The sequence below is a fragment of the Microcella alkaliphila genome (assembly GCF_004216855.1).
In the GTDB taxonomy this organism is placed as follows: domain Bacteria; phylum Actinomycetota; class Actinomycetes; order Actinomycetales; family Microbacteriaceae; genus Microcella; species Microcella alkaliphila.
Map to the genome: position 1 here is coordinate 169386 of NZ_SGXT01000013.1, position 111525 is coordinate 280910.

Here is a 111525-nt window from a genome sequence, read left to right on the forward strand (position 1 = left end):
GGGCGCTCGCGGTCTTCATCGCGCTCGTCTACTACGACATCGTGATCGCCCTCATCATGCTCGCCATCGTGCTCCTCGTGCAGCAGGTCGAGTCGAATGTCCTGCAGCCGCTCGTGATGGGTCAGGCGGTCAAGGTTCACCCCCTCGCCGTCGTGCTCGCGGTCGCCGCCGGCGGCTTCCTCGCGGGAATACCGGGCATCCTGTTCGCGGTGCCCATCGCGGCCGTGCTGAACGTGGTGGTCCGCTACCTGGCGAGCGGCGCCTGGCGCGAGCACCCTGACCCCGAACTGGCAGACATCTTGCCGCCTGAACCAGAGTCGCCTGCCAGTGATTCTGAACCCGCCGATAGGAAGGCCGACGAATGACGCACGAGCTCACGATCGCCGGCCCCACGCTCGAGGAGGTCGAGCGGGCGCGCACCACTCTGAATGGCGTGGTCGACGTGACGCCGATGGAGTCATCGCACTATCTGAGCCGCGTGCTCGGGCAGCCAGTCTTCATGAAGTGCGAGAACCTGCAGCGCACCGGCTCGTACAAGATCCGTGGCGCGTACAACCGCATCTCGTCGCTGAGCGACGACGAGAAGGCGCGTGGCGTGGTCGCCGCGTCGGCCGGTAACCACGCCCAAGGCGTGGCGTTCGCCGCGCGCGAGCTTGGCATCCCAGCCACCATCTTCATGCCCATCGGCGTCGCCCTGCCGAAGCTCGCCGCCACGCGCGACTACGGCGCCGACGTCGTGTTGCGCGGGCACACCGTTGCGGAACCGCTCAAGGCCGCCGCTGAGCACGCGGAGCGCACCGGTGCCGTCTACATCCCGCCGTTCGATCATCCCGATGTCGTCGCCGGTCAGGGCACGCTCGGGCTCGAGGTGCTCGATCAGGTGCCCGACCTCGCGACCGTGGTTGTTCCCATTGGCGGGGGAGGGCTCATCTCGGGCATGGCTTCGGTCCTGAAGCAGCGGGCCGCCGCGCTCGGCCGAGAGATTCGCGTCATCGGAGTGCAGGCGGTCAACGCCGCCGCATACCCCGTCTCGCTCGCCGCGGGCGCTCCGACCGAAATCACGATCAGCCCGACCATCGCCGACGGGATCGCGGTCTCGAAGCCCGGCAAGCTGAACTTCGCGATCATCAAGGACACCGTCGACGATGTCGTCACCGTCGATGATGACGACATCGCGCGCGCCATGCTCGTGCTGCTCGAGCGCGCCAAGCTCGTCGTCGAGCCGGCCGGTGCCGTCGGTGTCGCGGCGATCCTCACTGGCAAGGTTCGGGCGACCGGGCCCACCGTCGTGATGCTGTCCGGCGGCAACATCGACCCACTCATCATGGAGCGCGTGATTAGCCACGGACTGGCGGCCAGCGAGCGTTACCTGAAGTTGCGCATCCCGCTGCCCGACCGGCCAGGGCAGCTCGCGCGCACGAGCGAAATCGTCGCGGCGCAGAACGCCAACGTCGTCGAGGTGCTGCACACCCGCCACGGCACCGGGCTCGCGATCAGCCAGGTCGAACTTGAACTGCACATCGAAACCCGCGGCCCCGAGCACGCCGAACAGGTGCTGGGCGCGCTCAGGGCCGAGGGTTATGAACCGCGCGTCGACTTTTAACGCACGCGCGAAACGCTGATTCGCGTTTGGGTAGCGATGCGGGGTGAGTTTCTCGCACACGCGAAACGCTGATTCGCGTTTCGGGATATGAACCGCGCGTCGACTTTTAGCGCACACGCGAAACGCTGATTCGCGTTTCGGGTTATGAACCGCGCGTCGACTTTTAGGGCGCGTAGGTCTCGACCTCGACGATCGTGACCTCGATGCTCTTTCCGTTCGGCGCCTCGTAGCTCACCGTGTCGCCGACTTTGGCGCCGTTGATCGCCTGGCCCAACGGGCTCGCCTCACTGAACACATCGAGGTCGCTGCCGTCGGCGAGAATCTCGCGGCTGCCGAGCAGGAACTTTTCGTCGTCGCCGAGAATCGTCGCCGTGATCACCGTGCCGGGACGGACGACACCGTCTGCTTCGGGGGCGTCGCCGACGGATGCGTTCTTGAGCAGTTCGGTCAGCGTGCGGATGCGCGCCTCGATCTTGCCCTGCTCGTCTTTCGCAGCGTGGTAGCCGCCGTTCTCCTTGAGGTCGCCCTCGTCGCGCGCCGCCTCGATGCGCTTGGCGATCTCGGCGCGGCCCGTCGTCGACAGGTGCTCGAGCTCGGACTGCAGCCGGTCGTACGCGTCCTGGGTGAGCCACTGGGTGGTGCCACTGGTGTCGCTCATGAAGTGCCTCCTGATGCAAAACAGAACCGGCCGCTGACGCGGCCGGTTCCGAGATCGATTCGGGAAAGACTACGGGAGCCAGCAACCGTACGGCAAACCCGTCACAGCCTGCTCCGAGGTGCGCAGCGTTTCGGTGAAAGTGCGGGTGCGCTGGTCGGAGGCGCCAAGGTCGAGCACCCGCCACCCCACGATGCCGAAGTTCTCATTGAGGGCTTGGACGGCGCAGGAGACGTCGGTGCCCGGGTCGACCGAGACTTCCCACGCAACCGTGATGCTCGTCTCCGTCACCTCGGCGAAGCCGAGTTCGCGCACCTCGAGGGTGGCGTTCGTGCCCGAGAGGCCGCCCCAGACAACCCACGACCCGAAGACGAGCGTGAAGATGATGCCGCCGATGATCAGGATGCGCCGGGTGCGTCGGTCCTCGTTGGGGCTGCGGCCGTAGCGCTCATCGAGGCGCTGCTGCACGGTCATGGGGTTCGCTGTGCCCTCTCGGTGTTCGCTCTGGCGCGGGGGATACGCTGGGTGTTCCCAGGGTAGGGGCCGATCCTGTGCGGCCCCTCCCGGCCGGCGCGCGATCGACGCGCCGATCCCGTTGTCTGTCAAGGAGCGCATCCGCCGTGTTCTGGTCCGTTATCTCCCGACTGCCTGAGGGCCTCGGGCCGAACCCCATCGACGACCCGCTCATCCCGCCGTTCCAGGGTGACCCGAACACGGTCACACCCGGGGTTGCCGGGTTCTTTGCGATCTTCTTCGTCGCCGTCGCGTCGATCTTCATCATCGTCGACATGTCGCGGCGCATCCGCCGGGTGCGTTACCGCGGCGAGGTGCGCGAGCGGCTCGAGGCCGAGCGGCTCGCCGCTGAGCAGGCAGAGGCAGGCGAGCTCGCGCCCGATGTGACCCCCGCCGACTCAGCCGGCGTTGAACGGCGGGTTGATCGCGACGAGTAGCGTCGCGGTCCAGTGGCAGAGGAACGCCACGACGGTGAGCGCGTGGAAGATCTCGTGGAAGCCGAACACGCCCGGAATCGGGTTGGGCTTCTTCATTCCGTAGATGATCGCGCCGGCGGTGTATGCGAGGCCACCGGCGACGATCAGCACCATCATCGCCACGTTCGCGGCGACGAGGTCGCCGATGTAAAGCACAGCGGCCCAGCCGAGCAGCAGGTACAGCGGAACGTAGACCCAGCGCGGAGCGGTGATCCAGAACACGCGGAATCCGATTCCGAGCAGCGCCCCCGACCAGACGAGTACGAGCAGAATGAGCCCCTTGTCGAGGGGGAGCGCGAGCAGCGAGAGGGGCGTGTACGTTCCGGCGATCAGCAGGAAGATGTTCGCGTGGTCGAGCCGCTTCAGCAGCACCCGCATGCGGTCGCTCCAGGTGAAGCGGTGGTACGTCGCCGAGATACCGAACAGCAGCAGTGAGCTCAAGACGAAGACCGCGCTCGACCAGCGGGCCATCGGGCCGTCACCGAGAGCCACGAGCACGAGCCCGAGGACGACGGCGAGCGGAAAAGTGCCGGCGTGGATCCAGCCCCGCCAGGTCGGCTTCTTCTCGCCCGCGCGATAGTCGATCGAGTCGTCCAGGAGGGGAATATTCGGGATGTTCGCTCCCGGCTCGCGCTCGACGGATTCGGGCGTGGAGTTGTCGCGGTCCGTGGACGGACCCTGCGGGGTGGCGGTCATACGTTGATGCTACGTCGCGCGGATGTGTGCCCCCGGTCCGCTTGGACGACCGCCACAACGCGTGCGCCGTGGACTACCGTAGTGCTGTGCGTTCGACGCGAACTCTCGCGGGGCGCGGGCCCCTCTACCGCCTCTACATGGGTCGGCTGCGCCGTCAGCTGGCGGGTACGACGCACCCGCATCACGTGGCGATGATCATCGACGGTAACCGCCGCTGGGCGCGCCAGTGGGGCGGCAGCACCGAGCACGGCCATCGAGCGGGCGCCGTCAAGGTGCGCGAGTTTCTCGAGTGGTGCGACGACGCGGACATCAAGGTCGTCACCCTCTATCTGCTCTCGGCCGACAACCTGTCGGGCCGCGACAGCGACGAGCTGGCCGCGTTGACCCAGATCATCGCCGAACTGGCCGACGAGCTGTCGGGCGTGCGCGACTGGCGGGTTCACCACGTGGGCAGCCGCGACGGCTTGCCGGCGGAGCTGTGCGCGGCGCTCGAGCGCGCCTCGAAGGCGACGGAACAGCATCCCGGTCTGCATGTGAACCTCGCGGTCGGGTACGGCGGTCGCCGCGAGATCGTCGAGGCGGTGCGGCGCATCATTCAGGGGCACTCAGCGGGCGGGGGGTCCCTCGACGACCTGGCGGAGAAGGTCACCCCCGACCACATCGCCGAGCACCTGTACACGGGCGGGCAACCGGACCCCGACCTCGTGATCCGCACCTCCGGTGAACAGCGCCTCAGCGACTTCATGCTGTGGCAGAGCGCGCACAGCGAGTTCTACTTCGTCGAGGCCCTCGGGCCCGATCTGCGCGAGGTCGACTTCCTGCGAGCGCTGCGCGACTTTTCGAGGCGCCAGCGGCGCTTCGGGCAGTGACGAGCACACGAGACGTCTGACCGCACACCCCAACGAAAGGCGACACGATGCCGACGCTCGACGAGTACGCTGCCGAGTTCACCGACGAACCCGGCTACCTCGACTTCGCCACGGTGGCTCCGATCGGCGAGGCAGCCATGGGGGAGGAGCGGGCGCAGTCCCTGCTGTTGTCGAACGCCCGCTTCGGCTCGCTGACGGCGATCGTCGACCAGGAAGACCGGGTGGATGCGGCCATCGCCGCCCTGCTCGACATCGAACCCGAACAGGTTGTCTTCCAGCCGTCGACCTCCCAGGCGCTCATGCACGTCGCGTTCGGGCTCACCGGTGGCATCGCCCTGTCGACGAGCGAGCACCCGGCGACCTCGTACGCGGTCGCTCGGGCCTCCGACGCGCTGGGTGTGCTGCAGGCCACCCGCTTCACCCCCGACCACGAGCGGGTGACCCCTGCATCGATCGCGGATGCCCTCACCGGCTCCATCGCGGCGGTCGCGGTCAGCGCCGTCGACGACCGAACGGGGCACCTCGTTGACCTCGACGGCATCCGCCAGGTCATTGGCGACCGGCTTCTCATCGTCGATGCGAGCCAGGCGCTCGGTGTCGTCGATGCGCCGTGGCAGGTGGCAGACGTTGTCGTCGGCACAGGGCGCACGTGGCTCCGGGCCGGCTATGGTACCGGCTTTCTCGCGCTCAGCGACCGAGCTGCCGAACAGCTCGTGCCGGTGTGGTCTGGCTGGCTGGCGGCGGCGGGCGGCCACGGCGAAGACCGCACCGATCAGGTCTCGCCCCCGGTGAGCGGGGCGCGCGCGTACCGGGTCGGATACGCCGACCCCACGGCCCAGGCGCGTTTGGCGGGCGCTGCGGAGGAGGTCGCCCTGGTCGGCGTCGGGGCGATCCGCGAGCGGGTGCTTGCGACGTGTGCTCAGATCATCGAGTTGGCCGACTTTGCCGGCCTTGGCGTGCTGTCGCCGCGCGACGACGCCGAGCGTGCGGGCATCGTCGTCATCCAGCCTCCGCGCGGCGCGATCACGGCGCTCACCGCGGCCCTGCATAACCACGGCATCACCGCCGCGACGATCGGTGGGGCGGTGCGCCTGTCAGCCCACGTGTCGACGCGCGATGACACGCTCGACCTCCTGCGCCTCGCCTGTGCCGAGTTTCAGAACATGACGGTCGCGTGAACGCGCGGGTGTTCTCGCGTGTCGTTCCCGCGCATCCCTCGCGTCGGGCGTAGCGTCAGCGGCATCGGGCACCGCGCCCGATCGAGACGGCCGGACGCTCGTCTCGCGAGCCCCCGGCCGACCTCGTAGAACTGGTTCCGGGTGCGCCGGAGGTGCCCCGGGGATGGAGCACCGTGGCCGCGACTCGCACCTCTCGTTCCTCGTCCAACGCGACCGAGCAGAAGGCGGAGGTGGCGCAGCGGACGTACGTGCTCGACACCTCGGTTCTGCTGAGCGACCCGAAGGCGATGTTCCGCTTCGCGGAACACGCCGTCGTGTTGCCGGTCGTCGTCATCGGCGAGCTGGAAGCCAAACGCCACGACCCCGAGATCGGCTACTTCGCCCGTCAGGCGCTGCGTAACCTCGACGAGCTGCGCATCAAGCACGAACGACTCGACTTCCCGGTCGCCGTGGGCGACGAGGGCGGCAGCCTGCGCGTCGAGCTGAACCACTCGAACCAGTCGGTGCTGCCGAGCGGGTTGCAGCTCGGCGACAACGACTCGCGCATCCTCGCCGTGGCGATGAACCTCGCCGCAGAGGGGATGCACGTGACAGTCGTCTCGAAGGACCTCCCGATGCGCGTCAAAGCGTCATCGATCGGCCTCGCGGCCGAGGAGTACCGGCACGAGCTCGCCGTCGACTCCGGCTACACCGGAATGGCCGATGTCACCCTGTCGGCCGAGCAGATGGCCGACCTCTACGACCGCGAGGTGGTGCGCTCGAACACGGTGCGCGAGCTGCCCGTCAACACCTCGCTCGTGATCCACTCCGACCGCGGCTCGGCGCTCGGCCGGGTCGTCGGCGATGACGAGATCCAGCTTGTCCGCGGCGACCGCGACGTCTTCGGCCTCCACGGCCGCTCGGCCGAGCAGCGACTCGCGATCGACCTGCTGATGGACCCCCAGGTCGGCATCGTCTCGCTCGGCGGTCGCGCGGGCACCGGCAAATCGGCGCTCGCGATGTGCGCAGGCCTCGAGGCGGTGCTCGAGCGCAACCAGCAGCGCAAGATCATGGTCTTTCGCCCGCTGTACGCGGTCGGCGGACAAGAGCTCGGCTACCTTCCGGGGGATGCCAGCGAGAAGATGAACCCGTGGGCGCAGGCCACGTTCGACACCCTGTCGAGTGTCGTGTCGCAGAACGTGCTTGACGAGGTCGTCGACCGGGGCCTGCTCGAGGTGCTGCCGCTGACGCACATCCGCGGACGCTCGCTGCACGACGCCTTCGTCATCGTCGATGAGGCGCAGTCACTCGAGCGCAACGTTCTCTTGACCGTGCTGTCCCGCATCGGCCAGAACTCCAAGGTTGTGCTCACCCACGACGTCGCGCAGCGCGACAACCTCCGTGTGGGCCGCCACGACGGCGTCGCGAGCGTCATCGAAACGCTGAAGGGGCACGCGCTGTTCGGCCACATCACGCTCACCCGCAGCGAGCGCAGCGCCATCGCCGCGCTCGTCACCGACCTGCTGGAGGGCAACGAGCTCGCGTAGAGGCGCCAAGTCTGGGTGCCGCATCCCGATCCCGTTGGGGGCTCATCACGAGCGGTAGGGTGAGGGCGCGGGCCGGGGTGCGGACCGCGTGCGCTTCAGAACCGGTGGTGCGGATCGGAGAGCTGCTCGGCATCCCGGCCCGCTTTTCGCGTCCGTAGCGCCGCGTCGACGGTGCCCGTTTCCGTGGCGTTTAGCCCGCGACCGAGTTGAGCAGGTCGCCCACCGTGTGAGCGCTTTCGAGGGGATGCCGCAGCGGCTGATCGCGCAGGATGCGGTACGTGTTCCGCCGTCCGTCGCGGAACTTTTCGAGGTAGCCGGCGTCGACCAGCTCGCCGAGTATGCGCACGACCGCCCGCTCGGTGATGCCGACCTGCTCGGCGATGTCGCGCACGCGCAGCGACTCGTCATCGGAGAGGCACACGAGCACGTGTGCGTGGTTGGTGAGAAACGTCCACTCCGACACCCCTCCACTGTAGGCGCGGGATGCACGCATCGCGGTAATTCTTTACGCGTCAGTCTTTACATGTAACAAATTACCTGTATTGTGTGACGCGATAGGAGGTTCATGCATGGTTCCCGATCTCAGCCTCACCGAGCTGCTGCGGCTCGACGCCGCCACCCTGCTGCTTCTCGCGCTCGTTCTGCTCGTCGCCCTCGCCGTGCTGCCCTACGCGCACCGCAGCCTGCGCGGAGACCGGCACGGCGCATCCGTCACGGCCGCCCTCGCGCTGGTCTTCGTCGCGTCCGCCGCACTCGTCGTGCTCGCCCCACTGCCCGCCCAGGCGATCGCGTGGAGCACGGCGACCCTCGGCGTGATCGTCGCGCTCCGCCTCGGCGGGGGAACGTCGGCTGCCCGGCGCCCCGCTACCTGGCTGGTCGCCTCCGACGTGCTCGTCTGGGCCGCCGTCATCGTGGGGCCCGGCACTGCCGCCGCCATCCTCCTGGTGGGAGCGGCCATCATCCGCGCCGCCGGGGTTCCCGCACACGGCTGGCTGCTCGATGCTCTGCGCGCGCCGACGCCCGTCAGTGCAGCCCTGCACGGCGGTGTCGTGAACGGCGGCGCGATCCTCCTGATCCTGCAGCTGCCGGCCATGAACGCCGGCGCCGCGCCGCTCATCGTCGCCGCCGCCTTCGGGGCGCTCGCCATCGTCGTCGGGGGTGCCGGCCTTGCCGCCCGCCCCGACATCAAGGGCAAGCTCGTGCTGTCGACGGTGGCGCAGCTCGGCTTCACCCTGCTCTGCATCGGGCTGGGCTTGACGGTCGCGGCGCTGCTGCACCTCGTCGCACACGGCTGGTACAAGTCCTCCCGCTTCCTGTCCTCGGGTGACGGCGTCGACCGGCGTGCCCGCGAGCGCCGCTCTCCTGCCGCCCACCGCCGCGTCCTGCCGCGCGCGGGCACCCCACTCGGCGCAACCGTCGCCGCGGCCGCCGTTGTCGCCGGCGTGCTGGTCGCCTACCCCGGCGCGGTGTCGCTCGGCGGCGCGGTCATCACCCTCATGATCGGCCTCGCGCTCGCCGCCGCGGCCGGCCGGCTCGTCGCCCACGCGGTCACGACCGGTGAGGCGCTCACGCGACTCACCGCCTCCGCCACCCTGTCGTTCGCCGCGGCTCTCGCCCTCGGCTCACTCACCCGGATGCTCGGCCCCGCCCTCGGCGCGCCCCTCGCCACCCCGGCGGCATCCGTCGCGCTCGCCCTCGCCGCCGCCCTTGCGGTTCTTCTGCTGGCCGTCCTCCGACGGACGGCGGCGGGGGCGTCGTACGAGCGCGCCGCTCTCGCGGCGGCGCTCGCCCTGGGTGCGGCACCGAGGACGCCGGCCGCGCGCACCCGCGCCCGCGCCGCAGCGTTGCCCGCCGCCGCATCGTCCACAACCCAGCCCACCACCCACCGCCAGGAGGTCGCCGCGTGACCACGTCCCTTCCCGCACCGCGTGACGGCGCCGTGCTCAGCACTCCGGCCGCCGTGACCGGACCCAGCACCGCCGACCTGCAGCGCGTGCGCGCCTTCGCCGACGTCGCCCTCGACGTGATCGGCGACTACTACGGCCTCGACGCCGCCGTCGCCGTCAACCCGCTGCTGCCCCGGCTCGCCGCCGGCTTCGGGGTCGCGGCGACGGAGGGGGCTGCCGCGGTCGGTGCCGCCGGGTCGATCGGCGAGGCCGGCTACCACAAGCTGCTCCGCTCCGGACGGGTCCGCCGCGCCGATCTGGCGGCGGCTCTGCGCAGGCGGGGCACATCCTCCGACGCGGGGGCGGGTGCGGACAGCGACGACGAGATCGTGGAGGCGTTCCTTGCCGCTGCCCCGAGCATCCCGGCCGCGCCGGAGCTCGACCGGCTAACGGAGCGTGTCGACGACCGACTCGGCCGTTTCGCGCGCAGCTGGTTCGCCGATGGTGAGGCGGCGTGGTCGGTGCGGGGCGGTGCTGGCTTCTACGGCGACTGGCGGGCGCTCGCCCTCGTCGACCCGACGCTGCGTCCCCGCGCCCGTCGCTTGCTGCGCGAGCTGCCGGAGCGCGCCGATGGCGTCATCGCCCGCCACCTCGCCGGCCGACGCCTCGACGACACGGACGCACTCGAGCTGCTTGGCCAGCACCTCGCCCGCACGCCCGGATGGACGTCGGCGCTGCGCCGCCGCTCGAGCGTCGAGCGCGACATCGACGCCGTCGAATTCCTCGCCGTGCGCCTCGCGCTGACGACGATCCTCGGGGCCCCCGACCCGGCCGCGCCCGTCGCGCCCGAATTGTCGGCCGAGCGCCTGCTCGTCTGGCAGGAGGCCGCCGAAGCCGCCACGCACGACGCCCTGCTGCGCGCCCTGCGGGTGCCCGCCCGGGGCGATGCGGCCGGTACCGGTGAGGACAGACGCACCCCCGAGGCCGCTCACATCGTCTGCTGCATCGACGTGCGCAGCGAGGGCCTCCGCCGTCACATCGAGGCGGTCGGCCCCTACGGAACCAGCGGATTCGCCGGCTTCTTCGGCGTGGCCGCCCGCGTCACCCCGCTCGGTGCGGGCGCCGGACTCGACTCGTGCCCGGTGCTGCTGTCGCCGCGGCACGCGATCGACGAGCGCCCACGCCCGGGCGCAGCGCCGCGCGCGCGAACCGCCCTCGACCGCTTCCGCTCGAGTCTCGCCTGGCGCGGATCGCTGCGCGCCCCCGAACGCTCCGTCGGTTCCGCACTCGGCTGGGCAGAACTCAGCGGCTGGATGCTCGGCCCACTCGCCGCGCTCCGCTCGGTCTCGCCCGGCGCGCTCGGCGAGGCCACGCGCCCCGACGAGTTGCGGTCGGCGCCTCCGACGCTGTTCGACCTCGACTCGGCGATGTCGGTCGACGAGCAGGTGCTGACGGCCGAGACCATCCTCACCACGATGGGCATGACCCGCCACTTCGCGCCCGTCGTGCTGCTGCTCGGCCATGGTGCGACGACGACGAACTCGCCGTTCCGCACGGCGCTCGACTGTGGCGCGTGCGGCGGGCATCGCGGCGCCAGCAATGCCCGCATCGCCGCCGCGCTGCTCAACGCGCCCGCCGTGCGTGAGGGGCTCGCTGCCCGCGGCATCACGATCGACGACACGACGATCTTCCTCGGCGGCGAGCACGACACGGTCACCGACCGCGTCACCATTCACGACACGCACGCCCTCAGCGGTCGGCACCAGGTCGTCGTGAGCGCGCTGCGCGCCGACCTCGCCGTGGCGGGAAAGCGCCTGCGCCGCGAGCGACTCGCCGATCTGCCGGGCGGGCGCCGGGCGGGTGCCGAGGCCGAGGTCGCGCGCCGCGCGGCCGACTGGGCCCAGGTCTTCCCCGAGTGGGGCCTCGCCCGCAACGCTGCGATCATCATCGGCCCGCGTGACCTCACCCGCGGTGTCGACCTCGGTCGTCGCACGTTCCTGCACAGCTACGACCCGGAGGCCGACACTGAGGGCGTCGCGCTGACGACGATTCTCACCGCGCCGCTCGTCGTTGCCCACTGGATCAACGCCCAGTACTACTTCTCGACCGTCGACCCCGAGGTCTTCGGCGCGGGCAGCAAGACCGTACACAATCTCGTTGGCGGCCTCGGCGTGCTCACTGGCCCCGACGGCGACCTGCGCATCGGGCTTCCCCAGCAGTCGGTGATGACCCGTGAGGGCCACCACCACGAGCCGGTGCGCCTGCTCGCGATCGTGGATGCGCCGCTCGGCCGCATCGACCGCATCATCGAGCGCCACGACATCGTTCGCGACCTGGTTCTCGGCGAGTGGGTGCGCCTTGTCGCCCCCGCGGCAGACGGCCACGGCTGGGTCGAGCGCCGCGCCGACGGCTGGCATCCGCGCATCCCGACCGACAACACTGATCAGACGACCGACACGAAGGAGGCGGCATGACCGTCGAAGGACTCTCTCCCATGACCAAGGTCGAGGTGGTGGTTCGCTCGTCCGACGCTGATGCCGTCTCGCGCCAGATCGTCAGCGCGGGCGCAACCGGCTACACGAGCCTGCCCGGCGTGACCGGGCTCGGGCACCACGGGGCTCACGACGGCCGCGCCCTCTTCAACGACCAGGATGCTCTGACCCTCACGATCACGGTCGTTCCGGACGACCGCGCCCCCGCCCTGATCGCGGGCCTGCGCGAACTGCTCGAGCGGCGGCCCGGCGTGATGTTCGTCTCGACCGTGTCGGTGAGCCGCCCCCACTACTTCCAGTAGGGGCGGCGGCGCCGCAGGCTAGAGGCCGGGGGAGGTCATCGAGAGCACGTCGAGCAGCTCGTCGAGCTGCTGCTCGGTGACCTCGCCGCGCTCGACGAAGCCGAGGTCGATGACGGCCTCGCGCACGGTGAGCCCCTTGGCGACCGAGTGCTTGGCGACCTTCGCGGCGGCCTCGTAGCCGATGACGCGGTTCAACGGAGTCACGATCGAGGGCGACGACTCGGCGAGCGCACGGGCCCGGTCGAGGTTCGCCTCAAGCCCGCGAACGGTCTTGTCGGCGAGCACGCGGGTCGAGTTCGCGAGCAGACGGATCGACTCGAGCAGGGACGTGCCCATAACGGGGATCGCGACGTTCAGCTCGAACGAGCCCGATGCGCCGGCCCAGGCGATGGTCGCGTCGTTGCCGACGACCTTCGCGCACACCATGAGCACGGCCTCGGGCACGACGGGGTTCACCTTGCCCGGCATGATCGACGAGCCCGGCTGCAGGTCGGGAATGTGCAGTTCGGCAAGGCCGGTGTTGGGGCCAGAGCCCATCCAGCGCAGGTCGTTGCAGATCTTCGTCAGCGACACGGCGATGACGCGCAGAGCGCCGCTCGCCTCGACCAACCCATCGCGGGCGCCCTGCGCCTCGAAGTGGTCCTCGGCCTCCGTGATGGGCAGGCCGGTCGACGAGGCGAGCTCGGCGATGACCTTCTGCGAGAAGCCGAGCGGAGTGTTGATGCCGGTGCCCGTGGCGGTGCCGCCGAGCGGAACCTCCGCAACGCGCTCGATCGTTGCCCGCACGCGGGCGATGCCGAGTCGCACCTGGCGGGCGTACCCGGCGAACTCCTGGCCGAGGGTGACCGGGGTGGCGTCCATGAGGTGTGTGCGGCCGGCCTTGACCGCGGTCTTCCACAGTTCGGCCTTTTCCTCGAGCGCCTCGGCGAGGTACTCGAGCGCCGGAATCAGATCGGCGAGGAGCGCCTCGGTGACGGCGAGGTGCACCGAGGTCGGGAACACGTCGTTCGACGATTGCGAGGCGTTCACGTGGTCGTTCGGGTGCACGGCGGTGCCGGCGTGCTGCGTGGCGAGCGTGGCAAGCACCTCGTTCATGTTCATGTTCGACGACGTGCCCGAGCCCGTCTGGTACGTGTCGACGGGGAAGTGCTCGAGGTGCGCGCCCCCGATGATCTCGTCCGCGGCGGCGACGATGCCGCGCGCGAGGGTCTCATCGAGGATTCCGAGTTCGGCGTTCACGAGGGCCGCGGCGCGCTTGATCTGCGCGAGCGCCTTGATCTGCCCGGCCTCCAGGCGTGTGCCGGAGATGGGGAAGTTTTCGACGGCGCGCTGCGTCTGCGCGCGGTACAGCGCGCTCTTCGGCACGCGAACCTCGCCCATCGTGTCGTGCTCGATGCGGTACTCGGTCTCGGTGTTCTCGCTCATCGCGATGGTTCCGTTTCTGTAGAGGGGGAGGGGAGGTGGTGGTAGGTCTGGATGCTCGTCACACGGCACCGACGACGGCGTCGGCATTCACGCGGCCGTCATGCAGCTGGTAGTTGGCGCCGACGATCGCAAGACGCCCGGCGGCGACGGCTTCGCTGATGAGCTCGCTCGCGCTGAGGAGCGCCCCGACCGTGTCGCGCAGGTGCTGGCGGCCCACCTCGAACGCGTCGATGGTGTCGACGCCGGGCGAGCCCGCAGCGATGCGCACCCGCTGGACGGCCGGCATGATCTGCGTGACGAGTGAGCGGATGTGCGCGGGTAGGGTCGGAGCGTTCGGCCCCGCCTGATCGAGTGCGGCGCGGACGGCGCCGCACTCGTCGTGGGCCAGCACAACGATGAGCGGCACCTCGAGCACCGCCACGGCGTATTCGAGCGAACCGACGACGCTGTCGCTGACGATCTGGCCGGCATTTCGCACGACAAACAGATCACCGAGGCCCTTGTCGAAGATGATCTCGGCGGCGAGGCGACTGTCGCTGCACCCGAACAGCGCGGCGTCGGGGCGCTGGTAGCCGCTCAACTCGGTGCGACGTTCGGCGTCCTGGTGGGGGTGGCGGGGTTCGCCAGCGACGAAGCGGGCGTTACCCTCTTCCATTTCACGCCACACTGCGGCGGGGGTGCGCTCGGCGGTCGTCATGATCCTCCTCGTCGTGTCGCGACGCGACAGTCAGGGGGCGGTCAGCTCGCCGGCGATCGAGGTGGCGAGCAGAGTGAAGTCGGCTTCCTCCGCCGTGCCAAACAGCACGATTGTGCTGCTCTCGGTCTCGGTCACCAGTGCGTATTGGCGGTTCTCGAGCTGGCTGTTCCCTCGTCGATCGTAGAGCGTCCACGTGACGCCGCCGATCTCGACCTCGTCTCCGGCGGTGCGTGGCTGACGCAACTGCTCAGCGAGCCACGTGGGGTTGGCGTCGAAGCCCTGCAGAAGCGCGACGAAGCCGGCACGGGTGGGCTCGGGGTCGGTGACGAATCCGACGTACCACTCGGTCACGCCGCCTGAGGCGGTGAGACCCGCGCGATTGACCCACCAGCTGGGGGGAACAACGGGGGCGACGATGTCGAAATCGGTTCCCGCGACGAGTTCGTCCGCGGTGGCGCGGTAGTCGATTGGCGGGGGCGTGGGGGCCTCACGGACGACCACGACGATGAGGAAGAGCACAACGAGAAGCGATGCGGCGACCGAGAGAATCAGATTGATTGTGGTCTGGTTGGCCCGGCGTTTCGCTCGGTTCGCGGCCACGCGCGCCGCCTTCTCGTCGGCAGTCTCGGGGCGACCGAGCTCCGCGACGATGGGGCGTCCGGTTGCGGGGTCGGTCATGATGAATCGGCGGCGGCGCGCGCGGCGTCGAGCCGCTCTTTCGCGCCGATCAGCCAGGTTTCGCAGCGTCGGGCTAGGGCCTCGCCGCGCTCCCACAGGGCGATGGACTGCTCGAGCGTGGCGCCGCCCTGCTCGAGTGCGGAGACCACGCGAACGAGCTCGTCGCGAGCCTCCTCGTAGCTGAGGGTCTCGATGTCGGCCGGGGTCTCGCTCACGCTTGTCATGCTATTCGTCGCCTTCTGTGTCGGTGCCGGGAATGCGGGCGTCGGCGGCGATCGCGCCGTCGGCGAGGGTCACGCGCAACCGTGCACCGTCGACGACATCGGACGCGGCGCGCAGCACCGCGCCGTCAGCCGCCTGCACGATGGCGTACCCCCGGTCGAGGGTCGACTGCGGCGAGAGCGAGCGCAGGCGAGCGCGCCGTTCGGCCAATTCGTCGCCAGCGCGCTCGATGCGGCGCTCGGTGAGCTCGGCGCCGCGGGCGACCAGCCGGGTGAGCTCGTCGGCGCGCGCATCGATGATCCAATCGGCGCCGACGAGCACCGGGCGCGATCGCAGCTGGGCCAGGCGGTCGACCTCGGTGCGCACCTGCAGGGTGATGCGGGAGCGCAGCCGCGTGCGGGCCTGGTCGACGCGCGAGAGCTCGTCGCCGACATCGGGAACGACGCGCTTCGCGGCGTCGGTCGGCGTGGATGCACGCAGGTCGGCGACATCGTCGAGCAGGGGGCGGTCATTTTCGTGGCCGATCGCACTCACGACGGGCGTGGAGCAGGCGGCGACGGCGCGCACGACCCGCTCATCGCTGAACGGAAGCAGATTCTGAAAGTCGCCGCCTCCGCGCGCCACGATGATGACGTCGACCTCGGGGTCGGCATCGAGCGCCTCGATGGCGGCGACGAGTTCGCCGACCGCGCGGTCACCCTGCACGGCCGAGTGCTGCACGCGGAACGCGACGGATGGCCAGCGCAGGGCCGCGTTGCGCAGCACATCCTTTTCAGCATCACTGTCTTTGCCCGTCACGAGTCCGATGAGGCTCGGCAAGAAGGGAAGCGGCTTCTTGCGCGCTATGTCGAACAGTCCTTCGGCGCGCAGACTCTGCCGCAGCCGCTCCAGGCGTTCGAGCAGGTCGCCGAGGCCGACGCGCCGCACGTCGAAGACCTGCATCGTCAAGCTGCCGCCCTTGACCCACCAGTTGGCCTTGACGTGCATGACGACGCGATCGCCCTGCGTGACCCCGTCGGGGATGCGCGAGCGCACCGACGACCAGATCACGAACGACACAGTCGCGTCGGCGCTCAGGTCTTTGAGCTTGCCGTAGACGTTGCCGCCCGAGATGCCCCACTGCGTGATCTCCCCCTCGATCCAGACCGCGCCGAGCCGGTCAATCCATCCCTTGAGCTTCTGGGACAGCTCAGCGACGGGCCACGGCGCGTCGGCACTGGTTGGCGCGGGCGTCGACGGAGCGGCGTCGGTCATGGCTCTCCGATTTCTTCGAAGGGGGCGTCGCACTTGCGGCCAGGGTGGGCGCTCGCCAGGGTAGTAGATGGCCCCGACACCGCCGGTGTTCGCGTGAGCCGATGGGGGATGAATGCCGACCGGAACACCGATCACGATCGACCACCTCACGAAGCGCTACGGCGCCGTCGCTGCCGTCGATGACGTCTCCTTCACCGCCCACCCCGGCCGGGTCACGGGGTTCCTCGGCCCGAACGGCGCGGGAAAGACCACAACGCTGCGCGTGCTGCTGGGGCTTGCGCGTGCCACATCCGGCACGGCCACGTTCGGCGGCACCGCCTACGCGGCGCTTGATGATCCCGCCCGCCGGGTCGGAGCATCCCTGTCGTCGGATGTCTTTCATCCCGGGCGAAGCGGACGCGACCACCTGCGCGTCCTGCAGCTAGCCGCCGGCCTCGAACGCGACCGCATCGACGCGGTGCTGCAGCGCGTCGGCATGACCGATGCCGCCGACCGCCGGGTGGGCGGCTACTCCCTCGGCATGCGCCAGCGCCTCGGCCTCGCCGCCGCCCTGCTCGGCGACCCGGGAACACTCGTGCTCGATGAGCCCATCAACGGCCTCGACCCTGCCGGCATCACGTGGATTCGCGTATTCCTGCGCGAGCTCGCCGCAGAGGGGCGCACGATCCTGCTGTCGTCGCACGTGTTGAGCGAGGTGTCGCAGACGGTGGATGACGTTGTCGTGATCGCGCGCGGACGCATTGTCATGGCGGGGGCACTCGCCGAGCTCTCGGCCGGTGCCGTCGCCCGCGTGCGTGTGGACGCTGCCGACCGCAGCGCCCTCGCCTCGGCGATCGCCGCCGCCGGCGGCGTCGTCGAGACGCCCACCGCGGGCCCCCTGGTCGTCACCGGCCTCGACGCCGACGGTGTCGGCCGCGCGGCGTTGGCGGCCGCCATTCCCCTCACGCTGCTCACCCCGCTCTCCGACGACCTCGAATCGGTCTTCCTGCGCCTCACGTCGGAACACCCCGATCCGGATGCTCGACCCGCCTCAAGCGCGGAGGTCGCGGCGTGAGCGCCCTCACGCGCGCCGTCGCCGCGGAACTGGTTCGCGTCTTCTCGCTGCGCACCTGGTGGGTGCTCGCCGTGGTGCTCGTGCTCTACGTCGGGGTCACCGCGGGCGGATTCGCCTTCTTCGTGACCGCCGAGACGGAGGGCGGCCCCGGTCCGCTTCCCGCCGAGGTGGCCACGCAGCTGGTCTACAGCTCGACCACGAGCGTCGCCCTCGTCATTCCGCTGCTGTTCGGGGCGCTCGCCGCGACGAGCGAGTACCGCTGGCGCACTCTCACCCCCACGTTCCTGGCCCAGCCGCGTCGCCCGGTCGTTCTGGTCGGGCGCCTTGTCGTGGCACTGCTCGTCGGCGCACTCTACGGCGTGATTGGCGCGCTCACGTCGGTTGCCGCAGGTGCCGCCGTGCTTGCGGCAAACGGCGTCGACACCCTGCTCGGCGATCCTGACGTGCTCGGCTTGCTCGCTCGCACCGTGCTCGCCTGCGCACTGTGGTCGCTTCTCGGCCTCGGTTTGGGGGCTCTCTTGACCAGCCAGATCGCGGCCATCGTCATTGTGCTGGTCTTCACGCAGTTCGTGGAGCCGATCCTGCGCATCGTTGCCGGCGCCTGGGAGTGGTCGGCAGAGCTCGCCCGCTACCTCCCGGGTGCGGCCACCGACTCGCTCGTCGGGGCCGGCATTATCGCCTCCATCGGCCAACTTGATCCCACCGTGCCGGGCGTGATCGAGCCGCTCACCCGACTCGAGGGGGGCCTTGTGCTGACCGCCCTGAGCGTGCTGCTCGTCGCTGTCGCGGCCGTGACCACCCTCCGACGCGACGTTGAGTAGGGCCGCGCGCACGCGCATCCCCTATCAGGGGCGAATTCAGGGCCGACCCGTAGACTCGACCCGATGTCCACGATCACGAACGGCGCCCTCGGCCAGACGCTGACCGCGCCCGTCATTCCTGAGCGTCGCGAGCGGCTCACCCCGGTCGAGATCGACCGCCCCAAGCGCGTGCTGTTGGCCGCGCCGCGCGGCTACTGTGCCGGCGTCGACCGCGCCGTCATCGCCGTTGAGAAAGCGCTCGAGCAGTACGGTGCGCCGGTCTACGTGCGCAAGCAGATCGTGCACAACGTGCACGTGGTCAGCGAACTCGAGAAGGCCGGCGCGATCTTCGTCGACGAGGTCGACGAGGTGCCCGAGGGCTCGCACATCGTATTTTCGGCCCACGGTGTGAGCCCCGCTGTCGTGAAGGGCGCGGCAGACCGCGAGCTGCAGGCCATCGACGCCACCTGCCCGCTCGTGACAAAAGTGCACCGAGAGGCCGTGCGGTTCTCGAAGCAGGACTACTGGATCCTCCTGATCGGTCACGAGGGCCACGAAGAGGTCGAAGGCACGATGGGGCACGCCCCCGAGCGCACCATTCTCGTGAACGACCCCGACGAGGCCGACCGCATCGAGGTGCCCGAGACCGAGAACCTCATCTGGTTGTCGCAGACCACGCTCTCGGTCGACGAGACGATGGAGACCGTGCGTCGCCTGCGCGAACGGTTCCCGCACCTGAAGGACCCGCCCAGCGACGACATCTGCTACGCGACGCAGAACCGTCAGGTGGCGATCAAGAAGGTCGCTCCTGACGCCGATCTCGTCATCATTGTCGGCTCGTCCAACAGCTCGAACAGCGTGCGTCTCGTCGAGGTCGCGCTGGAATACGGGGCGAAGGCGGCGTATCGCATCGACTACGCCAGCGAGATTCGACAGGAGTGGTTCGAGGGCGTCGCGAGCGTCGGGGTGAGCTCGGGTGCGAGCGTTCCCGAGGTGCTTGTCGAGCAGGTGCTCGCCGACCTGCGTGATGCAGGGTTCGAGAACGTCGAGATTGTGAAGACCGCAGAGGAAGATCTGATGTTCTCGCTGCCGAAGGAACTCCGAACGAACGCCACGGGAGAGCGCGACGAGCGCGCCCTCGGCGGTCGCACCCGGAGCTGAGGCGATAGGGCGCCGGGCAGTGCCGTCCAATCAGGCGCCCACAGCCCCGCCGAGCGATTCGTTCGCGTCTCTGCCAGCGCCGCGCGGGGTGACGGCTGCGGGTCTCGTGCGCGGCCTGAGCGCCGCCATGCGCTGGATCGGTCCCGTATCGGTACTGCTGGTGCTTGCCGTGATCGGCGAGACGGCTGTCGTGCTCGGGCACGGCCCCGCGTCCGTGCCGCTCGTGCTGACACTCCTTCCCGTCCTCGTGACGTCGCTGGCTCTCGCCGCCCGCCCGAGCGTCGTCACGATGGTGACGCACCTCGGCGTGGGGCTCACCATCGGCACGGCGTATGCAGCGCTGGCCACCTCGTACGCCGCACCCCTCGGGGATCGCTCGGGCTTCCTGGTCGAGGGCGCTGCCGTCGCGCTGATCTTTGTCGGGGCGCTCGGCACGCGGGGCGTGAGCGGCATCGGCTGGATCCTGGCGGGGCTCGGCGTCGGGACGATCGCGATTGCCCTGGGCGCCGTCATCGTGGGCGAGGAGCCTCACTTTTCGCCCGATCGCGTCATTGATGCCCTCATCATGGTCTTCGCCTTTGCCGTGGTCGACATCGGCTGGCGGCGCAGCGGCGGGCGCCTCCCCGCCTTCCGCGACATTGCCCGCGAGACGCGTCGCGCCGACGAGCGTCGCCGCCGCGAACGGTCGGCTGCCGCTGTCGTGCACGACACCGTCCTGTCCGATCTCGCCGCCATTGCTCACGGAGACGGCGCTCTCGATGAGAGGATGCGCGACCGCATCCGGGCGGACCTCACGCGCTTGGAGGGTGCGAGCGCGACCGACACCGGCACGGTCTCGATCCTGCCCCGCGAGGGCACATTCGGCCGCGCCCTGCTGGACCTGGTCGAGGATTACCGCTGGCGTGGCGGCCGCATCGACCTGGCCGGCACGGAGCTGTTGACCGATGACGCCCTCCCACCCGTCGTCGCGGAGGCGTTGCACGCCGCCGTCGCGGCGACGCTCGACAACGTGCGTCGCCACGCGTCGGCCCATCACGTCGAGCTGACGCTCGGAGGAGACGACGACCGCCTCACGGTGCTCGTCGTGGATGACGGACTGGGCTTCGACGTCGACGCGGTGGCGGTCGACCGTTTGGGTCTCCGCGAGTCGATCATCGGCCGAATGGAGCGCGCCGGGGGGTCCGCCAGGATCTGGTCGTCGGAAGCGGGCACCACCGTGCTGCTCTCGGCTCCCCGCGCCGGGGCGGAGGCCGAGCGATGACCGTGTGGTGGCGGCGCTCGGCCAACGAGGTCGACACGCTCAGCTGGTTGACCGCGTCGCTCGTGACCGCGTGGGTTCCCGTCTTGATCGTGGCACTCGGCGCCGGTGGGGTGCTGCTCGGTGAGCAGGGCGCCGATGCGCCCGGTTTTCAGTGGGCTGCCGTCGTGCTGGCCGCACTGGCAACCGGTGCCATCCATTTCGCCGCCCGTCCCACCCGTCGACGTTTCGGAACGGCTACGGCAATGGTCGTCGCCGTGTTGGCGAGCTCGGCGGTTCTCGTCAGCGGGTGGGGCATCGCGCGAGGGGGTCACGGAGCGACCGCAGAGCTCGTCCCCGAGTTGTGGTGGGCTCCAGTCGCGGTTGCGCTCGTCGTCATGTCGCTCAGCCCGTTCGTTCCCGGTCGCGTCTTCCTGCCGGCGGGAGCGATGGTTGCCGGTGCCAGCGTGCTGGGTGCTGCATTCGCGACAGAGCCGCTCGCCGCCGTCTCTCCCGGAGCGGAGGTGGTGATCGCCGCGTCCTCACCGCTGTTCGCCCTCATCGGCGGTACCTTCCTCACGCGCGCGCTCATCGATGAAGTGCAGGGCTGGCGCTCGGGCATCGTCGACACCATCGCGGTGCCGCCCGCGCGCGAGAAGGCGGTGTCGATCGTGGACCGCACCACGCGCGGGGTGCTCAGCGCGGACGCGATGCCCTTCCTGCGGGCCATCGCCGATGGTGCGCCGGTGGACGCCGCCACGCGCGCGCGGGCGGCCGAGCTGGCGGCCGAGCTGCGCACCGCGCTCATCGACCGTGAGGGCAGCGGCTGGCTCGGCGCCGTCGTTGCCACCCGGGCGGTGCACGTCACCGACCCGCACCGCCTTGCTGATCGCGTCTCCCTCGACCAGCGCGCGGCGATCCTCGCGCTCATCGACGGGGTGTTCTCCGACCAGACCGCCGGCGTGTATGCCGCGCGGCTGGAACTGGCTCCGGGTGGGGAGGGGAACGTCGCTGTGGCGCTCACGCTCGATCTTGAGCTTCCGGAGGGGCGCCGCACCGCGGTGCTGGCCCCGTACTACCTGACGGCGAAGTCGGTCGTGCGGGACATCTCGTGGACCAACGGACGCTCGCTCGTCGTCCGCTTCGGAGTCGACGGCGAGCGGTAGCCCTGCGGGCGCACGCGAGCGCTAGCCTGAGCGCGAGGGGAGGACCATGCCGACGGTCGCACTGCCGCGAGATGTCGCCGCCGCAGTCGTCGTGTCGGGGCTCTCGACGGCCATGCGCGCCGTCGCGATCGGGGGTACGGCGCTGACCGTCGTCATGTCGGTCGACGTGGTTCTCTCCGCCGGGCTCGATCCTTTGCGCGCGCCCATCGTCGCGGCGCCGGCAGTCGCGGTGCTCCTTCTCGCCGCCCTGTTGCTCATGCTGCCGTCGCGCGCGACCGCGACGCTCTACCTGGCCGCCGGAGGGGTTGCCGCCGCGGCGTCCGTCGTCGCGGTGGTGGCGCTCGCCGAGCAGGGCGACGATCCCTTCATCCTGAATCGTGTTGCCACCGCGTTGCCGCTCGTCGGTGCCCTCGGCGGCAGCGCCCGTAGCGGGGTGCGCTGGACACTCGCGGCACTCGCCGTGTCCTACTCCGCTCTCGCGGTCGGCTGGTGGGCCGTCGGCACTCCCGGTCCGTTCGGCTACGGCCCGCTCATCGTGGGCGTCGTGTCACTCACCGGCTTCGGGTTGCTCGCTGCTGTGCGCTATCGCGCGAAGCAGCGCGTTCCCGAGTTCTTGGCGGTGCAGCGAGCGGTCTTGATCGATGAACGCGAGCGTGAATTGCAGCGACGCGCGGCGGCGGCCGTGCACGACACCGTCCTCGCCGATCTCGCGGTCATCGCGATGACGGTCGGAACCGTCGATGAGCGGATGCGCGACCACATTCTGCGGGACCTCGACGCGATCGTGCGCCCGACCGCCCGCCGGGTGTCGTCGTCCACGGCCGTCACGGCAGCCCCCGCGCCGCTTGCCGACGCGCTGCTCGAGCTCGCCGATCACTACCGCTGGACCGGGGTGAGTGTGCAACTGAGCGGCGCCGAGGAACTCACGGCGGAGGTGCCTGCGCCCGTCGTCGACGCGCTCGTCGGTGCCACCCGCGCGGCGCTCGACAACGTTGCGGCACACGCCGGTACCGGCCAGGCCGAACTCGTCGTCGGTCAGCGTGACGACGCGATCGTACTTCTCGTCGTCGACGCGGGTGTCGGTTTCGACCCCGACGCCGTCGGCGCCGATCGACTCGGCCTGCGCGAATCGATTGACGGACGCATCCGCACGGTCGGTGGGTCGGTGCGCATCTGGTCCGGTGACGAGGGCACCACCGTCATGATGCGGGTTCCGCTCGGAGCGCGCGATGAGTGACCGTTCGCACGTATCCCCCTGGTCGACCGACCCGATCAGCTGGGTGACGACCGCCGCGATTCCGGTGACGGCAACGGTCCTCGCCGTCGTCTACAGCGTGATCGAGGTGATCGCCGTTCCGCCGCGCGGCGGCACCCTGCAGTGGCTCGGCATTCTGCTGCTCGCCGCATCGGGTGCGATCGTGCATCTGCGCACGCGTCCGCCGCGCGGAGTGCTGGGCGCACCCGAGATCATGACCATTTTCGGCTTGCTGAGCGCAGCCACGCTGTGCTCGGCTCTCGACCATCAGGGCGTCGCCTTTTCGATCACGTTCTGGTGGGCACCCTTCGGGGTGTCTCTCCTGCTCGTTGCCATGGCCCCCTACGTGCGCGCGTCGAGCATCGCCGCGCTCGCTGTCGCGCTGGTTGGAGTTGTCTCGCTCATCGCCGTCGTGCTCATCGTTCCCCACGATCCGAGCTGGCCGCCGGTCACGACCGCGCTCATCGTGGTCACCCCGGTCGTGGCCGGGGGTACCGTGAGCGCGGTGCTCTCCGGCAGCATCGTGCGCCGGCTCATGCGCTGGAGTGAGCGACCCCTCCCCGGGGCCCCCGTGATCGGACCGGCGGGCATCGATGACCGGGCGCTGGTGCGGGCCGTCGACGACGAGATCTCGGAGCAGTTGGCGGCTGCCGTCACGTTTCTGCGCGGCGTTGCCCGACGGGGCGAGGTCACCGACAGGGATGCGCGCCAGGCCCGTTCGTTGTCGCTCGAATTGCGGGCGCGGCTCATCGCCGACGCGTCGGCCACCTGGCTCGAGCGCGTCGTGCGCGGTCACCCCGTCGACCTCGACGACCCCGAGCGTCTCGCCGACCGGTTGAGCGTCTCGCAGCGCACCGCCCTCCGCGCGATGATCGATGCGCTGCTCGCGCATCCCGAATCGGGGTTCGTGTCGGCGAGTATTGCCCTGCGGGGCTCCGCATCGGGTGATGTCGCCGTCGCGATGCGCATCAACACGACCCTGCCCGAGGGGCGGCGCATCAGCTTCCTCGCGCCCTACTACGTCTCGTTGTCGTCTGCCGTGCGCGACATCCAGTGGCGCGACGGCGCGACTCTCAACGTGGAGTTCGAGGCGCCCGCCGAAACGACAGCGGGGCGTGCGCCGCTGGTGCAACGCACGCCCCGGAGCGAGACGGCAGGGGAGCGGGACTAGCGGCCCGAGTGCCCCGCCGAACCGAGCTGCTGCGTGGCCTCGACGACCCGCTTCGCCATCGCTGTTTCGGCGGCCTTGCCCCACGCGCGCGGGTCGTAGATTTTCTTGTTGCCGACCTCGCCGTCAACCTTCAAGAAGCCGTCGTAGTTCTTCAGCACGCTGTCGGCGACCGAGCGGCTGTAGGCGTACTGCGTGTCGGTGTCGATGTTCATCTTGATGACACCGTTGGCGACCGCGGTGGCGATCTCCTCGTCGGTCGAGCCCGAGCCTCCGTGGAAGACGAGGTCGAGCGGCAGGGCGGCCGTGCCGTTCGCGGAGTTCGGGAAGTACCGTGCGGCGATGCCGTCCTGAATCTCCTTGAGCAGTTCGGGGCGCAACTTCACGTTGCCCGGCTTGTAGACGCCGTGCACGTTGCCGAAGGTGAGGGCGGCCATGTAGCGGCCCTGCTCGCCGAGGCCCAGCGCCTCGACGGCCTGCTCGACGTCGCCGAGCGTCGTGTAGAGGGCGTCGTTCGAGCCCTCGTGCTGCACGCCGTCCTCCTCGCCGCCCACGACGCCGATCTCGACCTCGAGGATGGCGTTGATGTTCTTCATGCGGGGCAGCAGCTCGCGAGCGATCTCAATATTCTCCGCCAGCGGCACCGCCGAGCCATCCCACATGTGCGACTGGAATATCGGGTTGCGGCCCGCCTTCACCTCGGCCTCGCTAGCCTCAATGAGCGGCATGACGAAGCCGTCGAGCGCGTCCTTAGGGCAGTGGTCGGTGTGCAGCGCGACCGTGATGGGGTAGTTCTTGGCCACCTCAGTGGCGAAGGCGGCGAATGCGAGAGCGCCCGAGGCGCGGGCCTTCACGCTCTGGCCGGCGAAGTAGTCGGCGCCGCCGGTCGTGACCTGCAGGATGCCGTCGGAGCCGGCCTCGGTGAGGCCCTGCAGAACGGCGTTGATCGTCGACGACGACGACACGTTGATGGCGGGGTAGGCGAACCCGCCCTTCTTGGCCTTGTCGAGCATCTCGGCGTACTGCTCGGGGGTGGCGATGGGCATGGTGCTCCTCGTGCGTGGTGGGCTGTGGGGACGGCTCCGAGTCTAGCCAGCGCGCGGCGCCCGGCCGCTAGGCTGGGGGAGCGCTGTTCTACCACCCGGCGCGTCCGTTCATCCGCTTGATCGACGCCGAGAGAAGGACGCCACTGTGGTGACCACCGAAACCGGAACCCTGTTCCTGCACCCCGACCGCAACCTCGCCATGGAGCTGGTGCGCGCGACCGAGGCGGCCGCGATCCGCTCGGCCCCCTACATCGGCCGCGGCGACAAGAACGCGGCCGACGGCGCGGCGGTGGATGCGATGCGCAAATTCTTGGGGACGGTCAACTTCACGGGCGTCGTCGTCATCGGTGAGGGCGAGAAAGACAATGCCCCCATGCTGTTCAACGGCGAGCAGGTCGGCACCGGCAACGGCCCCATGTGCGACATCGCCGTCGACCCGATCGATGGCACGTCGCTGACGGCGGCCGGGCGCAGCCACGCGATCTCGATGATCGCGGTCGCCGATCGGGGAACCATGCTGGACGCCTCCAGCGTGTTCTACATGGACAAGATCGTCACGGGGCACGAGGGAATCGGCGTCGTCGACATCCGCCAATCGGTCGGCGAGAACATTCGAGCCCTCGCCGCGGCGAAGGGCAAGCGTGTCGATCAGATGCGCATCGCCGTGCTCGACCGGCCGCGCCATCAGGGTCTGATCGACGAGATCCGCGAGGCGGGCGCCGGTACGCGCCTCATCCTCGACGGTGACGTTGCCGCGGGCATCAACGCCGCGCGTCACGACACCCGCATCGACATGGCGATCGGCACGGGTGGCAGCCCCGAGGGCGTTGCGACGGCCTGCGCGGTGAAGGCGCTCGGCGGCTTCATTCAGGGCCGCCTCGCGCCGGGCTCCGACGAGGAACGCGAGAAGGGTGCCGCGGCCGGCCTGAAGTTCGACCACGTCTACGAAGCGAACGAGCTCGTGAGCAGCGACAACACCTTCTTCGTTGCGACCGGTGTCACCGACGGCGAGCTGGTGCGCGGCGTGCTGCGCGACGGCCCGATGATCCGCACCGAGTCGATCGTGCTGCGCTCACGCTCGGGAACCATCCGCCGCGTGGTCGCCGACCACCAGGTTTCGAAGTGGCTCGACGAGAATGAGGTACTCGGGCTGTAGTTCAGTTCGGATCCGCGCGACGCTAGGCCGCGTCGTCACCCGGCGGGTTCTGCAGCACTGAGATGATGTTGCCGGCCGGGTCGGTGAACCACGCGATGTCGGGGCCCCGCCCCGCTGCGATTCCCCGGGAGATGCCGCGTGCATCCTGGTCGAGGCCGCCGCCCGGCAGGTCGATAGTGAGCTGGCCCATGTCGGCGTATCCGACGTCGAGGCCGAGAACGCGACCGTAGAAGTCGTGCGCGGCGTCGACGTCGCGAACGGCGAAACCGGCGAAGGCGAAGCGCGTGGCGATCATGTCGCGACGCTACTCCGCCTCCGCCGGTCAGGCTAGAGGCTGGTGCGCTACAGCAGGCTCGGGATCTTCTGCTCTTCGGCCGTGTTGGCACGGCGGAACCAGAACGTCACGAAGGTGGCGATGATCACGATGAACAGCGAGTACAGCGCCGGCACGATCAGGATCAGGCCGATCTCGGGGGTGCCCGAGAAGGTCAGGATCACGATCGCGATAGCCAGCGGCCCGTTTTGGATGCCCGTCTCGAGGCCGATCGTGCGCGCGTTCGCCGGGTGCAGGCGGATCGCTCGCGCGATGAAGTAGGCCACGAAGATGCCCACGAGTCCGAGCCCGATCGCCACCGTGTAGGTCTGCCACGGGGTGGAGGTCAGCAGCGCCCAGTTGCGCGGCACCCACGTCGCCATGAGGAACACGATGAAGAACAGGCCGAAGAACCCGCCCAGCAGTTCCATGAACGCGCCGACATTGGCGCTGTAGCGCCGGAGGATCATGCCCGCGACGACGGGGATGAGTAGCGTCGCGAGCGTCACCACGATGTTGACGATCGGGATCTGCAGGTCGGTCTCCTCCGTGAACACGAAGCCGCCGTAGAAGGCGAGCACGAGCGGCGTCATGAGAATCGCCCACAGCGTCGAATTCGTCGTCATGATGACGCTGAGCGCGAGGTTGCCCTTCGAGAAGTACGTGAAGATGTTCGACGTCGTGCCGGCGGGTACGCAGCCCATCAGCAGGGCACCCAGGGCGACGGGCCCCGCGTACTCCCGCGGCAGTTGGAACAACAGCGTGATGACGAGCACGTAGGCCAGCAGCGGCATGATGCCGAACTGGGTGACGAAGCCGATGATCAGCCCGTACGGTCGGCGCAGCGCCGACTTGAAGTCACGCGGCGTGAGCCCGGCGCCGAGGCCGAACATGATGACGAAGACGAGTCCGACGAGCAGTGCCTGCTCGAACGGGGTGACGACGTCTTGCTCGTTGACGACCGTCGTCGAGAGGCTTAAGAAGGATGCGGCGATCACGACAGCTCCCTTCCTTGCGTCTCGATACTGGCCGTTTCGCTCGTGACCGCTTCGGCCCGCAGCTCGCGGCGGAGGATCTTGCCGATCGGGCTCTTCGGCAGTTCGTCGACGAAGCGCACCGACTTCGGCACCTTGTAGGCGGCCAGTGACTCGCGGCAGTGCGCGATGATCTCGGCTTCCGTCGGGCGGGGGTCGTTCGCAACGACGTAGGCGCGGACGGCCTCCCCGGTCTTGTCGTCGGGGATGCCGACGACGCCGACCTCGTTGACGCCGGGCATGGAGGCGATGCGCTCTTCGACCTCGTTGGGGAAGACGTTGAAGCCCGAGACGAGCACCATGTCTTTCTTGCGGTCGACAATCGTGAAGTAACCGTCGGCGTCCATTTCGGCAATGTCGCCGGTGCGGAACCAGCCGTCGAGCATGGCGTTCGCGGTCTCGTCGTCGCGCTGCCAGTAGCCCTTCATGATCTGCGGGCCGCGGGCGACGATCTCGCCGGGCTCTCCGACGCCGGCGTCGGTGCCGTCGTCTTTCACGCAGCGCACGTCGGTCGAGGGCACCGGAATGCCGATGGTGCCGTCTTTCACCTCGCCGCCGAAGGGGTTGAAGGTGAGCACGGGTGAGGTCTCGGTGAGCCCGTAGCCTTCGACGATCGGGGTGCCCGTGACCTCGCGCCAGCGCTCCGCAACCGACTCGTGCAGAGCCATGCCGCCGGCGGCCGAGCCGATCAGGTGCTTCGGCGGGTGCTCGACGAACCAGCGTTCGTTGAGCAGGGCGTTGAAGAGCGTGTTCACGCCTGTGGTCCAGGTGATTTTGTAGTTCTCGAACGCGCGCTTCAGGTTGCTCGGTGGTCGCGGAGACGGCACGAGAATGTTGCGCGCGCCCATGTGGTAGAAGCCGATCAGGTTCACCGTGAAGGCGAAAATGTGGTACAGCGGCAGCGCCGTCAAAACGATCTCTTTGCCGGGGCGAATACTCTCGCCGAGCATCTGCAGCACCTGCATCGTGTTCGACACGAGGTTGCCGTGCGTCAGCATGGCGCCCTTCGACACACCCGTCGTGCCACCGGTGTACTGCAGGGCGGCGATCGATTCGAGGTCGACCCCGTCGAGGTAGCTGGAGCTGCGCCCCATGAGTTCGCGGCCGCGCGACAGCGCGGTTTGGAAGGACGTGTGCTCGACCTCGATCTTCGGCAACGACCGGTTCCAGTACTTCTGCACGAGGCGAATGACGCCGGCGACGACCGGCGGGAAGAACTCGGCGATGCGGACGGTGACCACCGTCTGTATGCCGGTTGCCGACACCACCTCGGGCAGTCGGTCGGCAAACATGTCGATGATGACGAGAGCCTTCGCGCCCGAGTCACTGAACTGGTGTGTCATCTCGCTCGCGGTGTAGAGCGGGTTCGTGTTGACGAGCACGAGGCCGGCCTTGAAGATGCCGAACGCGACGATCGGGAAGGCGAGACAGTTCGGCATTTGGACGGCGACTCGGTCGCCCGCCTCGAGCGTGAGCTCCTCGCGCAGGTACGCAGCAAAGGCATCGGACAGCTCGTCGACCTGGTTGTAGGTCAGTGAGCCGTTCATGCCGTTCGGCATGCACTGCGTGAACGCGATCTGGTCACCGTAGTCGGTGGTCGCTTTCGACAGCAGGTCGGGCATGTGCCGGAAGGGGGTTGCGACGAGCTCATGCTCGACGCCGCTCGGATAGTGGGCGAGCCAGGGGCGTTGGGTCATCGTTGATCTTTCGCCAAGGGTGGACCCCGGCACCTCGTTGCACCAGGGATTGCCGCAATCCTAGCGACGGGCGCGAACGCGACTCACTCGCCTCGCTGGTCGTCCACAGTCTCGAGCTCGCCCGTGGTCGACAGATTGTCGACAAGCTCCATCGCGGTGATTTCGCGCGGCCCCTCTTCGATGGATGCGAGCGGCCCGAGCACGGTCGACTCGTCGAGGCGCTGCAGCTTGCGCGCGCTCGGCAGCACCTGGCGTTCCATCGACCCGACGAAGCCGTTGTAGTTCTTGACCGTGCCCTCGATCGAGCGGCCGAGCTTTTCGATGTGCCCGGCAAGTGTGCCGAGGCGGCCGTACAGCTCGCGGCTGAGGTCGAACAGTTGCTTGGCATCTTCGGTCAGAACGTCTTGTTGCCACGAGAACGCGACAGTCTTCAGTACCGACCAGAGAGTGACGGGCGAGGCGAGGGCGACGCGCTTCGAGAAGGCGTAGTCCATGATCGCGGGGTCGGCCTCCATGGCGCTGGAGACGAGCGACTCGCTCGGGATGAAGGCGATGACGAGCTCGGGGGAGGCGTCGAGCCCCGCCCAGTACGCCTTCGAACCGAGCGCGTCGATGTGCGAACGCACAGCCTTGACGTGCTGCTTCATGAGCGCCTCGCGCCGCGCGCCCTCGTCACCCGTGGCGGTGATCGCGATCTGGCTGGCCTCAAGGTAGGCGGTGAAGGGCACCTTTGCGTCCACCGCGATGTTCTTGCCGCCGGGAAGGTGAATGACCATGTCGGGGCGGCCCGCGCCCGCGTCGGAGCTGATGCTCGCCTGCGTGTCGAAGTCGACCCGCTCGATGAGGCCGGCGGCCTGAACAACGTTGCGCAGCTGGGTCTCGCCCCACACGCCGCGCACGCTGTTCGACCGCAGGGCGCTCGCGAGCGACTCGGCGGTGGCGCGCAGTCGCTCTTCCGATTCAGTGGCCGACTTCAACTGCTGCGTCAACTGCCCGTGCTGCTGGCTGCGCTGCGTTTCGAGCTCGGTCACCTTCGCCTGCATCGTGCGCAGTGTCTCTTGCACGGGGGTAAGCGCCTGCAGCACCTTGCTGTCGGCGCGCTCGCGCTCCTCGCGGGCGCGCTGCTCGGCCTGGGCGCGCTCGACGAACTCGCGGTGGGCTTGCTGCGCCTGCGTCACCTGCTCACGTAAGCCGTCGGCCGTGGCCGTAAGCCCCGCGAGCTCGGCGGTGAGCTCGGCCCGCACCGCGGCCTCCTCGGCGCGAAGCTGGGCGAGCGCTGCCTCGTGTCGCGCAGCGACCACGGCGGGATCGTCACCGGTGGGCGTTGCCCCGCGCCGACCCAGCAGGATGCCGGCGACGGCACCGACGTTGAGGCCGAGGATGAGCCCGAGAGCGAGCGGTACGAGAAACTCCATGTCCTAACTCTCGCAGGCACCCCCGACATCGCGGCGTCGCCGGCACGCGCGCTGTAGGGTGGCGTCATGTCGACCACGCCCGGACGCCCCGAGTTGAGCGCCGACGACTTGCGCGTCTTGCTCGCCGTCGCCCGTCTCGGCCGGCTGACCGCCGCCGCCGATCTTCTCGGCATCGACCACACCACGGTGCGTCGTCGACTCGACCGCCTCGAGGCGGCGCTCGGCGCGCGCGTACTCGACCGCGGTGTCGACGGCTGGCACCTCACGGGGCTCGGCCGCGATGTCGTAGAGCGTGCGGCGACCCTCGACGACGTGCTCGACCAGGTCGCGGCCATTGCCGAGGGCGACCACACGGTGCGCGGCACGGTGCGCGTGGCGGCGCCCGATGGCTTCGGCTCGCTCATCATCGCGCCGGCGCTCGCGGACGTGCGCTCCGAGCATCCCGGAATCGCGGTCGAATTGGTGACCTCCACCCGACCGCTCAGCCTGCGGGGGTCGGGCTTCGACCTCGCCGTGACCATCGGCCAGGCGGCGGGTGCGCGGGTCACGGCCGAACCACTCACCGACTACGCGCTGCGGCTCTACGCGAGCCCTGACTACCTCGCGGCGCACCCGGCCGTTCGTGCCGTGGCCGACCTCGCCGGGCTCGAGCTGATCTTCTACGTTGACGCGCTGCTCACGGTGCAAGAGCTCGACCTCGCCCCCGTGCTCGGCGGGATGCGCACGGGGTTCGCCTCCACCAACGTGTTCGCGCAGCTAGAGGCGGTGCGGGCGGGCGCGGGCATCGGACTGTTGCACGCCTTCATGGCCGAGAACGATTCGCGTCTCGTGCCCGTGCTGCCCGACGAGGTCGAGTTCCGGCTGCGCTTCACCCTGTCGTCGCGGCCAGAAAGCCCTGCGGTCGGGGCCGTCGGGATCGTGCGGGATGCGCTGTTTCGGGCGGTCGAGAGCCGCCGCGCCGAGCTGCTACCGGGCGGCTGACGCGCCTATCCCGCGGACCGTGCGCAGCGCGCATCCCGAATCTGCGTTTCTGCACAATGGATGCGCGGGCTTGGCTCTTGAACGCAGAACCTGCGTGACCGAGACTGGCAGCAGCGCACCAGCGCCCGAGCCTTCGGAGAGAACCCATGTCGATCGTCCAGCACTACGTCAACGGGGCCGCGTTCGCCGGCACCTCGACCCGCACCGCCCCCGTCTACAACCCGGCCCAGGGCGCCGTCGCCCGCGAGGTCGCGCTCGCGACGAAGGCCGACCTCGACCTGGCCGTGGCCGCCGCGAAGAACGCGCTGCCCGGCTGGGCCGGCACGAGCCTCGCCAAGCGCCAGCAGATCATGTTCGCCTTCCGCGAGGCGATGAACGCCCGCAAGAACGAGCTCGCGGTGATCATCACCGCCGAGCACGGCAAGGTCACCTCCGACGCGCTCGGCGAGATCGCCCGCGGCATGGAGGTCATCGAGCTCGCCACCTCGCTGCCGCAACTAATGAAGGGCGGGTACAGCGAGTCGGTGTCGACCGGCGTCGACGTGTACTCGATCAAGCAGCCGGTGGGTGTGGTGGGCGTCATCAGCCCCTTTAACTTCCCGGCGATGGTGCCGCTGTGGTTTTTTCCGCTGGCGATAGCCGCCGGCAACACGGTTGTGCTGAAGCCGAGCGAGAAGGATCCCTCGGCCGCGATCTGGATGGCCGAGCTGTTCAGCGAGGTGGGCCTGCCCGCCGGCGTCTTCAATGTCGTCAACGGCGACAAGGAGAGCGTCGACGCGCTGCTCGACAACCCCGATGTCGCCGCCATCAGCTTCGTCGGCTCGACGCCGATTGCGAAGTACATCTACGAGCGCGGCACCGCGAACGGCAAGCGCGTTCAGGCGCTCGGCGGGGCGAAAAACCACATGCTGGTGTTGCCCGACGCCGACCTCGACCTCGTCGCCGACTCGGCCGTCAACGCGGGCTTCGGCTCGGCCGGCGAGCGCTGCATGGCGATCTCGGTCGTCGTCGCCGTCGAGCCGGTCGCCGACGAGCTGATCGCCAAGGTGCGCGAGCGCATGGCGACCCTGAAGGTCGGCGACGGCACCCGCAACTGCGACATGGGCCCGCTCATCACGAAGGAACACCGCGACAAGGTGGCCGGCTACCTCGATGTTGCCGAAGAGGACGGCGCGACGATCGTCGTCGACGGTCGCGGCATCGAGGTCGACGGCGCGGCCGACGGCTTCTGGCTCGGCCCCACCCTCATCGACAACGTGCCCACCACCTCGCGCGTCTACACCGAGGAGATCTTCGGCCCCGTGCTGTCGGTCGTGCGCGTCGCCTCATACGACGAGGGCCTCGCGCTCATCAACGCCTCGCGCTTCGGCAACGGCACGGCGATTTTCACCAACGACGGGGGAGCGGCCCGCCGCTTTCAGAACGAGGTCACCGTCGGCATGGTCGGCATCAACGTGCCGATCCCGGTGCCGGTCGGCTACTACTCGTTCGGCGGCTGGAAGGACTCGCTGTTCGGCAACGCGAAGGCCTACGGCACGCAGGCGATCGGCTTCTTCACCCGTGAGAAGGCCGTCACCTCGCGCTGGCTCGACCCGAGCCACGGCGGCATCAACCTGGGCTTCCCGCAGAACTAGGCCGCGCCCGCCCGCGGCCCGCGCACGCGCCGACGCGCCCACGGGCTCGCCCTTCACGTGCTCCCCACGATTCAAGGAACTGCGCCCCCGCACCTCGGCGTGTCGGCCGCGACACGCCGGCCGTGGCGCGGGTTGTTCCTTGAAACGTGTCGAGGGTGACGGCGCATGACACCCTGTTACCCTGCGTGTCGCGGGGTGTCGCTGCGTTTCGGGGATGCTAGACGCGCGGTTGGTCGCGCAACTAGCGTCCCCGCATGACACCTCTCACTGACGCTCCCGCAACACCGTCCACCGCCTCGTCCGACGTGTCCGCGTCGACCGTTCCCGCGGCCCCCGCGATCCCGGCCGTCTCGATCAGCGAGCGTGCCGAGCGGCTCGCGAGCGCCGCATCCGCCTGGGGAGATCGCATCTCCGAGAACCCGGCGACCGCGAACCTGACCTTCCGCGCCTCCGGCGTGGGCGTGGGTGCCGTCGCAAGCACCATTCGCGCCGGGAGGCACCGCGTTGTTGTCGACGAGCCGGCGGCGCTCGCCGGTGATGACGTTGCGGCGAGCCCCGTCGAGTACGCGCTCGCGGCGCTCATCTCGTGCCAGGTCGTCGTGTACCGGCTGTACGCTCAGGCGCTCGGCATCACGCTGCTGGACGTCGCCATCGAGGCCGAGGGTGACCTGGATGCGCGGCGCCTGTTCGGTTTCGACGAGTCGGTCCGCGCCGGCTTCAGCGACGTGCGCCTCGTTGTGACCCTGACTGGCCCCGAGTCGGAGGAGCGCTACCAGTACCTGCGCGACGTGGTCGACGCGCACTGCCCGGTGCTCGACCTGTTCCAGAACCCGACGCCCGTGTCGGTGACGGTGCGGAAGGGCTAACGGCTCTGACCGCTGCCGAGCGAGCTCAGGCGAGCGCAGCGGGGCGGCGGTCTGCCGCGTCCTCGGCGGCGCGCGGTCCGATCGTCCCGATGCGGGTGCCGCAGACGCTCGCGAGTTCGTCGCCGTCGTCGACGCCGTGGCGCTTCGCCGCGTGCACGACGATCGCGGCGCACGCCTCGGCGTCGGCGAGCGCGTCGTGGTGCGCGAAGTCCTCGAAGCCCGCCGCCATCGCCGCGACCGGCAAGCGATACGAGTCGAGGTGGTACGTCTTGCGGGCGACGCGCAGACTGCACAGGTAGCGAGCGTCGGGCACATCGAGGTTGCTGGCGCGGCAGGCGGCCTGCAGCACGCCCATGTCGAAGCCGGCGTTGTGCGCGGCGAGGAGGTCGCCGTCGACGAACTGCCACAGCCGGTCGAACTGCTCGGCCCACAGGGGCGCGTCGACGATGTCGTCGGCCGTGATGCCGTGAATGCGCGTGTTCCACTCGTTCATGACGTCGTAGCCGAACGGCGGGCGGATCAACCACGACTCTTTGTCGACCACCCGACCGTCGCGCACCTTCACCAGCCCCACTGAGCAGGCGCTCGCCGCGTGGCCGTTGGCGGTCTCAAAGTCGATGGCGGTGAAGTCGAGGGGCACGGCATTGATGCTCGCATGAGCCGCCGACGCGGGTGCCCGGGCTCGCCGTGCGGCCCTAGCCTTGACACTCGTGAACGCTCTTCGTCGCTATAGCCCGCCGGTCTTCGCCCAGCTCTTCTGGGCGTCGAACTTCGTGGTGGCCGCGCTCGTCGTCGACGAGTTCACCCCCGTCGAGTTGACCTGGTTGCGCTGGTTGGGCGCCGTGCCGATCCTCGTGGTTGTCGCCTGGTGGCTCGAGAAGCCGCAGTGGCGAGCAGCGCTTCGCGAGTGGCCGATTCACACCCTGCAGGCGATCCTCGGCATGGTCGGGTACACGCTGTTTCTCTACGCGGCGCTCGCCACGACGTCACCGGTGACGGCGTCGGTGATCAGCGCCATCAACCCGGCGGTCATCGCGATCGCGGCCGTCATCTTTCTCGGCGAGCGCATCCTGAAAATGGGTGCTCTCGGCATCGCCATCTCATTCGTGGGCGTTCTGATCGTCGTCTTCACCGGTTCGGGAGAGTTCGCGCTCGTCTTCTCGCCGGGCGACCTGCTTATGCTCGGCGCGATCAGTGTCTGGACGGCCTACGTCATCGTCAGCCGCCGCGTGAAGACCCCGCCCATTACGGCCACGGCGGTGCAGGCGGGCCTGAGCGTCGTCGTGATGCTGCCGCTGCTGGCGATCGTCGGCATGCCGATGCTGTCGTCGACGCCGAGCGGCGAGGCGTGGCTCGGCCTCGCCTGGATCATCATCTTCCCGTCGGCCCTGTCGTACCTGCTGTGGAACATCGGCGTCACAAACCTCGGCCCCTCGAAGACGGGCGTATTCCTGAACCTGCTGCCGGTGTTTACGGCCCTGATCGCGTTCGCGTTCGGCGACCTCATCACGCCGGGTGAGTTGATCGGCGGCGCCATCGTGCTCGCGGGCGTCTTCTTGACGACCCGTCCGGGGGCGACGAAGGGCGCGGATGCTGCGCACCCGCCGACGGGACCGGTCGCCACGGCGGCGCCCGCAAGTCCGCGCCCATAGAGTCATGGGGGCGGAATGGCGTTGACGTCCTCGGTAGTACGTTGATCTTCCTCGCTACGTTCTGAGGGACTGAGGTAGTGACGCTCCCCGGGACCGTGCGGCGCGCTGGACGAACTTCAATACCCGAGAGGTTTTCGCGTCTCCGGTTAGGGTCATGCTCGCGCCACTGGCGAGCGGAAGCCTTCGGTTTTCCTTGGTAACAAAGAGGAATGGCGCGTCGAGCTGACGAGCGTTTCCCGTATTCGCCAGCAACCGCCCCAGAGTGGGCTGCGCTCGGTCGGCAGACTTGGGCTTGCACGACTTCAGCTTTCACCCACACGTGAAACCCCGTGGGGAACTGCATCTAGTCGCCGAGCAGTATCTCCGTCCCCCAACCTGCTTCCGACGTCGCGTACCAGGCACGGAACTCATGAGCTATCCGGATGTCCCGCTCATGGCGATCTTCACGAACGACGTGTTGCCAGTAGGTGAAACCGACACTGGATCCGTCTGCTTCCGTGAGTCGAATCAAGGCGGTGTGCGGGTGCCCAGACTCCACCTCAATTGCCAGCGAGATCGTGCTCGACGCTCGAACCATCGCCTTGCCAAGCGGTCCATTCAGCAATGCGACACCGTCGTTCAGAATGGCGACAGCATCGGGCGAGGCACCGCTGGCCGATTCGTTTTCCGTCGTCATGCGTATCGGCGCGAATCAAAGGTTCCAGCAACGAGAAGATTCGCCGTGCCGCCGCCGGCGATATTGTGCCTCCACGTGAACGTGTCGTACCAATTGACGCGGTCACTCGCCCCAGCCAGGCCACTGAAAGTCCCGTGGAATTGATAGTACGCGTGCACTGAATGCGACGCTTGCCGGCTTTGTTGAATCCCGTTCTTCTGCCACATCATCCCTGCCTCGTGGACATTACCGACAACGGTGGCCGCCGTTGAGGCGCTCAGCTTGAATCCCCACGGAGCCGACGTACTTCCGCACGCTCGCTGCAATGTGAATCTCCCATTGCTGTCTGACCACGAGTGATAGGAGTTGCAGTAAATGACTACCGGTGCCGATGGCGTTCCTCTGCTCGAAGTGGCTTCGATTGCCGGTTCCTCGCTGAGCTCTAGGGCGATTGCCTCGGCCACGTCGGGCGAGACCGGTTCATCAAATTCGATAGTTAGCGTGGATGAGGTTCCGTGAATTTCAGAGTGAACTTCAATACTAGAAATGCTTCGGTCGTTCTCAGATGGCGTCAGCTCGCCCGTAGGTGAGGCGAAACCGGTGAGGCCGATCGCGAGCGCTAGAGAAGCGGTCGTTGCGAGAAGGCGATGGATAACTCTTTTTTGTCTCATTTGTGGATGCTATCCCCCTCGTTTGATGCATCGCAAGCAATTTTCTAAGTGACCAGAATTCACTTTAGTTACTCTTGGTAGGGGTCATAACTGCCGCGCCAACGCCTGCTGCTCTGACGTAGAAGCGGTCCGCCGAAATGCCCACGGCGCTGCAGGGGGGTGCGCCGCGAATGGGAGATATCCGCGCGGAATAGCCCCGCGCATCCATGCGTTTGCATGAGCATGACGCGCATCGGTTTTCTGTCGTTCGGCAACTGGAGCACCGTGCAGGGGTCGCTGACCCGCACGGGCGGCGACGCGATCCTGCAGGGCATCGACTTGGCTGTCGCGGCCGAGGAGGTCGGCGTTGACGGTGCGTTCTATCGCGTGCACCACTTCGCGAAGAACTACTCGTCGCCGCATCCGATGCTCGCTGCCGCGGCCGCCCGAACCTCGCGGATCGAGCTGGGCACGGGAGTCATCGACATGCGCTACGAGAACCCACTCGCGATGGCCGAGAACGCGGCGGCGACCGACCTGATCAGCGGCGGGCGACTACAGCTCGGCATCAGCCGGGGGTCACCCGAGACGTCGATTGCGGGCTATGAGGTGTTCGGGCACGTGCCGGGTGCGGCCGAGGGTGTGCGTGCCGACGAGACGGACGCCGATATGGCTCGCCGGCACACGGCGGCGTTCCGCGAAGCGATCACGGGGGTGGGGCTAGCTCCCGGCAACCCGCAGATGGTCGGCACGGCGGGCCTGCTGCCGGTGACCCCGCAGTCGCCGGGCCTCGCGCAGCGCATCTGGTGGGGCGCCGGCACGCGAGCGACCGCCGTGTGGGCGGCCGAGCAGGGCATGAACCTGATGAGTTCGACGCTGCTCACCGAAGACACGGGCGTTCCGTTCGACGAGCTCCAGGCTGAGCAGATCCGGCTGTTCCGCGACGCGTGGGCCGACGCCGCTCACGCGCACGAGCCGCGGGTGTCGGTGAGCCGCAGCGTGATCCCGCTGATCGACGACGAGACCGAGTACTACTTCGGGCTGCACGCCCAGGCGGAACAGCGCGACCAGGTTGGCATTCTCGACGGAGCGCGCTCGCGCTTCGGGCGCCAATACATCGGCACCCCCGACCGACTCGCCGAGGAGCTGTCGCGCGACCAAGCGGTGCAGGCGGCCGACACGCTGCTCATCACCGTGCCGAACCAGCTGGGTGTCGACTTCAACGCGCGCATCCTCGAGGCGATCATGCGCGACGTGGCGCCGGCGCTGCGCGCGCCGGTCGGGTCGCTCGCGTAGACGCGGGCGACCCGGCGTCGGCGCGTAGGCTCGACCGATGGCGCGCATCCTGATCACCGGAATGTCGGGGGCCGGCAAGTCGACCCTGCTGGCCGAGCTTGCCCGCCGCGACGTAACGACGGTCGACACCGATTACGGCGGCTACACGATCGAGAACCGCCTCTGGGACGTGCCGAAAATGGATGCGCTGCTCGCCTCCCACGACAATCTGGTCGTCTCCGGCACGGTCGAGAATCAGGGTGCGTTTTACGACCGCTTCGGCGCGGTCGTGCTGCTGAGCGCGCCGGTCGACGTGCTGCTTGACCGCGTCGCCGCCCGCACGAACAACACGTACGGACGCACGGCCGAGGATCGCAACGACATTCGCCGCTACACGGCCGAGGTCGAGCCACTGCTGCGCCGCGGCACCACCCACGAGTTCGACGGACGCCGCCCGGTCGCCGCCCTGGCCGACGAGGTCGAGGCCCTCATGGGGGCTACACCCCGGCCCCGCATTCGCCCGTTCGGGCCCGCCGACGAGGATGCTGTCATCGCTCTCTGGCACGCTGCCGGCCTGCTGCGTCCCTGGAATGACCCCCGCGCCGACATCGCCCGCAAGCTCACCGTGCAGCGCGGGCTGTTCGTGGTCGCGGAGGCCGGTGACGGCGCGATCGTGGGCGCCGTCATGGCGGGTTTCGACGGTCACCGGGGCTGGATGAACTACCTCGCGACGGCGCGCACCGTGCGCGGTCAGGGTGTCGGTCGCGCGCTCGTCGCCCACGTCGAGCGGGAGCTCGCCGCCCTCGGCTGCCCGAAGGTGAACCTGCAGGTGCGCACCGACAATGAGGCTGCGGTCGGCTTCTACCGCCACCTCGGCTTCGCCGTCGACGAGGTCGTCAGCATGGGCAAGCGGCTCATCAGCGACGAGGCACCGGACGGGTCCGGGTGAGCGGAATGAAGCTGCTGCTCCTCAGTGACACACACCTGCCCGTCCGCGCGAAGGAGTTGCAGCCGCAGGTGTGGCGGCTGGTCGACGAGGCCGACCTCGTGATTCACGCGGGCGACTGGGTCGACGAGGCGACCGTCGACGCGCTCGCGGGGCGCGCATCCTGCCTGGTGGGGGTGGCGGGCAACAACGATGGCCCCGCGATCTGGCGCCGGCTCGGCGAGGTCGCCCGTGTCGAGGTTGAGGGGGTGCGCATCGCGGTCATCCACGAGACGGGCGCCGCCGCGGGGCGTGAGAAGCGCTGCGACGAACGCTTTGGCCCCGGCTCGCCCGAAACCGCCGACCTGCTCGTGTTCGGCCACTCGCACATCCCGTGGGACACGACAACCCCCAGCGGCCTGCGGCTGCTGAACCCCGGCTCACCGACGGATCGCCGCCGTCAGCCCGTCGGAACCGTGATGACCATTGAGATTGCGGATGCGCGCATCCAGTCGGTCACGCTCGTCTCGACCCCGCGTTGATCGCGCCGCACCCACAGCCCCGCGCAGCACCGTGGCCGTGCGCGCGCGGAGCAGGTCGGGCGTCGGGCGAATGTGCCTCTGACGGCACGTGCCACGAGGGGCGCATTCGGCAAACGGGCCCCTGAGTTCGAGCCGGTTCGCGCAGGTCGAGCGTGTTGACACGTGCACGAACTGCGCAAACCCGCACGACATCATGATCGTCATGCCGCCCATCGACCCCACCGCCAACCCCAGCGCCTGGCGCCCGCTCCTCGCCGCCCTCGCCCGCCCCCACTCGCGGGAGGCGGCCGCGCGACTCATGCTTGGCGCGACCCTCGACGAGGCGGTCGCGCCCGTCCCCGCCACCAAGCGCGAACGCGTCGTCGAGACGCTCCACGCGGCGGGGCTCGTTGACCCGTCGACCGGACGGTTCGACGAGAGCCTGGCCCCGCGCATCCTCGCCGCGAACCGGGTCGCGGCCCGCGAGGGCGTCGACCGATTCCTCGTCGACGGGCGCATCGCGCAGTATCCGGCGAACCCGGATGCGCGGCGCGAGCTGCTCACGGAGGTCGCCCGCCGCGCCATCCGCCCCGACGAGGTACTCGACGAGCCTGCCATCAACGAGCGGCTCGCCGCGTTCAGCGACGACGTGGCGGTGCTGCGCCGCTACCTGGTCAACCACGAGCTGCTCGAGCGCCGCGCCGACGGGTCGGAGTATGCGCGGGTGGTGGGGGGAGGCCCGCGTCGACGCGTGAGACCGCGGCGCGAGCGTGAGTGCGGGTGTGAAGCGTCAGCGCGGGTGTGAAGCGTCAGTGTGGGCGCGATGCGCCAGAACAAACCCGCGCTGCACGCCCAGACTGCCGCACTGCCGCCCGACCTACGGCTCGAGCAGCACCTTGCCGGTGGTGCCGCGGCCGGCGAGGGCCGACTGTGCGGCGCCCGCCTCGGCGAGGGGGAACCGCGCCCCGATGCGCACATCCAGCGTGCCCGCCTCGATCATCGTGAAGAGCTCGCGGTAGCGACTCGAGCGTTCGGCCGGGGTCCGGAGGAAGTGGGGCAGCGATGGGCGCGTCAGGCTGAGCGACCCTCCGGTGTTGAGGCGCTGCAGGTCGAACGGCGGCACCGGGCCGCTCGCGGCGCCGAACAGCACCAGCTTTCCGCGCACGGCGAGGCTCGCCAGCGACTCGTCGAAGGTCGCGCGGCCCACCCCGTCGTAGACGACCGGCACACCCTCGCCGTCGGTGAGCGCCCGCACCTGCTCGCCGAAACCGTCGTAGTCGATGCTCTGCCAGGCACCGGCGGCCCGGCTCAGCTCAGCCTTGTCGGCGCTCGACGTCGTCGTGATCACCCGCACGGCGCGCGCGACGAGCACCTGTGTGAGCAGCAGGCCCACCCCGCCGGCGCCCGCGTGCACGAGCACCGTCTGGCCAGACTTCGGGTGGGCGGCCGCCGTCGCCAGGTAGTGGGCGGTGATTCCCTGCAGGGGGAGGGCGGCCGCCACGTCGAGGTCAATGCCGTCGGGCACGATGACCGCCGCCTCGGCCGGCACCGTGAAGTATTCGGCGTAGGTGCCGCTCGACGCCTCGGTCGTGCAGACGCGGTCGCCGACGCGCAGTGCCTCGACGCCCTCGCCGATGGCCTCGACGATGCCCGAGCCCTCCGACCCAGGGGTGAACGGCAGCGGCACAGCGTAGGCGCCGCTGCGCTGGTAGATCTCGATGAAGTTGAGGCCCGCGGCGTGGGTGCGTACCAGCACCTCGCCTGGCCCAGGGGAGGGCGTCGGCACCTCGTCGAGCCGCAGAACCTCGGGGCCGCCGGCAGATCTCATCACGATTGCGCACATGGCCCCATTCTCCCCGCGTCGGCCGCGAAGCGCCCGCTGATCGCTATCCCTCTCGTCCGCGACTCCCTACCGCCCGGCCGCGTACCCCTGCGCCCCGCGCGAGTTCGCCGCCGCGTACAACCACCCGCGTTCCGGGTCGACACCGACGGCACTGAGGCGTCCGAGCATCCACGGCCCGACCACGTTCACGTCGTGGCCCCGGGCCCGCAGCTCGGCGATGACCTCCTCACCCGCCCGCGACTCGATCGTGAGCGATGCCGGCTGCACGGTGCGCGGCGCGAACGAGGCGAACATCGCATCTGTGTGGAACACGGAGGCGTCGATCGCCTGCTGCGGCTCGAAGCCGCCCACGATGCGGCGCAGCAGGTAGAGCAGCTGCCACTGGTCCTGCTGGTCCCCGCCCGGCGTGCCGAGCGCCTCGACCACGCGACCGTCCTTGACCAGCAAGGAAGGTGACAGCGTCGATCGCGGCCGCACCCCGGGCGTCAGCGCCGACGGCGACGCCTCGTCGAGCCACGTCATCTGCAGGCGCGTGCCGAGGCAGAATCCGAGCGCGGGGATCGTCGGCGACGACTGCAGCCAGCCGCCCGACGGCGTCGCCGAGATCATGAAACCCGAGCGGTCGACGACGTCGAGATGGCAGGTGTCGCCGCGCTGCGCGCCCGTGCCGCGGTCGATCGTCGGCTCGCCCGACGCGGCCAGCGCGCCCGCCGACCCATCTGAGGCGACCTCCGCCACACGCACCGGCGGCATCCACGGCTCGCGCCCGCCCGCGCGACCCGGACGCACCTCGGTCGACGCCGTATCACCGATCAGCGCCGCCCTCTCCCGTGCGTAACCCGGGCTCAGCAGTTCATCGAGCGGCGCCGATAGCCCGCGCGACCCCAGCCCGGCAGGGTCGCCGAACCACGCGTCGCGGTCGGCAAGCGCCAACTTCAGCGCCTCGGTGATCGTATGAATTCCGAGAGCAGTGCCCGGGTCCAACCGCCGGTCGTCCCCGTCGGCCTCGGCCACAGCATCCAGCATCGCGAGCGTCATGAGCAGCGCGGGCCCCTGTGTCCACACACCAGCCTTCACGACCTCGTACCCGCGAAATGCGAGCCACACCGGTTCCTCCTCGGCCGGCACAAAAGTCGCGACGTCCGCCGCCGTGAGCACCCCGGCGTAGTCGCCACCGTCCGCGTGCCGCGCCGGCGTCGCCACGAACTCCTCGACGGCCTCGCCGACCGTGCGGGCCCAGTGGTCGATGGCTGCCTGGATGCGCTGCTCGCGCGACCCGGACTGCTCGCCTGCCGCGATCATCCCGTTCAAAAGCGCCGCGTAGGCGGCGTTCGTCACGCGCGACTGCGGCTCGGGCGCCGCCCCGTCGACGAGCCACTGCGCGGCCGACGTCGGCCAGTGCTCGGTGAAGAGGGGAGCGACCCGCTCGATCACGCGGGTGACGTTCTCGTGCACGGGGTGGCCGTCGCGGGCGAGGTCGCGGGCGAAGGCGAGCACGTCGCGCACCTCCCACGTGCCGCGGGTGGCGAGCAGGTGCAGCCAGGCGACGACGGAGCCCGGCGCGGTCGCGGCGAGCGGGCCCGCGCCCGGCACTTCTTCGAGTCCGAGCTCGCGATAGTGCGCGATCGTGGCGGCGGCTGGCGCGGCGCCCTGCCCGGCGAGCACGTAGGGCTGTTCGTCGGCCGGCGCGATGAGTGCGGTGAGGTCGCCGCCCGGCCCGTTCAGGTGCGGCTCGACGACGTGCAGCACGAACGCGGCTGCGACGGCGGCGTCGGCGGCGTTGCCCCCGCGCTCGAGCACCGAGTTCGCGGCGGCCGTCGCCAGGTAGTGCGTGCTCGCGGCCATGCCGAAAGTGCCGCGCAGTTCAGGGCGGGTGCGGTCGGGGGAGGGCGGCGTGAACGCGTGCATCCTGCCACCGTAACCCGCGCATCCAGGCACTCACCCGAAGGTAGGCTTGCCCCCCGTGGCCCTCACCATCGGAATCGTCGGACTGCCCAACGTCGGCAAGTCCACCCTGTTCAACGCCCTGACCCAGAACGACGTGCTCGCGGCGAACTACCCGTTCGCGACGATCGAGCCGAACGTCGGTGTGGTCGAGCTGCCCGACGCGCGCCTGCAGGTGCTCGCCGGCATCTTCTCGAGCGAGCGCATCCTGCCCGCGACGGTGTCGTTCGTCGACATCGCCGGCATCGTGAAGGGCGCGAGCGAGGGCGAGGGCCTCGGCAACCAGTTCCTCGCGAACATTCGCGAGTCGGACGCGATCGCGCAGGTCGTGCGCGCCTTTACTGACAACGACGTCGTGCACGTCGCGGGCAAGGTCGACCCGGCCAGCGACATGGAGATCATCAACACCGAGCTCATGCTCGCCGACCTGCAAACCCTCGAGAAGGCGATCACCCGCTACGAGAAGGAGGTGCGCGGTCGCAAGCTGGACCCATCAGTGCTGGATGCGGCGCTCGCCGCCAAGGCGCTTCTCGAAGCCGGTACGACCCTGTCGGCGGCCGGCTTCGACGCCTCGCCGCTGCGCGAGCTCGGCCTGCTCTCGGCGAAGCCCTTCATCTACGTGTTCAACGTCGACGAGGGCGTGCTCGGCGACAGCGCCCGCGTGGAGGAGTTGGCCGCGCTGGTCGCCCCCGCCAAAGCCGTCTTCCTCGACGCGAAGATCGAAAGCGAGCTCATCGGCCTCGACCCGGAGGACGCGGCCGAGCTGCTTGCTTCGACCGGCCAGACAGAGAGCGGTCTGAATCAGCTCGCCCGCATCGGCTTCGACACGCTCGGCCTGCAGACGTACCTCACAGCTGGGCCGAAGGAGTCGCGCGCCTGGACGATCGGCAAGGGCTGGAAGGCTCCGCAGGCCGCCGGCGTGATCCACACCGACTTCGAGAAGGGCTTCATCAAGGCGGAGGTCATCTCGTTCGACGACCTCGTCGAGTGCGGCTCGGTCGCCGAGGCCCGCGCCAAGGGCAAGGCCCGCATGGAGGGCAAGGACTACGTCATGCAGGACGGCGACGTGGTCGAGTTTCGCTTCAACGTGTAGACGAGTCAATTGCCTTCTGTCAGTCTTTCCTGATGGACCCTCAGACAGTAGAACGTGCGCGTCTTGCCCCGCGAATCATGCCCACGATCATGGTTGTGGTCGTGACATGGGCTCTCATGTTGCTCGCTCAGACCGTCCCGGGGGTGTGCGCACTCGCCCGACCCTGTCCCGAACCCGATGCTCGGGTCGCACCGGCACTGCTATTCGGCGGGCTCATGATGCTGCCCGCGGCCGGACTCATCCTCACCGCGTGGGTTGAGCGGGGCTGGGCCTGGTGGGTCCGCCTTGCGCTGTATGTCGTGTTGATCGGCTTGGCCGTTGCCGGCCTGGGCGCGGTGCTGTTCGCCGGAGGGTTCACCATCGGCTTCCCGCTCTAGTGTGTGATGCCGTGACCACACCCACCACATCGCGACGACGAGTGCCGAAAGTCGTCGCCTACGTGGTGCACCACGACAAACTCCTCGTCTTCACGCATGACGATGTGCCAACCGAGTTCGCCGGGGCGCAAGTCCCTGCGGGCACGATCGAGCCGGGGGAGGATCCTGCCGACGCCGTTGTTCGCGAGGTGAGGGAGGAGACGGGCCTCGAGACTCGAGTCGTCGGGGATCTCGGCGTCGAGCAGTACGACGTGTGGCCGTCAAAGGCAGAGCTTCACGAGCGGCACTTCTTTCTCCTCGAGCCGGCAAGCGAGGTGGTGCCCGAGCAATGGACCGCAGGAGAGGAACACCCGGGTGACGGTGGACCGCGTCGGTCGTGGACGTGCTGGTGGATCCCCCTCGAGCAGGCGCACGTTCTGTGCGCTGGTTTCGGGGCGAAGCTCGGCGCGCTTGACTGTGGCGGTGACCGTCAGATCGAGGTGCGCCAGTGTGCGGCCGCTGAGCTTCCGCTTCTGATAGAACGCGAGGTGCCTGGCGCAGACATCGCCTCCCGTCAGTTCGCGCGTCAGCAGGATGGTGCGGGTGTGCTTCTGGTCGCCTGGCTCGGTTCAGAACCTGTCGGTTCGGGGGAGGTTGTGTTCACCGCCCCTCCGGAACTCCGCAATCTTCATGTCGATCCGGCGCACAGGGGCCTCGGAATCGGGACGGCTCTGCTCGACGCCGCAGAGCACGTGAGCATCGACTGGGGAGCGCTGTCCGTGGGCGTCGGTCTGGACAACCCGAATGCGCGACGCCTGTACCTCCGGCGTGGGTTCATCCCGATGGGGCGACACGAGACGACCACCTACCGCTATAAGGACGCTGACGGAGTCGAGCGCGAAGCGACCGAGACGGATGAGATCCTGATCAAGCATCTCGCGTAGCGGTGAGCGGGGATTGTCGGTGGTTGTCGATAGCGTGGCGTCAGCGCGATTGCGCGACCGCTGTGCCGGAGCGGCTTCCTCCAACAGTTGGGTGATCCGTGTCTACAACTCCGGGAATTGAGCTTTATCGATCTGCGACGGGCCAAGTCGAGCTTGCCGTCAGGGCCGACGGAGACAACGTGTGGCTGACCAGGGCGCAACTGGCCACGCTGTTTGGCCGAGACGTGAAGACGATCGGCAAGCACGTGGCCAATGCGCAGAACGAAGAACTTGACGGCGTTCCAGTTGTCGCAAAATTTGCGACAACTGCCGTCGACGGGAAGACCTATTAGGTCGAGCACTACAACCTCGACATGGTTCTCTCCGTCGGCTACCGGGTGAAGTCGTCGGAGGGCATTCACTTCCGACGATGGGCGACGACCGTGCTCCGCCAGTACGTCATCGATGGTGTCGTACGAAACGAGCGGCGACTCGAGGAACTCAGTTCTATCGTTCGGGTGCTCTCGCGCTCAACGGATGAGTTGGTTGCCGGCGTCGCTGAGGGCGTCGACCGCTACCTGCCGAGCCTCCGCTCTCTCCGCGCCTACGACGAGGGTGACATCCCCACCTCTGCAGGCTCAGCACCAACGTGGCAACTGACCTACGACGAAACTCGCGCGCTCATCGACCAGGTCGGTGAAGAGTTTCCGGCCGACACCCTTTTCGGCGGCGAGCGCGGTGACGCGCAGTGCGGCAGCTCTGTTCGTCCACTTCCTGCAACGCAACGGGATGCTGATCGACGCCAACGGCGAATCGCGCGTTTCAAACAACGCGCTCGCGGCGATCACACTGATGGTCGCAATGAGCGACCCGAAGGAGAAAGAACTGATGATCGCCCTGATCGCCAGCATGCTCTCCGGTGAAGGCGAATAGCCCCGCTACGCCCCGAGCTCTTCTCGCAGCCGCGGTTCGACCCGGTTCGCCGGCACCGCCCCCGCCTTGTCCGCATAGAACTCCCGAATGCGGTCCATGTCGGCCGGTATGTCACCCGCGAGCTCGAGCGTCGGCCCGAGCCCGATCGTCATCGTCGTGCGGTCCACGTAGCCGAGTGTCACCGGCAGCCCGGTCTCCCGCGCAATCCGGTAGAAGCCGGACTTCCAGTGCGAGTGACCCTTGCGCGTTCCGTCCGGTGTGACGACCAAGCCGAACACTTCGCCGGAGCGGATACGGGCGACCACCTCCTCGACGACGCGACCGGGAGCATCCCGATCGACGGGGATGCCGCCCAAACGCGTCATGATCGGCCCGCGCCATCCTCGAAAAAGGCTTTTCTTGCCCAGCCAGCGGATGTGCATGTCGAGCTTCCACGTGATGGCGAGCATGAACACGAAGTCCCAGTTCGACGTGTGCGGAGCGCCGAGCAGGATCGTTGGGCGCGTGGGCGCCGGCTCGGTGACGAGTTTCCAGCGGCTGACGGCCCAGAAAGTGCGGGCGACGAGGCGGCGAAGACGCATTGACTAAGCGTAAATCGCTGCGGCGCTGTGAGTGGCCGCGGCCGCCGGCGCCGCGCGCTGAGAGACTGAACGCGTGACGACTCCCGAACAGCCGCAGTACGCCGGCTACTCGCCGACTGCCCAGCCCGTAGCGCCAACAAACTCGTTCGCCATCGTGGCGCTCATTTGTTCCTTCGTCGTTCCCCCAGTGGGCCTCGTGTTCGGCATCATCGCCCAGCATCAGATCGCGCGTACGGGCGAGCAGGGGGCCGGGCTCGCGCTGGCGGCCATCATCTTGAGCGCTGTCTTCACCGGGCTTATCGTGATGATGGTGCTGGCTTGGGTTGGCTGGATGCTGTCGATCCTGAGCGCCTTCTTCAGCGCGACGACGTTCTAGGGAGTCGCCTCCCACGCGGGGGCGTAGCTCGGTTCGTACAGCATCACCCGCCCGATCCCGGGAACCGGGATGCTGAGCCTGCGGCCATACTCGCGGTCCCAGATCTCCTCGTCGATCGTCGCGCCTGGCTCACCGTGCTTTCCAGTCGTTGAGGACACGGGAGAAGCCCGGGAGGTCTTGCGGCCGATGGCCCGCCCCCTGAAGTTGGATGTGCTGCGCGCCGCGCCCCACAAGCGACTGCGCGATCGCTTCGTAACCATCCCACCAGGCTCCCGTGATGACGAGCGTCGGTGGCAGCCCGGGCAGGGCCTCGTCGAGATCGAAACCCCACGGAAGGGTCAGCTGGGCAAAGCGCGCTGCGTGTGGTTCGTCTTCCTTCCAGTCATCATCGGTCGCCTGCGCGCCGAACATCATCGGCTTCACAAGGTTCCAGAAGCCGCGCAGATCGCCCGCGTCGGCCAGAGTCCGCGCATCCGTCATCACGTCGATATGGTGGCTGACGCTCTCGTTCGTGCGGGCCAGGTCGAACATTGCTGGCTCGACGAGAACGAGGGCCGTTGGCCGCGCAACGTCGTGCGCCATTGCGATGCCGACGAGCGTGCCGCCCCACGAGTGCGCTACCACCGTGGCGTCGGGTGTGCGGGATAACGCTTCGGCGAACAGTGCGGTCTGCTCCTCGACGGGGCGGAGCGGGTCGATGTCGAGAAACGTGCCCGAGTCGGCATCGAGCATCGGCCACGCGGCTCGGCCTGTGCGTCCTGAGCCGTGAACAAAAACTCGCATTCTAGATTCGACCACATGACAGTAACCCTCGCCCGCGACGGTGACCGCCCTCGAGTCTCGACCGATGGGCCTCAGCGACAGCTCGACCGACAGGCATCACCCGCGCTGTGGGGCGAACTCGTCGCCGCCGTTTTCGCCCTGCCCGGCGTCGTCGAGGGCCACAGCGCGGTGTCGCCCGCATCGAGTCGCGCGGTACACCTTGCGAAGGTCGGCGTGCCGATCGAGCCTCGGCGGTCGCTCGCGCCGGCAGACGCGCGCTTCGAGCCGGTGCATCTCCACGGCGTCGACGACACCTCGCTCCACCTCGTGCTCGACCCTGCGCGAGGCACTGAGCTCGTCGACCGCGGGTGGGCCGAACCGCACCAGTACGAAGACTGGGGCACCGAGTTTCTCGTCTACGGCCCGCGCGACGAGCGCGAGCTGGCCGTCGTCGTCGACATCGTGCGCGAGTCGATCGCGTGGGCGACAGCGCCAGCCGGTTCCGCATCGTGACCGACACGGTCCGACCCGCCGTCGAGGCTGACATCCCCGCCGTGACGCGCCTCGTCCACGCCGCGTACGCCGAGCACGGTGTTGTCGGGCTCAACTTCACGGCGGTCGACCAGTCCGAGGCGACCACTCGGCTGCGTCTCTCCGCCGGAGAATCGTGGGTGATCGAGCGCGACGGCGAGTTGATCGCGACGGCGACCGAAAGCATCCCGCCCGGAGAGCACATCCGGCGACTCGCGGCGCTCGCCCGCGAACCGCGCGTCGCGTGGCTGAACCAGCTGGCGGTGCACCCCAGCCACCGCGGCCAGGGCCTCGCGCGCCGCCTATTCGAGACGGTTGCCTCACACGCGAAACACCAGGATGCGCAGATTCTCGCCCTCGATACCGCCGCGCCAGCGGCCCACCTCCGCGCGCTCTACGAACGCTGGGGCTTCAGGGACGGCGAGACCATCCACTGGCCGGGCAAGACGTACGACAGCGTGGTGATGAGCCGCGCGCTCTGACCGAGCGAATGGCGATCACTTTCGCGACCCCAACTGCTAGCGTTCGCGGCACCCACCGAACAAGGGAGTTCCGCCGTGGCACGTGCATCCCGATCGACGACAGCAGACCGTACCGACGACCAGAAGATTGCCCGCCTGCGCATCTACAACGTGGTGGCGGGCAGCCTGCACCTCGTGCAGGCCATCGGTTTCGCCGTCGTCCTGACCATGCTGAGCACGCAGGTGACCTTCGCCGTGACGGCCGATTACCTGGCCGGGCCTCCCGGCTTCCCGATCCCTCCCGAGCGCGTGGAGCTGTTCGACGTCAACGTCGGCATCGGCGTTGTCGCCTTCCTCGCGCTGAGCGCCTTCTTCCACTTCCTCATCTCGTCGCCCATGTTCTACGGCCGATACAAGGCCGGGCTCATGCAGAACCGCAACTACTTCCGCTGGGTCGAGTACTCGCTCAGCTCGTCGATCATGATCTGGCTGATCTTGGCCATCAACGGCGTGACCGACATCGGCGCCCTGATCGCCCTGTTCAGTGCAAACGCCGCGATGATCCTGTTCGGCGCGCTGCAGGAGAAGTACGAGCAGCCCGGTTCGGGCGGGATGCTGCCCTTCATTTTCGGGTCAATGGTCGGCATTGTTCCGTGGATTGTTGTCGTCATTTACTTCCTGCGCATCGGCAGCGAGTCGGAGGTCGAAACCCCCGCCTTCGTCGTCGGCATCGTGATCTCGCTGTTCGCGTTCTTCAACACGTTCGCCGTGAACCAGTGGCTGCAGTACAAGCGGGTGGGGCGCTGGGCGGACTACCTCGTCGGCGAGCGCGCCTACATCACGCTCAGCCTCGTGGCGAAGACGGCGCTCGCGTGGCAGGTGTTCTCGGGTGCGATCATCCCGGTGCTGACGGAGGGGTAGCCCGAAACAGGGTGGCAGCGCGCCGGGGTGGCAGACTGGCGCGATGACGAGTGGCCACCCTGTCAACGACAGCCCCCACACTGCGCCCGCGAGCGCAGCGGGTTCACCCCCACGAATCAAATGTGCGGGCGATCGTGGCGCTCATCACCGCGTTCATCGCGCAGTTCTTCATCGTGTGGCTTGGACTGTTCATCTCGGCGTTGACGACCTTCAGCAGCTTCGGCAACCACTAGCCGGCGTGCCTCGGCTCTCGGTCTGAGGGCCGCGTCGCGCGTATGTGCTTCCGGCGGCACCTGCCGTCAGGGCACACACGCTGAACGCGCGCACCGTGCCCAGCGCGTCGCCCCAACCGGCGCCCCATACCGGTGATTCGGGGCAGCACCGCGCGTTCGTTCGGCCGGTATTGCACCGAACGCGTGGTGTGAGCCGCGCGGCGGTACTCGAGCCGCAGCGAATCGCCCGGCCGCGCCCTCCACACCCTCTCGCGCGAGTCCCCACTTTGCCCCGCCGTCTCGCCCCAGCCCCCGCCACCCCGGGTCTACGCTCGCGCTCATGGAGCTCATCCCGATCAACTGGCTCGCCGTCGGCATCGCCTTCGTCGTTGTCTTCATTGCCGGAGCACTCTGGTTCGGCCCGAAAACCTTCTTCCCCGTCTGGTGGCGCACGCTCGGCAAAGACCCCGACGACATGGGCAACTCGGGTGCCAACATGGCGGTGATCTTCGGCGTAACCGCCGTTGCCGCATCCGTGCAGGTCATCGGCATTGCGCTCGCGATCGGCGTCGCAACCCTCGCGTTCGGCCCCGTCGGCCCGCTTGGCGGCCTCCTCATCGGCCTCACACTCGGCGTCGTATTCACCGCGGCCGGTTCCCTCTCGCACCGCCTCTTCGGCCAGCAGGGCTTCCGCGTGTGGCTGATCGAAGTCGGCAGCGACGTACTCAACTACACCCTCGCCGGGCTGATCATCGGCCTGTTCGGCTAACCTGCCCGGCGCGACGCCGCCGCCCGCCGCCTCCGCCGACCCGGCCGAATGGATGCACGCTGACGACCGCGCGACCGTCACCGACGCGATCGCACGGCTCACCGCCGCCGCACACCCCCACGATCACTTCGGCACGACGATCGGCCCCCGCAAGTCGCTGGGGATCATCCCGCGCCGGCAGACCTACCGGCGGGCCGGGGTCGGCTGGCGCCTCGGCGTCGTCGCCGTCGACACCGCGGGCCGTCTGTACGCGGTCGGTCAGATCGTGCGCGCCACCCGGCAGGTGCTGCCCGGCCACCAGGCTGAGTCAGCGCGAGAGCGCCGCGCGCTGAAAGAGCAGCTCGTCGACGTCGGCTTTCCCGACGGTGAGACCGTGCTGCTTGACGCTGTGCCCGTCAGTGAGCCCAGCCAGAAGGAGGCACCGACGGTCACCGCCCCGGGGCCGGTCGTCGTGCGCGACGGCCGCATCCTCATTCGCTGGATGCCGTCGGCCCCCGACAGCGCCCTCATGCCGCTGCCTGTGTATCTCGCTGAGCGCACCGAGCTGGCCTTGCGACCCGCCGACGCCGCCCTCGACCAACAGGATTCAAGGACATGAGCGGGGCTACTGTGGAGTGTCGCAGCCAACACGCCGAGGCGCGGCGACCGCCTTCCTTGAATCGCGCACGCGCGCGGGGGGTGGTTACGCAATGACCTTCACCGGCTTCGACCCCGACGCGCCCCGGTTCTACGCCGAGCTGTCCGAGAACAACACCCGTGAGTGGTGGCAGCAGAACAGGGCACGCTACGCCCAGACGGTGCGCGGCCCCGTCGAGGTGCTCGCTGATGTACTTGGTGCCGAGTTCGGTCCGGTCAAAATCTTCCGGCCGCATCGCGACGTACGCTTCAGCGCCGACAAGCGACCCATCAAAGACCACATCGGTTTCGTCACCACGCCCGCCGACGGCACCGCCCACTACGGCCAGCTGAACGAGCACGGGTTGATGCTCGCCGGCGGCGTCTACCAGCCGAGTCGCGACCAGCTGCGCCGCTTCCGCGCCCTCGTCGACGACAACCGCCTCGTCGGCGACCTCGAGGCCACCCTCGAAGAGCTTGAGGAGAACGGCTTCACGATCATGACCGACGGCGCCCTCGCGACCGCGCCCCGCGGCTACCCGCGCGACCACCCCAAGATCGAGCTGCTGCGCCTAACAAATCTCGCGATTTCCCAGCCGCACCCGATCGACGACTGGATGTTCGGCGACGACGCGCTAGGCCGCATCCTTCAGGCGTGGCGTCTCGTCTCGACGTGGAACGCGTGGCTGCTCGAGAACATCGGCCCCGCGGTCGACCCGGCGACGGCGCGGTAGCGTGCGACGGGCGCGGCGCAGGCCCGACACCACGGCTGCGCGCACGGGCGCCTGCCCGATCAGGATTCCCGCGAACACGAGCCCGATGCCGCCCAGCTGCAGCGCCGTGAGCGTCTCGCCGGCGAGCGCGACACCGAGAAGCACCCCGGTGACGGGGTTCAGCAGTCCGATGAGCCCCACGGCCCCGGCGGGCAGCTTCCGCAGCCCGAGGTTCCAGCCGACGTAGGCGGCGAGCGTCGCCACGAGCGACAGGTAGGCGAACGCCCCCACCTCGCTCGCCGTGACGGGCCGCGGCGCGCCCTCGACGATCAGAGCAACCGGGATGATCGCCACGGCTCCCATGGTCAGCTGCCAGGCGGTCATCGGCAGCAGGGGAGCGCTGCTACTCCAGCGCTTCGTGAAGATGAACCCGACCGACGACATGAGCATGGCGGCGAGCGACGCGAGCACCCCTCCAACGTCGACGGTGCCCGACCCGGTGGCGAGCAGCGCCACCACGCCCGCGAAGCCGAGGCCGGCGCCCACGAGCGAGAACAGTTGCGGCTTTTCGCGAATCACGCCCCACGCGACGAGCATCATCGCAATCGGTGCCATGGCCATGATCATCGACGCGATGGACGACGGCAGCAGCTGGGCGGCGACGTAGATGAGCACGAAGAACGCGCCGATGTTGAGCACGCCGAGCACGAGCGAGCGCCACCACCACACGCCGCGGGGCAGTACGCGCACGATGAGCAGCAGGAGCAGGCCTGCCGGCAGCGCCCGCCAGACGGCGCCCCAGAGCGGCGCGTCGGCGGGCAGCCACGTCGAGGTGACGACGTAGGTTGAGCCCCACGCGACGGGCGCGATCGCGGTGACGAGCATCCAGCGCCAAATATTTTCCATGGAAGAGTTAATATCTTCCAGGGAAGGTAATATTCCCCGCGTGAGCGAACTCTCAGGCGGCCCAGGCGAGCAATCGCACGACGATGTGCGATCCCGTGACCGGGTCGCGAGCATCCAGGCCGAGTGGCGTCGCGAGCGCCCCGAGATCGATCCGAGCCCCCAGGGGCTCATCGGCCGCCTGCATCGCCTCGCCGCTCACCTGACCGTCGAGCTCGAGAGCGTCTACCGCGACTTCGGGCTCTCGACCGGCGAGTTCGACGTCTTGGCCGCGCTCCGCCGCGCCGGCGAGCCGTACGAGCGCACCCCCGGCGAGCTTGCCGAGCGCACCATGATCACGAGCGGCGGCCTCACGAAGCGCTGCGACCGGCTCGAATCGGCTGGGCTCATCGAGCGCCGCGTCGCCGAAACCGACCGCCGCGGCCGCGTCGTGGCGCTGACCCCCGACGGACTCGATCTGATCGATCGGGCCTACGAGGCTCACATGCGTAACGAGCACCGGCTCATTGCCGCACTCACCGCGGATGAACGCGGTGCGATCGAGGGCGGGCTTGCCCACTGGCTGGCGCAGTTCGAGGCGCAGGAGGGTGCTGACCATGGCGTGTAACCGCTTCTCGTAAACCTGGGGCGACCACAAGGCCGCCACCCCTAGACTCTCGGCGTGGATATTCTCGACGTCGGCCGGGTCGTGCTCGGACTCGTTCTGCTCATCGCCGGCGGCGAAGCGCTTGTGCGCGGCGCCTCGACTCTCGCGACACGCCTCGGCATCGCGCCGTTGGTGGTCGGGCTCGTGATCGTCTCGGCGTCGACGAGTGCGCCCGAGTTGGCTGTCACCGTGGGCGCCGTCGCGGCCGGTGACCCCGACCTCGCCGTCGGCAACGTGGTGGGCAGCAACATTGTCAACATCCTGTTCATCCTCGGTCTGGCGGCCCTGATTCTGCCGCTCATCGTCAAGCGCCAGCTGGTGCGCTTCGACATTCCCGTCATGGTGGGCATCACCGTGTTGTTGCTCGTGCTCGCCCTCGATGGCGAAATCACCCAGCTCGACGGCGTGATCCTGTTCGCCGCTGCGGGCGTACACGTTGTGCTCAGCTTCTGGTTTAGCAAGCGCGATCCCGAGCTCGCTGCCGACCTCGATATCCCTGCCACGCCGTCGAAGCTGTCGCCCGCCATGCAGGTCCTGGTGGCGGTTGCGCTCGTGCTCTTCGGCATCGGGCTGCTCGTGCTCGGCGCCGGGTTCTTGGTCGAGGGCGCGTCGAACGTTGCGGCGAGCTTCGGCGTCTCGAGCCTCGTGATCGGCCTGACCGTCGTCGCGGTCGGCACCAGCCTTCCCGAACTAGTGACATCGATCATCGCGGTGCGCCGGGGCGAGCGCGACATCGCGGTGGGCAACATCGTCGGCAGCAACATCTTCAACATTGGCGTTGTGCTGGGTGTCCCTGCGATCTTCTTCCCCGCGGGCATTCCCGTCGCCGCCTCGGCGATCGCGCTTGACCTCCCGCTGGCCCTCGCGGCGGCTGTCGCGCTGCTACCCATCGCGTTCACCGGCTTCGCGATCGCGCGCTGGGAAGGCGGCATGTTCGTCGTACTCTACGTCGCATACACGGTCTACCTGATCCTGAACGCCGTGCAGCACGACGCGCTCAGCGGCTTCACGACCGTCATGGTCTTCTTCGTCCTGCCGCTCGTGGCGGTCACCCTGATCGCGGTGACCGCCTACGAGGTGGGCTACCTGAAGGGCAGGAAGAAGGCAAAAGAGCCCGCTACTTCAGCAGACCCTTCATCTGGGAGTAAATGAGTCCGGCGGCCTTCTTCGGGTTCAGGCGCGACAGGCGCGACATGAACCGGGCATCCGAGCCGATGAAGATCTCGTAGCTGCCCTTCTCGATCGCCTCGATGATCTGGCGACCCGCCTCGACGGGCGGCGTCGTCTTGCGCGGCTTGTCGCCGGCGGAGGCCGCCATCTTCTTCATGTCGTCCTCGGTCATGACGCCCGAGTTGAGGGTGATGTTGGTGCCGATCGCGCCGGGGAACACGCCGGTCACGGTGACGCCGGTCTCCATGAGCTCTGAGTGCAGGGCGCGGCTCAGCTGCGCAACCGCCGCCTTCGTGGCCCCATACACGCTCTGGCCAGGCACGGGCGCGTAGGCGCCCATGCTCGCGACGTTCACGATGGCCGCCTCGGGGCGCGCGATGAGGTGCGGCAGAAAGACCTTGGTGGTGTTCAGCACGCCGTAGAGGTTGACGTTGATGACGCGCTCGATCTGGTCCCAGTCGAGCTCGTTCACGCGCACGAACTTCTGGATGATGCCCGCGATGTTCAACAGGCCGTCGATCTGACGGTGCTCGGCGATGATCGCCGCGGGTAGAGCGGTGACGGCCTCGCGGTCGGCGATGTTGACGACGTGCGTCGTCACGCGGCCGGGCAGGCCCTCCGCCATCGAGGCGGTTTCGGCGAGTCCAGCCTCGCTGAGGTCAAGCGCTGCGACGTGGCCGCCCTTCTTCGCGATGCCGAGCGCGACCTCGCGCCCGATGCCGTTTCCCGCGCCAGTGATGGCGAAAACTTTGCCGTTGATCTGCATGATGCCCCTGACTCCCGAAGCGACGCGGTTTCGCGTCTTCATGTCAGGTTACGCCGCGTTCGACCGATCGGTCAGGGTCGAACGTCCCGAGTGTCGTGAGCGTGTCGGGGGTGGCCCAGTTGGTGCTGCTCACCGCGCTTCGGCGGGGTGTACGTGCAGGTATCGCCTGAGCACAGGGTGGGCTTCTCGCGAGCGAAGCGGCGGGCGAGCTCGCAGCCGAGGCAATAACCGAAGGCCGCCTCGGCGAAGAGCAGCGCGAGGCAGAAGGCGCAGATCGCCTGTGCGATTGCGGGCGCGAGGCCGAGCCAGCCGAGTGCGAAACAGCCGATGAGCGCCATGCCGAACCCGAGCATCCAGGCGAACTGTTTTGAGCGCGCCTCCACCCACTCGGGGCGCTGCGGGCGGGTGAGGAGCGTGCCGATCGCGAGGGTCGGTGTCCACCGGGTTCCCACAAACAGTCGCAGGTACATCTCGAGCGCGAAGGCGATGCCGAAGGCCTGCAGGGGTCGGATGTCGCCCGTGATGACGCTGTACTGCCACGCGGCGAATCCCGCGAGAAACAGGATGCCCGCCGACGCGCGCACGGCGCGCTCGTTCACGACGGGAACATCGATTCCGACGACCCACTGGCCGATGACGGGGCGTTCAGTCGGAGGGGTCGCGGCGGTCATGCCCCGAGCATACCCTAGGGGGTATTACGACGCGCGACGACGCCGGACGGCGCGCACCCCGTCGATCAGCGCGGCGATCGACGCAACCACCGTCGCGACGAGAAGGTACCCCTGCGACACGACCTGCATGATCGCGAGCTCTTCGGTCACGCCGGTGGTCGTTCCGAGGGCACTGAGCCCGGTGAGGGCCGCGAGCGCGCCGGCGAGCGCCAGGGTGACCCACCACGGACCCCGCACGCTGCGGATCGCCCCGAAGACGAGCAGGAAGAAGCCGATCGCGGCCACGAAGAAGAATGGAATCGCAAGCCCGTCGAGTGCGCCCGACGATCCCAACTCGGGCGCGACCAGCAGCGCGAACTCAACGGCCGAGAACGCCGTGACTCCGGCGGCGAACGCGATCGCACCGACGCGCCCCATTCGCCCGAGCCGCGGCCACGCGACGAGCCCCACCACTGCGAGCAGGCGCAACGCCCAGCCCTGAACGACGAACCAGTCGAGGTTCTCGATGACGAGTGCCGCCGCGAGCGTGAGAAGCACGATGACGATCGCGAGCGCGAGAACGGCGAGGACGCGACGGGACGGTGCGGGAACCGGGAGGGCGCCGGGAGAGCGGACGGGTGCTGGCATGCCGCGAGCCTAGGCCACCGGTCATTGCCAGGTACCGGTGCAACGCTTGCGCCATGGCCGTCATGCCGATGTTCCCGCTCGGGTCGGTGCTTTTCCCGTACATGCCGACCGCCCTGCGCATTTTCGAGGAGCGTTACATCGTCATGCTCTCCGAGATCCTCGGCGACGAGCCCGCCGAATTCGGCATCGTGCTCATTGAGCGCGGCAGCGAGGTGGGCGGCGGCGAGCAGCGTTTCCCGATCGGAACCGTCGCCCGCATTACTCAGGTGCAAACGAGCGAGGGTTTCATCGGCCTCGTCGCGCAGGGCGACCGGCGCATCGAGGTCACCGAGTGGCGTCCCGACGACCCGTACCCGCTTGCCGACGTGCGCGAGGTGCTGGGTTTCGATGTTGACGATGAAGTCTTGCCGCTCATGGCCGAGGTCGACTCGGTGGTGCGTGCCACGATCGCCCAGGCGAGCGAGTTCATGGAGGTGCCGTGGCCGGCCGATATCCAGCTCGATGACGATCCCCGTGCATCCATTTGGCAGTTGGCGGCGATCGCACCGCTCGGCCCGCTCGACCAGCAGAAGCTGCTGCGCAGCGAAACGGCCGAGCAGCTGTTGACGGCCACCCGTGAGCTCACGCTGGAGGCCGCCGAGATGCTGACCCTGACCGGCGACTGGGACGACGACATGGATACGCTCGACCCGTGACACCCGCCTTCGCCTTTCCGATTCCGACCGACCCGGCGACCGCCGCCTGGGCGGCGCCCGTCTTCGCACTCATGGCGCTGACGACGGTCGCGGTGCTCGTCTGGCAGGCGGTGCGCTACTTCCGCGACGATCGCGCGGGGCGCGACGAGCGCGACGAATTCGATGGCCCGGATGCACGGGGCGGCTCCGACGACGCGTCGTAACGCCCCCGACACACCGGCTTGCTACGCTGGGCCGCACAACTTCACACCAGGCCGTCACAGCGTGCGGAAGAGTTCTCGGCCCCGCCGAGACACCGAAGGAGCAAGCCTCCCCGCCAATCTCTCAGGTTCCCGTACCGCGCGCCGCAGGCCACTCTGAAAAGCAGGGCGAGCATCCCTATCGATGCCCGACTCTCGCCCACGGTGAAAGCGCGACCGGCTCCGCCCGGCCCGTGAAGCTCTCAGGCTCCATGACAGAGGGGGAGTTCCGATAGCCCCGCACCGTCGCGCCCAAAGGAACTCCATGACCGAGTCCGTCACACCTCCACCGCAGCATTCACCCCTGCACGCTGAGCACGATGCGCTCGGGGCATCGTTCACCGACTTCGGCGGTTGGCTCATGCCGGTGCGTTACAGCTCCGACCTTGCCGAGCACCACGCGGTGCGCACGGCTGCCGGCCTGTTCGACATCTCGCACATGGCTGAGATCGCCGTCAGCGGTGCCGACGCCGGCGCCTACCTCGACGAGGCGCTCGCCGGTCGGCTCTCGACCCTGCCGCTGATGAAGGCGAAGTATTCGTTGCTGCTGGCCGACAACGGCGGCATCATCGACGACCTGATCGTGTATCGCACGGGCGAGGTCGAGTGGCTCGTCGTCGCGAACGCCGGCAATCGTGCCCCCGTCGTCGAGGCGCTGCACGCCCGCCGCGGCGTGCACGAGGTCGAACTCGTCGACCTCACCGAGCAGACGGCGCTCATCGCCCTGCAGGGTCCGGCCGCCCAGCGCATCCTCGAACGCGTCGAGGGGCTTGAGACGACCGACGAGCTGTCGAACGAAACCACCCTCGACACCCTGCGCTACTACGCCGCCATGGGCATGGCGTGGCGAGGGGGATCGGTCCTCGTCGCCCGCACCGGCTACACGGGCGAGGACGGCTTCGAGCTGTACGTCGACGTCGAGCACGCCGCCGAGCTGTGGCGCGCGATCCTCGCCGAGGGCGAGTCCGACGGCCTCGTGCCCTGCGGCCTCGCCGCGCGCGACACGCTGCGCCTCGAGGCGGGCATGCCCCTCTACGGTCACGAGATCGGCCCCGAGACCCTGCCGGTGCAGGCCGGGCTCGGCCGCGTCGTCGTCACCGACAAGCCGCACTTCGTCGGCAAGGCCGCCATCGAACAGGGCCCCGCGGCTGATGCTCCCGTGCTCGTCGGAATGCTCGGCGAGGGCCGCCGCGCCGCCCGCGCCGACTACCTCGTGTTCGACGGCGACCGTGCGGTCGGCGTCGTCACCAGCGGGGCGCTGTCGCCGACGCTGGGCGTCCCGATCGCGATGGCCCACGTGCATCCCGATGTTTCCGCGCACGGAACGGCGCTCGCCGTCGACGTGCGCGGCACCCGCATTCCGTTCACTGTCGTTCCCCTTCCCTTCTACCAGCGAGAGGCGTAAGCCATGAGTGTTCCGAGCGACCTGCAGTACACGGCCGAGCACGAGTGGGTGCGCGTCGAGGGTGATGTCGTCACCGTCGGCATCACCCAGTACGCGGCCGACGCCCTCGGCGACGTCGTCTACGTCGACCTGCCTGCCGTGGGTGCAGCCCTCACCCCGGGCGCCGTCGTGGGCGAAGTTGAATCGACCAAGTCGGTCGGCGAGCTCTTCGCCCCCGTGTCGGGCGAGGTCGTCGAGGCCAACCAGGCCGTCGTTGACGCCCCCGAGACCATCAACGCCGACCCCTACGGCGACGGCTGGCTCGTCAAGGTGCGGGTCGCAGAAACCCCGGCGCTGATGACCGCCGACGAGTACCGCGCCCTCATCGGCGAGTAGGAGCCCACACACCCATGTCCCGCGACTTCTCCGAGCGCCACATCGGCCTCGACGCCGACGCCCAGCGCCTCATGCTTGACGCGCTCGGCTACGACACCATCGAGGCGATGATGGATGCGGCGGTCCCCTCCGCGATCCGCCAGACCGCCGCTTTGCGCACGCTTCCGGCGCCCGCCACCGAGGCCGAGGTGATGGCCGAGCTGCGCGCCATCGCGTCGCACAACACCGTGCGCACGAGCCTCATCGGCCAGGGCTACTACGGCACGATCACGCCCGCCGTGATTCAGCGCACCGTGCTCGAGAACCCCAGCTGGTACACGGCCTACACGCCCTACCAGCCTGAGATCTCGCAGGGGCGCCTCGAGGCGCTGCTGAACTTCCAGACAATGGTCGCCGACCTCACGGGCCTCGGCACCGCGAACGCGTCGATGCTCGACGAGGCGACCGCGGTCGTCGAAGGCATGCTGCTCGCCCGCCGCGCGTCGAAGAGCGCCTCGAACGTGTTCCTCGTCGACAGTGACCTGTTCGCGCAGACCCGCGCCGTTCTCGACGGCCGCGCCGAGGCACTCGGCCTCGACCTCGTTTACCTGCCACTCGCCGACACCGACCCGGCCACCCTGCCCGACGCGTTCGGCGTGTTCGTGCAGTACCCGGCCGCCTCCGGTCGCATTTGGGACCCGTCGGCCGTCATCGCCCGCGTGCGTGACGCCGGCGGTCTCGCCGTCGTCGCCGCCGACCTGCTCGCCCTCACGCTCATCACCTCGCCCGGCGAGCTCGGCGCCGACGTCGCCGTGGGCACCACCCAGCGCTTCGGCGTGCCCATGGGTTTCGGTGGCCCGCACGCCGGCTACCTCGCGGTGCGCTCCGGCCTTGAGCGGCAGATGCCGGGCCGCCTCGTCGGCGTCTCGAAGGATGCCGACGGCCGCCCCGCCTACCGCCTCACCCTGCAGACGCGCGAGCAGCACATCCGCCGCGACAAGGCCACGAGCAACATCTGCACCGCGCAGGTGCTGCTCGCCGTCATGGCCTCGATGTACGGCGTCTACCACGGGCCCGACGGGCTGCGCCGCATCGCCGAGCGGGTGCACCGGCAGGCCGCCGCGCTCGCGGGGCAGCTGCGCAACGCGGGGCTCACCGTGCGGCACGATGCGTTCTTCGACACGCTCGAGGTTGGGGCTCCCGGACGGGCCGCCGACATCGTGGCCGCGGCCGCTGAGAAAGACCTGCTCGTCTGGCAGGTTGACGCCGACACCGTTCGTCTCAGCGTCGACGAGGTGACGTCGGCCTCCGCGAACTCCGGGAGCGCCGCCGACATCGGGCCCGCGCTCAAGGCTGTGTTCGGGCTGACCTCCGACTGGGCCATCGCGCCCGACGGGGCAATCCCCGAGAACCTGCGCCGGGCATCCGAATTCATGACGCACCCGGTCTTCCACACCCACCGCAGCGAGACGTCGATGATGCGCTATCTCAAGCGCCTCGCCGACCGCGACTACGCGCTCGACCGCGGCATGATCCCGCTCGGCTCGTGCACCATGAAGCTGAACGCGGCGACCGAGATGGCGGCCGTCAGTTGGCCCGAGTTCAGCGCGCTCCACCCCTTCGCGCCGCTCGACGACGTGCAGGGCTCGCTCGTCATGATCGGGCATCTCGAGACCTGGCTCGCCGAGCTCACCGGCTACGACGCGGTCTCGCTGCAGCCGAACGCCGGCAGCCAGGGTGAGCTCGCGGGGCTGCTCGCGATTCGTGGGTACCACCGATCGCGCGGCGACGACCATCGCACCGTCTGCCTGATTCCGTCGAGCGCGCACGGCACGAACGCCGCCAGTGCGGTGCTTGCCGGGATGCGCGTCGTCGTCGTCGCCACGACGGAGACCGGCGACGTCGATCTCGACGACCTGCGCGCGAAGATTGCCGCGCACCGCGACGAGCTCGCGGCGCTGATGATCACCTACCCGTCGACGCACGGCGTGTACGAGCACGACGTGATGGAGGTCACCGCGGTGGTGCACGAGGCCGGCGGCCAGGTGTACATCGACGGCGCGAACTTGAACGCGCTCCTCGGCTACGCCCGCTACGGCGACATCGGCGGCGACGTCAGCCACTTGAACCTGCACAAGACCTTCTGCATCCCGCACGGCGGCGGAGGGCCGGGCGTCGGGCCGGTGGCGGCGAAGGCGCACCTGGCCGAATTCCTGCCGGGTCATCCGCTCGCGCAGATGCACCAGCATCCGCCATTCGACCTCGAGACCGGCGCGGTCGGGTCGGGTGAGCATCGCGGAGCCCCCGTCTCGGCCGCCCCCTACGGTTCGGCGAGCATCCTGCCGATCTCGTGGGCGTACGCGCGCCTCATGGGCGCCGACGGGCTGCGCGAGGCGACCGCAAACGCGGTGCTCGCCGCCAACTACGTGGCGCTGCGCCTGCGCGAGCACTACCCGGTGCTCTACGCGGGCGAGAACGGGCTGGTGGCGCACGAGTGCATCCTCGATCTGCGGCCGCTGCGCGAGCGGACCGGGGTGACCGTCGACGACGTGGCGAAGCGCCTCATCGATTACGGCTTCCACGCGCCGACCATGTCGTTCCCCGTCGCGGGCACGCTCATGGTCGAGCCCACCGAGTCGGAAGACCTGGCCGAACTCGAACGCTTCGTGCAAGCGATGATCGCGATCCGGCACGAGGCTGATGCCGTCGCGCGCGGCGAGTGGCCGGCTGACGACAACCCGCTCGTGGGCGCGCCGCACACGGCCGAGAGCGCCATCGCGGGGGAGTGGGCGCACCCCTACAGTCGCGAGATCGCCGTCTACCCGGCATCGCTGGCCGAGGGTGCCGACGCCGCAGTGAGCTCGGGCGGCTTCGGGGCGACCCGGGCCGACAAGTACTGGCCGCCGGTGCGTCGCGTCGACCAGGCATACGGCGACCGCAACCTGGTGTGCGCCTGTCCTCCGATCGAGGCGTTCGCGTAGGAGGAGGAGCGCCTACGAGGCGGCGTCGTCGCGAACCGCGCCGGCGTCGCCTGGCGCGTCGAGCATCCGCAATTGCTCCTGGATGCGCGCCGCGCTCTGAAACTTCACGCCGACGAGAGCGACGTGCTTCCAGCGCAGCACACCATCGGTGTCGACGAGGAAGATCGAGCGGCGCACGCCGATGCCGAACATGCTGGCGCCGTACTGTTCGACGACGTCGCCCTTCTCGTCGGCGAGCAGCGGGAATGTGAGCCCCTGGCGCAGAGCGAACGACTCGTGACTTGCGGTGTCTTGCCGGCTGATGCCCCACACCTGGGCTCCGAGCGATTCGAACCCCGCGAGCTCAGACTGGTACGAGCAGAGCTGCGCGGTGCAGCCGGGCGAGTTGTCGGCGGGGTAGAAGGCGAGCACGACGGGCGCGCCGCGCATGTCGCGTAGCGAGAAGTGGCGCTGCTCCGCGCGCCCGTCAGCAACCATCACCCCGGGCAGGGTGAAGTCGGGGGCCTGCTGGCCGATTTCGAGTGCGGGCATACGTCGAGGGTTACCCAGGCACCCCGAAGAGCGCTGGGAACGCGGCGGCCGCCCAGGGGTATCCCACAAAAATCACAGCATCGAGCACCGTGTGCGCGATGACGAGGGGCAACAGTCGCCCGAAGCGCTGGTACAGCCAGCCGAAGACGATGCCCATCAGGAAGTTGCCGACGAACGCTCCGACACCTTGATAGAGGTGGTACGCCCCGCGCAACAGCGAGCTCGTGAAGATGATCGCCCACGGCCCCCAGCCGAGTTCCCGCAGCCGTGCGAAGAGGTAGCCGACCGCGATGACCTCTTCCAGCACGCCGGCCCGCACGGCAGCCAAGAGCAGAACGGGTACCGTCCACCAGTATGCGCCGAGGTCGGTGGGCACCACGGTGACGGTGAGTCCGAGTTCGCGACCGCCCAGGTAGACGAACAGCCCAGGAATGCCGACGAGTGCGGCCAGCCCGATGCCGTCCACGGTGTCGCGCCACGGCCGCGTGCCGTCGATACCGAGCCGTCCGAGGCGAGGCCTCTGCGGTTGCCACAGCAAGAACACCACGAGCGCGACCGGCACGAGCGCCGCCGCGATGCCCAACAGCTGGTACACCAGATCGAATACCTCGCGCTGATCGCGCGACACATTGATGGAGGCCGTCTGCTGGTTGAGCGGAACATCGCGCGTCGCCCGGTTGATGATGTTGACGATGGCGTAAAGGGCACTCATCCCCAGCGAGAGGCCCAGCACGATGAGTATTTCCGCGCGGATCCGTCCGGGGCTCGACGGAAGCGGCGGCGCGGTCATGAACCCATTGTGCGGGACCCCAATCTTGGAGGCGCTGTGGGGGTGCTCATGTGAGCATCCCCACAACGGCTTGTGCCCGGCACCAGCACCCTGTCTGCACTGCGAAGCGCGCTTCGGCGCACGAGTCGGGGCTGTACGCACGATTCATGCATAGCGGGTCGATTCTGCGCACGGAATCGCCGTTTTCCCCAGGCGTGACTCAATCGCGTTACCGGTGTGTAACGAATGGGCCTAGGGTTTGGCCTTGGTGTGCCCCCCTCTTTAGGGTCATATCCAATAGGCGTGAGGGTGCGCTCGGAACGTGCCCTTGCGATCCACTTGCACAGGAGGAAAATTGCGTATCAGCAGATTCGGGGCCCTGACGGCCACCGTGGCGGCCAGTGCCCTCGTTCTCTCGGCCTGCTCGGCTCCCGCCGATCAGCCGTCGGAAGTAGTTGAGGGTAGCTCTGTCAACGTCGCGTGGAACCAGGCGTTCTACACCTACAACAGCAACACGTCGTACGGTAACGCGACGGCGAACGCCAACATCGTCTACATGACGTCGAGCGCGTTCAACTACTACAACAACGTGCCGGAGCTTGTGAAGGACGAGTCCTTTGGCACGTACGAACTGGTTACTGAGGATCCCCAGACCGTGCAGTACACCATCAACGAGGGTGTCCAGTGGTCCGACGGAGTGCCCGTCGACGAGGCCGACATGCTTCTCGCCTGGGTCGCAAACTCGGGTGTGCTGAACACCCCAGAATTCGACCCCAACGAGTTCACGAACCCCGAAACAGGCGAGTTCACCGAGGACTACCCGACTGACGTCGTGTACTTCGACGGTGCCATCGGGGCCGGGCTTGAGAATGTCACCGAGACCCCCGAGATCGGCGACCGCGAGATCACTCTTGTGTATGACACGCCCTTCGTCGACTGGGAGCTCGCCTTCGGCGTTGGCCTACCGGCTCACGTCGTCGCACAGCGCGCGCTCGGTATCGAGGACGCGCAGGAGGCGAAGGACGCGCTTGTTGAGGCTGTCCAGACGAACGACGCCGAGGCGCTCGCCGCTCTGTCAAATGTGTGGAACACCGACTGGAACTTCACTGAGCTGCCGACTGGAGACGACGCGAACCTCCTCGTTGTCAACGGCCCCTACCAAATCTCCAACTTCGTAGCCGACCAGTTCATCACGCTCACGGCGAATCCGAACTACGTGGGTGACAACGCTCCCCAGATCGAGGAGATCACGGTCCGCTTCATCGCCGACCCGCTGGCAGCGGTGCAGGCCCTCCAGAACGGTGACGTGGATGTCATTCAGCCCCAGGCGACCGCTGACGTCCTCACTGCCCTCGAGAGTATCGACGGCATCACCGTGAACACTGGCGTCGGAGGGACCTACGAGCACCTCGACCTGCAGTTCGACCAGTCGAAGAGCGGGCACTTCAACGATCCGCTTGTTCGCGAGGCGTTCCTGAAGACGATTCCGCGTCAGCAGATCGTAGACACGCTGATCGTTCCGCTGAACCCCGACGCAGAGGTGCGTAATTCGCAACTCTTTGTTCCCGGTGCCGAGGGCTACGACGATTCCGTCGCCTCGAACGGAATGGCCGAGCGCTTCGGCGATGTCGACATCGAGGGCGCCGCAGCCCTTCTGGCCGAAGCCGGCGTCGAGAACCCCGAAGTCTGCATTCTCTACGCATCGAACAACCCGCGTCGTGTGAACCAGTTCGCACTCATCCAGCAGTCAGCCAACCAGGCGGGCTTCAATGTGACCGACTGTGGTTCGGAGACGTGGGGCGGCCTGCTCGGTACGCCAGGAGCGTATGACGCCTCGCTGTTCGGCTGGCAGTCGACGAGCCTCGGCGTTACCAACGCTTCGGCCAACTTCCGCACGGGCGGCATCAACAACCTCAACTTCTACAGCAACGAAGAGGTTGACGCGCTGCTTACCGAGCTCGACACGGCCCTTGACCCCGCTCGTCAGATTGAGATTCAGATCGAGCTCGACGGGCTGCTCATGGCAGACAACTACGGTCTGACCATCTTCCAGTTCCCCGAGGTCACTGCGTTCAGCGATCGCGTCACGGGCGTCAACCCCGGACCGCTGTCGCCGACCATCTTCTGGAACATCTGGGACTGGACGCCGACCGAGGCGGCCAGCGAGTAGTCGAGGCCTGAGCCTCAGCACTCGACTGACCCCGCGTCAGTAACCAACCGTGGGAGGGCGGGAGCCGCGATCCGGCTCCCGCCCTCCTCGGCGGTCGACGCTCATCTGACTTCGAAGGCGACCCCACCTCCCATGGCAACGTTTGTTATCCGACGGCTGATTGCGTCGGTGTTCGTCCTGCTTGCAGCGACGTTCTTGATGTACAACCTTGTGGCGTTTTCCGGCGACCCGCTGGAGGACCTGCAGACCGGCAATGCTCCCAACAAGGAGCAGCTCATTGAGGCGCGGACCCGCCTCCTCAACCTCGATGTGCCGCCTCCGCTCCGCTACTTCATCTGGTTTGGCGCCCTTCTTCGCGGTGATTTTGGCGTCAGTGTCGACGGGCGAAACGTCAACGCGATGCTTGAGCAGGCGCTCGGGCAAACCCTTCAGCTCGTCACCATCGCTACGGTGGTCGCCATCGTCCTGGGCCTTCTTGTCGGCATCACGACCGCGCTCCGGCAGTACTCGGGGTACGACTACACCGTCACTTTCATCTCTTTCCTCTTCTTTTCGTTGCCGATCTTCTGGGTAGCGGTGCTCCTCAAGGAGTTCGTCGCAATCGGATTCAACGACTTTCTCCAGAACGATCCGCAACTACCGCCTGTCGTCATCACCGGGTTTGCAGCAGTTTCCGGCGCGCTTTGGGCGTCAATCATCCCTGGAGACGTGAAACGCAAGGCGATCACCTTCGTCATCGCCGCAGCTGCTGCGGTGGGTGTGCTTTCGATCATGAACGTCACAGACTGGTTCACATACCCATCACTCACCATTGGCGGTGTTGCTGTCGTCGCCGTCGGCGCGGCAGTGGGCGCGACGGCAATCATCACAGGACTCCACAACCGACGGGCCGTCATCGCTGCTGGTGTTGTCGCGGCTCTCGCGATCGCGCTGTACTACCCGTTTCAGGGCTACTTCTCGTTTTTCGTGACGGAGTGGTGGATGCTGTTCGCTCTGGCACTTGTCACTGTCGCTGTATCCGCGGCGATTGGATGGTTCGTCGGCGGAGATGATCGCTCGCAGATCATGAAGGTGACTGGCATCACGGGCTTTCTTTCTGCCGGTGCGATCGCACTCGACCGCTTCATGTTGGTGTGGGACGACTACGCCCAGTCGGGTCGTATTCGCGGACGCCCGATTTCGACAATTGGTGCGTCGACGCCGGGCCTCGAAGGGTCCCTATGGGTGCAGGGCATCGACATCTACACGCACCTGCTGTTGCCCACGCTTGCGCTCATTCTCATTTCGTTCGCTACCTACACCCGCTATTCGCGAGCGAGTCTTCTCGAAGTCTTGAATCAGGACTACATTCGCACGGCCCGTGCGAAGGGTCTCCCGGGCCGCACCGTTGTTGTGCGGCACGCTTTCCGTAACGCGCTTATTCCCATCGCAACGATTGTGGCGTTCGACATCGGAGGGATCGTTGGCGGTGCCGTGATCACAGAACGTGTCTTCGCGTGGACGGGGATGGGGCAACTTTTCCAGAACGGTCTGGAACGAACAGATCCCAACCCGGTCATGGCTTTCTTCGTCGTGGTCGGCGGCCTCGCGATCCTCTTCAACCTGATCGCCGATCTTGTGTACGGCGCTCTCGACCCCCGAATTCGGGTGAATTGATATGTCGACGACTCCTGTGAACGAGCCCGGCCACGCAGAGCCCGGGGTAACTGACACCCAGAGCAATCTTGAACTGAAGGAGGTCGAGGGCCTCAGCCAAGGTCAAATTGTCCGAAGGCGGTTCTTCCGCCACCGCGGTGCTGTGATTTCCATGATCACTTTGACCGGGATTATCCTGCTTGCCTTCTCGTCTGTCGGTCTCGACTTCTCCTTAGGCGGGCTTCAGATCAAGACGCCGGGTTGGTGGCAATGGACGTGGACCGATATTGAGGCTCCTACCGCTGGTGGCCGTCCCACGTTGAGCGTCGTGCCGCAAGCTCTGGGCGGCGACGGCATCCGATTTGGTGACCATCCATTCGGACAAGACGAGGTCGGCCGTGACATCTTCGCAGTGGTCATGCGAGGAACGCAGCAGTCGATCGTCATCATGTTTGTAGTGGGGGCAATCGCGGTCGCGATCGGCACAGTAATCGGGGCGCTAGCCGGCTTCTATCGAGGGTGGCGTGACTCTGTGCTCATGCGCTTCACCGACGTAATCATCACGATTCCCGTGATTGTCGTTGGAGCTGTAGTGGGACAGGCTGTCGGCAACCAGGGTGCATTCGCCCTTGCCATCGTGCTCGGCCTATTCACCTGGACCGGGCTCGCAAGGCTTGTTCGCGCCGAAGTGCTTAGCCTGCGAGAACGTGAGTTTGTCGATGCCGCACGCGTCGCGGGGGCGAGCGATCGACGAATCGTCTTCAAGCACATCCTGCCCAACGCCATCGGTGTCATCATTGTGAACGCGACACTTCTCATGGCGGCTGCGATCTTGCTTGAAACGGCGCTCAGCTTCCTCGGCTTCGGCGTGCAATCGCCAGACACGTCACTCGGGAAGATCATCAGCGACAATCAAGCAGCCTTCGGAACCCGTCCATGGCTGTTCTGGTGGCCAGGCGTCTTCATCATCGCAATCGCCCTGTGCATCAACTTCATTGGTGATGGTCTCCGTGATGCCTTTGACCCACGCCAAAAGCGACTTCCGAGTGCCCGCGCACTAGCGCGCGCCGAAGCTCGACGCCGCGCTGAATTGGGACGTTGATGCCTGTCCTACAGCATTGTCGCGATTGTCGCGCCGGCCACGAGCCCCGTGAGTATCGCGCTGGTCGCGCCGTGCCACCGATAGGTCACATGCCCGTCGCCATGATCGAGAGATTCAGTGTCGCGCATTCGCTCCCAGTGGCGCCGAATATACTCGGCGGCCTGCCCGCTTTCGCTCGCGAGTGTGTCTCCGGGTCTCACACTTCCGGCCACGCGCGCCGACTCGCTCACTCGCAGATCGTCAGGGCCGACGCGAAACACCGTGAACCGGCCCGAAGCTGGAGCCGCCCACGCTTCGATGCGTCGACCGGGCGTGAAGAGCGTCAACGCAAAGCGAGTGTCGATACGCTCGATTGCCGCCCACGGAACCTCCCACGTTCGCAGAGGGTTTCTGATGCGGACGCCGTTCTTGTGAACGTCGACACTTGGGGACCAGTACATCGCGACGACAAGGCCAGCGACTACGGCGTACCACCACGAGTAGCGGAAGAATCCTTCGATGTTCCCGGTCAGCAGGTAGCCGCCGGCTGCGCTCACCATGATCAGCACGACTACAACACTCAGGATGCGGCCGAACGAAGGTCGGAAGCGTACGGGCTCGATCGTCATGGCTCAAGCTTTCCAGACGCGGGCCTGCAGATTCCCTTCGACCAGAACCTCTCCCGCCGACACTCCACTAAGGAAGAATCGTGAGCACCACCAGCCCCGCCGTTGATCAGAGAGAAGCTGTGCTCGAGGTTCGTGAGCTCGGCGTGGACTTCTGGGTCGACGGGCAGTACTACCCGGCAGCCACTGGCATGACCTACTCCGTCAAGAGGGGCGAAGTGTTGGCTATCGTGGGGGAATCCGGCTCGGGAAAAAGTTCGAGCTCGATGGCGCTACTCGGTCTGTTGCCCCCTACCGCGCGGGTCACGGGCTCGATTCAATTGCTGGGTCGCGAGTTGAACGGTTTGCGCGAGCGAGACTTGCGAAAGGTGCGGGGCAACCAGATAGCCGTCATCTTCCAGGAGCCTATGACTGCCCTGAACCCGGTGTATACGGTTGGTTTCCAACTGGTCGAAACGCTTCGTACCCATTTCGACATGACGCCAGCCGCGGCGAAGGAGCGGGCGATTGAGCTGCTCACCAAGGTCGAAATGCCTGAGCCGGCGACAGCGTTCAATAAATACCCGCACCAGCTTTCTGGCGGTCAGAGGCAGCGCGCAATGATTGCGCAAGCAATCTCATGTGATCCGGTCCTGCTGATTGCCGACGAACCGACCACTGCACTCGACGTCACAGTGCAAGCCGAGATACTCGAGCTTCTCCGTAATCTCCGATCGCGGCTTGATTCGGCGATCCTCTTGATCACGCACGACATGGGTGTGGTTGCGGACCTCGCCGACTCGATGATGGTCATGAAGGATGGGAAAGTCGTTGAGCAGGGTACTGCTCTGCAGGTTTTCACGGCGCCCCAGGACCCCTACACGCACTCACTTCTCTCATCGGTACCGCATCTGGGGCAGGGCGACACCGAAGCAGGCTCTGCCGTCATCGACCGCGCGGGAGAGGCGCCGGTTCTGTCGTTTGTCGACGTCGCGATCGAGTACCCGAAGCGGGGTCGAGTCCCTGCGTTCCGCGCCGCCGACGCCATTAACCTTGAGGTGTACCCGGGCGAGATCGTTGGCTTGGTCGGGGAATCAGGCTCCGGCAAAACGACCCTTGGACGCGCTGCTGTGGGTCTCCTGCCGATCGCCGAAGGTACGCTTATCTCGGCAGGCATTGACATCTCGACGGCAAACGCAAAGCAATTGCGTCCGCTGCGCCGAAAGGCCGGCATCGTCTTCCAAGACCCGGGGTCGAGCCTCAACCCGCGCATGCCGATCGGTGAGTCAATTGGTGAACCGCTCTTGCTAGCTGGCGAGGCGAGCGGGAAGCAGCTTGATAAGCGCGTACAAGACTTGCTGACCTCGGTAGAGCTTCCGACCAGCTACCGAAATCGCTACCCACACGAGCTGTCGGGCGGTCAGCGTCAGCGCGTCGGCATCGCCCGCGCTCTCGCTCTCGCTCCCGAGCTGCTGGTCGCCGACGAGCCAACGAGCGCGCTTGACGTCTCGGTTCAGGCCCGATTCCTCGACCTCTTGCAGGACCTGCAGCAGAAATTGCAGTTCGCCTGTCTGTTCATCAGCCACGACCTCGCGGTCGTCGATATGCTCGCGCACCGCATTGCGGTCATGCACCGGGGTAAGCTGGTCGAGCAGGGCCCGCGCGATCAGATTCTGCGCAACCCGCAAGACCCATACACTCAGCGCCTCATCGCCGCCGTGCCGCTTCCCGACCCGGTAGCGCAGCGCGAGCGTCGTGAGAGCCGCCAAGCCACCAAGGACTAATTTTTATGGCGCTCGCCACCCGCTCCGACCTGCGTAACGTGGCGATTGTTGCCCACGTTGACCACGGCAAGACCACCCTGGTCGACGCCATGCTTCGCCAAACCGACTCGTTCGCTGCGCACGCGCACGTCGAAGAGCGCGCGATGGACTCGAATGACCTCGAGCGCGAAAAGGGCATCACGATCCTCGCCAAGAACACGGCGGTCACCTACACCGGCAAGCATTCGGGTGGGCAAGAAATCACGATCAACGTGATCGACACGCCGGGCCACGCCGACTTCGGCGGTGAGGTCGAGCGCGGCCTCAGCATGGTCGATGGCGTCGTCCTGCTGGTTGATGCCAGCGAAGGACCCCTACCGCAGACCCGCTTCGTGCTGCGCAAGGCGCTTGCGGCGAAGCTTCCGGTCATCCTGCTCGTCAACAAGACCGACCGACCGGATGCGCGCATCGAGGCTGTCGAGGAGGAAACGCACGACCTGCTCCTCGGCCTCGCGAGCGACCTGCAAGACGAGGTGCCCGACCTCGACGTCGACGCGATCCTCGACCTGCCGGTCATCTACGCCTCCGGCCGCGCCGGCGCGGCGAGCCGCACCCGCCCCGCCGACGGCTCGCTGCCCGACAACGACGACCTCGAGCCGCTGTTCGAGGCGATCCTCGAGCACATTCCGGCGCCGACCTACGACGACGAGCATCCGCTGCAGGCGCACGTGACGAACCTCGACGCGTCGCCGTTCCTCGGTCGTATCGCGCTCTTGCGCATCTTCAACGGCACGCTGAAGAAGGGCCAGCAGGTCGCGTGGGTGCGCCACGACGGCAGCCACCAGAACATGCGCATCACCGAGCTGCTGAAGACGAAGGCGCTCGACCGCTTCCCGGCCGAGTCGGCCATGGCGGGAGACATCGTCGCGATCGCCGGAATCGAAGACATCACCATCGGCGAGACGATCGCCGACCCCGACGATGTGCGTCCGCTTCCGGCCATCACGGTCGACGAGCCCGCCATCTCGATGACGATCGGCACGAACACGAGCCCGCTCGTCGGCAAGGTGAAGGGTCACAAGCTCACCGCACGCATGGTGAAGGACCGCCTCGACCGCGAACTGATCGGTAACGTCTCGATACGCGTCGTCGACATCGGTCGCCCCGACGCGTGGGAGGTTCAGGGCCGCGGTGAGCTCGCCCTCGCGATCCTCGTCGAGAACATGCGCCGTGAGGGCTTCGAGCTCACGGTCGGCAAGCCCCAGGTCGTGACGAAGACGATCGACGGCAAGCTGCACGAGCCGTTCGAGGCGCTCACGATCGACGCGCCGGAGGAGTACCTCGGCGCGATCACTCAGCTGCTCGCCGCCCGCCGCGGCCGCATGGAGGGCATGACGAACCACGGCACCGGCTGGGTGCGTATGGAGTTCCTTGTGCCGAGCCGTGGCCTCATCGGCTTCCGCACCGAGTTCCTCACCACGACCCGCGGCACCGGCATCGCAAACGCCATCGCCCACGGCTACGAGCCGTGGGCCGGGTCCATCGTGGCCCGCAACAACGGCTCGATCGTGGCCGACCGCCAGGGCGTCGTGACGACGAACGCCATGATGGCGCTGCAGGAGCGCATGACGTTCTTCGTCAAGCCGACCGAAGAGGTCTACGAGGGCATGGTCGTCGGCGAGAACTCGCGCGCCGACGACATGGACGTCAACATCACCAAAGAGAAGAAGCTCAACAACATTCGCTCGTCGACGGCGGAAGAACTGGAGCGACTCACGCCTCCCCGCCAGCTCACTCTCGAGGAATGCCTAGAGTTCGCGTGCGAAGATGAGTGTGTCGAGGTCACGCCTGAGATCGTGCGCATTCGCAAGGTCGAGCTCGACCAGACGCTGCGCGCTCGTGCGACCAGCCGTCTGAAGCGCCAGAACGCCTAAGTCCCGCCCGAAGGAGCCCCCCATGGTCGTCCACCGTCGTCCCCTTGCCGTTGCCGCCCTTGCCGCGACGATCGCGCTCGGCGCGAGCGCCTGCAGCACAGGAACGCCGATCGACAACCTCGTCGAGGGGCTGGTCGGTCAGGGAGTCGAGCAGATCACCTCGGGCATCGACGAAGAGATTCGCGGCCTCGTGGGCGATGTGCTGGGCGGTGTCGAGCTGACGACCGACGGCTCGGTACCGTCGAGCTTCCCGCAGGGCATTCCGCTCGTGGGTGAGGTGCTGGGCGGTGGGGCCGGGCCCGAGGGTTCCGGCTGGGTCGTGCGCACGCGTCTTGACGACGCCGGTGCCTTCGCGGGCGCACAGGGCGCGCTGGAAGACGCGGGCTTCACGGCGAGCGGAGTCTCGAGCGACGCCACGAGCGGCTACGGCGCCTTCACGTCGGCCGAGTACCGCGTCGACCTCTCGGTCGCGACCGACGCGCAGGGTGAGGTCACGGCGACCTACGTCGTGACGCCCCAGTAGCGCGCACTGTATATATACGTCTGCATCAACGCACTGTATATATACGTCTGCATCAAGTTTTCGAGTTCGAAGGGTAGGCTCTCGCCGTGAAGATCGCGCGTTTCGCTACGGCCGAGGTCTCTGACCCTCGCTACGGCATCCTCGATGGCGAAGAGCTGGTCGTCCTCACGGGCGACCCGATGTTCCACGGATACGACACGACCGGCGAGCGCGTCCCGCTTGCTGACGCGCGCATCCTGGCCCCGGTCATCCCGCGGTCGAAGGTGATCTGCGTGGGCATGAACTACGCAGCGCACGCCAAAGAGATGGGGCACGACGGGCTGAAGAACCCGCTCATCTTCCTGAAGCCCAACACCGCGGTGGTGGGCCCTGGCGACCCGATCATCCTGCCGCCGGTTGAGGGACGCATTGTGCACGAGGGCGAGCTCGCCATCGTGATCGGTTCGGTCGCCAAGCGCGTCAAGCGCGACGACTGGCAGAGCGTCGTGTTCGGCTACACGATCGCGAACGACGTCTCGGCGCGCGACGTCATGTTCGCCGACGGTCAGTGGGCGCGTGCGAAGGGCTACGACACCTTCTGCCCGCTCGGCCCCTACATCGAGACCGACATCGACCCGACGAACCTCGAGATCGAGACGTTCGTCGACGGCGAGCTGCGCCGCAAGGGCAACACGGCCGACCTCGTGTTCGGCATCCCCGAGCTCATCGAGTTCATTTCCGACGTCTGGACCCTGCTGCCGGGCGACGTGATCCTCACCGGTACGCCCGACGGGCTCGGCGGCTTCCTCGACGGGCAGACTGTCGAGATTCAGATCGAGGGCCTCGGTCGCCTGTCGAACCCGGCGAAGAACCGCGACGACCGCGTCGACGCGTAGGTTTCGCGGCGTTGCGCCGCTGGTCGACGACGTGCGGCAGGCGGTGCGCTGGTGAGACGGGCCGGGGTATCGCGCCGGGCGTAGACTCGCGCGCGTGACCACCCCCGCATCCGTCGACACGGCGTTGACCGCGTCAGAGGTGGCGCGACTGCAGCGTCGCGTGCGAGGCACGCTCATGGCCGGGCAGGTGCTGGCGGGGCTGGGTATGGGCTCGACGCTGTCGCTCGGCGCGTTGCTCGCGGCCGAGGTGTCGGGAACCCCCGCGCTCTCGGGCATGGCAGCCACAATGGCGACGCTTGGCGCCGCCCTCGCGGCCGTGCCGCTCGCGCGTCTTGCCGGCCGTGCGGGCCGCGCCCCGGCGCTCGCGACGGGCGCCACCGTTGCTGCCGTTGGCGGAATGCTCGCCATCGCGTCGGCCGCGCTCGGCTGGTTTCCGCTGCTGCTCGTCGCGCTCGCCTCCATCGGCGTTGGCACCGCCGTGAACCTGCAGTCGCGGTTTGCCGCGGCCGACCTCGCCGCCGACGCCACGCGCGGTCGCGATCTCTCCCTCGTCGTCTGGGCGACCACGATCGGCGCGGTGAGTGGCCCGAACCTGATCGGGCCGGGGGAGTCGCTCGGCTCGTGGCTGGGGCTGCCTCCGTTGTCAGGAGCCTTCGTGTTTACGGCGATCGCCCAGCTGAGCGCGGCCGTGCTGTACGTGCTGCTTCTGCGGCCCGACCCGCTGCGGGTCGCGGCGCGCTGGGACGCGCAGCGGGCGAGCGATGCCGCGCGAGCATCCGGTTCATCGGCGTCGCCGCCGGTCGCGGCGGGCGACCCGGCCGGCGTGCGCCTCGCGTTCGTCGCGATCGCCCTCAGTCACGCGACGATGGTCGCGGTCATGGCGATGACGCCCGTGCACTTGACCGACCACGGTGCGAGCCTCGTGATCGTCGGCTTCACGATCAGCCTGCACATCGCGGGCATGTACGCGCTCGCGCCCGTCTTCGGCATTCTGAGCGACCGGTTCGGCCGCTGGGTGACGATTCTGATCGGCCAGGTGCTGCTCGTGGCGAGCCTGCTGTCGACGGCGCTCGGCAGCGAGAGTGAGGCGTGGGTTGTTGTCGGGCTGATCTTGCTTGGGCTCGGCTGGAGCGCCGCGACGGTCGCCGGCTCGGCGCTGCTCACCGAGTCGGCTCCCCCCGCTCGGCGCACCGTGCTGCAGGGCCGCAGCGACCTCGTCATGAGCGGCAGCGGGGCTGCGGCGGGCGCGCTGTCGGGCGTCGTGCTGTCGCTGATCGGCTACTCGGGGCTGTCGTTCGCCGCGCTCGCGCTGGTCGTCGTCGTCGTCGTGCTGCTGATGGCGACGCCGCGGGCGGGAGCGCGATCGGGAGCGCCGGCAGCGGCGGGCACGGCAGCGCCCCGCCGGTAGGCTGGAGCGGCCATGACGACCCCCGCCTTCACCACCGCTTCCGGCGCCGATGTGCGCGTTCGCTTCTGCCCCTCGCCGACCGGAACGCCCCACGTCGGGCTGATCCGCACGGCGCTGTTCAACTGGGCGTACGCGCGCCACACGGGCGGCACCTTCGTATTCCGCATCGAAGACACCGATGCCGCTCGCGACAGCGAGGAGAGCTACCACCAGGTGCTCGATGCCCTGCGCTGGCTCGGCCTCGACTGGGACGAGGGCGTCGAGACGGGCGGGCCGCACGGGCCGTACCGTCAGTCGCAGCGCGGGGACATCTATCGCGGCATCATCGACCAGCTGGTCGAGGCCGGGCACCTCTACGAGAGCTTCATGACGGGAGAGGAGATCGAGCAGAAGAACATCGAGCTCGGCCGCGACCCGAAGCAGGGCTACGACAACTGGGAGCGCGAGCTCACCGACGAGCAGAAGGCCGCCTACCGCGCCGAGGGCCGCGAGCCCGCGCTGCGCTTGCGCGTGCCCGACAGCGACCTCAGCTTCGACGACCTGGTGCGCGGCGAAATCACGTTCCCGAAGGGCAGCTTCGTCGACTTCGTCGTCGTGCGCCCGAACGGCGCCCCGCTCTACACGTTCGTGAACCCCGTCGACGACGCGCTCATGGGCATCACCCACGTGCTACGCGGAGAAGATCTGCTGTCGTCGACGCCGCGCCAGATCGCGCTGTACCACGCACTCATTGACATCGGAGTGGCCACCGCGATTCCGCGCTTCGGCCACCTGCCGTACGTCACCGGCGAGGGCAACAAGAAGCTGTCGAAGCGCGACCCCGAGTCGAACCTGTTCCACCACCGCGACCGCGGCTTCATCCGCGAGGGCCTGCTCAACTACCTCTCGCTGCTCGGCTGGTCGCTCACCCACGACCGCGACGTCTTCACGATGGACGAGATGGTGGCCGCCTTCGACGTGGCGAACGTGAACCCGAACCCCGCCCGCTTCGACGTGAAGAAGGCCGAGGCGATCAACGGCGACCACGTACGGAAGCTGGCGATCGACGACTTCGTTGAGCGCAGCATCCCGTATTGCACTGGAGCCGGCCTGTTCAACGACGTGCCGCGCCCGAGCGAGCGCGCGCTGCTCACCCGCGTCGCCCCGCTCGTCCAGGAGCGCGTGACGCTGCTCGGTGAGGTGCCGGGCCTCGTTGCCTTCCTCTTCACCGACGACGCCGACCTCGACATCGAATCGGATGCTCGTGCCTCGCTGGGCGCCGACGCTGCGGCCGTTCTCGACGCCGGAATCACCGCCCTCGAGTCGCTCGACGACTTCACCCCCGAACCGATCGAGGCCGCTCTGCGCGCCGCCCTCATCGACGGGCTGGGGCTGAAGCCGCGCCTCGCGTTCGGGCCGCTGCGCGTCGCCGTGTCGGGGCGCCGGGTCAGCCCGCCACTGTTCGAGTCGATGGAGCTGCTCGGCGAAGACTCGACGCTAGCCCGCCTGCGGGCGCTGCGCTCATCGCTGTAGCCGGGGGTTAGCGGGTCGCGGGCATCCGGCGTACGTCGCCGGTCGTCGAGGCGAGGGCGACCTGAGCCGGCGGGCGCAGCAGCACCCACGCCGCCGCCATGACGGCGAGCGAGGCGGCGAACAGGATCCAGCCGAGCGGCGACTCACCGTCGTTCAGCCCCGCATACATCTTGTTGAGGCCGAGCGTCGCGCCAGTGCCGAGCACGAGGCCCGTGTGCACGATCGTGAAGGCAATGTAGAACCACAGCACGAAGCGGTGGGTCTGACGGGCCCAGGTGTCTGAGAGCGGGCCGTGGGCGCGCATCCATTTTTCTGGCCAGAGCGGCGACAGCCGCAGGCCGGTCGCGAGCGCGAGTGGGGCGGCGACAACGACGGTCGAGGCGTAGGCGAGTTGCTGCAGCGAGTTGTACGACACCCAGCTGTCGTTGCGGGGCACATCCAGCGACGCGTACTGCAGCGCACCCGACAGCGCGTTCGGCACGACGGCCCAGTCGGTGGGGATCAGCCGCATCCAGTGCCCACTGACGGCAAGGAGCACGACGTAGACGAGGCCGACGGCGAGCCAGCCGACCACGACGACCAGGTGCCACCAGGTGTGGATGCTCAGCCTCGTCGGGCGGCGCGTGTCGCGCTCGCGCACGCGGCGTGTCCAGAACGCGATCGGCCGCGTCTTCGAGCGAATGTGCAGGCCCGAGCTCACGATGAACAGCAGGAAGAACCCGTTCAAGAAGTGGGTCCAGCTGAGCCAACCGGGGTAGCCCTCGGGAGTGCCGGGCGGGGGAGCGTAGGTGCCGGGGTAGGTGGCGATGAATGACGCGACCGCCGGGTCGAGGCGCAGCCACCGCGCGAGCGCGATGATGGCGATTCCGGTGATGAGCGCCACGGGGATGAGCCAGAGCAGCGTGCGACGACGCGGACGGGCGGGGGCGGTGCTCACAGCCTCCACCGTACTGCCGCCAGGTGGGAGGAGTTGCGCATACTGCCCCCGGTTGTCTGGCAGAGTTGAGCGAGTGTCTGACCTGAAACCGCACCGCCGTTGGCCCTGGCTCGCCTGGGTGCCCGCAGTCGTGTTGTCGCTCGCCATCGTCGCGGCGGTGCTGGTTGCGCTGGTCTATGTGCCGCAATTCGCCGACGGCCCGCCACCGCCCGAGCCGGGCCAGGTCGATGACCTGAACTTCTCGGTCTTCACCGAGGAGGGGCAAGAGTTCATCGGGCGCGAGCGGCTTCCGCGCATCAACCTGGCCGACCCGCCGGTCGATGCGGCCGCGATCGGGTTGCCTGCTGACGGCACCACCACCGTCGGGCCGCACGTGCAGAACCTTCACTACCGCCTTGCCCTGCTCGTCACGGGCGAGGGAGACACCCAGGGCGTGCGCATATCAACCGACCAGTTCACGCTGGTGACCGAGGGTGGTGCACTGACGCGCATTGAGGTGCAGCCCGCGGGGTTCGACCCCTGGGCCGGGCTGTATCGCGACGTTCAGGCATTCGTCGAGACCCGCGGTACGCAGTACGGGTTTGACGCCCCGAGCCAACAGCAGTTACTTGACCTGATTCTCGAGGCTCAAGAGACGGGAACGGACGGGGTGATTGTCACGGAACCGGGCACAGCGCTCGGGCTTCCCATCTCGGCCGAGATCGTCTGCGGGCCGAGCGCCGTCTGTTTCGCGACGTTCATCGTCACTCCGCCGGTAGGGTAAACTCGCTACTCGGTTCGCCTCCGGGCGGGCCTTCTGGCTCCGTCTCTGGCGGGGCCGGTGGGGTATGGTGTAATTGGCAACACGGCTGATTCTGGTTCAGTTGTTCTTGGTTCGAGTCCAGGTACCCCAGCTCTTCTGAAGCCCCCGGCTGACCGGGGGTTTCTTGCATGAACGTTCCGGAGGGGTGCTCGTCAGTATGGGCTTCCGTGCACTACACGTGCACTATCCCAACTAGGCCAACACCCGAACTATGGCGATCAGTCGCTTCTGTGTTCGCGGCAGGTGCGGCTTTATGGCATCCAATACTCCGTTCGAATTGCTGCTTCCAGTTGATCGATCGGCGGCGCCCTTGCCGCAGGGTCTCTTGACGTTGAACTGGACTTGGTTGTTCTGCTAGATGCTCAACCGGCCCGTTGAGGAACGTGCACTTCCTTCTGGCCTGAGTCCCGTGGAGTGGTGGATTTTCGGGTCCTGAGCGTCGTGTCGTTGACGTGAGGGGCCACCGTGCGACGGCCAGTGAGAACGACCAAGTTACTCACGATAGGAGATCGCACGATGGCCCTCAATCAGTCTGCCCTGCTTCAGCTGCTCGCCGAGCTGAAACTCACCGACACCACCGACCGGATCCGTCAGATGACCGAGCGGCTCTACCAAGAACTCATCGACGCCGAGGCCGCGTCGGTGATCGGCGCCGAACCGTACGAGCGCACCGCCGAGCGCACAGCAACCCGTAACGGGGCGAGGCTTCGCACCCTGTCGACCACGGCGGGGGATCTGGAGTTGCGGATCCCGAAACTGCGGCAGGGGTCATTCTTCCCGTCGCTGTGGGAGCGTCGCCGTCGGGTCGATCAGGCGCTGTTCGCCGTGGTGATGGAGGCCTACCTGCACGGCGTTTCGACTCGAAAGGTCGACGATCTGGTCAAGGCGCTCGGCGCGGACACTGGCATTTCGAAGTCCGAGGTGTCGCGCATCTGCTCCGGCCTTGACGCGCAGGTTGCGGCGTTCCGTGACCGTTCCCTGTCAGAGGCCACCTATCCGTACGTGTTCCTGGACGCCACCTACAGCAAGGTCCGCATCGATGGGCGGGTGGTGTCCCAAGCGGTTGTCATCGCGATCGGGATCACCGCTGACGGGCACCGGCAGGTGCTCGGCTTCGATGTCGGAGACAGCGAAACAGAGGAGTTCTGGAAAGCGTTCCTGCGTTCCTTGAAGACCACCACTCAACGGGACGTGGCCGGGGAGCCAGTGCGCATCTACGACGCGGCGAGGACGGTGGTGGATCTCATGAGATTTCGGAAACGCCTTGGCGAACCGATCGCGCACGCCGCGCTTCACCGGTGCTTGGCAGCACCGAGATCGAAACCGGCGCTGCTGCTGGACCACGCGGAGGCGCTGGGGACGTTCGGGCCGATGCATGCTGCGCTCGATGTGGCGAGTGACCGATGAGTCGGCCCACGCGAGAGAACGCCGCATGGCGCGCATACCTCGACCTGCAGAACCACGCACGCCGTGCGAGCTGACAGAATCCGCTGCAGGTAGGCTGAATCTGTAACGGTTTCTGTCGGACCTGACCGCAGCCGATCCGGTGATCAGACGGTCAGGCCCGTATCACGGCCCGGGCGATGGCTGCGACGGCGGCGTTCACGCCCTTGGGTCGCCAGTTCGCCCGCGTCGCTCCCGCGAGCAGATTAAGCGCGTCGAGCGTGGGGCTGCCGGGGAAGGGTGCACGGTAGGGGTCTGCGCGGTCGTGCCAGCCGAGGTCGAAGAGGAGTTCGCTGATGCTCGCTTCCCACAGTTCAGCGGTAGTCTGGTTCGCGGCGACGGCGAGTGCCATCCACCCGGCGTGTCGCTCGGCGGGGGTCGTTCCGAGCGGAAGCCGGCCGGTGATGTGTCGCAGGATCGTCTGCGGGTCGTCTCGGCGTCTTGCGATGGCCTGAGTCGGAGCGATACGGCCCTTGCGCACTGACACGAGCCCCAGTGCTCGCGCCGTGGCGCGGAGTTCCCAGACGGGCCAGGTGAGGTCTTCGCGGTTGGCCTTGCCGATCCACCATTCGGTGATGCCTGTGCGGTGTGCGATCTGCTCGACGGCGGCGGGCTTCAGATACCCGGCGCTGGTGAGCGCCACGCCGTCCCCGACGGCGTCGAGCAGCACACGGAACGGCTCAGTCAGATCGGCGGCCTCGTCGGTGCTGATATCGGTCACACGGGCAGCGGAGGGATGAGCGAGCGCGTTGCGCAGGCCGCGTGCGCCGCGGTTACGTGCGAGTGCGAGCAGAGACTCGAGTTCCTCGACGACCGGGATTGGCTCTGCGGTGACCGCGGCGATCAGTTCGTTCGCCCCATCGATGTCGAAGACATCGGGGTGCCAACTGTCGAGCAACCAGGCGTGCCCTTCCGTTGCGTTCTCGAACGCCTCGGGGCGGAGGGCGTCGTCGTAGTCGCTGCGCACCCAATCGGCGAGCTCAGCGTAGCCCCAGACGCCGCCGCAGTCCTCTGGCGGGCACGCGAGCTTCCCGCCGACGCACACCGGAGCCGAAGGAGGACTGTCGAGCACCTTCTCGACGCGCAGGAGGTGATTCCAGTTGTCTCCGAAGTCGTAGTCGTACCAGAGCCGGTCGCCCTCGTCGGCGATGACCTGATCGAGACGTACGTCGTCTTCGAGCATCCCTTCATCGCCTTCGTCGAGATCGAACTGCGTGAGGAACTCGGGAGGGTTCCGGTCATTGCTCGTGCGGAAGCGGTGCAGGTGGGTGTCGGTCCATCCCATTGCCGCCTGGATCGCCTCGTGTAGCCGCGGGAGGAGAATGTCGCCGGGCACTTCGATGCGTCGCCACACCGGCGGCTTCGTGCGCTGTAAATCGATGCGGATGCGGAAGCCCCGCACCATCGATGGGACGGGGAGGAGTTGCGGCTCGGGACGCCGCCGGAGGTCGTCCAGGCCTCCCGCGTCGAACGAATCACCCGGCTGAACCGACATCGCGCTCGCCCGGATGTGATCAATGAACTTCTGAATGCCTGCCGCCCCGCAGCTCTCAGCCGCCATACGTACTCTCCCGGTTCCGTGCGCCTCGATTGACAACGCAGCATCACGAACAATTCTGGCTCAGCGGATGCTCCCCTCCGAACTGCTGGGGGAGGGAAGCCTTTACTGGGGCGCACCCCGCCAGGCCAGAGGCGGCGCGATAGAAGGGAGCCGATCCCGATCGGCGTCACTCGCTCTGAGAGGGTTGAGCGCTTCCTCGCCGCGCGCAAGCAGCGCGTTTGACGACTGTCGAGTTCGGCTCCGGCGAAACGCCGGTGGAGTTCGATCGATTGCTGGGAGGTTGAGGAATCAGCTCTGCGCGATGCGTGCGATGAGTTCGTTGACCCAGATGATCGCGTCATCGACCGTTGCCAGGACGTCGAGGCCGTCGGCTGCTTCCTCGTAAAGGGTCTCCCAACGATCTCCGGCGGCTATGCGTGGCGGCCATGTCTGCTGACGTCGATATTCGAAGAGCCTCGTACACGTCGCCCTGGTCAACGACAGATCCACCGGTTCACGAGCCTCGAGAATCTGAAGATCGACCAGGTCGTGTGCCCGCTCGCTTCCTGCTGCCGAAAGCGCGTGAAGCTTCTGCGCGATCTGGTGATCTGCCCGCAGAACAGGAACCGGCCGGGGCGCTTCGATGCCGACCTCGGCAAAAAGTTCCGCGAGGTCGTGCGCAAGCCGGTAGTCGGGCTCTTCCGCGTCACCGATCTCGTTGTAGCCCAGCTCGAAGGCGACCGTGCACCATGGGCGACTCCGGTAGTCGAGCTTCACCTCGAACGGCCGCATGACGTACGCGGTCGGCACTCCCGTGGGGCGCGGTGCTTGCTTTTCGATGAGCCGACCGGTGAATCCCGCCCATCCCGCGGCGAGAGACTCCTCGAAATCGCTGCGGAACTGATTCAGAGGCCCACGTCTGGCCGCATCGAGATCCCTCGTGAATCGAGTGCCGCGACCGAAACGCAGCGCCATCGCACTTCCGCCTTTGACAGCGCCGCCGGGCAGCATCTGCCCGACGACGACCAGCGCCATCCCCACACGCCGACGAGAAGCGAGTCCTTCGTCTCCTTCGAGATTGCGGATCCGTTGCTCCAGAGAGCGGAGATTCGGCGGCGGCGTGTCATAGCTCAGCGCTGGAGTTCCTTTCGCACGTGTTGCCATTCGGCGGTCGTCAGGAGACCCTCTGCTCTCGCCTGCTTGGCTGCCGACAGGAGCCGTTCGCCCTGGATGCGACCGCGGCACTCGATAAGTGCGTCGGCGACCGGCTGTGCCCGAAGATCCTCATAGAAGGTGGTGCGTGCGCCAGGAGCGACCTGAGTCAACTCAATGTAGGCAGGAAGCCGCGGCCTGGCACGGCGGGGGACCGCGACCCTCACCTGCTGCGGATTCACGTCGGCGAGACCGAACAGTGCCAGGACGGATTCGCCATGCAGATACGCATCCTCTCCGACCCGAAGTAGCGCTTCTGCGTACTGGTCGTAGGGCGTTGGAGGGATGTCAGCCACGCGGTATAGGCCGTAGGCAACGTTCTCGACTCCGCCCCGCGCCGCGAGCTTGGGAAGCTCGATCGGCGGGACCCCGGCCTCCGCTGCTTCCCGTGTGGTGACGTAGCCATAGTGGTCGAGCGCGATCTCGCGCACCACTACTCGGTACTTCGCCTCAGCCGCCACGTCACAACTATACTGAAAACGGTAGTGTTGTGACGGGAAGTGTGAGGGTTTGTTCAGTCAGCCTTCTGGTTCGCGACACGCTGCTCGGCGAGGTTGGCGTGGAACCAGCCAGGTGACCAGATTGGTGACCAGAAACCCGTCCGAGCGGCGCGAATCGACACGAGTCGCTGCGTAGCTGTCGGTAGCCCGCGGTAGACTCGACCCACGAGATCCCCACAATCACGGGGAACTCCGCCGATTCGGGGCTTCGACCGGACAGGCGGCTCTCAGTTGTTCTTGGTTCGAGTCCAGGTGCCCTAGCTTTTCAAGACCCCCGCGATGACCGGGGGTTTTCTTTAGTTCGACCGCGTGCCGCGTACGCTCGGGGCATGCGCCTCGGAGTGATCGACGTCGGATCCAACACCGTCCACCTGCTCATCGTTGACGCGCACCCCGGGGCGAGCCCCGTGCCCCACCACTCGGAGCGCTCGGTGCTGCGGCTCATGCGCTTCATCGACGACGACGGCGCCATCACCGACGAGGGGCAGCGGATGCTCGTGGAGGCAATCGGGGGAGCGGCGCGCACGGTCGCCGAGATCGGCGTCGACGACGTCATGGCGACGGCCACCTCGGCGATCCGCGAAGCCGCGAACGGTGATGCGGTGCTCGCCCGCATCACCCGTGAGACGGGCGTCGAGCTACGCGTGCTCACCGGCGACGACGAGGCCCGCATCACGATGCTCGCCGTGCGCCGCTGGTTCGGCTGGTCGGCCGGCGAGATCCTGCTGTTCGACATCGGCGGCGGCTCGTTCGAGATCGCGCAGGGCGCCGACGAGTACCCCGACGCGCAGGTCTCGCTGCCTCTGGGCGCGGGCCGCGCCACGATCAACTTTCTCCGCGACGACCCGCCGCCACGTGAGGCGGTGTCGCGCCTGCGGGCGCATGCCCGGGCTGCCTTCACCGAGGCGCGCGACGCGATCTTTGCCGACCGGCCGGCGCCTACCCGCGTGGTGGGAACATCCAAGACCATTCGCTCGATCGGGCGCCTCGTCGGCGGCCCGGCCGATCCGCTAACGGGGGCACCCGCTCCGATCCACTACGCGGGCCTAAAAGAGTGGGAGCCGACGATGCGCGAGATGCCGTCGGACGTGCGCCAGTACCTGCCCGGCATCACGCCCGAACGCAGCTACCAGATCCTCGCCGGCGCGATCCTCTTGCGCACGGCGATGAAGGTGTTCGACGTGTCGACGCTGACGGTGTCGCCCTGGGCACTGCGCGAGGGGCTCGTGCTGCGCTACATCGACGGGCTCGACTGACGAGGCCGGCGCGGGCACTACCCTCAACCGAATGAGTGAGCGCCTTCCCGAACCCGACCGCGCCGCCGCCGAATTGATGTGGGCCGAATACGCGGCCGCGCATCCCGATGCCGTGGCGGCGACCGGGGAGGAGTGGGTCGTCGAGTACTTCGGCGATTCGCCCGCCCTCGCCGACGAGCTGCTCGGCCTGGTGCTCGACGGCACCAAGCGGGCGACGGCCGCGCTGGTGCTTGAGTTCATCGCCGAGGGGCAGGAACTGCCGCGCATCGGCTCGCACTGGATCGCCTGCGACGGCAGGGGAACGCCGCGCGTCATCATGCGCTCGACCGAGTTCCGCTTAGCGACCTTCGACAAGGTGGATGCGCGGTTCGCCTTCGATGAGGGAGAGGACGACCGCACGCTGGCCACCTGGCGCGAGGGCCACGAGCGCTATTGGCGGCGCACGGCCGCCGCGCGTGGCGACACATGGTCGCCTGAGCAGGAGATCGTGCTCGAGCGCTTCACCGTCGTGTGGCCGCCGGAGTACCGCGACGGTGAGCGAGCTACTCTTAGGTATGGCTGACGCTCAGAAGCGGGACAACCTTCGCGTGATTCGTCGGGTACTGGTCGTGATCACGGTCGTCGTGGCCCTCGCCGGTGTGGTTGCCGCGATCGCGACCGCGTCTCTCTGGCCCCTCTTCGCGCTGTTGTCGCTGGTGTTGCCGTTCTGGCCGCTCGAGACCCCGATGACGCGTCGGCGTCGCGCCACGGCTCGCGCCGGTCGCTAGAGAGAGCACCAGCGCCGGCGACGCCCATGTAGCCGGCCCTGGAGGTACGCAGCAGCGAGCCCAGCGGCGATCGAGATGACGAGGCCGATCGCGGTGACAGGGTGCAGCAGAACGACGGTCGGCGTCGTTACGATCACCTGCTGGTCGTCCGGCAGCCACCCAAACCATCCGAACGAGACCGGCTGGGCGAGGCCGACGGCAGTGACCGCGACGCCGACTGCGGTGACCAGCCACGCACTGCGGCGGGCCGTGCGCTCGCGACGCGATTCGAGACCGGGGCTGCCGTCGCCCACGTTAGTCACACTCGAGCTCGTCGCCCGCGGTGAGCGGGAAGAACTGGCCGCCGTGCTGCTCGGTCACGAGCCCGATGCGGGCGTTCGCCATCGTCTGACCCGCCTCGGAGTTGACCCGCTCGTGTGTCGGGAACGACCGGCGCGGCCGCACCGAGTCGAGGTAGTCCATGACCTCGCCGATCTTCAGCCACGGGGCGCTCGACGGCACGGCGAGCACGTCGACCTCGCGGTCGGGCACCGTGAACGAGTCGCCCGGGTAGTAAATCGTCTCGTTGATCATGACGCCCACGTTGTCGACGACGGGGATCGAGCGGTGAATCACCGCGTGCCGACCGCCGAAGAAGGCGAGGGCGAAGGGGCCGGCGTTCGCGACGTCGCCTCCGTCGACGACGCGCCACGCGTATCCGGGATGCGCGTTCGCGACCCCCTGAGGCGCGAACAGGGGAGTCTCGGGGCGGCCCGCAAGCAGCCGGTCGAGGTGTTCGGGGGTCACGTGGTCGGCGTGTTCGTGCGTCACGACGATGCCGGCGAGGTTCTCGACGCTGAACCCGGCGGTGAACGAGCCGGGATCGACGACGAGGGTCGCGCCGTCGTGATCGACGGTGAAACAGGCGTGTTCGCGCTTGGTGAGCTTCATGCTCGACACCCTAGACCCGCGCCCCGCACGCGCCCCGAAGACCGGCTCGGTCTACCCCCAGGGGGTATAAAGTCGCTGTCATGATCGACGACATCAAGAAGCGGGCGCTGCACCGGGCAAAAATCCTGCAGGGCCAGATGCGTGGGCTCGAGAAGATGATCGATGCCGACGAGTACTGTGTCGACATCATCACCCAGTCGCTCGCCATCCAGAAGAGCCTGTCGAGCCTCAACAAGCTGCTCGTCGAGAACCACCTTCGCACGCACGTGACCGACATGTTCGACGCGGGCGGCGACGAGCGCGAGAAGGCCGTCGCCGAGCTGCTTGCCGTCTACGAGCTGCAAAACAACCGGGGCAGCTGAGCCGATGGCGGCGCGTAAGCGCATCGTCGTCGCGATCAACCCGAACGCCGCATTCGGGCGCGGGCGGGAGGTGGGTCCCGCTGTCGTCACCACCCTCCGCGCGCTGGGTCACGAGGTGACGAGCCTCACCGAGCTCGACTTTCCGCAGCTGCTGGAGGCCACCCGGCGCGAGCTGACAGACAAGCCCGACGCCCTCGTCGTGGTCGGCGGCGACGGAATGGTCGCCCTCGGCGTCATGGCGCTCGCCGGCAGCCGCATCCCGCTCGGAATCGTGCCGAGCGGAACCGGCAACGACGTGTGCCGCGGTCTCGGCATTCCGGTCGACAACACCGAGGCGGCGATCGACCTGCTCGCCCGCCAGCTGCTGCTGCCGCCGCGGGTCATCGACGCGGGCACGATCACCCACGGCGGAGGCGAGACGCGTTTCGCGTGCGTCCTGTCGGCGGGCTTCGACGCGCTCGTCAATGAACGGGCCAATCGGATGCGCTTCCCTCGCGGACGCAGCCGCTACACGCTCGCTCTGCTCGTCGAGCTCGCCAAACTTCGACCGATCGAGTACACACTCGAGCTCGACGGAGAATCCCGCGTCGAGAAGGCGCTGCTTGTCGCGGTGGCCAACAACCTGTCCTTCGGCGGCGGCATGAAGGTCGCCCCCGACGCGAGGTTCGACGATGGGCTCTTCGACGTCGTGCTCGTGAAACCCCTGTCGCGCCTCGCGTTGCTGCGCATCTACCCGCGGGTGTTCGCGGGCACCCACGTCGGTGACCCGCGCGTGATCGTCGAGCGGGCATCCCGAGTCTCGATCGCCGCCCGCGGCGTCGTCGCGTACGCCGACGGCGAGCGCGTCGCGCCGCTGCCGATCACCGCGACGGTGGATGCTCGATCGCTGCGCGTGCTCGCTCCCGCCCCCTGAAACCCCGCGCAATCGAAGCGGGATGCACGCAGCGGCATCGAACGCCCGCCCGGTTTGGTCGGCGCCAGGGCGCTGTGGCATACTCGACGGGTTGCAATGCGGCCCCATCGTATAGCGGCCTAGTACGCCGCCCTCTCACGGCGGTAACGCGGGTTCGAATCCCGCTGGGGTCACAACCGCGAAACCCCCGGCTAGTGCCGGGGGTTTTCTCGTTTCGTCAATCGACGCCGACGAGGTTCCGCACCATGTCGGCGGTGTATCCCGTCACGCCGAGATCGAGCCAGGCGGTGGCGAACCAATAGCCGCCGACGACGATGTGTGACTCTCCATAGGCTCCGCCGAATTCCTCGTCAGTGACGCTCCAGAAGTAGCGCGTGCTGCCGAGCTCGTCGACCGACGAGTAGCCGAGGTTCGCGAGCCGCTCACCAACGAGCGACTCCTCTTCGGCGATGAGCGGCACAACGTGGGTCTCGAGCCCGATGCCGCTACCGCCACCCTCGGTCGTCCAGATGCACTGCCGGCTGTCCCACTCGACTGTCCAAGTTTCGAGCAGGTCGTCGGCAAAGCGCAGCCCCGCGTTGGGGTCGGTGGTGGTCCAGGCCGGGTTGAGAACGACCCCGTAGCTCTGCAACTCCGCGGTCATGGCTGGGCTGTACAGACTCGCGCAGTCTGCGGGCACCGCCGCGCGATCAGGCTCGGGCGGCGATACCGGATCAGCCGCGTCCGTATTCGTGGGAACGGGGCGGGGGCTGTCGTCAGCGGGCTCGGACGTGGTCGGGTCGGGGGTCGGCTCGGCCTCAGACGCCGCATCGGTCATCGACATGCCGAGCCACACGGCGAGCGTGCCGAGCCCCATCAGCAATGCGACGATGCCGGTGATCAGCCAGGCCTTGCGCTCAGGACTCATGACCGCAGCACCTTCTCCATCGCCTTGCCCTTCGCCAGTTCATCGACCAGCTTGTCCAGATACCGCACCTTCTGGTCCAGCGGATCGGTCATGTCTTCGACACGAATGCCGCAGATGACCCCCGTGATCGCCGAGGCGTTCGGGTTCAGCGTTGACGCCGCAAAGAACTCCTCGAAACTGCTGCCCGCATCGAGGTGGGCCTGCACCTGCGCGCGGTCGAGTCCGGTCAGCCACGTGATGACCTCGTCGAGTTCGGCCTGGCTTCGGCCCTTCCGCTCGAGTTTTTGCACGTACAGCGGATACACGCGGGCGACGCTCATCTCCGACAGGCGGCTCATGGCCCCGATGGTAGTCTGGGCTGATGCTTCACGGTCGACTCCTCCTTCGTCGCCGCGGCGAGTCCTGATCCTCCAGGCCACCCTCGTCGCGGAGTTCGTCGTCGGCCGGAACTGAAGACTCGAAGAAGGACACGTACGCGTCATGACCGCTGACACCGCTGGATCGAACCGCCCCAAGACTCTCGCAGAGAAGGTCTGGGAGTCGCACCTCGTCGCCAAGGGCGAGAACGGCGAGCCCGACCTGCTGTACATCGATCTGCACCTCGTGCACGAGGTGACGAGCCCCCAAGCATTCGACGGCCTGCGCATGGCGGGCCGCCCCGTCCGTCGCCCCGACCTGACGATCGCGACGGAAGACCACAACACGCCGACCCTCGACATCCACAAGCCGATCGCCGAGCCCACCAGCCGTACGCAGATCGAGACGCTGCGCAAGAACGCTGCCGAGTTCGGTATCCGCCTGCACTCTCTCGGCGACGTCGAGCAGGGCATCGTGCACGTTGTCGGCCCCCAGCTGGGCCTCACGATGCCGGGCATCACTGTGGTGTGCGGCGACTCGCACACCTCCACGCATGGCGCGTTCGGCGCGCTGGCGATGGGCATCGGCACGAGCGAGGTCGAGCACGTACTCGCCACCCAAACCCTGCCGCTGAAGCCGTTCAAGACGATGGCGATCACCGTCGAGGGTGAACTGAAGCCCGGGGTGACCGCGAAAGACATCATCCTCGCCGTCATCGCCAAGATCGGCACCGGCGGCGGCCAAGGCTACGTGCTCGAGTACCGCGGCAGCGCCATCCGATCGCTATCGATGGATGGCCGCATGACGATCTGCAACATGTCGATCGAGGCGGGCGCGCGGGCCGGCATGGTCGCCCCCGACCAGACCACCTACGACTATCTCAAGGGCCGTCCGCACGCCCCCACCGGCGACAACTGGGATGCGGCGATCGCCCACTGGGAGACCCTGAAGACCGACGACGACGCCGTGTTCGACGCCGAGGTGTTCCTCGACGCAGGCGAGCTCGAGCCGTTCGTGACCTGGGGCACCAACCCCGGCCAGGGTGTGTCGCTCAGCCAGAGCGTTCCCGACCCGTCGACCATCATCGACCCGAACGAGCGGGCCGCCGCCGAGCGCGCTCTCGAATACATGGACCTCCCCGCCGGCACCCCGATGAAGGAGATCTCCGTCGACGCCGTGTTCATGGGCTCGTGCACCAACAGCCGCCTCGACGACCTGCGCGCGTTCGCGTCGATCATCAAGGGGCAGAAGAAGGCCGACGGCGTGCGCGTCATGGTCGTTCCGGGTTCGGCGCGCGTGCGCCTTGAGGCCGAGGCCGAAGGTCTGCACCACATCATCGAAGAGTTCGGTGCCGAGTGGCGCTTCGCCGGCTGCTCGATGTGTCTCGGCATGAACCCCGACCAGCTCGCCCCCGGGGAGCGCTGCGCCTCGACGAGCAACCGCAACTTCGAAGGCCGGCAGGGCAAGGGCGGGCGCACGCACCTCGTGTCGCCCCTCGTCGCCGCCGCGACCGCCATCCGCGGCACGCTGTCGAGCCCGGCCGACCTCATCGCGATGGGTATCGACGTCGACCCGGCCTACACCGGCATCGAGGGAGTGAGCGCGTAATGGAAAAGATCACCCAGGTCACCGGCGTCGCCGTCCCCTTCCGCCGCTCGAATGTCGACACCGACCAGATCATCCCCGCCGTCTACCTGAAGCGGGTGACGAAGACGGGCTACGACGACGGGCTGTTTTCCTCCTGGCGACAGGACCCCGAGTTCATCCTGAACCAGCCCGCCTACCAGGGCGCACGCATCCTCATTGCTGGCCCCGATTTCGGCACCGGATCGAGCCGTGAGCACGCCGTGTGGGCGCTTCGCGACTTCGGGTTCCGCGCTGTGATCAGCCCCAAGTTCGCCGACATCTTCCGCGGCAACGCCGGAAAGCAGGGCCTGTTGACCGGCGTCGTTGACGAGGCCACCGTCGAGCGGCTCTGGGCCGAGCTCGAGACCCAACCCGGCATGGAGGCGACCGTCGACCTCGTCGCTCGCACGGTGACGGTGGGGAATATCACCGTCGAGTTCGAGATTGACGACTACACCCGCTGGCGACTGCTGGAGGGGCTCGACGACATCGGGCTGACCCTGCGCAACGAGCAGGCCATCACCGACTTTGAGGGGCGCCGCGAAGCCTGGCGTCCGACCACCCTGCCCGCCCGGTAACCCCGGGCACGGAAAGAGCTACATGAACTCCCTCACGAAGGACTCGCTGAAGTCGGCTGCTCGCGTCGGCCTCGCCGGAGACACCCTGCGCATCCACGGTGGCAAGCCGCTGACCGGGCGCATCGAGGTGCGCGGTGCCAAGAACCTCGTCACGAAGGCGATGGTGGCGGCCCTACTCGGCGACACCCCCAGCACGCTGAAGGGCGTGCCCGAGATCAGCGACGTGCACGTCGTGAAGGGTCTTCTCGAGGCGCACGGCGTTCGCGTCGACGCCTCTGAGCCCGGAGTGCTCGTGCTCGACCCGACGAACGTCGTCAGTGCGCACTTCGCCGAGATCAACGCCCACGCGGGTTCCAGTCGCATCCCGATCCTGTTGTGCGGGCCGCTGCTGCACCAGCTGGGTGAGGCGTTCATTCCCGACCTCGGCGGCTGCAAGATCGGTGACCGGCCGATCGACTTCCATCTCGATGCTCTGCGGGCGCTTGGCGCCGTCGTCAAGAAGCTGCCGCACGGCATCCACCTCACCGCTCCGAAGGGGCTGACCGGTGCGCACATCGAATTGCCCTTCCCGAGCGTGGGCGCGACCGAGCAGGTGTTGCTCTCGGCCGTCCGCGCGCGTGGCACGACCGAGCTGAAGAACGCGGCGATCGAGCCCGAGATCATGGACCTGATCGCGATCCTGCAGAAGATGGGCGCGATCATCTCGGTCGAGCCGAACCGCGTCATCGTCATCGAGGGGGTCGAGAAGCTGCGTGGCTACCTGCACACGGCGATCTTCGACCGCAACGAGGCCGCGAGCTGGGCCGCGGCGGCCCTTGCCACGCGCGGCGACATCACCGTCGGCGGTGCCGAGCAGCAGGAACTCATGACGTTCTTGAACGTCTACCGCAAGGTGGGCGGCGAATTCGACGTGCTGGAAGACGGGATCCGCTTCTGGCACCCCGGATGCCCGCTGACGCCCGTCCAGATCGAAACGGACGTGCACCCCGGCTTCATGACCGACTGGCAGCAACCGATGGTCGTGGCGCTGACCCAGGCCGATGGCGTCTCAGTCGTGCACGAGACCGTGTACGAGAACCGTTTCGGATTCACGGACGCACTCAATGAGATGGGCGCCGACATCGTCGTGCACAAGGATGGCATCGCCTCGATCACGCGTCGCGTGCCGCGACGCAAGCTCGAGCAGGCGGCCGTTGTCACCGGCCCAACGCCGCTGCACGGCGCCGACGTGCGCGTGCCCGACCTCCGCGGCGGCTTCAGTCACCTGATCGCCGCGCTCGCCGCCGACGGCACCTCGACCATCTCGAACGTCGGCATCATCGCGCGCGGATACGAGCTGTTCCTCGACAAGCTGCAGCAGCTCGGAGCCGAGTTCGAGGTCGTCGCGGCCGGCGCGTGATCGCGCCCCGCGCATCCGCGCAGACCGCCACCATGCGGGGGAGCCATTCCCGGCAGGGGATGCATGTGGGTCTACCCTGTACGCCGTGACTTCCGCACCCGCCCCTGTTCCCGCGCGCCGCCGCGGACCCGAGCGCACCCCGCTGTGGTGGCTGATCGCCGCCATCCTGCTGCCGCCGCTCACCCTGATGGCCCGCTACGACGTCATCGACGGCCACAAGCTGCCGAAGCGCGGTGCGTTCATCCTCTCGCCGAACCACTACAGCGAGATCGACCCGGTGATCATGGGGCGCTTCATGTGGAAGCTCAAGCGCGTGCCCCGGTTCCTGGCCAAGGCGAGCCTCTTCAGAAACACGTTCCTCGGGGCGGTGCTGCGAGCATCCGGTCAGATTCCCGTCGAGCGCGAAGGGCGTGGCCGGTCGGACGCGCCCCTGAAGGCCGCGCAGCAGCTCGTCGACCGCGAACTCGCCGTCATCATCTACCCCGAGGGCACGCTCACTCGCGACCCCGACATGTGGCCGATGCGAGGCAAGTCGGGTGCCGTGCGCATGGCGCTCACCGCGGGGGTCCCGATCATTCCCGCCGCGCACTGGGGAACCCAGCAGATCATGGGTCGCTACTCGAAGAAGATCAGCTTCTTCCCGCGCAAACGCATCGTCTGCAAGATCGGCGACCCGGTCGACCTGAGCGACCTCGCCGGCCGCCCCCTGGATGCTGCGACGCTGTCCGAGGGAACGGCGCGCGTCATGGACGCGATCACCGCCCTGCTCGCCGACCTGCGTGACGAGGAGCCCCCTGCCGAGCGGTGGGACCCGGCCAAGCACGGGCAGAAGGAAACGGGCCGTTTTGAGCAGTGAGAGCGCGTTTGGTCAGCGGGCCGAGCATCCGACCCTGACCGAGGCGATCCGCCTGCCGCTGCCCGACCTCGACGGAGAGGCGCGACGCATTGCGGTGCTCGGCGCCGGATCGTGGGGTACCACGTTCGCGAAGGTGCTCGCCGACGCGGGCTCGGACGTGATGCTGTGGGCGAGGCGCCGCGAGGTGGCGCAAGAGATCACCGAATCGCACCGCAACAGCGACTACCTGCCCGGCATCAACCTGCCGCGCACGCTGCGCGCGCACGACTCGCTCGAGAAGGTGCTCGACGGTGCCGACCAGGTGTACCTCTCGGTGCCCAGCCAGTCGCTGCGCACCAATCTGCACTCGATTCGGGACATCGTGCCGCCCCACGTGCCTGTCGTGAGCCTGATGAAGGGCGTCGAGCGGGGCACGGGCCTGCGCATGAGCGAGGTGATTCGCTCGGAGCTCGGCATCGAGGATGACCGCATCGCCGTGATCAGCGGCCCCAACCTCGCGCTCGAGATCGCGAAGCGCGAGCCGACGGCGGCCGTCGTGTCGAGCGTGAGCGCCGAGACGGCCCGCCAGGTGGCGGGAGCCGCCACGAACGAGTACTTCCGCTCCTTTGTGAACTCCGACGTGATCGGCACCGAGTTCGGCGGCGTGCTGAAGAACCTCATCGCCGTCGCCGTGGGCATCGCCGACGGCGTCGGCTACGGCGAGAACACGAAGGCGTCGATCATTACCCGCGGCCTCGTCGAGCTCACCCACTTCGCGGTCGCGTTCGGCGCGCGCCCTGAAACGATGAGCGGGCTGGCGGGCCTCGGCGACCTGATCGCCACGTGCGAGTCGCCGCTGTCGCGCAACAACACGGCTGGGCGACTGCTCGGTCAGGGGTATGCGTTCACCGAGGTCATCGCCCAGATGAACCAGACGGCCGAGGGGCTCGCGTCGGTCGGGCCGATTCTCGAGCTCGCGGGCCAGCGCGGCGTCTCGATGCCGATCGTGTCGCAGGTGGCCCAGGTGCTCGACGGCACGCTCGACCCGCGCGAGCTGGCGCCGCACCTGGCAACCGACAGCGACGAGCCGCAGGGCGAGTAGGGGCGGTGGCCCCCAGACGGGGTACAGCCCGCGTTAGGCTGATGCAGTGATTACGTCACTTGCCGGAGGCCGCGTCCTGGCCGAGAAGCACGGGTCCACCCCGCCGCGCGTCGTCGCGCTGCACGGCTGGGGGCGTGACGGAACCGACTTCGAGACGGTGCTGTCGGGGCTGGATGCGGTGAGCATCCACCTGCCCGGTTTCGGGCCGGCGCCCGCCCCCGAGAGCGCGTGGGGCACCGAGCAGTACGCAGAGTTGGTCGCCGAGGCGATCGCCGCCTACGCACCCGTGGTGCTCGTCGGCCACTCGTTCGGCGGCCGCGTCGCCGTGCGGCTCGCCGCCGCCCGCCCCGACCTCGTCTCGGGGCTCGTGTTGACCGGCGTGCCGCTCGTTCGGTTGACGGCGCCCACCCCACCGCCGGCCAGCTACCGTCTCGCGCGGTGGGCCAACCGGCGCGGCATCATCAGCGACCGTCGCATGGAGGCGATTCGCCGTCGGCGTGGATCCAGCGATTACCGCGCCGCGCAGGGGGTCATGCGCGACATCCTCGTGCGGGTGGTCGGCGAGACCTATGACGACGCCCTCGGAGCGCTGCGCTGCCCCGTGCGCATGGTCTGGGGTCAGAACGACACGGATGCTCCGACCGACGCGGGTCGGGTTGCGTCAGAGCGCATCGGCGGCGCGCGGTTCCGCGTCGTGGACGGTACGGCACACTTGATGACCGGCGACCTCGAGCTCGCCGTGCGTGAAGAGCTGCTGACCCTCCTCGACGAACTGGACCACCCCGAATGATCGACTTGCTCACCGCCCCCGCAACCCTTGTGGCGTTCGCGGCCGGGCTGCTCGTTGCCGTGCCTGTCGCGGCGCGATGGTTGCGCGTCGCGCAGCGCGAGCACTACGTGCCCGGCTGGACCACGCGCATGGGGTGGCTGTGGGTGACGCGCGAACCCGTGACGGCCGCCCTGCTCGTTGTCGCGATCGGGGCCACGTTCGTCGCCGTGCTCGGCGGGGTGCCGCCCCTCGGCGACTACTGGGCTCTCGTTGCCCTTCTGTCGCTTGCGTTCGTGCCGCTCGGCCTGCCGGTGCGCGGCCGCTCGGCAAAATTCGCGATCACGGATCGCGTGAAGCGACTCATGGTCGCGTGGATCGTCGTGCACCTGCTTGTCGCGGTGTTGCTCGCAGCGCTGCTGGGGGCAGCCGGTGTTGCTCTCACGCTGCTCGTCAGCGCCCCGCTCACCGACCTCGCGCTCGCGATCATGGCGCCCATCGAGAAGGCCGGGTCGAAGAAGTTCGTCGTACAGGCGCAGAAGCGGCTGCAGCAGGTGAAGCCGCGCGTCGTCGCGATCACCGGCTCCTACGGCAAGACGAGTACGAAGAACTACGTCGCCCACCTCGTGAGCGCGACGTTCCCGACGGTGGCGAGCCCCGCATCCTTCAATAACCGGCTGGGTTTGTCGCGGGCGGTCAACGACAAGCTCGTGCCGGGCACCGAGATCTTCGTGGCCGAGATGGGCATCTTCGGCGCGGGCGAAATTCGCGAGCTGTGCGGATACTTCCCGCCCGACATCGCCGCGATCACCGTCATCGGCGAGGCGCATCTCGAGCGTATGCGGTCGACCGACGTGATCTTCCGCGCGAAGGCCGAGATCACCGAGAAGGCGGCCACCGTCGTGCTGCCGATCGACGACGAGCGCCTTGCCCGGCACGCAGCGCTGTGCGCCGAGCAGGGTAAGACTGTCGTCACGGTGTCGACGGCGGGTGCCGACGCCGACGTCGTCGTGGATGCTCATGCCGGCACCATCAGGATCGGTCGCGCCACCGAGCCGGTCGCCGTCACCGTGTCGGGTACGGGGCACGCGGTCAACGTCGCCGTGGCTGCGGGAATCGCGCTGGCCGCCGGGGTTCCCGTCGACACGATCGCGGGGCGCCTCGGCGACCTGCCCGGCTCGGCCCATCGCGCCGAGGTGCAGGTGGCACCGAGCGGGGCGCGCATCATCGACGACACCTACAACTCGAACCCGGTCGGCGCGCACCGCGCGCTCGAGGGGGCGCAGGCGCTCGCCGCCGAGACCGGCGGGCCGCTCGTGGTGGTCACTCCGGGCATGGTCGAGTTGGGTCCGGTGCAGGGCGAACGCAATCGAGCGTTCGGCGCGGCGATCAGGGAGGCCGGCGGTGCGCTGTACGCCGTGGGTCGCACGAATCGGGCCGCGCTCGTCTCGGGATTCGGCGACGGCGCGGTCGCGGTGGCGACGCGTGAGCAGGCCGTGAAGGCCGCGGTCGAGGCTGCCGGTGACCGGGGCGTTATCCTCTACGAGAACGACCTGCCCGATCACTATCCGTGAGTGGTGGCGGGTTGTGCTTGCCCCTCGACGATAGGTGTCCATGACGCAGCACGTTTCGGCTCAGACCCACCCGTGGGCGGTCGTCTTCGGCGGCCCCAGCCCCGAGCACGAGATCTCGATTTTGACGGGCTTGCAGGCTGAGCGGGTCTTGACCGCTGCCGGTCAGAAGGTTGTGCCGGTCTACTGGTCGCCGACGGGCGAGTGGTTCCGCGTGCCGGACGGCACGGAGGCGAAGGATTACCTCGAGGGCGCCCCGCGCGACTCGCAGCCGCTCGAGGTGCGCCTGTCGGGCGAGCCGGGCCTGTACCGCCGCAAGCGCCTGGGAGCCGAGCGCATCGAACTCGACGCGGCGCTTTTGTGCCTGCACGGCGGAGCTGGCGAGGGCGGCGGCGCTGCGGCCCTGTTCTCGTTCCTCGGCGTGCCCGCCACCGGGTCGACGCTCTTCGCGGGCGCGGTCGGTATGGACAAGTTGGCGTTCGGTGGGCTGATGGCCTCGGCGGGCATCCCGTCGCTGCCGCGCGAAGCGGTGTCGAACCTGCGCGAGCCGTCGTTCGCGGGGCCCTACATCGTGAAGCCGCGTTTCGGCGGGTCGTCGATCGGCATCGAGATCGCCGACGACATCGAGGCGGCCAGGGCCCTTGCCGCCTCCAGCGTGCACCTACGCACCGGCGCTGTGCTGGAGCCGTACCGCCCCGAGCTGGTCGACCTGAACATTAGTTTCCGCACGTACCCGCAGCTCGAGATCACCGAGCTGGAGAAGCCGTTGCGTGGTGAGGGCGGCAGCGCCCTGTATTCGTACGCCGAGAAGTATCTGGCGGGCGGCTCGGGCTCGGAGGCGGGGCTGTCGAGCGCGCCGCGCGAGTTTCCCGCGAACGTGGATGCGAGCATCCACGAGGCCGCACGTGATCTGGCGGCGCGCGTCGCCGATGTCACGCGCCTCACCGGTGTGGTGCGCGTCGACCTGCTGCTCGACGAGGCCGCGGGGGAGTTGCTCGTGAACGAGGTCAACTCGATCCCCGGAGCGATGTCGCTCTACCTGTGGGCGCCGACCCAGCCGGCAGCGACCGTGCTGATCGATGCGCTGGTGGAGGCGCGCGACAGGCGCGTGGTGTTCCCGCAGGCCGGGTTCGGCGGTGGAGCGGCCCTGCGCGCCGCCGGCGGAATCGCCGGCAAGTTGGTCGGGCTCGACGGACCCCGCGCGTAAAGCCTGTTCCGCCCGGGCGCCCGGGCGTCCGAACGCTCGGGTCGCCCCGCTCACGCGCACCCGTTCACGTTCCCGCTCCCGCCCGCGCCCGCGCCCGCGTGCGCCCGCGTGCGCCCGCGCTCCGGCCCGTCCACGTTCCCGTTCCCGCTGCCGCCCGCGCCCGCCCTCCGGCCCGCCCAAGCGCGCGCCCTCGCGCCCGCCCTCCGGCCCGCCCAAGCGCGCGCCCTCGCGCCCGCCCGCCCACCTTCCTGTCCGCCCGCACTCACATTCGCCCGCCCGCGTCGGGGTCACCTTCGCCCCTTGCGGCGCCTTCCAAAGTCGCGGAGGGGTGAACCGTTCTCACTCGTGCTGCGCGTGACGTTTCTCAGGAGTTCGGGGTACGTTGCCGACCCGCGCCCGCTTGTTTCCGGGAACCTGCGACCTCGACTCCTGAGAAGTGGCACGGTCGGCACCGATGCGAACCGTGTGCTGAGGCACACGAGGACGCCCGACCCCACGAGGAGTCTGTGACCCCGCTTCGCCCGTTCCGCTGTTGCGGAACCGCCTGGAGGAGTGGAACGTGTGCGCCCAGCCGACGCGCATTCGTCTTTCCGTGACTTTGGAAGCTGCCGGGGGTGGGAAGTGGCCGCTGGGGATGAGGGCGGCGGCGCGGGATGGGACAGTCGTGGCGGTGGGAAGCGGCAGTGGGGGTCGGTGAGGCTCGGTGCGGCTCTGGTCGGCTCGCTGTTCGCCGGAAAGGCGTGAGCGGCGTGATCGGGGGTGAGCGGCTACTCGTCGGCCGGCTCGTCGCCCTCACGAGGCGCGGCTGGCTCGTCACTTGAGCCGGTAGGCCCATCGCCCTGCTCCGCCGGCTCATCGCTCTCGCTCGGCGGCGCGATCTGTCCGCCCGTCAGCACGTCGGTCGCTGCCAGGCACTGCTGCGTCGCCTCCACCACCGACACGGCGGGGCCGAGGGCGCGCAGCACATCGACTCCCGCGACTCCGGCGAGGTCGGGGTCGACGATGATCTCGGTGACGGGCGCGCGCCCGTACGACAGGAAGACGAACTGCGGCGCGTTCGACTCGTCGAGCAGCCAGTCGACGCCCTCCACCGTGAAGCAGGGCAGGTCGGTGGCGCCGATCGGCGGCAGCCCGCACCGGTATATCACCGCGGCCGGGTTACCCCAGGCCGCGGTCGCCTGCGCGTTCGTCGTGCGGCGCTCGAGCCCCAGCAGCTCGTCGGGCAGGCGCACGCTGATCTCGGCGCACGCGAGCGCATTCGCGTCGTCGGCGGGCTCCAGCGCGACGGTCGGAGCGCAGGCGGTTAGCGCGGCAAGCAGCGCGGCCGCGGCGAGGGCTCCGGCGGCGCGAAAAGGTCGGCGAGTCATCGCCCTCAACGCTAGCGCCCGCGGCTCGCCGCGCGCTGAGCGGGCCGCGCTAGCGTGGACCCCGTGACCGACAGCCCGGATGCTCACCCCGACACCCTGCGCACGGTCGGCGAGATCGCGGCGCTCGCCCGCATCATCCCCCGACTGCCGCGCGGCGAACACACCGTGCTCGGGCCCGGCGACGACGCCGCCGTCGTCGCCGCTGCCGACGGTCGCTTCGTCGTCACGACCGACGTCATGGTCGACGGCCCCGACTTTCGCCGCGCCTGGTCGACCCCGCACGACCTGGGCTGGAAGGCCGCCGCCACCAACCTCAGCGACATCGCCGCGATGGGCGCCCGCCCGACCGGTCTGGTTGTCGCCCTCATCGCCCCCGCCGACACCGCGGTTGCCGAGCTCGAGCAGCTGGCCGACGGCTTCGCCGACGCCTGCGCTGCGCTCGCCCCCGGGTGCGGGGTCGTCGGAGGCGACCTCAGCGTCGGATCCACCCTCACGATCGCCGTGACGGCGTTCGGCGACCTCGAAGGCCGGCCACCCGTCACGCGCGACGGAGCGCAACCGGGTGATCTCGTCGCCGTGTCGGGCGGCATCGGCCTCGCGGCCCGCGGCCTGCGCATGCTGTTCGACGAGGGAGTCGACGACGAGGGCAACCCCGACCCCGAGCGGGCTGCCGCACTGCGCGCCGATGAGCCGCGCATCGTCGACGCACAACTCGCGCCCCGGCCTCCCCTCGCCGATGGGCCCGCCGCTGCTCTCGCGGGCGCGACCGCGATGCTCGACCTCAGCGATGGCCTCGCCCTCGACGCCCGCCGCATCGCCCGCGCGAGCGGAGTCGTCGTCGACCTCGACGCCGCCGCCGTCTGTATCGCGGCCGGAGTCGACGCGATGTTCCTCCCGCTCGTGCTCACCGGCGGAGAAGACCACAGCCTGCTCGCGACCTTCCCCGCCATCCTCCTCGCCGACGGCGGCCCCGGGCTGCCGGGGGGTTTCCGGGTCATCGGTCGCGTTGTCGAGCCGGGCGACGGAGGCCCCGAGTTGCGGGTCGGCGGCCGACCGTTCGAGCAGCGCGGCGGCTGGGACTCGTTCGACGACGTATGACGACGCCCGACGACGTCTACCGGCTTAGCCTTCCTCGGTTACCCGCCGCATCCAGTGCACGACGGTCTCGCCGTAGCGCGCCGTGCGATCGAGCACGAGCCCGCGCACCTCGGATGGGGGAACGCTGCGCGACGAGCGCTCCAGCGCGACCACCGCGTCCGCCGCCAGGTGCGGCACGAGCTCCGCGAGCAGCTCGTCGACCTCGGCGGCGCCCGCCTCGTACGGCGGGTCGATGAAGACCAGGTCGACGGGCGCGTCGAGCGTCTCGACCGCCGAACGCGCGGCGCGCGTCACCACGCGGATGCGCGGGGCCGGGTCGACCCCGAACCGCGCGGCCTGCTGCTCCACGAGTCGAGCGTTCGCCTGGCACACCCGCGCGGCCGACGCGGCCTTCTCGACGAGGACGACGGACTCCGCCCCGCGGCTGGCCGCCTCCAGGCCGAGCGCCCCCGAGCCCGCGTACAGGTCGACGACGCGCGCGCCGTCGATGAGGTCGCGCGCCTCGAGCGCCGAGAAGATCGCCTCACGCACGCGGTCACTCGTGGGTCGCGTGCCGCTCTTCGGCACGCTGAGCGTGAGCGAGCCGGCGAAACCGGCGATCAGGCGGGTCACGTTCTCCACGCTATCGCGAGCATCCCTGATGGATGCGCGGGGCCGCGTCAGCGGCCGCGGGTAGCGTTGACCTCGTGACCGGCCCGCTCGACCAGCAGCTGGTGCGGGTGCTTGGCGACCGCACCGCGAAGGCGCTCACGCGCGCCTTCGGCATGCAGACGGTCGGCGACCTCGTCGCCCACTACCCGCGGCGCTACGCGAAGCGCGGCGAGCTGACGGCGCTCACCGAGCTGACCGTGGGCGAGGAGGTCACCATCGTCGCCGAGGTACTGCGCGTGACGGAGCGGTCGATGAAGAACCGCAAGGGCTCGATCCTCGAGGTGCAGATCACCGACGGCCGCGGCATCGTCACGCTCACCTTCTTCAACCAGGCCTGGCGCAAAGAGACACTGAAGACGGGCGTTCGCGGCATCTTCGCCGGCAAGGTCGGCGAGTACCGTGGCGCGCGGCAGTTGGCCCACCCCGACTACCAGCTGTTCGACGACCTCGAGCTGGTGCCGGGGGCGCCCGACCCCGAGGCGCAGAAGTGGGCGCTCGCGCCGATTCCGATCTACCCAGCGACCTCCACGGTGTCGAGCTGGCACGTACAGAAGGCGATGGGAGTCGCGCTTGACAGCCTCGTCGGCCTCGACGACCCCGTGCCGCTCGAGGTGCGCGCCGAGCGCCAGCTGCTCGACCTCGCACGGGCGCTGCGCTTCACCCACCAGCCGGAAGACGACCAGCAGTGGCGTCGTGGCCGCGACACCCTGCGATTCCACGAGGCGTTCCTCCTCCAGGCGGCCCTCCTGCAGCAGCGTGCCGTGCTGCGCTCGTCGCCCGCCGAGCCGCGCTTGCCCGGCGACGAGCTCGCGGGATTCGACGCCGAGTTGCCCTTCACGCTGACGCCCGACCAGCGGGCCGTCGGCGACGAGATCGCCCGCGACCTGGCCGCCGCCGTCCCCATGAACCGGCTGGTGCAGGGCGAGGTCGGCTCAGGCAAGACCCTCGTCGCCGTGCGCGCCATGCTGACGGTGGCCGAGAACGGCGGGCAGAGCGCCCTGCTCGCGCCGACCGAGGTGTTGGCCGCCCAGCACTTCCGCTCGATCGTCGCGACCCTCGGCCCCGACCGCGCGGCGCGCCTGCGCCCCGTCTTGCTCACCGGCCAGCTGGGGGCGGCCGAGCGGCGCAAGACACTGCTGGCGATCGCGAGCGGCCAGTCGCGCATCGTCGTCGGCACGCATGCCCTGCTCGGCGACAAGGTTCAGTTCGTCGACTTGGGGCTCGTCGTCGTCGACGAGCAGCACCGCTTCGGTGTCGAGCAGCGCGAGACCCTGCGCCGCAAGGGCGCTGTGCCCCCGCACGTGCTCGTGCTGACGGCGACGCCGATTCCCCGCACCGTCGCGATGACGGTGTTTGGCGACCTCGACGTCTCGACGATCCGCACCCTGCCCGCGGGGCGCATCCCGATCGTCAGCCACGTGGTGCCGCTCGCCGACAAACCGGGCTGGTGGCCGCGCGTCTGGCAGCGCCTCGGCGAAGAGCTTGAGGCGGGCCGCCAGGGCTTCGTCGTCGTGCCCGCGATCGACCCGACCACGGTCGAAGACGACCCGGATGCGCTCGCCGACGACGCGACGGAGCCGCCGGTCGTCGACCGCCCGCCTGGCAGCATCGTCGAGCTGTTGCCGATCCTGCAGCAGGCGCCGCCGCTGGCCGGGCGCCGCATCGCCGCGCTGCACGGCCGCATGCCGGCCGAGGAGAAGGACGCGACGATGCGGGCCTTTGCCGCCGGGGACCTCGACGTTCTGGTCGCGACGACGGTCATCGAGGTCGGGGTCGACGTGCCGAACGCGACCTTCATGGCGGTCATCGACGCCGACCGCTTCGGGGTTAGCCAACTGCACCAGTTGCGGGGGCGCGTGGGGCGGGGCGCGCATCCGGGTCTGTGTTTGTTCGTCACGGCTGCAGAGCCCGACACGACCGCGCGACAGCGAGTCGACGCGGTCGCCGCGACGCTCGACGGCTTCGAGCTGGCCCAGGTCGACCTCGAACTGCGCCGTGAGGGCGACGTGCTGGGTGCGAACCAGTCGGGTGGTCGCTCAAGTCTGAAGCTGTTGAGGGTCGTCACCGATTCGGAGGTGATCATCGACGCGCGTGGAGCCGCGGCGGCGATACTGGAGGGTGACCCGGCGCTCGAGGGCCATCGCTCCCTGGCGGATGCCCTTGCTCGGCGCCTTGACGAATCAGCTCGAGAATTTATGGCGAAGAATTAGACCATGCGCGTCATCAGCTACAACCTCCGCAAGCACGCGGCGATCGGCGAGCTCTCCGCGCTCATCGCCGAGCACGAACCGAATCTGCTGTGCCTGCAAGAGATCGACACCGAGCGTCTGCCTGGCGATCTCGGGCCGATGCACCTCGCCGACGCGACCCGCGGTAATCGGCTCGGCCTCGCCGTCTACTACCACCACGAACGCTTTGAGGCCCTCGATACGAAGGCGGTCTCGCTGAAGCGCTCGCTGCACGACATCATCGCGAAGCCTGCCCATGAGCGACTGCTCGGCTCGCTGCTGTTCGATCGCAAGCACGAGCGGGAGGTCGCCATCGGGTCGTTTCACGCCGCACCTTTGACCGCGCTGAACTCCTTGCGACGCACCCAGATTCACGCCGCCCACGAGGCGCTCGACACCTTCGGTGCGCACCTGCCGACGTTGATGGTCGGCGACTTCAATTACCCGTGGTTCCAAGAGTTTCTGTCGTCGACCGTGCAGCGCTCGGGTCACGAGGTGACGTTGGCCGACTCACGCACCTACACCCGCTACAAGTTCTTCCGCGGGCACTTCGACTTCGCCACCTCGATCGGCATGTCGCTCACCACGGTGCAGACGCTGCCGCAGGGCGTCAGTGACCACATGCCGATCCTTGTCAACGCGGAATACGCCGAACGGGTGCAGAACGCCTGACCCCATTCGGGATGCACGGACCCGTTCCGTCACGGAACGGTAACGTCGACTCGCTAGGCTGGCCTCATGAGCAGGATCGCCGTCGTTCCTGGGTCGTTTGACCCGGTCACTCTGGGCCACCTCGATGTCATCGAGCGCGCGGCCAACATCTTCGACGAGATCCACGTCGTCGTCGTGCACAACCCCGGGAAGAGCGCGATGCTGCCCATTGCGCAGCGGGTCTCACTCATCGAGCAGGCCGTTGCCGATCGGGCGCTGCCGTCGACGATTCGTGTGACGGGCTGGAGCGTCGGGCTGCTCGTCGACTACTGCACCGAGGTCGGCGCACAGGTGCTCATCAAGGGCGTGCGCAGCCAGGTTGACGTCGCGTACGAAACTCCCATGGCGATCGTGAACCGCAACCTCGCGGGCGTCGAGACGGTGTTCATGCTGCCCGACCCCGCACACGCGCACGTGTCGAGCTCGCTCGTGCGCCAGGTTGCGAGCCTCGGCGGCGACGTTGCGCCGTACGTGCCGCGTGCAGTCGCCGAGTTCCTCGAGGAGACGCGCGAGGGCTGATACCCCTGGGGGTATAGTGGTGGTGTTCGTTCACCCCACAAGGAGTCAGACATGTGTCAGCAGATCACCTGCCGAAAGTGCGGCAAGGCCACCTGGACGGGATGCGGGCAGCACGTCACGCAGGTCATGCGCGGCATTCCCCACTCGCAGCGCTGTCAGGGTCACCAGGCCGAGCCCGGCTTCTTCGCGCGCCTATTTGGCCGCAAGTAGGTCTACGCGCGAGCGCGCTCCGGCAGCGTGATGCTCTCGGTGTCAGTTTTGTGCTTGCGCAAGGCATGCCCTCCGATGATGAGCGCGCAGGCGATGATGACGAGGTTCTTGACGATGTACTGACCCTCGATCGTGAGCCCAAACGGGAACACCGTGTACGTCACCTCCGGCAGGAGCACGAGCGGCAGGAAGGTTCCGGGCATCTGCGGAATGAGCATCAGCAGTGCCAGGCGGGTCGTCGGCGGGAATAGGAACGCTAGCCCGATCGCGACCTCCCACACGCCGAGCAGCGGGACGATGATCTCGGGCGTCGCAAAGTAGACGGTTGCGGCGACGAGGTCGTAGGCCGGGCTGAGGTCGCCCATGATCTTCAGCGCACCGAACCAGATGAAGACGACACCGATCGCGAGCCGGGCGAACTTGACGCCGAACCGGTCCATCGTCCAGACGACAAAGCGATCGAACAGGTCAATTCCTCGAGTGATCAGCGCGCGCATCCCGTTCTCAACCTCCGTGGCGTCCCTATGTTCGTGCCGCCAGCGTACGTCGCTCGTCTGAGCAGAGGCCTGACGATCACCGAGGGGGTGGAGCATGCCCGCCCGAGCATGACAGCCCGGGCGGGCGGGGGTGCTCATCGCGGGGGCAGGCACTGCAGCATCAGCTGCAGCTGCCGGGTCTCGCGCTGCTCGTCGCTCATGCGGCGGTGCACCCGGCGCTCGAGCTCGTCGCGACGGTCGGCGATGCGGGGTCGGCGGCTCCACGTCACGAGCGCGACGCCCACGGCAAGGGCGATGCGGTCGATCAGCGTGAGAGAGCGCCCACCGCGGCGGATGCGGGTCGAGCTCGGGCGTATTGATTCGGCTTCGGGTCGACGCTCGTGCGTCGACTGGGGGACAGGGGTGTGGGTCGTGACGGTCACGAGGGGGTTCCTCACTGCGAGTAAAGCGGGTGATACGAGGGAGCCGCGGCGCTCGCGAGCACCGGGCGCCGCGCAGGCGCGGCGGGCGGGACGATGATCCGCCGAGCGCTCACGATGCGCAGGCGCGCAGAGCGAGGGGATCGAGCTTCGTGAGCGTCGCCACCGACAGATCGGGTGGCGAGAGCGCTACCCGCTTAGGCGGTGAGGACGCCGACGACGCCGGCAGTGTGACGGGTCTCTCCCGTGGTGAGAATAAACATGCTCGGCCTCCTTTCGACGTGTGAGCGGACACGAACGTAGCGGTTGCTGCGTGCATCCCGCAAGAGGCATACGGCGATTCGTCGCAAAGTTTTCTGATTCGTCGCCTGCTCGACACGAGCATCCCGCTCTGCCAGGCTCGGACGCATGGAAGCGATCCCTGGCCTGGTTGCCCTAGGCACAGTGTTCATGCTGCTTGGCCTCTTGTGGCTGGTGCTCATCGTTGTGGCGCTCATCCAGATCGCGCAATCGACGGAGCTCAGCATGCCGATGAAGCTCGTGTGGGCCGTGGTCGTGTTCTTTTTCCCTCTGCTCGGCACGCTGGTGTGGTTCATTCTCGGGCGCCGCATCGGCGACCCGTTCCGCTCCTAACCGCATCGAGACGGGAATTCCTCAGCTGTTTTCGTGATTCTTGGGCGTTTCGTCACGCGTGCGTGGCAGAGTACGCAGCGTGAGCACAACGACGAGCGAGACGACGGCCCCGGTCACCGGTGTCATCCCCATGACGGCAGACGAGTTCCGGGAGGCCGGAGACGCAATCCGTCGGGCCATGAACAGCATCCTCGACGGCAAGCCTGACGCCGTCGACACGGCGCTGACCGTGCTGCTCGCCGAGGGGCACCTTCTGATCGAGGACGTACCCGGTGTCGGCAAGACCGTGCTCGCCCGGGCGCTCGCGCGCTGCGTCGACGGCCGCGTCAGCCGCATTCAGTTCACGCCCGATCTGCTGCCCGCCGACATCACGGGCGTCAGCGTCTACCGCCAGCAAACCGGCACGTTCGAGTTCACCCCCGGTCCGGTGTTCGCGCACATCGTCATCGGCGACGAGATCAACCGCGCGAGTCCGAAGACGCAGTCGGCGCTGCTGGAGTGCATGGAGGAGGGGCAGGTCACGGTCGATGGGCGTACGCACACGCTCGCGAAACCGTTCCTCGTCGTCGCGACGCAAAACCCCATCGAGATGGAGGGCACGTACGCGCTGCCCGAGGCGCAGCGCGACCGCTTCATGGCTTGCATCTCGATCGGCTACCCGGCCGTCGACGACGAGCAGCGCATGCTGCGCGACCGCGAGCGTGTCAGCCCGCTGGATGAGCTGCAGCCCGTCGTCGACATCCCCGGCCTCGCCCGGATGATCGCGACGGTTCGCGAGGTCTACGTCAGCCCCGCTGTCGAGCGGTACGCCGTGCTGATCGCCCAGGCGACTCGCGACGACACGGCCCTGAGGCTCGGGGCGAGCCCTCGGTCGACGCTGCAGCTGGTGCGCGCCGCGCGGGCTCGCGCCGCGCTCGACGGCCGCGACTTCGTCGTGCCCGACGACATCGACGCGCTGGCGACGACCGTGCTGTCGCACCGGGTGATCCTCGTGCCGCGCGCGCAGCATCCCGATGGCCGCCCCGTCGGCCACGTCGACGAGGTGATCGACCGCATCGTCGCGACCACACCGGTGCCGGTTCCGGCCTCCGACGACTGAGCCGGCGCCGCCCGTGCCCCGTCCGACCCTCCGCGGCGTCATCTTCGCTCTCGCCGGTACCGCGATCATCGCGCTGGCGTACGTCGTCGAGCGGCCCGAGCTGCTCGCCGTCGGCGTGGTGGCCGCGGCGGCTCCGATCGTGGCGCTCGTGGTGGTGGCGTCGGGCCGCCCGCGGGTGCGCGTGCATCGGCACCTCGACCCCGTTGTCGCGACGGTGGGCGAACCCGTGTCGGTGACTGTCACCGTCGCCGGCCGTGCCCGTGCCGCCGAGTGGGTCGAGCGGGTGCCCATGCGCCCCGGATTCGCTGGCCCCGGCCGCCTGCCCGACGTGCGCCGCACACGGCCGGCGCGGCTCACCTACCGCTATTGGCCGGCCGAGCGCGGCCTCGTCTCTGTCGGTCCGCTGCTCATCGAAGAGCGCGACCCATTCGCCCTTGCCGTGCGCGTCACCGACACGGCGGCCGAGGCCACGCAACTCGTGGTGCCCGAGGTTCTGCCGCTCGCGGCGGGGCCCGTGCCCGAGCCGTCGACCGAGGCGGGCCCGCGCAGCAGCCGCTCGCGTGAGCGCGCCGACGACGACGTCGTCACTCGCGAGTATCGCGACGGTGACGCGCTGCGCCGCGTGCACTGGCGTGTGACCGCCCGGCACGGCGAGCTCATGGTGCGTCAAGACGAACCGCAGGCCGGCCCGCACTCACGGCTGATCGTCGACACCGACCTCGCCGGGTACGCCGACATCGAGCGTCGGGGTCTGCGCCCCGGGCCGCCGAGCGGCCCCAGTTTCGAGTGGGCGGTGCGCATGGCCGCGTCGTCGGCTGCCCACCTCGTCGAGCGCGGCTACGCGGTTGACCTGCGCACGTCGACGCCGCAGGCGCCGCAACCGCCGCTCGCCGACGCGCCCGGCATCTCGGCGGCCCTCGCCCCCGTTCTCGGCGAGCTCGCCCTGTTGCGTTCGGTCGCGGCCGACGGCACGCCGCCGCCGCTCGAGGCGCACCCCTCGGTGCCGCTCATCGCCATTGCCTCGGCTCCGCAGCCGTCCACGATCGACTGGATGCTCGCCCAGCGCGCCCCCGGAACGGTCGCCGTCCTCCTCCTCGTCGCCCCGCACGGCGCCGCCGACGCCCCCGAGGTGCTGGCCCTGGCCGACGAGTTCACGCGCGCCGGCTGGCAGGTGGCCCGCGTCGACCCGAACGTGCCGGTGGACGCCGCCTGGCGCCGGCTCATCGACGGGCAGCCCGCCCCCGCCGAGGCGACAGCGATCCTGCGCGGGGCGACGCCGTGACCGCCCGCGTGCGCGCCGCGCGCCCGGCCCCGACCGCGTGGTGGTTGAGCGTCGCGGTGCTGGTGTCGCTCGGCGCGGCTCTCAGCGCGTTGAGCGTCGTCATCGGCGAGGGCGCATGGTTTGTTCCGACGATGGTGACCGCGGCGATCGCGGTGACTGTCGCCGCGGTCGTGCGGCGTCTCGTGCCCGCGTGGCGGGTGTTCTGGTCGGTTGTTGCCGGAGCGGTCGCGCTTTTTGCCGCCATCGTCGTGCAGTTCGCCGCCGACACGGCGCTGCTGGGGGTCGTGCCGCTGCCGGAGACGTTCCTGCGGTTCTCGCTGCTCATCCGCGAGGGTGAGCTGTCGATCGTCGAGCAGGCGGTTCCTGCCTTCGCCGACGACGGCATCCGCTTCCTGCTGGCGGCCGGAGTGGGGGCGCTCGCCGTCGCTTCCGACGCTGTCGTCGCCGCGACGCGGCGCCCGGCGTTGCTGGCCGTGCCGCTTCTGGCGCTGCTCGCAATCCCCGTGATCGTCGCACCGGGGGCACTGCCGATCGTCAGCGTGCTGGTGACGGCCGCCGCGTTCCTCGTCGTGCTCGCCCTGCACCGCCCCGCGGCCGTCGGGGGAGCGGGCGGGGTTTCGCGCCTCGTCGCCGCCGTCAGCGCGGCACTCGTCGCCGCCGTGATCGTGCCGGGACTTTTGCCGACGGCGGTCGTCGGCGCAAACCCCGCGGGCACGGGGCCGGCAAGCCTCGTCACGGGCGTGAACCCTGTTCTCGAACTCGGCAACGACCTGCGTCGCTCGAGCCCCGTCGAGGCGCTGCGCTACTCGACGGACGCAGAGGGCGGCGTGTACCTGACGCTGTCCCACCTGGCCGAGTTCGCCGGCCAGCAGGTGCTGCCGGTCGAGTTCGACGCCCCCGCCGTGCCGCTCGCCGAGCTGTCGCCGCCGACCTGGTTGCCCGACGAGCTGACGACCGGCACCCTCGACACCCGCATCAGCCTGCGCACGTTGCGCACCCAGTGGTTGCCGCTGCCGCAGGCGCCGGCGACCGTCTCCGGCGTCTCCGGCGAGTGGGTGATCGATCCCGCCGGCACGACCGTGCGCGCCGACTCGGGCGTCGCCCGCGACCTCACGTACACCGTGCAGAGTCTGGTCGCGCAGCCCACCACCGAGCAGTTGCGCGCGGCGACCGCGGGCGGCGACGGACTCGAGGAGTTTCTGCAGATTCCTGACGGGCTTGATCCGAGCATCCCGCAAACCGCCCTCGAGGCGACCTCCGATGCGCGCACCCCCTACGAGCAGGCGATCGCGCTGCAGCGCCTCTTTACCGGCGGCCAGTTCGCCTACTCAGAAGATGCGCCCGTCGAGGGCGGCTACGACGGCTCAGGCGC

Annotated in this window: 118 protein-coding genes, 2 tRNA genes, 2 pseudogenes and 2 riboswitches (2 of these 124 running past the window's edge); of the genes and pseudogenes, 80 read left to right on the plus strand and 42 right to left on the minus strand. The window is 68.4% G+C overall.

Annotated elements, in window-relative coordinates; translation table 11 throughout:
* Positions 1-365, plus strand: the 3' portion of a protein-coding gene (locus EV140_RS04135) for an AI-2E family transporter (protein WP_130281376.1). It extends 817 nt beyond the left edge of the window; the window shows 365 of its 1182 coding nt (coding positions 818-1182); its start codon lies beyond the left edge, outside the window; its stop codon occupies positions 363-365.
* Positions 362-1603, plus strand: coding sequence for a threonine ammonia-lyase (ilvA, locus tag EV140_RS04140; RefSeq protein WP_130281378.1), 1242 nt, complete (start codon positions 362-364; stop codon positions 1601-1603). Before EV140_RS04135 ends, ilvA begins: the two co-directional genes overlap by 4 nt.
* A gap of 163 nt (positions 1604-1766) precedes the next feature.
* Here the strand turns inward: ilvA and greA are convergent, their stop codons facing one another.
* Together greA and EV140_RS04150 are read right to left on the minus strand one after the other, a co-directional pair.
* Positions 1767-2261 (minus strand): transcription elongation factor GreA, encoded by a 495-nt coding sequence (gene greA, locus EV140_RS04145; RefSeq protein WP_130281380.1) that lies wholly within the window; start codon positions 2259-2261, stop codon positions 1767-1769.
* 69 nt (positions 2262-2330) lie between these two features.
* The gene (locus tag EV140_RS04150) at positions 2331-2732 is read right to left on the minus strand and encodes a DUF4307 domain-containing protein (RefSeq protein WP_130281382.1); all 402 of its coding nucleotides are present in this window, start codon (positions 2730-2732) and stop codon (positions 2331-2333) included.
* Positions 2733-2878: 146 nt separating this feature from the next.
* Here EV140_RS04150 and EV140_RS04155 point away from each other — a divergent pair, with 146 nt between their 5' ends.
* Complete coding sequence (locus EV140_RS04155; RefSeq protein ID WP_130281384.1) at positions 2879-3208, plus strand: hypothetical protein; 330 nt, start codon at positions 2879-2881, stop codon at positions 3206-3208.
* Here the strand turns inward: EV140_RS04155 and trhA are convergent.
* Entirely contained in the window at positions 3170-3943 is a 774-nt protein-coding gene (gene trhA, locus EV140_RS04160; protein WP_130281386.1) for a PAQR family membrane homeostasis protein TrhA, read from the minus strand. The two genes, EV140_RS04155 and trhA, sit on opposite strands and share 39 nt — an antisense overlap.
* 86 nt (positions 3944-4029) lie before the next feature.
* Between trhA and EV140_RS04165 the strand changes: the two genes are divergently transcribed.
* From EV140_RS04165 to EV140_RS04175, 3 genes are all read left to right on the plus strand, one after another.
* Entirely contained in the window at positions 4030-4812 is a 783-nt protein-coding gene (locus EV140_RS04165) for an isoprenyl transferase (RefSeq protein WP_277871086.1), read from the plus strand.
* 47 nt (positions 4813-4859) lie between these two features.
* Positions 4860-5990, plus strand: a complete 1131-nt coding sequence (locus EV140_RS04170; RefSeq protein WP_241971285.1) for an aminotransferase class V-fold PLP-dependent enzyme — start codon at positions 4860-4862, stop codon at positions 5988-5990.
* A 230-nt stretch (positions 5991-6220) separates the two neighbouring features.
* Entirely contained in the window at positions 6221-7516 is a 1296-nt protein-coding gene (locus tag EV140_RS04175) for a PhoH family protein (protein ID WP_241971314.1), read from the plus strand.
* 190 nt (positions 7517-7706) lie between these two features.
* Here the strand turns inward: EV140_RS04175 and EV140_RS04180 are convergent, their stop codons facing one another.
* Entirely contained in the window at positions 7707-8009 is a 303-nt protein-coding gene (locus EV140_RS04180) for a helix-turn-helix transcriptional regulator (protein WP_130281388.1), read from the minus strand.
* Between the two features lie 76 nt (positions 8010-8085).
* Between EV140_RS04180 and EV140_RS04185 the strand changes: the two genes are divergently transcribed.
* Genes EV140_RS04185 through EV140_RS04195 form a run of 3 tightly spaced genes read left to right on the plus strand, consistent with a single transcriptional unit; the run spans position 8086 to position 12196 of the window.
* Positions 8086-9423, plus strand: a complete 1338-nt coding sequence (locus tag EV140_RS04185) for a proton-conducting transporter transmembrane domain-containing protein (RefSeq protein WP_130281390.1) — start codon at positions 8086-8088, stop codon at positions 9421-9423.
* Positions 9420-11876: a putative inorganic carbon transporter subunit DabA gene (locus EV140_RS04190; protein WP_157985600.1), complete on the plus strand. Its 2457-nt coding sequence runs from the start codon at positions 9420-9422 to the stop codon at positions 11874-11876. Before EV140_RS04185 ends, EV140_RS04190 begins: the two co-directional genes overlap by 4 nt.
* The gene (locus EV140_RS04195) at positions 11873-12196 is read left to right on the plus strand and encodes a P-II family nitrogen regulator (protein ID WP_130281395.1); all 324 of its coding nucleotides are present in this window, start codon (positions 11873-11875) and stop codon (positions 12194-12196) included. The genes EV140_RS04190 and EV140_RS04195 overlap by 4 nt, the downstream gene beginning before the upstream one ends.
* 18 nt (positions 12197-12214) lie before the next feature.
* On the opposite strand, the gene EV140_RS04200 is transcribed toward EV140_RS04195, so the two are convergent.
* Genes EV140_RS04200 through xseA form a run of 5 tightly spaced genes read right to left on the minus strand, consistent with a single transcriptional unit; the run spans position 12215 to position 16472 of the window.
* Positions 12215-13621: a class II fumarate hydratase gene (locus EV140_RS04200; protein WP_130281397.1), complete on the minus strand. Its 1407-nt coding sequence runs from the start codon at positions 13619-13621 to the stop codon at positions 12215-12217.
* A 58-nt stretch (positions 13622-13679) separates the two neighbouring features.
* The gene (locus EV140_RS04205) at positions 13680-14318 is read right to left on the minus strand and encodes a carbonic anhydrase (protein WP_096420929.1); all 639 of its coding nucleotides are present in this window, start codon (positions 14316-14318) and stop codon (positions 13680-13682) included.
* A gap of 30 nt (positions 14319-14348) precedes the next feature.
* Complete coding sequence (locus tag EV140_RS04210) at positions 14349-14996, minus strand: DUF4245 family protein (protein ID WP_130281399.1); 648 nt, start codon at positions 14994-14996, stop codon at positions 14349-14351.
* Positions 14993-15220, minus strand: coding sequence for an exodeoxyribonuclease VII small subunit (locus tag EV140_RS04215; protein ID WP_130281401.1), 228 nt, complete (start codon positions 15218-15220; stop codon positions 14993-14995). The genes EV140_RS04210 and EV140_RS04215 overlap by 4 nt, the downstream gene beginning before the upstream one ends.
* Before the next feature lies 1 nt (position 15221).
* Entirely contained in the window at positions 15222-16472 is a 1251-nt protein-coding gene (xseA, locus tag EV140_RS04220; RefSeq protein ID WP_130281403.1) for an exodeoxyribonuclease VII large subunit, read from the minus strand.
* 112 nt (positions 16473-16584) lie between these two features.
* On the opposite strand from xseA, the gene EV140_RS04225 reads away from it, so the two are divergent.
* From EV140_RS04225 to EV140_RS04255, 7 genes are all read left to right on the plus strand, one after another.
* A complete protein-coding gene (locus EV140_RS04225; RefSeq protein ID WP_130281405.1) occupies positions 16585-17526 on the plus strand; it encodes an ATP-binding cassette domain-containing protein in 942 nt (313 codons plus the stop codon).
* Entirely contained in the window at positions 17523-18347 is an 825-nt protein-coding gene (locus EV140_RS04230; protein WP_130281407.1) for an ABC transporter permease, read from the plus strand. The genes EV140_RS04225 and EV140_RS04230 overlap by 4 nt, the downstream gene beginning before the upstream one ends.
* A gap of 63 nt (positions 18348-18410) precedes the next feature.
* Positions 18411-19487, plus strand: coding sequence for a 4-hydroxy-3-methylbut-2-enyl diphosphate reductase (locus EV140_RS04235; protein WP_130281409.1), 1077 nt, complete (start codon positions 18411-18413; stop codon positions 19485-19487).
* 88 nt (positions 19488-19575) lie between these two features.
* A complete protein-coding gene (locus tag EV140_RS04240) occupies positions 19576-20748 on the plus strand; it encodes a sensor histidine kinase (RefSeq protein WP_130281411.1) in 1173 nt (390 codons plus the stop codon).
* Positions 20745-21890, plus strand: a complete 1146-nt coding sequence (locus tag EV140_RS04245) for a hypothetical protein (RefSeq protein WP_130281413.1) — start codon at positions 20745-20747, stop codon at positions 21888-21890. Before EV140_RS04240 ends, EV140_RS04245 begins: the two co-directional genes overlap by 4 nt.
* Positions 21891-21936: 46 nt before the next feature.
* A complete protein-coding gene (locus EV140_RS04250) occupies positions 21937-23127 on the plus strand; it encodes a sensor histidine kinase (protein WP_130281415.1) in 1191 nt (396 codons plus the stop codon).
* Positions 23120-24316 carry a hypothetical protein gene (locus EV140_RS04255; protein WP_130281417.1) on the plus strand — a complete coding sequence of 399 codons (1197 nt, stop codon included), beginning with the start codon at positions 23120-23122 and terminating at the stop codon, positions 24314-24316. Before EV140_RS04250 ends, EV140_RS04255 begins: the two co-directional genes overlap by 8 nt.
* Here the strand turns inward: EV140_RS04255 and fbaA are convergent.
* Positions 24313-25359: a class II fructose-bisphosphate aldolase gene (gene fbaA, locus EV140_RS04260; RefSeq protein WP_130281419.1), complete on the minus strand. Its 1047-nt coding sequence runs from the start codon at positions 25357-25359 to the stop codon at positions 24313-24315. The two genes, EV140_RS04255 and fbaA, sit on opposite strands and share 4 nt — an antisense overlap.
* A gap of 199 nt (positions 25360-25558) precedes the next feature.
* On the opposite strand from fbaA, the gene glpX reads away from it, so the two are divergent.
* Complete coding sequence (gene glpX / locus EV140_RS04265; RefSeq protein WP_130281898.1) at positions 25559-26515, plus strand: class II fructose-bisphosphatase; 957 nt, start codon at positions 25559-25561, stop codon at positions 26513-26515.
* Positions 26516-26537: 22 nt separating this feature from the next.
* Here glpX and EV140_RS04270 read toward each other — a convergent pair whose 3' ends face one another.
* The 4 genes from EV140_RS04270 to EV140_RS04285 all read right to left on the minus strand — a co-directional run bounded on the left by EV140_RS04270 (position 26538) and on the right by EV140_RS04285 (position 30974).
* Complete coding sequence (locus EV140_RS04270; RefSeq protein ID WP_130281421.1) at positions 26538-26810, minus strand: VOC family protein; 273 nt, start codon at positions 26808-26810, stop codon at positions 26538-26540.
* 47 nt (positions 26811-26857) lie between these two features.
* A complete protein-coding gene (locus EV140_RS04275; RefSeq protein ID WP_198674343.1) occupies positions 26858-27826 on the minus strand; it encodes a bile acid:sodium symporter family protein in 969 nt (322 codons plus the stop codon).
* On the minus strand, positions 27823-29559 hold the full coding sequence (locus EV140_RS04280) for an AMP-binding protein (RefSeq protein ID WP_130281423.1): 1737 nt from the start codon (positions 29557-29559) through the stop codon (positions 27823-27825). The genes EV140_RS04275 and EV140_RS04280 overlap by 4 nt, the downstream gene beginning before the upstream one ends.
* Before the next feature lie 83 nt (positions 29560-29642).
* Positions 29643-30974 carry a DNA recombination protein RmuC gene (locus tag EV140_RS04285; protein ID WP_130281425.1) on the minus strand — a complete coding sequence of 444 codons (1332 nt, stop codon included), beginning with the start codon at positions 30972-30974 and terminating at the stop codon, positions 29643-29645.
* A 66-nt stretch (positions 30975-31040) separates the two neighbouring features.
* Between EV140_RS04285 and EV140_RS04290 the strand changes: the two genes are divergently transcribed.
* The 3 genes from EV140_RS04290 (at position 31041) to EV140_RS04300 (ending at position 34455) form a co-directional block, all read left to right on the plus strand.
* Positions 31041-31955: a LysR family transcriptional regulator gene (locus EV140_RS04290; protein WP_130281427.1), complete on the plus strand. Its 915-nt coding sequence runs from the start codon at positions 31041-31043 to the stop codon at positions 31953-31955.
* A 146-nt stretch (positions 31956-32101) separates the two neighbouring features.
* Positions 32102-33589: a CoA-acylating methylmalonate-semialdehyde dehydrogenase gene (locus tag EV140_RS04295; protein WP_130281429.1), complete on the plus strand. Its 1488-nt coding sequence runs from the start codon at positions 32102-32104 to the stop codon at positions 33587-33589.
* A 254-nt stretch (positions 33590-33843) separates the two neighbouring features.
* The gene (locus tag EV140_RS04300) at positions 33844-34455 is read left to right on the plus strand and encodes an OsmC family protein (protein ID WP_130281431.1); all 612 of its coding nucleotides are present in this window, start codon (positions 33844-33846) and stop codon (positions 34453-34455) included.
* 25 nt (positions 34456-34480) lie between these two features.
* Here the strand turns inward: EV140_RS04300 and EV140_RS04305 are convergent, their stop codons facing one another.
* Positions 34481-35095, minus strand: a complete 615-nt coding sequence (locus EV140_RS04305; RefSeq protein WP_130281433.1) for a 3'-5' exonuclease — start codon at positions 35093-35095, stop codon at positions 34481-34483.
* A gap of 70 nt (positions 35096-35165) precedes the next feature.
* On the opposite strand from EV140_RS04305, the gene EV140_RS04310 reads away from it, so the two are divergent.
* A complete protein-coding gene (locus EV140_RS04310; protein WP_198674344.1) occupies positions 35166-36107 on the plus strand; it encodes a DMT family transporter in 942 nt (313 codons plus the stop codon).
* Positions 36108-36450: 343 nt separating this feature from the next.
* On the opposite strand, the gene EV140_RS04315 is transcribed toward EV140_RS04310, so the two are convergent.
* Together EV140_RS04315 and EV140_RS04320 are read right to left on the minus strand one after the other, a co-directional pair.
* Positions 36451-36783, minus strand: coding sequence for a hypothetical protein (locus EV140_RS04315; protein ID WP_130281437.1), 333 nt, complete (start codon positions 36781-36783; stop codon positions 36451-36453).
* A complete protein-coding gene (locus EV140_RS04320; protein ID WP_130281439.1) occupies positions 36780-37433 on the minus strand; it encodes a hypothetical protein in 654 nt (217 codons plus the stop codon). The genes EV140_RS04315 and EV140_RS04320 overlap by 4 nt, the downstream gene beginning before the upstream one ends.
* 222 nt (positions 37434-37655) lie before the next feature.
* On the opposite strand from EV140_RS04320, the gene EV140_RS04325 reads away from it, so the two are divergent.
* The 4 genes from EV140_RS04325 to EV140_RS04345 all read left to right on the plus strand — a co-directional run bounded on the left by EV140_RS04325 (position 37656) and on the right by EV140_RS04345 (position 40938).
* Positions 37656-38708 carry an LLM class flavin-dependent oxidoreductase gene (locus EV140_RS04325; protein ID WP_130281902.1) on the plus strand — a complete coding sequence of 351 codons (1053 nt, stop codon included), beginning with the start codon at positions 37656-37658 and terminating at the stop codon, positions 38706-38708.
* Between the two features lie 37 nt (positions 38709-38745).
* Positions 38746-39636, plus strand: coding sequence for a GNAT family acetyltransferase (locus EV140_RS13585; protein ID WP_338418534.1), 891 nt, complete (start codon positions 38746-38748; stop codon positions 39634-39636).
* Positions 39637-39641: 5 nt separating this feature from the next.
* On the plus strand, positions 39642-40154 hold the full coding sequence (locus tag EV140_RS04340; RefSeq protein WP_130281441.1) for a metallophosphoesterase family protein: 513 nt from the start codon (positions 39642-39644) through the stop codon (positions 40152-40154).
* A 202-nt stretch (positions 40155-40356) separates the two neighbouring features.
* Positions 40357-40938 (plus strand): DUF2087 domain-containing protein, encoded by a 582-nt coding sequence (locus EV140_RS04345; protein ID WP_130281443.1) that lies wholly within the window; start codon positions 40357-40359, stop codon positions 40936-40938.
* Positions 40939-41010: 72 nt separating this feature from the next.
* Here EV140_RS04345 and EV140_RS04350 read toward each other — a convergent pair whose 3' ends face one another.
* Both EV140_RS04350 and EV140_RS04355 read right to left on the minus strand, forming a co-directional pair.
* Positions 41011-41976 (minus strand): quinone oxidoreductase family protein, encoded by a 966-nt coding sequence (locus EV140_RS04350; RefSeq protein ID WP_130281445.1) that lies wholly within the window; start codon positions 41974-41976, stop codon positions 41011-41013.
* Positions 41977-42042: 66 nt separating this feature from the next.
* Positions 42043-43884 carry a gamma-glutamyltransferase family protein gene (locus EV140_RS04355; protein ID WP_130281447.1) on the minus strand — a complete coding sequence of 614 codons (1842 nt, stop codon included), beginning with the start codon at positions 43882-43884 and terminating at the stop codon, positions 42043-42045.
* Positions 43885-43939: 55 nt separating this feature from the next.
* Here EV140_RS04355 and ychF point away from each other — a divergent pair, with 55 nt between their 5' ends.
* From ychF to EV140_RS13470, 6 genes and pseudogenes are all read left to right on the plus strand, one after another.
* The gene (gene ychF, locus EV140_RS04360) at positions 43940-45013 is read left to right on the plus strand and encodes a redox-regulated ATPase YchF (protein WP_130281449.1); all 1074 of its coding nucleotides are present in this window, start codon (positions 43940-43942) and stop codon (positions 45011-45013) included.
* Between the two features lie 101 nt (positions 45014-45114).
* Positions 45115-45390 (plus strand): hypothetical protein, encoded by a 276-nt coding sequence (locus tag EV140_RS04365; RefSeq protein WP_130281451.1) that lies wholly within the window; start codon positions 45115-45117, stop codon positions 45388-45390.
* 11 nt (positions 45391-45401) lie between these two features.
* Positions 45402-46313 (plus strand): GNAT family N-acetyltransferase, encoded by a 912-nt coding sequence (locus tag EV140_RS13465; RefSeq protein ID WP_241971286.1) that lies wholly within the window; start codon positions 45402-45404, stop codon positions 46311-46313.
* A 98-nt stretch (positions 46314-46411) separates the two neighbouring features.
* Complete coding sequence (locus EV140_RS13300) at positions 46412-46645, plus strand: virulence RhuM family protein (protein WP_198674345.1); 234 nt, start codon at positions 46412-46414, stop codon at positions 46643-46645.
* 21 nt (positions 46646-46666) lie between these two features.
* Positions 46667-46735, plus strand: a pseudogene (locus EV140_RS13610) (hypothetical protein); the annotation flags it as partial.
* Between the two features lie 253 nt (positions 46736-46988).
* Complete coding sequence (locus tag EV140_RS13470; protein WP_241971287.1) at positions 46989-47225, plus strand: hypothetical protein; 237 nt, start codon at positions 46989-46991, stop codon at positions 47223-47225.
* Positions 47226-47230: 5 nt separating this feature from the next.
* Here the strand turns inward: EV140_RS13470 and EV140_RS04385 are convergent, their stop codons facing one another.
* Positions 47231-47806, minus strand: a complete 576-nt coding sequence (locus EV140_RS04385) for a 1-acyl-sn-glycerol-3-phosphate acyltransferase (RefSeq protein ID WP_130281453.1) — start codon at positions 47804-47806, stop codon at positions 47231-47233.
* Positions 47807-47879: 73 nt separating this feature from the next.
* Between EV140_RS04385 and EV140_RS04390 the strand changes: the two genes are divergently transcribed.
* Entirely contained in the window at positions 47880-48182 is a 303-nt protein-coding gene (locus tag EV140_RS04390) for a DUF4190 domain-containing protein (protein ID WP_130281455.1), read from the plus strand.
* On the opposite strand, the gene EV140_RS13210 is transcribed toward EV140_RS04390, so the two are convergent.
* Entirely contained in the window at positions 48179-48340 is a 162-nt protein-coding gene (locus tag EV140_RS13210) for a hypothetical protein (RefSeq protein WP_157985601.1), read from the minus strand. The two genes, EV140_RS04390 and EV140_RS13210, sit on opposite strands and share 4 nt — an antisense overlap.
* Positions 48312-48965: an alpha/beta hydrolase gene (locus EV140_RS04395; RefSeq protein WP_338418535.1), complete on the minus strand. Its 654-nt coding sequence runs from the start codon at positions 48963-48965 to the stop codon at positions 48312-48314. The genes EV140_RS13210 and EV140_RS04395 overlap by 29 nt, the downstream gene beginning before the upstream one ends.
* 15 nt (positions 48966-48980) lie before the next feature.
* Between EV140_RS04395 and EV140_RS04400 the strand changes: the two genes are divergently transcribed.
* The 6 genes from EV140_RS04400 to EV140_RS04425 all read left to right on the plus strand — a co-directional run bounded on the left by EV140_RS04400 (position 48981) and on the right by EV140_RS04425 (position 53187).
* Positions 48981-49457 carry a luciferase domain-containing protein gene (locus tag EV140_RS04400; RefSeq protein ID WP_241971288.1) on the plus strand — a complete coding sequence of 159 codons (477 nt, stop codon included), beginning with the start codon at positions 48981-48983 and terminating at the stop codon, positions 49455-49457.
* Entirely contained in the window at positions 49424-49957 is a 534-nt protein-coding gene (locus EV140_RS04405; RefSeq protein WP_157985602.1) for a GNAT family N-acetyltransferase, read from the plus strand. Before EV140_RS04400 ends, EV140_RS04405 begins: the two co-directional genes overlap by 34 nt.
* A 75-nt stretch (positions 49958-50032) precedes the next feature.
* Complete coding sequence (heR, locus tag EV140_RS04410) at positions 50033-50857, plus strand: heliorhodopsin HeR (protein WP_130281461.1); 825 nt, start codon at positions 50033-50035, stop codon at positions 50855-50857.
* A 552-nt stretch (positions 50858-51409) separates the two neighbouring features.
* The gene (locus EV140_RS04415; RefSeq protein ID WP_130281463.1) at positions 51410-51838 is read left to right on the plus strand and encodes a DUF1761 domain-containing protein; all 429 of its coding nucleotides are present in this window, start codon (positions 51410-51412) and stop codon (positions 51836-51838) included.
* A 52-nt stretch (positions 51839-51890) separates the two neighbouring features.
* On the plus strand, positions 51891-52436 hold the full coding sequence (locus tag EV140_RS04420; RefSeq protein ID WP_130281465.1) for a hypothetical protein: 546 nt from the start codon (positions 51891-51893) through the stop codon (positions 52434-52436).
* Between the two features lie 91 nt (positions 52437-52527).
* On the plus strand, positions 52528-53187 hold the full coding sequence (locus EV140_RS04425; protein ID WP_130281467.1) for a DUF2461 domain-containing protein: 660 nt from the start codon (positions 52528-52530) through the stop codon (positions 53185-53187).
* On the opposite strand, the gene EV140_RS04430 is transcribed toward EV140_RS04425, so the two are convergent.
* On the minus strand, positions 53089-54072 hold the full coding sequence (locus EV140_RS04430; RefSeq protein WP_130281469.1) for an EamA family transporter: 984 nt from the start codon (positions 54070-54072) through the stop codon (positions 53089-53091). The two genes, EV140_RS04425 and EV140_RS04430, sit on opposite strands and share 99 nt — an antisense overlap.
* Positions 54073-54112: 40 nt before the next feature.
* Between EV140_RS04430 and EV140_RS04435 the strand changes: the two genes are divergently transcribed.
* Together EV140_RS04435 and EV140_RS04440 are read left to right on the plus strand one after the other, a co-directional pair.
* A complete protein-coding gene (locus EV140_RS04435) occupies positions 54113-54676 on the plus strand; it encodes a MarR family winged helix-turn-helix transcriptional regulator (protein ID WP_241971289.1) in 564 nt (187 codons plus the stop codon).
* A 54-nt stretch (positions 54677-54730) separates the two neighbouring features.
* Complete coding sequence (locus tag EV140_RS04440; protein ID WP_130281473.1) at positions 54731-55867, plus strand: calcium/sodium antiporter; 1137 nt, start codon at positions 54731-54733, stop codon at positions 55865-55867.
* Here the strand turns inward: EV140_RS04440 and EV140_RS04445 are convergent.
* From EV140_RS04445 to EV140_RS04455, 3 genes are read right to left on the minus strand one after another with little or no spacing between them, the layout of a single operon-like run.
* A complete protein-coding gene (locus EV140_RS04445; protein WP_241971290.1) occupies positions 55833-56693 on the minus strand; it encodes an SDR family NAD(P)-dependent oxidoreductase in 861 nt (286 codons plus the stop codon). The genes EV140_RS04440 and EV140_RS04445 overlap by 35 nt on opposite strands.
* Positions 56694-56722: 29 nt before the next feature.
* Entirely contained in the window at positions 56723-57322 is a 600-nt protein-coding gene (locus tag EV140_RS04450) for a DUF4395 domain-containing protein (RefSeq protein WP_130281475.1), read from the minus strand.
* A 24-nt stretch (positions 57323-57346) separates the two neighbouring features.
* Positions 57347-57949 (minus strand): hypothetical protein, encoded by a 603-nt coding sequence (locus EV140_RS04455; RefSeq protein ID WP_130281477.1) that lies wholly within the window; start codon positions 57947-57949, stop codon positions 57347-57349.
* 53 nt (positions 57950-58002) lie between these two features.
* On the opposite strand from EV140_RS04455, the gene EV140_RS04460 reads away from it, so the two are divergent.
* The 5 genes from EV140_RS04460 (at position 58003) to gcvP (ending at position 63623) form a co-directional block, all read left to right on the plus strand.
* Positions 58003-58644 (plus strand): LON peptidase substrate-binding domain-containing protein, encoded by a 642-nt coding sequence (locus EV140_RS04460; RefSeq protein WP_241971291.1) that lies wholly within the window; start codon positions 58003-58005, stop codon positions 58642-58644.
* Positions 58641-58847: a hypothetical protein gene (locus EV140_RS04465; protein ID WP_130281479.1), complete on the plus strand. Its 207-nt coding sequence runs from the start codon at positions 58641-58643 to the stop codon at positions 58845-58847. Before EV140_RS04460 ends, EV140_RS04465 begins: the two co-directional genes overlap by 4 nt.
* Before the next feature lie 54 nt (positions 58848-58901).
* Positions 58902-58994, plus strand: a riboswitch (glycine riboswitch).
* Between the two features lies 1 nt (position 58995).
* Positions 58996-59109: riboswitch (glycine riboswitch) on the plus strand.
* 39 nt (positions 59110-59148) lie between these two features.
* Positions 59149-60288, plus strand: a complete 1140-nt coding sequence (gcvT, locus tag EV140_RS04470) for a glycine cleavage system aminomethyltransferase GcvT (protein ID WP_130281481.1) — start codon at positions 59149-59151, stop codon at positions 60286-60288.
* A gap of 3 nt (positions 60289-60291) precedes the next feature.
* Positions 60292-60663 (plus strand): glycine cleavage system protein GcvH, encoded by a 372-nt coding sequence (gene gcvH / locus EV140_RS04475; protein ID WP_130281483.1) that lies wholly within the window; start codon positions 60292-60294, stop codon positions 60661-60663.
* Between the two features lie 14 nt (positions 60664-60677).
* Positions 60678-63623: an aminomethyl-transferring glycine dehydrogenase gene (gene gcvP / locus EV140_RS04480; protein ID WP_130281485.1), complete on the plus strand. Its 2946-nt coding sequence runs from the start codon at positions 60678-60680 to the stop codon at positions 63621-63623.
* A gap of 12 nt (positions 63624-63635) precedes the next feature.
* Here the strand turns inward: gcvP and EV140_RS04485 are convergent, their stop codons facing one another.
* Positions 63636-64154: a peroxiredoxin gene (locus tag EV140_RS04485; RefSeq protein WP_130281487.1), complete on the minus strand. Its 519-nt coding sequence runs from the start codon at positions 64152-64154 to the stop codon at positions 63636-63638.
* A 10-nt stretch (positions 64155-64164) separates the two neighbouring features.
* Entirely contained in the window at positions 64165-64944 is a 780-nt protein-coding gene (locus EV140_RS04490) for a CPBP family intramembrane glutamic endopeptidase (protein WP_130281489.1), read from the minus strand.
* Positions 64945-65278: 334 nt separating this feature from the next.
* Here EV140_RS04490 and EV140_RS04495 point away from each other — a divergent pair, with 334 nt between their 5' ends.
* The 3 genes from EV140_RS04495 (at position 65279) to EV140_RS04505 (ending at position 69830) form a co-directional block, all read left to right on the plus strand.
* The gene (locus EV140_RS04495) at positions 65279-67093 is read left to right on the plus strand and encodes an ABC transporter family substrate-binding protein (RefSeq protein WP_130281491.1); all 1815 of its coding nucleotides are present in this window, start codon (positions 65279-65281) and stop codon (positions 67091-67093) included.
* A 132-nt stretch (positions 67094-67225) separates the two neighbouring features.
* Complete coding sequence (locus EV140_RS04500) at positions 67226-68749, plus strand: ABC transporter permease (protein ID WP_130281493.1); 1524 nt, start codon at positions 67226-67228, stop codon at positions 68747-68749.
* Position 68750: 1 nt separating this feature from the next.
* The gene (locus EV140_RS04505) at positions 68751-69830 is read left to right on the plus strand and encodes an ABC transporter permease (RefSeq protein ID WP_130281495.1); all 1080 of its coding nucleotides are present in this window, start codon (positions 68751-68753) and stop codon (positions 69828-69830) included.
* An 8-nt stretch (positions 69831-69838) separates the two neighbouring features.
* On the opposite strand, the gene EV140_RS04510 is transcribed toward EV140_RS04505, so the two are convergent.
* Positions 69839-70438 carry a PH domain-containing protein gene (locus tag EV140_RS04510; protein WP_130281497.1) on the minus strand — a complete coding sequence of 200 codons (600 nt, stop codon included), beginning with the start codon at positions 70436-70438 and terminating at the stop codon, positions 69839-69841.
* Positions 70439-70518: 80 nt separating this feature from the next.
* Here EV140_RS04510 and EV140_RS04515 point away from each other — a divergent pair, with 80 nt between their 5' ends.
* The 6 genes from EV140_RS04515 (at position 70519) to gltX (ending at position 78429) form a co-directional block, all read left to right on the plus strand.
* On the plus strand, positions 70519-72198 hold the full coding sequence (locus tag EV140_RS04515; RefSeq protein WP_241971292.1) for a dipeptide ABC transporter ATP-binding protein: 1680 nt from the start codon (positions 70519-70521) through the stop codon (positions 72196-72198).
* Between the two features lie 5 nt (positions 72199-72203).
* Complete coding sequence (gene typA / locus EV140_RS04520) at positions 72204-74111, plus strand: translational GTPase TypA (RefSeq protein ID WP_130281499.1); 1908 nt, start codon at positions 72204-72206, stop codon at positions 74109-74111.
* A 22-nt stretch (positions 74112-74133) separates the two neighbouring features.
* A complete protein-coding gene (locus tag EV140_RS04525) occupies positions 74134-74634 on the plus strand; it encodes a hypothetical protein (RefSeq protein ID WP_130281501.1) in 501 nt (166 codons plus the stop codon).
* An 86-nt stretch (positions 74635-74720) separates the two neighbouring features.
* Positions 74721-75509 (plus strand): fumarylacetoacetate hydrolase family protein, encoded by a 789-nt coding sequence (locus EV140_RS04530; RefSeq protein WP_130281503.1) that lies wholly within the window; start codon positions 74721-74723, stop codon positions 75507-75509.
* A gap of 94 nt (positions 75510-75603) precedes the next feature.
* Positions 75604-76917, plus strand: a complete 1314-nt coding sequence (locus tag EV140_RS04535; protein WP_241971293.1) for an MFS transporter — start codon at positions 75604-75606, stop codon at positions 76915-76917.
* A 12-nt stretch (positions 76918-76929) separates the two neighbouring features.
* On the plus strand, positions 76930-78429 hold the full coding sequence (gene gltX / locus EV140_RS04540) for a glutamate--tRNA ligase (RefSeq protein ID WP_130281505.1): 1500 nt from the start codon (positions 76930-76932) through the stop codon (positions 78427-78429).
* A 7-nt stretch (positions 78430-78436) separates the two neighbouring features.
* On the opposite strand, the gene EV140_RS04545 is transcribed toward gltX, so the two are convergent.
* Complete coding sequence (locus tag EV140_RS04545) at positions 78437-79366, minus strand: hypothetical protein (RefSeq protein WP_130281507.1); 930 nt, start codon at positions 79364-79366, stop codon at positions 78437-78439.
* 73 nt (positions 79367-79439) lie between these two features.
* Here EV140_RS04545 and EV140_RS04550 point away from each other — a divergent pair, with 73 nt between their 5' ends.
* The 3 genes and pseudogenes from EV140_RS04550 to EV140_RS04560 all read left to right on the plus strand — a co-directional run.
* Complete coding sequence (locus EV140_RS04550) at positions 79440-80129, plus strand: hypothetical protein (protein ID WP_130281509.1); 690 nt, start codon at positions 79440-79442, stop codon at positions 80127-80129.
* Positions 80130-80187: 58 nt separating this feature from the next.
* Positions 80188-80259: transfer RNA gene (locus EV140_RS04555), tRNA-Gln, on the plus strand.
* 425 nt (positions 80260-80684) lie between these two features.
* A pseudogene (locus tag EV140_RS04560) lies at positions 80685-81392 on the plus strand (IS256 family transposase); the annotation flags it as partial.
* Between the two features lie 334 nt (positions 81393-81726).
* Here EV140_RS04560 and EV140_RS04565 read toward each other — a convergent pair.
* From EV140_RS04565 to EV140_RS04575, 3 genes are all read right to left on the minus strand, one after another.
* On the minus strand, positions 81727-83172 hold the full coding sequence (locus EV140_RS04565) for a plasmid pRiA4b ORF-3 family protein (protein ID WP_198674347.1): 1446 nt from the start codon (positions 83170-83172) through the stop codon (positions 81727-81729).
* A 288-nt stretch (positions 83173-83460) separates the two neighbouring features.
* Positions 83461-84186 (minus strand): nucleotidyl transferase AbiEii/AbiGii toxin family protein, encoded by a 726-nt coding sequence (locus tag EV140_RS04570; RefSeq protein WP_130281511.1) that lies wholly within the window; start codon positions 84184-84186, stop codon positions 83461-83463.
* Between the two features lie 95 nt (positions 84187-84281).
* Entirely contained in the window at positions 84282-84824 is a 543-nt protein-coding gene (locus EV140_RS04575) for a type IV toxin-antitoxin system AbiEi family antitoxin domain-containing protein (protein WP_130281513.1), read from the minus strand.
* A 368-nt stretch (positions 84825-85192) separates the two neighbouring features.
* On the opposite strand from EV140_RS04575, the gene EV140_RS04580 reads away from it, so the two are divergent.
* The 3 genes from EV140_RS04580 to EV140_RS04590 are packed head-to-tail and all read left to right on the plus strand — an operon-like array spanning position 85193 to position 86886.
* Positions 85193-86119 carry a Ppx/GppA phosphatase family protein gene (locus tag EV140_RS04580; protein ID WP_130281515.1) on the plus strand — a complete coding sequence of 309 codons (927 nt, stop codon included), beginning with the start codon at positions 85193-85195 and terminating at the stop codon, positions 86117-86119.
* Positions 86120-86150: 31 nt separating this feature from the next.
* The gene (locus EV140_RS04585) at positions 86151-86681 is read left to right on the plus strand and encodes an ASCH domain-containing protein (protein ID WP_241971294.1); all 531 of its coding nucleotides are present in this window, start codon (positions 86151-86153) and stop codon (positions 86679-86681) included.
* Positions 86674-86886 carry a hypothetical protein gene (locus EV140_RS04590; protein ID WP_130281517.1) on the plus strand — a complete coding sequence of 71 codons (213 nt, stop codon included), beginning with the start codon at positions 86674-86676 and terminating at the stop codon, positions 86884-86886. The genes EV140_RS04585 and EV140_RS04590 overlap by 8 nt, the downstream gene beginning before the upstream one ends.
* Here EV140_RS04590 and EV140_RS04595 read toward each other — a convergent pair.
* Together EV140_RS04595 and EV140_RS04600 are read right to left on the minus strand one after the other, a co-directional pair.
* The gene (locus EV140_RS04595) at positions 86883-87188 is read right to left on the minus strand and encodes a hypothetical protein (protein WP_130281519.1); all 306 of its coding nucleotides are present in this window, start codon (positions 87186-87188) and stop codon (positions 86883-86885) included. The two genes, EV140_RS04590 and EV140_RS04595, sit on opposite strands and share 4 nt — an antisense overlap.
* Positions 87181-87816, minus strand: a complete 636-nt coding sequence (locus EV140_RS04600; RefSeq protein WP_130281521.1) for an MBL fold metallo-hydrolase — start codon at positions 87814-87816, stop codon at positions 87181-87183. Before EV140_RS04600 ends, EV140_RS04595 begins: the two co-directional genes overlap by 8 nt.
* An 80-nt stretch (positions 87817-87896) precedes the next feature.
* On the opposite strand from EV140_RS04600, the gene EV140_RS04605 reads away from it, so the two are divergent.
* From EV140_RS04605 to EV140_RS04615, 3 genes are all read left to right on the plus strand, one after another.
* Positions 87897-88178 carry a metal-sensitive transcriptional regulator gene (locus EV140_RS04605; protein ID WP_130281523.1) on the plus strand — a complete coding sequence of 94 codons (282 nt, stop codon included), beginning with the start codon at positions 87897-87899 and terminating at the stop codon, positions 88176-88178.
* A gap of 4 nt (positions 88179-88182) precedes the next feature.
* Complete coding sequence (locus EV140_RS04610; RefSeq protein WP_130281525.1) at positions 88183-89091, plus strand: diacylglycerol/lipid kinase family protein; 909 nt, start codon at positions 88183-88185, stop codon at positions 89089-89091.
* 100 nt (positions 89092-89191) lie between these two features.
* Positions 89192-89264 (plus strand) — tRNA-Glu (locus EV140_RS04615).
* A gap of 44 nt (positions 89265-89308) precedes the next feature.
* Here EV140_RS04615 and EV140_RS04620 read toward each other — a convergent pair.
* Both EV140_RS04620 and EV140_RS04625 read right to left on the minus strand, forming a co-directional pair.
* Complete coding sequence (locus EV140_RS04620; protein ID WP_130281527.1) at positions 89309-89998, minus strand: hypothetical protein; 690 nt, start codon at positions 89996-89998, stop codon at positions 89309-89311.
* Positions 89995-90336, minus strand: a complete 342-nt coding sequence (locus tag EV140_RS04625) for a DUF2200 domain-containing protein (protein ID WP_096423357.1) — start codon at positions 90334-90336, stop codon at positions 89995-89997. Before EV140_RS04625 ends, EV140_RS04620 begins: the two co-directional genes overlap by 4 nt.
* 142 nt (positions 90337-90478) lie before the next feature.
* On the opposite strand from EV140_RS04625, the gene leuC reads away from it, so the two are divergent.
* The 8 genes from leuC (at position 90479) to EV140_RS04665 (ending at position 99439) form a co-directional block, all read left to right on the plus strand.
* Complete coding sequence (leuC, locus tag EV140_RS04630; RefSeq protein ID WP_130281529.1) at positions 90479-91963, plus strand: 3-isopropylmalate dehydratase large subunit; 1485 nt, start codon at positions 90479-90481, stop codon at positions 91961-91963.
* The gene (gene leuD, locus EV140_RS04635) at positions 91963-92559 is read left to right on the plus strand and encodes a 3-isopropylmalate dehydratase small subunit (protein ID WP_130281531.1); all 597 of its coding nucleotides are present in this window, start codon (positions 91963-91965) and stop codon (positions 92557-92559) included. Before leuC ends, leuD begins: the two co-directional genes overlap by 1 nt.
* Positions 92560-92581: 22 nt before the next feature.
* The gene (gene murA, locus EV140_RS04640; protein WP_130281533.1) at positions 92582-93958 is read left to right on the plus strand and encodes a UDP-N-acetylglucosamine 1-carboxyvinyltransferase; all 1377 of its coding nucleotides are present in this window, start codon (positions 92582-92584) and stop codon (positions 93956-93958) included.
* A gap of 85 nt (positions 93959-94043) precedes the next feature.
* Positions 94044-94814 carry a lysophospholipid acyltransferase family protein gene (locus EV140_RS04645; RefSeq protein ID WP_422386083.1) on the plus strand — a complete coding sequence of 257 codons (771 nt, stop codon included), beginning with the start codon at positions 94044-94046 and terminating at the stop codon, positions 94812-94814.
* 52 nt (positions 94815-94866) lie between these two features.
* Complete coding sequence (locus EV140_RS04650; protein ID WP_422386088.1) at positions 94867-95895, plus strand: NAD(P)H-dependent glycerol-3-phosphate dehydrogenase; 1029 nt, start codon at positions 94867-94869, stop codon at positions 95893-95895.
* 46 nt (positions 95896-95941) lie between these two features.
* A complete protein-coding gene (locus EV140_RS04655) occupies positions 95942-96685 on the plus strand; it encodes an alpha/beta fold hydrolase (RefSeq protein ID WP_130281535.1) in 744 nt (247 codons plus the stop codon).
* The gene (locus tag EV140_RS04660; protein WP_130281537.1) at positions 96682-98235 is read left to right on the plus strand and encodes a Mur ligase family protein; all 1554 of its coding nucleotides are present in this window, start codon (positions 96682-96684) and stop codon (positions 98233-98235) included. The genes EV140_RS04655 and EV140_RS04660 overlap by 4 nt, the downstream gene beginning before the upstream one ends.
* Before the next feature lie 40 nt (positions 98236-98275).
* Complete coding sequence (locus EV140_RS04665; protein WP_130281539.1) at positions 98276-99439, plus strand: D-alanine--D-alanine ligase family protein; 1164 nt, start codon at positions 98276-98278, stop codon at positions 99437-99439.
* Between the two features lie 767 nt (positions 99440-100206).
* Here EV140_RS04665 and EV140_RS04675 read toward each other — a convergent pair.
* Positions 100207-100806, minus strand: a complete 600-nt coding sequence (locus EV140_RS04675) for a DUF3515 family protein (RefSeq protein WP_130281543.1) — start codon at positions 100804-100806, stop codon at positions 100207-100209.
* A gap of 63 nt (positions 100807-100869) precedes the next feature.
* Between EV140_RS04675 and thiL the strand changes: the two genes are divergently transcribed.
* Positions 100870-101904, plus strand: a complete 1035-nt coding sequence (gene thiL / locus EV140_RS04680; RefSeq protein ID WP_130281545.1) for a thiamine-phosphate kinase — start codon at positions 100870-100872, stop codon at positions 101902-101904.
* Positions 101905-101928: 24 nt separating this feature from the next.
* On the opposite strand, the gene EV140_RS04685 is transcribed toward thiL, so the two are convergent.
* Positions 101929-102516: an RsmD family RNA methyltransferase gene (locus EV140_RS04685; RefSeq protein WP_130281547.1), complete on the minus strand. Its 588-nt coding sequence runs from the start codon at positions 102514-102516 to the stop codon at positions 101929-101931.
* Between the two features lie 32 nt (positions 102517-102548).
* On the opposite strand from EV140_RS04685, the gene EV140_RS04690 reads away from it, so the two are divergent.
* The 4 genes from EV140_RS04690 (at position 102549) to EV140_RS13305 (ending at position 106223) form a co-directional block, all read left to right on the plus strand.
* On the plus strand, positions 102549-104765 hold the full coding sequence (locus tag EV140_RS04690) for an ATP-dependent DNA helicase RecG (protein WP_130281549.1): 2217 nt from the start codon (positions 102549-102551) through the stop codon (positions 104763-104765).
* Positions 104766-104768: 3 nt separating this feature from the next.
* Complete coding sequence (locus EV140_RS04695) at positions 104769-105455, plus strand: endonuclease/exonuclease/phosphatase family protein (protein ID WP_130281551.1); 687 nt, start codon at positions 104769-104771, stop codon at positions 105453-105455.
* Between the two features lie 66 nt (positions 105456-105521).
* Positions 105522-106013, plus strand: coding sequence for a pantetheine-phosphate adenylyltransferase (coaD, locus tag EV140_RS04700; protein ID WP_130281553.1), 492 nt, complete (start codon positions 105522-105524; stop codon positions 106011-106013).
* A 51-nt stretch (positions 106014-106064) separates the two neighbouring features.
* Positions 106065-106223, plus strand: a complete 159-nt coding sequence (locus tag EV140_RS13305) for a hypothetical protein (RefSeq protein ID WP_198674348.1) — start codon at positions 106065-106067, stop codon at positions 106221-106223.
* Positions 106224-106225: 2 nt separating this feature from the next.
* Here the strand turns inward: EV140_RS13305 and EV140_RS04705 are convergent, their stop codons facing one another.
* From EV140_RS04705 to EV140_RS04715, 3 genes are all read right to left on the minus strand, one after another.
* Positions 106226-106720: a DoxX family membrane protein gene (locus EV140_RS04705; protein WP_130281555.1), complete on the minus strand. Its 495-nt coding sequence runs from the start codon at positions 106718-106720 to the stop codon at positions 106226-106228.
* Between the two features lie 134 nt (positions 106721-106854).
* Positions 106855-107142, minus strand: coding sequence for a hypothetical protein (locus EV140_RS04710; protein ID WP_130281557.1), 288 nt, complete (start codon positions 107140-107142; stop codon positions 106855-106857).
* 194 nt (positions 107143-107336) lie between these two features.
* A complete protein-coding gene (locus EV140_RS04715; protein ID WP_130281559.1) occupies positions 107337-107549 on the minus strand; it encodes a hypothetical protein in 213 nt (70 codons plus the stop codon).
* Between EV140_RS04715 and EV140_RS04720 the strand changes: the two genes are divergently transcribed.
* The 4 genes from EV140_RS04720 to EV140_RS04735 all read left to right on the plus strand — a co-directional run.
* On the plus strand, positions 107548-107772 hold the full coding sequence (locus EV140_RS04720; protein ID WP_096421004.1) for a PLDc N-terminal domain-containing protein: 225 nt from the start codon (positions 107548-107550) through the stop codon (positions 107770-107772). The two genes, EV140_RS04715 and EV140_RS04720, sit on opposite strands and share 2 nt — an antisense overlap.
* Before the next feature lie 130 nt (positions 107773-107902).
* Positions 107903-108871, plus strand: a complete 969-nt coding sequence (locus EV140_RS04725; protein ID WP_130281927.1) for an AAA family ATPase — start codon at positions 107903-107905, stop codon at positions 108869-108871.
* A gap of 13 nt (positions 108872-108884) precedes the next feature.
* The gene (locus tag EV140_RS04730; protein WP_130281561.1) at positions 108885-110153 is read left to right on the plus strand and encodes a DUF58 domain-containing protein; all 1269 of its coding nucleotides are present in this window, start codon (positions 108885-108887) and stop codon (positions 110151-110153) included.
* Positions 110150-111525, plus strand: partial view of a transglutaminase TgpA family protein gene (locus tag EV140_RS04735; RefSeq protein WP_130281563.1) — the 5' portion only. 928 nt of this gene lie beyond the right edge of the window; only the first 1376 of its 2304 coding nucleotides appear in the window; it begins with the start codon at positions 110150-110152; the stop codon falls past the right edge of the window. The genes EV140_RS04730 and EV140_RS04735 overlap by 4 nt, the downstream gene beginning before the upstream one ends.

Excerpts from the sequence above, each read along its gene's own strand:
- EV140_RS04290 (WP_130281427.1), top strand. The coding sequence starts at position 31,041 with ATGTCGACCACGCCCGGACGCCCCGAGTTGAGCGCCGACGACTTGCGC.
- leuD (WP_130281531.1), top strand. The coding sequence starts at position 91,963 with ATGGAAAAGATCACCCAGGTCACCGGCGTCGCCGTCCCCTTCCGCCGC.
- EV140_RS04420 (WP_130281465.1), top strand. The coding sequence starts at position 51,891 with ATGCACGCTGACGACCGCGCGACCGTCACCGACGCGATCGCACGGCTC.
- EV140_RS04675 (WP_130281543.1), bottom strand. The coding sequence starts at position 100,806 with ATGACTCGCCGACCTTTTCGCGCCGCCGGAGCCCTCGCCGCGGCCGCG.
- fbaA (WP_130281419.1), bottom strand. The coding sequence starts at position 25,359 with ATGCCCATCGCCACCCCCGAGCAGTACGCCGAGATGCTCGACAAGGCC.
- EV140_RS04285 (WP_130281425.1), bottom strand. The coding sequence starts at position 30,974 with ATGGAGTTTCTCGTACCGCTCGCTCTCGGGCTCATCCTCGGCCTCAAC.
- EV140_RS04665 (WP_130281539.1), top strand. The coding sequence starts at position 98,276 with ATGACGCAGCACGTTTCGGCTCAGACCCACCCGTGGGCGGTCGTCTTC.
- gltX (WP_130281505.1), top strand. The coding sequence starts at position 76,930 with ATGACGACCCCCGCCTTCACCACCGCTTCCGGCGCCGATGTGCGCGTT.
- EV140_RS04600 (WP_130281521.1), bottom strand. The coding sequence starts at position 87,816 with ATGAAGCTCACCAAGCGCGAACACGCCTGTTTCACCGTCGATCACGAC.
- EV140_RS04235 (WP_130281409.1), top strand. The coding sequence starts at position 18,411 with ATGTCCACGATCACGAACGGCGCCCTCGGCCAGACGCTGACCGCGCCC.
- EV140_RS04570 (WP_130281511.1), bottom strand. The coding sequence starts at position 84,186 with ATGGCGCTGGTCGTCGTCGGGCAGATGCTGCCCGGCGGCGCTGTCAAA.
- gcvH (WP_130281483.1), top strand. The coding sequence starts at position 60,292 with ATGAGTGTTCCGAGCGACCTGCAGTACACGGCCGAGCACGAGTGGGTG.
- EV140_RS04695 (WP_130281551.1), top strand. The coding sequence starts at position 104,769 with ATGCGCGTCATCAGCTACAACCTCCGCAAGCACGCGGCGATCGGCGAG.
- EV140_RS13585 (WP_338418534.1), top strand. The coding sequence starts at position 38,746 with ATGGCGCGCATCCTGATCACCGGAATGTCGGGGGCCGGCAAGTCGACC.
- EV140_RS04585 (WP_241971294.1), top strand. The coding sequence starts at position 86,151 with ATGAGTGAGCGCCTTCCCGAACCCGACCGCGCCGCCGCCGAATTGATG.
- EV140_RS04625 (WP_096423357.1), bottom strand. The coding sequence starts at position 90,336 with ATGAGCCGCCTGTCGGAGATGAGCGTCGCCCGCGTGTATCCGCTGTAC.
- trhA (WP_130281386.1), bottom strand. The coding sequence starts at position 3,943 with ATGACCGCCACCCCGCAGGGTCCGTCCACGGACCGCGACAACTCCACG.
- gcvP (WP_130281485.1), top strand. The coding sequence starts at position 60,678 with ATGTCCCGCGACTTCTCCGAGCGCCACATCGGCCTCGACGCCGACGCC.
- EV140_RS04345 (WP_130281443.1), top strand. The coding sequence starts at position 40,357 with ATGCCGCCCATCGACCCCACCGCCAACCCCAGCGCCTGGCGCCCGCTC.
- EV140_RS04505 (WP_130281495.1), top strand. The coding sequence starts at position 68,751 with ATGTCGACGACTCCTGTGAACGAGCCCGGCCACGCAGAGCCCGGGGTA.
- EV140_RS04210 (WP_130281399.1), bottom strand. The coding sequence starts at position 14,996 with ATGACCGACCCCGCAACCGGACGCCCCATCGTCGCGGAGCTCGGTCGC.
- EV140_RS04340 (WP_130281441.1), top strand. The coding sequence starts at position 39,642 with ATGAAGCTGCTGCTCCTCAGTGACACACACCTGCCCGTCCGCGCGAAG.
- EV140_RS04320 (WP_130281439.1), bottom strand. The coding sequence starts at position 37,433 with ATGAGACAAAAAAGAGTTATCCATCGCCTTCTCGCAACGACCGCTTCT.
- EV140_RS04590 (WP_130281517.1), top strand. The coding sequence starts at position 86,674 with ATGGCTGACGCTCAGAAGCGGGACAACCTTCGCGTGATTCGTCGGGTA.
- EV140_RS04460 (WP_241971291.1), top strand. The coding sequence starts at position 58,003 with ATGGCCGTCATGCCGATGTTCCCGCTCGGGTCGGTGCTTTTCCCGTAC.
- coaD (WP_130281553.1), top strand. The coding sequence starts at position 105,522 with ATGAGCAGGATCGCCGTCGTTCCTGGGTCGTTTGACCCGGTCACTCTG.
- EV140_RS04400 (WP_241971288.1), top strand. The coding sequence starts at position 48,981 with ATGACAGTAACCCTCGCCCGCGACGGTGACCGCCCTCGAGTCTCGACC.
- EV140_RS04150 (WP_130281382.1), bottom strand. The coding sequence starts at position 2,732 with ATGACCGTGCAGCAGCGCCTCGATGAGCGCTACGGCCGCAGCCCCAAC.
- EV140_RS04415 (WP_130281463.1), top strand. The coding sequence starts at position 51,410 with ATGGAGCTCATCCCGATCAACTGGCTCGCCGTCGGCATCGCCTTCGTC.
- EV140_RS04200 (WP_130281397.1), bottom strand. The coding sequence starts at position 13,621 with ATGAGCGAGAACACCGAGACCGAGTACCGCATCGAGCACGACACGATG.
- EV140_RS04385 (WP_130281453.1), bottom strand. The coding sequence starts at position 47,806 with ATGCGTCTTCGCCGCCTCGTCGCCCGCACTTTCTGGGCCGTCAGCCGC.
- EV140_RS04490 (WP_130281489.1), bottom strand. The coding sequence starts at position 64,944 with ATGACCGCGCCGCCGCTTCCGTCGAGCCCCGGACGGATCCGCGCGGAA.
- EV140_RS04245 (WP_130281413.1), top strand. The coding sequence starts at position 20,745 with ATGACCGTGTGGTGGCGGCGCTCGGCCAACGAGGTCGACACGCTCAGC.
- EV140_RS04185 (WP_130281390.1), top strand. The coding sequence starts at position 8,086 with ATGGTTCCCGATCTCAGCCTCACCGAGCTGCTGCGGCTCGACGCCGCC.
- EV140_RS04180 (WP_130281388.1), bottom strand. The coding sequence starts at position 8,009 with ATGCGTGCATCCCGCGCCTACAGTGGAGGGGTGTCGGAGTGGACGTTT.
- EV140_RS04325 (WP_130281902.1), top strand. The coding sequence starts at position 37,656 with ATGACGCGCATCGGTTTTCTGTCGTTCGGCAACTGGAGCACCGTGCAG.
- EV140_RS04280 (WP_130281423.1), bottom strand. The coding sequence starts at position 29,559 with ATGACCCAACGCCCCTGGCTCGCCCACTATCCGAGCGGCGTCGAGCAT.
- glpX (WP_130281898.1), top strand. The coding sequence starts at position 25,559 with ATGGAGCTGGTGCGCGCGACCGAGGCGGCCGCGATCCGCTCGGCCCCC.
- EV140_RS04500 (WP_130281493.1), top strand. The coding sequence starts at position 67,226 with ATGGCAACGTTTGTTATCCGACGGCTGATTGCGTCGGTGTTCGTCCTG.
- EV140_RS13305 (WP_198674348.1), top strand. The coding sequence starts at position 106,065 with ATGTGTCAGCAGATCACCTGCCGAAAGTGCGGCAAGGCCACCTGGACG.
- EV140_RS04580 (WP_130281515.1), top strand. The coding sequence starts at position 85,193 with ATGCGCCTCGGAGTGATCGACGTCGGATCCAACACCGTCCACCTGCTC.
- EV140_RS04715 (WP_130281559.1), bottom strand. The coding sequence starts at position 107,549 with ATGCGTCCGAGCCTGGCAGAGCGGGATGCTCGTGTCGAGCAGGCGACG.
- EV140_RS04660 (WP_130281537.1), top strand. The coding sequence starts at position 96,682 with ATGATCGACTTGCTCACCGCCCCCGCAACCCTTGTGGCGTTCGCGGCC.
- EV140_RS04525 (WP_130281501.1), top strand. The coding sequence starts at position 74,134 with ATGGTCGTCCACCGTCGTCCCCTTGCCGTTGCCGCCCTTGCCGCGACG.
- EV140_RS04485 (WP_130281487.1), bottom strand. The coding sequence starts at position 64,154 with ATGCCCGCACTCGAAATCGGCCAGCAGGCCCCCGACTTCACCCTGCCC.
- EV140_RS04195 (WP_130281395.1), top strand. The coding sequence starts at position 11,873 with ATGACCGTCGAAGGACTCTCTCCCATGACCAAGGTCGAGGTGGTGGTT.
- EV140_RS04605 (WP_130281523.1), top strand. The coding sequence starts at position 87,897 with ATGATCGACGACATCAAGAAGCGGGCGCTGCACCGGGCAAAAATCCTG.
- EV140_RS04205 (WP_096420929.1), bottom strand. The coding sequence starts at position 14,318 with ATGACGACCGCCGAGCGCACCCCCGCCGCAGTGTGGCGTGAAATGGAA.
- EV140_RS04255 (WP_130281417.1), top strand. The coding sequence starts at position 23,120 with ATGAGTGACCGTTCGCACGTATCCCCCTGGTCGACCGACCCGATCAGC.
- EV140_RS04270 (WP_130281421.1), bottom strand. The coding sequence starts at position 26,810 with ATGATCGCCACGCGCTTCGCCTTCGCCGGTTTCGCCGTTCGCGACGTC.
- EV140_RS04170 (WP_241971285.1), top strand. The coding sequence starts at position 4,860 with ATGCCGACGCTCGACGAGTACGCTGCCGAGTTCACCGACGAACCCGGC.
- EV140_RS04610 (WP_130281525.1), top strand. The coding sequence starts at position 88,183 with ATGGCGGCGCGTAAGCGCATCGTCGTCGCGATCAACCCGAACGCCGCA.
- EV140_RS04425 (WP_130281467.1), top strand. The coding sequence starts at position 52,528 with ATGACCTTCACCGGCTTCGACCCCGACGCGCCCCGGTTCTACGCCGAG.
- EV140_RS04430 (WP_130281469.1), bottom strand. The coding sequence starts at position 54,072 with ATGGAAAATATTTGGCGCTGGATGCTCGTCACCGCGATCGCGCCCGTC.
- EV140_RS04690 (WP_130281549.1), top strand. The coding sequence starts at position 102,549 with ATGCGCGGGGCCGCGTCAGCGGCCGCGGGTAGCGTTGACCTCGTGACC.
- EV140_RS04215 (WP_130281401.1), bottom strand. The coding sequence starts at position 15,220 with ATGACAAGCGTGAGCGAGACCCCGGCCGACATCGAGACCCTCAGCTAC.
- ilvA (WP_130281378.1), top strand. The coding sequence starts at position 362 with ATGACGCACGAGCTCACGATCGCCGGCCCCACGCTCGAGGAGGTCGAG.
- EV140_RS04315 (WP_130281437.1), bottom strand. The coding sequence starts at position 36,783 with ATGACGACGGAAAACGAATCGGCCAGCGGTGCCTCGCCCGATGCTGTC.
- EV140_RS04355 (WP_130281447.1), bottom strand. The coding sequence starts at position 43,884 with ATGCACGCGTTCACGCCGCCCTCCCCCGACCGCACCCGCCCTGAACTG.
- typA (WP_130281499.1), top strand. The coding sequence starts at position 72,204 with ATGGCGCTCGCCACCCGCTCCGACCTGCGTAACGTGGCGATTGTTGCC.
- greA (WP_130281380.1), bottom strand. The coding sequence starts at position 2,261 with ATGAGCGACACCAGTGGCACCACCCAGTGGCTCACCCAGGACGCGTAC.
- murA (WP_130281533.1), top strand. The coding sequence starts at position 92,582 with ATGAACTCCCTCACGAAGGACTCGCTGAAGTCGGCTGCTCGCGTCGGC.
- EV140_RS04225 (WP_130281405.1), top strand. The coding sequence starts at position 16,585 with ATGCCGACCGGAACACCGATCACGATCGACCACCTCACGAAGCGCTAC.
- EV140_RS04250 (WP_130281415.1), top strand. The coding sequence starts at position 21,937 with ATGCCGACGGTCGCACTGCCGCGAGATGTCGCCGCCGCAGTCGTCGTG.
- leuC (WP_130281529.1), top strand. The coding sequence starts at position 90,479 with ATGACCGCTGACACCGCTGGATCGAACCGCCCCAAGACTCTCGCAGAG.
- EV140_RS04450 (WP_130281475.1), bottom strand. The coding sequence starts at position 57,322 with ATGACCGCCGCGACCCCTCCGACTGAACGCCCCGTCATCGGCCAGTGG.
- EV140_RS04705 (WP_130281555.1), bottom strand. The coding sequence starts at position 106,720 with ATGCGCGCGCTGATCACTCGAGGAATTGACCTGTTCGATCGCTTTGTC.
- EV140_RS04510 (WP_130281497.1), bottom strand. The coding sequence starts at position 70,438 with ATGACGATCGAGCCCGTACGCTTCCGACCTTCGTTCGGCCGCATCCTG.
- EV140_RS04620 (WP_130281527.1), bottom strand. The coding sequence starts at position 89,998 with ATGAGTCCTGAGCGCAAGGCCTGGCTGATCACCGGCATCGTCGCATTG.
- EV140_RS04350 (WP_130281445.1), bottom strand. The coding sequence starts at position 41,976 with ATGTGCGCAATCGTGATGAGATCTGCCGGCGGCCCCGAGGTTCTGCGG.
- EV140_RS04565 (WP_198674347.1), bottom strand. The coding sequence starts at position 83,172 with ATGGCGGCTGAGAGCTGCGGGGCGGCAGGCATTCAGAAGTTCATTGAT.
- EV140_RS04300 (WP_130281431.1), top strand. The coding sequence starts at position 33,844 with ATGACACCTCTCACTGACGCTCCCGCAACACCGTCCACCGCCTCGTCC.
- EV140_RS04455 (WP_130281477.1), bottom strand. The coding sequence starts at position 57,949 with ATGCCAGCACCCGTCCGCTCTCCCGGCGCCCTCCCGGTTCCCGCACCG.
- EV140_RS04720 (WP_096421004.1), top strand. The coding sequence starts at position 107,548 with ATGGAAGCGATCCCTGGCCTGGTTGCCCTAGGCACAGTGTTCATGCTG.
- EV140_RS04295 (WP_130281429.1), top strand. The coding sequence starts at position 32,102 with ATGTCGATCGTCCAGCACTACGTCAACGGGGCCGCGTTCGCCGGCACC.
- EV140_RS04395 (WP_338418535.1), bottom strand. The coding sequence starts at position 48,965 with ATGCGAGTTTTTGTTCACGGCTCAGGACGCACAGGCCGAGCCGCGTGG.
- EV140_RS04725 (WP_130281927.1), top strand. The coding sequence starts at position 107,903 with ATGACGGCAGACGAGTTCCGGGAGGCCGGAGACGCAATCCGTCGGGCC.
- xseA (WP_130281403.1), bottom strand. The coding sequence starts at position 16,472 with ATGACCGACGCCGCTCCGTCGACGCCCGCGCCAACCAGTGCCGACGCG.
- gcvT (WP_130281481.1), top strand. The coding sequence starts at position 59,149 with ATGACCGAGTCCGTCACACCTCCACCGCAGCATTCACCCCTGCACGCT.
- EV140_RS04445 (WP_241971290.1), bottom strand. The coding sequence starts at position 56,693 with ATGAAGACGCGAAACCGCGTCGCTTCGGGAGTCAGGGGCATCATGCAG.